Below are 115343 nucleotides of genomic sequence, written 5' to 3' on the forward strand. Positions count from 1 at the left end.
AGCCCGGTGGCCATGCTCATCCGGTCCTTGCGCTCCAGCAGCGCGCCCAGCCACCGGGTCAGCGCCAGGTAGGACACCTGGCGGAGGCGGGCGTCCACTGTGGACTCGCCGGGCAGCTCGGGGACCTCGGCCAGTGCCTGGCGGTGCCGGTCGCGCATGTACTCGTCGGGCCGGACCCGCTGCCGGATCTCCTCGCGCAACAGCGTGGCCGGGCTGGTCCGGCCACGCATCCACGGGAATCCCGGGAACTCGTGCGCGGCCGGGTCGGCGAAGTAGGGGTAGCCGCCGAAGACCTCGTCGGCCGACTCCCCGGACAGCGCCACCGTGGAGTGCCCGCGCACCTTCTCGAAGAGCAGGTGCAGTGAGACGTCCATCTCGCCCCACCCCGGCAGGTCCCTGGCCCGCAGCACGCGGTCCTCGTAGCCGAGCACGTCCTCGGGCTGCACCAGGATCGTGGTGTGCTGGGTCCCCAGGTGCGCGCTGACCTGGTGCACGTACGGCTCGTCCCGGCTGGGGTGCCAGGTGGTGCGCTGGAACGCCCGCTCACCGCCGGGGAAGTCAACGGAGTAGGTGGCGATCTTCTCCCCGCCGGCCCGCTCGCGCACCGCCAGCGCGGTGATCGCGCTGGAGTCGACGCCACCGGACAGCAGCGACCCCACCGGCACGTCGGCCACCAACTGCCTGGCCACGATGTCGCCGAGCAGGTCCCGCACCCGCTGCCGGGTGGTGGCCAGGTCGTCGGTGTGCTCGGCCACCGGCAGCGTCCAGTAGGCGGTGTCGGTCAGGCCGTGCCGGGTGAACCGGACCACGTGCCCTGGCTGCACCTGGCGGAGTCCGCTGTAGACGCCGTGGCCCGGCGTCGGCGCGGTCGGCACCGCGAACAGCTCGGCCACACCCTCGTCGTCGAGTTCCGCCTCGAACAGCGGGTTCGCCAGCAGCGCCTTGGGTTCCGAGCCGAACAGCAGGCCACCCGGATAGGGGTGGTAGTACAGCGGCTTGATGCCCAGCCGGTCGCGCACCAGCAGCAGTTCACCGGTTCGCCCGTCCCAGATGGCGAAGGCGTACATGCCGTTGAGCCGGCGGACGAACTCGACCCCCCACTGCCGGTAGGCGTTGAGCACCACCTCCGTGTCCGAGCTGGTGCGGAACACCTGGCCGAGTGCGCGGAGTTCGGCCCGCAGCTCGCGGAAGTTGTAGGTCTCCCCGCTGTAGCTGATCACCACGTCGTCGGCACCGGCCGCGGCCATCGGCTGGGTGCCGCCGGCCAGGTCGATGATGGACAGCCGGCGGTGGCCGAGGAACGCGTGCTCGCGCACCCACACACCCCCGGCGTCGGGTCCCCGGCGGATCATCGTCTCCGTCATGGCCAGCAGCGTCGGCCGCTCCTGGCCGAGGTCGCGCTGCCAGTCGACCCAGCCCGTTATTCCGCACACGTCGGCACCCCTTCCTGGTCACGAGTCCACCCGGCGGCGGGTGGGGCGGGCAGCGGTGGCCGGGCCCGCTCGACCGCGGCGCCGACCCGGAACAGCTCGGCCTCGCCGCCCGGTCGGCCGATCAGCTGCACCGCCACGGGCAGCCCGGCCGCTGACAGTCCACAGGGGACGGTCAGGGCGGGGTACCCGAGCAGGCTGGCCGGCCGGCACAGCCGGGGGTAGGCCGCCACGTAGTCCTCCTGGCTGCCGTCCGCGTGCCGTGCCGTCGTTGCGTCGAGACGGCCGGCCGGTACCGGCACGGCGGGTGCCAGCAGCACGTCGGCCCGGTCGAACGCCGCTGCCCAGCCCGCGATGACCGCGGCCGGCAGCCGGGCGGCGGGGTCGCGGTCCCGCCGCCCTGAGGTGTGCATCAGCGGTGCGCTCCAGCGCCGGTCGAACGCCTCGGCCGGCACCGCCACCCGACCCGGCCGCGCGTCCAGTGCGGCGGCCACCGCCTCGACCGCCGCCAAGAGTTCCGGATCGACCCGGTCCTGGAAGCCGCCGCCGGGCACGGCGATCCGGGGCCGGCCCCGTCCGGGATCGGGGGTGCGGCCGCCCCGCAGCACGGCGAAGGCGAGCGCGAGATCGCGGACCGTGCGCGCGAGCAGCCCCACCTCGTCCAGCTCCGCGGACAGCAGCGCCAGCCCGTCGCGGGGCAGCACCCCCTGGGTGGGGCGCAGCCCGGCCACCCCGCACAGCGCGGCCGGGATGCGCACCGAGCCGACCGTGTCCGAGCCCAGCGCCAGCGGCACCGCGCGGGACGCGACAACCGCCGCCGACCCGCTGCTGGACCAGCCCGGTGTGCGGGCGGGGTCCCACGGGTTCCTGGTCGGCGCGGTGAAGCCGCCCGGGTTCGGCGCCCAGGTGGCGCCCAGCACGATCGCGCCCGCGTCCTCCAGCCGGCGCAGCACCTCGGCCGGCCGCGCCGACCAGGGCATGGCGAACAGGCGTTTCGCGGCGACCGGCACGCCGTGCAGCGGACCGAGGTCCGCGCCCCGCAGCACCTGGCGCTCCGCGTCCCTGGCCGCGCTCCAGGCCCGGTCCAGGCGCAGGTCGGCGAACCCGCGCACGCCCGGCTCGGTGCGCTCGATCCGCTCGGCGAGCGCGGCCAGCAGGTCCACCGGGGACAGGGCACCGGCCCGGATGAGCCGGCTGGCCGCCACCGCGTCCAGTTCGGCCACGGCCGGGTCCACCCCGGTCGCGGCGCTCATCGGGGTGGCTCCGGCGCGCCGACCACGTCCGAGGCGAAGGAGAAGGCCCCCGCACCGTGTCCTTCCACAATGGACAGCCACTCGCGGACCAGCCGCTCGAACCGCGCCGGGTGTTCCAGGTGCGGGAAGTGCCCCGAATCCGGCCACACCAGGCTGCGCGAGAGCGGTCCGCGCAGGAAGGACACCTCCAGCGCGGCGCGGTCGGCCTGCCGGTTCAACGCCAGCACCGGGCAGGCGCGGTTGGCCAGGTACCGGCGGGTGGCCGGTTCCGTCGAGATCGAGTCGGGCCCGAGGTGGATGTCGGCCAGGGTCCGCCAGATCACCTCCGGCGCGGTCGCCCGCACCCGGCTCCGCAGCCAGGCCACCAGGTCGGGTGCCCGGTCCGGGTCGACGCTGTCGGCCACCAGTGCCACGGCCAGGTCCCCGTCCCCGGCGCGCAGCCGGGCCACCCACGGCGCGACCACCCCCTCGTGCCCGGCGGGCCGGCCGTAGGCCGGGTCGACGACCAGCAGCGCGGCCACGGTGGCGGGGTGCTCCACCGCGACGATCGACACCACCAGGGCCCCCAGTGAGTGCCCGACCAGCACCGCGGGTTCGGCCAGCCGGGCGCGCAGCAGTTCGGCGACATCGGCCGCGAGCACGAACGGCGAGTAGCTGGTGGGTGAGGCCGGGGACCGCCCGTGCCCGCGCAGGTCCAGGGTGAGCACGCGGTGCCGGTCGGACAGCGACTCGGCCAGCCGGTCCCAGTCCCGCCGGTCCGCGCCCCAGCCGTGCAGCAGCAGCAGCGGCGGGCCCGGCGTCGCCGAGCGGGCCGCGGTGTCGGTCACGTACAGCGCCGTGCCGTTCACCTCGACCAGCCCCTCATCCCGGTGTCCGCCGCGGTCGTGGGGGTGTCGTTGGCCGGTCAGCGCGCTCATGCCCGCTCACCGGCCCGTGCCGGCCACTCCGCCGCGCGCCGCACCTGCCACCGGCAGCCGTGGGTCTGGCCGTCCTCGACGAGTTCGTAGGTCGCCTCGTAGCCCTTGGCGCGCGCGTTGGCCGAGGTGGACTCGGTGCAGTACTCGCAGGGCGAGCTGAGCGTGAGCGGCACGCCGCGCCGGCGGGCCAGTTCGCGGTAGCTCCAGATCCCGCACCGGGTGACCCGCAGCCCGGCCCGGTCCGCGGTGGACTCGGTGACCTGCTGGGCCGACCCGTAGTTGTCGAGTTGCCGGCGCAGCCGGTCGACCACGTCGGCGGCGCCCCCGCCCCGGTCGGGTTCCACCGCGGCGTAGACCGCCGCGTTCGACCGCGCCCACCTGACGATCTCCGCGTGGCCGAAGTGGGTGACCAGGAACCGTTCCAGCAGCGCCTGGCCCCGGAAGAACGCGCGCTGCCACGCCAGGTGGTCGGTGCTGTCCAGGGCGGGCAGGTCGGCGAAGATCTCGGCCTGCACCTGGATCCAGTCGTAGAGCGCCTCGGTGGCGCGCCGGTCCACCAGATACCCCGTCATGCCCGCCTCGGCCTCGAACAGCCGCTGCTGCCACAGCCGGGCGCGCTGCGCCCCGGTCACCGCGTCCGCGCGGTCGATCGCGTCCAGCTCCGTCATCTCGCCTCACGCCTCCCGCGCCCGCAGCGGCTCGCACGGCCTGGCCAGGGTCCGGTCCACCGCGGCGAGCACCCGCCGCAGCGACGCCATCAGGTCGGTGAACTCCTCGGGGGAGAGCGCCTGGTCGCCGTCGCACAGCGCCGCGGCCGACTCCGGGTGCACGTCCACCAGCAGGCCGTCCGCGCCGACCGCGGCAGCCGCCAGCGCCAGCGGCTTGACCAGGTCGCGCCGGCCGCTGGAATGGCTGGGATCGATGATCACCGGCAGGTGGCTGAGCGCCTTGACGACCGGCACCGCGCTGACGTCCAGGGTGAACCGGGTGCTGGGGTCGTAGCTGCGGATTCCCCGCTCGCACAGCACCACCTGGGTGTTGCCGGTGCTCAGCACGTACTCCGCGGCGAACAGCCACTCCTCGATGGTCGCGGCGAAGCCGCGCTTGAGCAGCACCGGCTTGCCGGACCTGCCCACCTCGCTCAACAGCGCGAAGTTCTGCATGTTGCGGGTGCCCACCTGGAGCATGTCCGCGCGGTCGGCCAGCAGCTCGACGTCGCCGGGGTCGACGACCTCGGTCACCACCGGCAGGCCACTGCGTTTGCGCTCCTGGTCGAGCAGGTCCGCCCCGGCCGGGCCGAGCCCCTGGAAGCTGTACGGCGAGGTGCGCGGCTTGTAGGCGCCGCCGCGCAGCACCTCCGCGCCCGCCGCCCGCACCGAGTCGGCCGTGGCCGACAGCAGTTCGGCGCTCTCCACCGCGCACGGCCCGGCCGCCACCACGAACCCGGTACCGCCGATGGTCAGCCCGTTGTCCAGGGTCACCGTGCTCGACTCCGGCTGGAAGTCACGGGAGGACAGTCGGAACTTGCCCGGGACGTCGACCACCCGGCTCACCCCGGGCAGCTCGCGCACCCACTGCCGCACCCGCCCCGGCACCTGCTCGGCGGCGACCAGCATCCAGGGGTCGCCGTTGCCGCTGAGTTTCGCGGACAGGCCCGCGGCGCCGAGATCCTCGGTCAGCCGGTCGATGTCGGCCCGGGCGATGTCGCGGTCCAGCACTACGATCACCGGGATCACTCCCCTCTTCCCTGGGCCCGCAGCGGTTTGCCGATCAGCTCCTCGACCCGGCCGAGCACCTCCGACTGGTCGTGGCGGTGGAACAGGTTGATCCGGTTGCGGGTGATGTCCCCGCGGTGCACGACCTCGTAGAGGTCCTGGCGCTGCCCGAAACCGTCGTGGGTCAGGTCCCAGGCGAGCCGGAACAGCCGCGACTTCTGGTCCACCGGAAGGGTTTTGCCGTGCATGTACCGGTCGAGGAACGGCCGCAGCTCGGGCGCGGCGAGGTCGTTCTCGCTGGGCTGCATGAGGATTCCGGCCGAGCCGATCCGGCGCACGATCTCCACCGCGCGGCTGGCCACCTCCGCGGCCCACACCGCGGCGGCCGGGGTCGGGCCGGGTGCGATCAGCCCACCGTCGGTGCGGTGCGCGGTCGCCTCGCCGGCGTCGAGGAAGTGGTCGAGGATGTTCACGAAACTGGTCAGCTCGCCGAGGTCCTCCTGCACGTTGCGGAACCCGTCGACGCCGATCGACCGGGCGAGCAGCGTGGCCACGGCCAGCAGCGTGCGCAGCCGCTCCCGGTAGCGCACCTGGCCGACGTACTGGCTCCACGCGTTGATGCGCACCAGCCCCTCCCTGGCCAGCGCGCCGTCGTGCAGCAGGAAGACCCGGTCCCAGGGCACCAGCACGTCGTCGAAGAAGAGCATGGCGTCCTGCTCGTCGAACCGGCTGCCGAAGGGGTGCGCGTGCCCGTAGGGCGCCGCGCCGAGCGGTTCCCGGCACAGGATCTTCAGGCCGGCGGTGTTGACCGGGATGCCGAACCAGACCACGAACTCCTCGGCGCCGCGCTGGGCGAAGGACGCGGACAGGTAGACCAGGATCTCGTGGGCGAACGGCGCGAGCGTGGTCAGCTGCTTGGCGCCCCGGACGACGATGCCCGTGTCGTTCTCCTCGATGACCCGCAGCGCGTGGTCGGGGTGGTCCACCGGGCTGGCGCTGCGGTCGATCTGCGGGTCGCCCAGGGCGTGCGCCAACACCAGGTCGTGCTCGCTGAGGTAGCGGTGGTAGGCCACGGCGTTGTCGCCGAACTCGGGCCGGTTGGTCGCCAGCCGGTGCCGGAAGTCGTAGAGGCCCACCGCGATGGTGGCCATGAACGCGGGGGAGCGCCCGTGCTGGCCCCAGGTCTCGCGCATCCAGACGTCGGCGTTGCGCCGCTTCGCGGTCAGGTCCGCCAGGGTGCGGGGCAACTGGTAGGCGCGGCTGATCCGGTTGCCGGTCTCCGGGGACTCGACGGTCATCGTGTCCCGCAACTCCGGGCTGTGCTGCAGGTCGAACAGCCGGGACAGTTCCGCGATCGCCGGGGCGAACGCGGGATGCCCGGCCACGTCGGTGATCCGCTCCCCGTCGAGCCAGACCTCCCTGCCATCGTCGAGGCTCGCGCGGTAGCGTGCGCCGTCCAGTGCCCCCGCCGACGCGGCGGACCCGGTCACGGCTTCGGTCAAGGTCATCGGTGGTACTCCAGTCTGCGAGCGGAAGCGAGCAGAACGAGCAGAAGTGGGCAGCAGCGGGTGGACGACACCGACACGGCCGTGCCGGTGTCGCGCGGGTGCGGTCAGTGCGGCCCGTCCCCCGGCCCGATGCGCCGGTAGTCGCCGTCGTGGTAGACGAGCGGGTCGCCGGGGCCGCCGTGGGCGGCGAGGACCTGGCCGAGCAGCATCTGGTGGTCGCCACCGCGCAGGTCGGCGTCGAGCGCGCAGTCGAAGTACCCGATGCTGCCGTCCACCACCGGCGCGCCGGTGACCACAGTGGACGTTCCCACTGCGGCGAAGGAGCCCACCGCGCGCCCCCGCCCCGGGGTGGCGAAGTGCTGGGACACCTGGCGTTGGCCCCGGCCGAGCACGCTCACCGCGAACCGCCCGGACGAGCGGACCGCGTCCACCAGTGGGCTGGCCGCGCCCACGCAGACCAGCACCAGCGGCGGATCGAGCGAGACCGTCGTGAACGAGGACACCGTCTTGGCGAACAGTTCGTCGCCACGGCGGGTGCAGATCACCGCCACCCCGGTGGCGAAGGTGCGCGCGGCCAGTTTGAAGGCCGCGCTCCCCACCCCCGTTGTCCGCAGGCTCATCTCACCATCTCCGTTCCCACTGACCGCCGCGCTTGCGACGCTCCGGCGAACTGGAGCCTTGCGGCCGTGCCTTTCAGACCGCTTTCACCACCGCCCGACCCGCCAGCATGTGGGAAACCGCAGTTCACCGCAGATCGGTGACGGCACCGCGAACCTGGTCGAGCCAGCGCAGCGCGCAGTCGTGCTCCAACCGGTGCCCGGTCTCGCGGTACAGGGTCAACGCCTCGTTGATGGTGCGCAGGGACTGGTCGTGGCGATCGGCCATCAGGTGCACCACGGCGAGCACGCCCAGCGCCCGCCCCTGGAGCAGCCGCAGGCCGCTGCGGCGGGCGGCGGCCACGGCCTCCCGCCCGTGGCGCAGCGCGGCGGAGCGGTTCCCGGTGTAGCGGAAGACCAGGGCCAGCCCGATGCCCGCCTCGATCTCGATCGGCCGGTGCCGCAGGGCGCGGGCGAGCCGCAGCGCGCGCCGGTGGTGCTCCTCGGCCGGGCCCAGCTTCCGGTCCGCCCGGTGCGCGTCGCCCAGCACGACCAGCGCCTCGGCCTCGGTGACCTGGTCCCCCAGCTTCCTGGCCAGCTCCAGCGCGGCCTCGCCGTGACTGATCGCCTCGGTGAAGTCACCGAGGTGGCGGTGGATCACCGACAGGCCGCAGTGCGCGCGGGCCTGCTCGTGGCCCGCGCCGGCGCGCTGGGCCACGGCCAGCCCCCGCCGCCCGTAGCCCAGTGCGGTCGGCAACTGGCTCAGCTCCCGGCAGCTCGCGCTGAGCAGGACCAGGCTCTCCGCCTCGGCCCAGGCGGTGCCCAGCGCCCGGCCCACGTTCCACGCGTCCAGCGCGGCGTCCATGGCCTCGGTGAGCCGGCCGACCGCGTGCAGCACGGCGGCGAGGTCGCGCAGCGCCCTGGCCTCGACCGCACGCAGGCCGAGGCCGCGGGCCCGCTGCAACGCCTGCTCCAGCATGGCCAGTCCGGCCCGCGACCGCCCGGTCCGGTGCAGCAGCGCGCCCAGGGCGTGCTCCGCCGCGGCGCGCACCGCGCTCACCCCGTGGTCACGCGCCGCGGTCAGCGCGCGCTCGGCGTCCGCGTAGCTGGCCAGGTGCAGGTCGGCCAGGCCCAGGCTGAGCGACATGGCCGCGACGGCGGTCCGCTCCCCGACGGCCAGCGCCGCGCGGAGGCCGAGGTCGGCCACCTCGCGCCAGGTGCGGTAGTCGCGGCTGGTCCAGAAGAAACCGTGCGCCGCGTCGGCCAGCCGCCAGGCCGCGGCGGACTCGCCCCGGTCGACCGCCAGCCGCACGACGGCCCGGAGGTTGCCGCCCTCCGCCCGCAGCCAGTCGGGGGTGAGCGGCCCGACACCATCCGCACCGTCCACATCGGACACGAGCAGGGGCGGTGCTTCCGGGCAGTGCGCGCGCACCGCCGCCGCGGTCCTGGTCGAGTACCAGGCGAGCAGGCGCCGGACCGCCGCCGGCAGCTCGGCCCGGTCCTCGACTTGCCCGCGCTGTGCCGCGTAGAGCCGCAGCAGTTCGGGCAGCCGGTAGCGGCCGGGCACGTGCTCGTCGACCAGGCTCGTGCCGGCGAGTTCGGCCAGCGCCGCGCTGGTCTCGGCGACGCCTCGGTCCAGCAGCGCGGCAAGGGACTCCGCCGTGAAGTCCACGTCCTCGGCCACGCCCAGGAACCGGAAGGCCCTGGCGGCGCGCGGGGACAGCCGGGTGTAGGCCGAGGCGAAGGCCTGGCGCACCGACATCCGCCCGGCCGCGCCGAGCGCCAGCCCGGCCAGCCGGTCGCCGTCCCGCAGTTCCCCGGCCAACCGCTCGACGCTCTGCCCCGGCTGGCCCAGCAGGCGCGCGACCGCGATGCGCAGTGCCAGTGGCACCCCGGCGCACAACCGGACGAGTTCGGCCACGGCGGCGGGGGCGGTGGCGACGCGGTCGGCACCGAGTGCCCTGGCCAGCAGGTCCGCGGACGCCCCGGGGGCGAGGGCGCCCAGGGTGAGCTGGTGTGCGCCGCGCAACGCGATCAGCTCCGGCAGGGCGCACCGGCTGGTCACCAGCACGGCGGCGGCGGAGGTCCCGGGCAGCAGCGGGATGACCTGCTCGGCGCTGTCGGCGTCGTCGAGCAGCAGCAGCACGCGCCGATCGGCGAGGCGGGCCCGGAACATCGCCGCGCGGGCGTGGCCGTCCGCGGGCACGGCGGTGTGGGCGACGCCCGAGGCGACCAGCCAGTCCGCCAGGATGTCCTCGGTCGGCCGCGGCGCCCGCTCGCGGTGCGCCCCCAGCCACACGAACCACTGCCCGTCCGGGAACTCGCCCCGCAGCCGGTGCGCGGCGTGCACGGCGAGCGCGGTCTTGCCGATCCCCGGCGGCCCGACCAGGGTGACGACCGGGACGTTCGCCGCGCCCCTGGCCTCGGCGAGCCAGGCCACCACCTGGTCCACCTCGGCCGCGCGGCCGGTGAAGTCGGGCACTCCGCCCGGCAACTCGCACACCGACCGCCAGCCCTGGTCCGCGGGGCCAGCCAGCCCCGGCGGTCGCACCGGTTCGCCGAGCACCACCGCGTGCAGCCGGGTGAGTTCCCGGCCGGGACCGACGCCCAGTTCCTCGCGGAGCCGCCGGCTGGCCGTGCGGAACACCTCGACCGCCTCGGCCTGCCGGCCGCCGTGGTGCAGCGCGAGCATCAGCTGGGCCCACAGCCGCTCCCGCAACGGGTGCTCGGCCAGCTCAGCGCGCAGCGGCACCACGATCTCGCCGTGCCGGCCCAACTCCAGTTCCAGGTCGAAGTAGCGCTCGACGAGCCGCAGCCGTTCCTCGGCCAGCGCCGCGACCTCGTCGCGGTGCAGGGTGTCCGAGGCGATGTCCACCAGTGCGGGACCGCGCCACAACGCCAGTGCCGCGCGCAACTGCTCGGACTCGCCCAGCAGGTCACCGAGGTCGCGGCTGGCTCGGGCCCGCTCGGCCCTGGCCCGGAACCGGCCCAGGTCGACCTGGTCGGCGGCGATGTCCAGGCGGTACCCGGAGGAGCGGGTCTCGATCAGCGGTGGCAGGCCCAGGTCGGCCAACGCCCGGCGCAGCCGGGTCACGTGGATCTGCAGCGCGGCCCTGCCGTCGGCGGGAACCCGCTTCTCCCACAGCCAGCTGATCAGCTCACCGGCCGGCACGACCTGTCCGGCGCGGACGAGCAGCGCGGCCAGCAGCACCCGCTGCTTGCCGGCGGGCACCGCCAGCGCTTCCGCACCGCGCACCACCTCGAACGGGCCGAGCACCCGGAAGTACGGCTCCGCCCCCACCGCGGCCACCTCCATCGGATCGGCACCCCAGACCCCTGTGCGCCAGCGCGAATCAGCTGTTCACCCGCGCGCCGTCGCCGTCACACCACAGGTACGGGCGTTGCCCGCCCAGTTCAAGGACCGCCACGCGCGTCCCACTGGCTGGATGCGCGACCGGTGGGGTTGCCCGGCGGGGCCGGGTGGGAGCAGGCACCGCCACCCGAGCGGAGCGCGGCGGCGATCCGAGGGGACGAGCGCACGGCCGCGGACTCCGGCAGGCACACGTGTCGCGACCGCCCCACCGCCGGGCCGAGGGCAGCCTCGTTCGCGCTGTTCAGCCTGGTGGTTGGGCATTGCTCCCCGCCGAAACGCCAGCTATAGTCCGCCGTCATATATGACGTATGATCCACCACCGGAGAGTCCCGTGACCCTGCCTGCCGTCAGCCCTGGTGCGCTGCCGTCCCGAACGGCACATGTGCTTGAGACGATCAAGGCGGCGATCCTCAACGGACGGTTCAAGCCGGGCACTGCCCTGGTCGAGAACGAGCTGGCCGGCCAGTTCGGCGTGTCCAAGACGCCCGTGCGGGAGGCGCTGAAAGCACTGGAGGGCTCCGGCCTCGTGGTGATCCGCCCCTACACCGGCACCACCGTGCGCGAGGTGACCGAGCAGGACGCCCTGGCCATCTACGACATGCGGCTGCTCCTCGAACCGGAAGCGGTCCGCCGCAGCGTGAACGCGGGCAGCGACTTCGCCGAGGCCGAGCACGCGTTGGAGCGCGCGGCACTGGCCGAGGACGCGTCCACCCGCAGCACGGCCAACCGGGACTTCCACCGCGGCCTCTACGCCGGCTGCGGCAATCCCCTGCTGGTCCAGACCCTGGACGGACTGCGCGACCAGACCGCACTGGTCTCCGCCTCGTCCTGGGCACGCACCCCGTCCTGGGCGGAGGAGGCCCGCGAGCACGCGGCCATCCTCGACCAGGTGCGCGCGGGCAACGCCGAGGCCGCGGCCACGCTCGTGCGGCACCACATCGAAGGCTTCGTGGTCCGACACCTGAGGAGGGAGCACCCCACGCACTGACCGGAAGGTGCGGCCCGCTCTCCGCCAAGATCCCGGGCCGCACCCGCGGAGATCCGACGCTCCACGCGGAGCGTCACCGTTACCCACCAGGAGCAACGATGCCCCAGTCTAACGCGCTCGCGTCCGCGCCCGCCCCGGCCGAGACCGCGCGCAAGCGCAGCCGCATGCGCTGGACGATCGTCGGATTCTCGGCCCTCGGGCTGACGATCGCCTATCTCGACCGCGCCGCACTGAGCGTGGCCGTGCCGTTCATGTCCGAGGAGTTCCACATCAGCCCCGCGGTGCAGGGCGTGCTCCTCTCCGCCTTCTTCTGGACCTACGCCCTGTTCCAGATCCCGTCCGGCTGGTTGCTCGACCGCTTCGGGCCGAGGGTGATCTACCCGGTCGCGGTGGGCTGGTGGTCCATCTGGACCGCGCTGACCGCGTTCGCGCACGGGGTCGGCTCGGTCATCGTGTTCCGACTCGGCCTCGGCGTCGGCGAGGCACCGGTGCAGCCGGCCAACGTCAAGGTCGTCTCGCAGTGGTTCCCCCGCAAGGAGCGGGCGTTCGCGTCGAGCCTGTTCGACATGGGTCAGCAGATCGGCACCGCGCTCTCGGTCCCGGTCGTGACCGCGCTGGCCGTGTTCGGCGGCTGGCGGCTGGCGTTCGTCGTGATCGGCGTCCTCGGCCTGCTGTGGATCCTCGGTTGGCTGGTGGTCTACCGCGATCCCCAACAGCACCGGCGCGTCTCCACCACCGAACTGGCCCACATCCGATCCGACCAGGGCGAGGCGCTGGCCGCGCGGTCAGCCGGCGAGCAGGTGTCGTGGCGCCGGCTGCTGGGCGACAACCAGGTCTGGGCGCTGACCGTCGGCTACGTCTTCCGCTCCCTGTCCGGCGCGTTCTTCCTCACCTGGTACCCGAGCTACCTGCTCGACGACCGCGGCTTCACCGAGGCCGAGTTCGGCATGGTCGGCGCGATCCCGGCGCTCATCGCGATCGGGTCCACCGTGCTGGGCGGCATCGTGTCCGACCGGATGCTGGCGGCCGGGATCTCCACCAACCTGGCGCGCAAGATCCCCATCGTCGCCGGGCTCGGCCTGAGCGCCTGCATCGGTTTCGCCCCGTTCATCGAGAGCAACCTCGTCCTGATGATCGTGCTGACGGTCAGCAGCGCGGCCCACTCGTTCGCCGGAGCGGCGGTGCTGAGCCTGCCGGCGGAGGTCGCCGCCTCGCCGGCGAGCGTGGGCTCGGTCGCGGGCTTCCAGAACTTCGGCTCCCAGCTCGGCAACCTGACCAGCCCGATCGCCATCGGCCTGTTCCTCACCTTCAGCGGCGGTTCCTACGTCGGCCCGCTGCTCGGCGCCGCGGCCTGCTGCCTGATCAGCGCGGCCATCTACCTGTTCTGGGTGCGCATCAAGCCGGTCACGCCGGCCAACGCGGTCCCCACCCCCGCCGACCCGGAAAGGACCACTTCGTGAGTTCCCCCCTGAACACCAGCGATCTCGTCGCGCGGCTCAGCACGGTCGTGGGCATCCCGGTCGTGCCCTACCGCGAGGACGGCGAGATCGACCACGACCGCACCGCGGCGCTGGCCGCCCGCCTGGTCGCGAACGGCATCTCGGTGCTGACCCCGAACGGCAACACCGGCGAGTTCTACGCCCTGGACCCCGCCGAACGCCGTGCCGTGCTGACCAGCGTGGTGTCCGCGCGGGCGGCCAGCACGACGATCGTGGCCGGCGTCGGGCTCGACGTGCGGACCGCGATCGCCGACGCCCGGTTCGCCCGGGACGCCGGCGCGGACGCGATCATGATCCACCAGCCGGTGCTGCCGTACCTGGCGGCGGACGGGTGGGTCGAGTACAACGCGGCGATCGCGGCGGCCGTCCCCGACCTCGGGGTGCTGCCCTACCTGAGCAACCCGGCCGTCTCCGGCACGCACATCGCCCGGCTGGTCGAGCGGGCACCCAACGTGGTCGGGTTGAAGTACTCGGTGCCGGACCCGGTCGTGTTCGCCACCACCAGGGCGCAGGCCGGTGACGGCTTGCTGTGGATCGCCGGCCTGGCCGAGTCCTACGCGCCCGCCTACTGGCAGGCCGGCGCCCGCGCGTTCACCTCCGGTCTGGTCAACATCGCACCCGCGGTGTCCCTGCGGATGCTCGCGGCGCTGCGCGCCGGCGACTACGCCGAGGCCGGGACAGTCTGGCGGGAGATCCGGCACTTCGAGGAGCTGCGGGCCCGCGACCGGTCGGCCAACAACGTGTCCGTCGTCAAGGAGGCCATGCACCAGCTCGGCCTGTGCCGGCGCGAGGTGCGGCCGCCCAGCCATCCGGTGTCGCCCGCGGTGGCCGACGAGGTCACCGCGGCCATCCAGGCGTGGCAGGCGCTCGTGCCCGGGCTCGACGTGGAGCCGGTGGCATGAGGATCGAGTCGCTGCACACCTTCCGGCAACGGGTCGGCAACCGGCCCCGCGTCCTGGTGAAGATCACCACCGATGACGGTGTGGCCGGATGGTCTGAGGTCTACAACCACGGGCCCGACCTGGCCTACCCTCCCCTGCTCGACTACCTCTTCGAGCAGATCAGGGGCATGGACCCGCGGCGGCCCGCCGCCGTCAACCAGTTCCTGCTCCAGTCCAGCCGCTTCCCGCAGGGCGCCCTGGGGTTGGCCGCCATCGCCGCGATCGACCACGCGCTGTGGGACATCACCGGCAAAGCCCTGGGCGTGCCCGTCTACCAGCTGCTCGGTGGTGCGGTGCGGGACCGCGTGCCGGTCTACGCCGGGCTGTACTCGGCCCCGGACCTCCCCGAGCTGCGGGAGGCCACCGCCGCGCTGCACGAGCGGTTCGGGTTCACCGCGTTCAAGCTGAGTCCCTACCGGCGGGACCTGCACCGGAGCAGGTACGGCCTGGTCGTCCGCGAACTCGGCGACTACTTCGCGCGGGTCCGGCAGGAGCACCCCGACGAGTGGGAGTTCGCCTTCGACGCGCACGCCTGCCTGTGGCAGCCGCGTCAGGCCGTGGACCTCGGTGCGGCGCTCGCCCCGAACCAGCCGCTGTTCCTGGAGGAGCCGATCCGGCCCGAGCACGTGCCCTCGTGGGCCCGCATCCGCTCGGAACTGCGGGTGCCGCTGGCGACCGGCGAGTCGCTGTACTCCCCGCACGAGTTCCTCGCCCTGCTCACCGCGGGCGGCGCCGACATCGTGCAGCCCGACATCTGCGTGGTCGGTGGCCTCACCCAGATGGTGAAGATCGCGGCCATCGCCGAGGCGCACTACGTCCCGGTGACACCGCACAACCCGCTCGGCCCGCTCGCCACCGCGGCGAACGTGCACTTCGCCGCAGCGACCACCAACTTCGGCGTGCTGGAGTTCAAGCCCGACGACGTCTCCTGGTGCCCGGACCCGTACCTGCCGGTGGACGGTCACCTGGAACTGCGCCCGGACCGGCCGGGCTGGGGCGTCGAGATCGACGAGGCCGCGCTGGCCACCGACGACTGGGTCTCCTGGGTGCGTCGGGTACCGGTCCGCCCGGACGGCTCAACCGCCTGGATGTGACGGGTGCGTGGCCGGTCAGGAGGCGGCGGTGCCCTCCTGCTCCTCCTCGACGCGCTGGTTCCACTCGCGCTTGCTGGCCTGCCAGCCGTCCTCGTCGTGGCCAACCCGCCAGTAGCCGGAGATGGACAACCGCTCGCGCGGCACCTGGCGTTCGACCCGCAGCAGGTGCCGCAACTGCTTGACGCAGCCCGCCTCGCCGTGGACGAACGCGTGCGGGGTGCCCGGCGGGAAGGACAGCGCGGACACCGCGTGGACCAGGGCGTGCCCGACCGGGCCGGTGCGGTGCACCCAGGTGATCTCGGCGGCGTCCGGGGCCTCCAGCTTCTGCTCCTCGGCCGGGCCGGCGACCTCGATGAAGGCGTGGGTGCGGGCGTCGTCCGGGATGCGCTCCAGAGCGGCGGCGATGGCCGGCAGCGCGGCCTCGTCGCCGGCGAGCAGGTGCCAGTCGGCGGCCGGGTCGGGGGTGTAGGCGCCACCCGGGCCGAGGAAGGCGATCTCGTCGCCGGGCCGTGCCCTGGCCGCCCACGGACCGGCCAGGCCGGTGTCACCGTGGTGGACGAAGTCCACGGTCAGCTCGCCCTCGTCCGCGTCCCAGCGCCGGACGGTGTAGGTGCGGGTGCGGGGCCACTGGTCGCGGGGGAACTCGGCGCGGATCAGCTCCATGTCGAGCGGCCGCGGGTAGGCCACCCCCTCGACCGGGAAGAGCAGCTTGACGTAGTGGTCGGTGAAGGCACCAGCGGTGAACGCGGACAGGCCCTCGCCACCGAGCACCACGCGGATCATGTGCGGGGTGAGCCACTCGGTGCGCCGTACCCGGGCCTGGTGCAGCTGTGCCTTCCGACGGGCCGGACGATCGCTCATGAGGCTCCTCGTGGTCGGTGGTCGGATGATCGACTGAGACAAGTCAACCAGAAGTTAGTATGCCCTTACTAAGTTGGTGGTGACGCGGGAGGTGTTATCAGGGACACACCGGCCGGGGCCCGCTCGCCCCGGGCGCCAGCACTCCGCCCCACCCACCCGGCCCGCTGACGCCGTCGTTTCGGGTCCGGGCCGTCGGGTACCTGGCGAGGCGACGGAACGAACCCGGAACGCGGTAGGAGCCCGGTGCCATGAAGATCGGCTACAAGCTGTCGTCCGAGGCCTTCGGCCCCGACGAACTCGTCCGCCAGGCGGTGCGCGCCGAGGAGGTGGGATTCGACTTCGTCGAGATGAGCGACCACTTCCACCCCTGGCTGGATGAGCAGGGGCACTCGCCGTTCACCTGGACGGTGTTCGGCACGATCGCGGCGAGGACGGAACGCATCGGCCTGGCCACCGGGGTCACCTGTCCGACCGTGCGGTACCACCCGGCGGTCATCGCCCAGGCAGCCGCGACCCTGGCCCTGCTCTCCCACGGCCGGTTCACCCTCGGCGTCGGGTCCGGGGAACGGCTCAACGAGCACGTGGTCGGCCCTGGTTTTCCCCAGTCGGTGCGGGAGCGGCAGGAACGGCTCCGCGAGGCGCTGGAGATCATCCGGCTGCTCTGGCAGGGCGGCTACCAGTCCTACCCGGGCAAACACCTGCGGCTGGAGAGCGCCCGCGTCTTCGACCTGCCGGAGCAGCCGCCCCCGATCGCGGTGGCCGCCGGTGGCGCCGCGTCCGCCCGGTTGGCCGCCGAACTCGGCGACGGGCTGTTCGCCACCGAACCCAGGCCACGCCTGGTCCGCCACTACCGGCAAGCCGGTGGCTCCGGTCCCCGCTACGCCGAGGTACCCGTGGCCTGGGCTCCTGACGAGCACACCGCGGCGCAGGCCGTGCTCCGCACCAGCCGCTGGTTCGTGACCGGCTGGAAGGTGATGAGCGAGCTGCCCAACCCGGCCAGCTTCGACGCGGCGAGCAGCACCGTGCGCGAGGAGGACGTGCTGGGCGCGTTCGCGTGCGGCCCCGACCCGCAACGCCACGTCGCGGTCGCGCAGCCCTACGTGGACGCCGGTTTCGACCACCTGGTGCTGCAGAACGCCGGGCCGGACCCGGACGGCTTCTTCGACTTCTACCAGCGCGAGTTGGCCGAGCGGTTGCGGCAGCTGACTCCGCGTGACAGCGGCGAGCCGAGCCAGGCTGGCTGACCGGGCTCGGACGGCCGGGCGCGCACCACGACAAAACCTGTGCGTGGCCGGCCGTCGTTCCCATAATGCGGCCATGGGTAAAAGCTATGACCGCATCGACGGGCGGCTGCGGTCGTTCATCGAAGCCCAGCAGGTCTTCTTCGTGGCCTCCGCGCCCCTGGCCGAGAACGGACACGTCAACCTCTCCCCCAAGGGGCGGTCCAGTTCGCTGGCGGTGCTCGACGAGCGCACCGTGGCCTACCTGGACTTCGGGGGCAGCCACGCGGAGACCATCGCGCACCTGCGCGAGAACGGCCGGATCACGCTGATGTGGTGCGCCTTCGAGGGCCCGCCCACGATCGTGCGCGTGCACGGCCGGGGCGAGCCGGTGTTCCGCGACGACCCGCGCTGGCCCGAGCTGATCAGGCACCTGGCCGAGGCGGACGGTCCCGCGGTGCGCGCCATCATCGTGGTCACCGCCGAGCTGATCAGTGACACCTGCGGGTTCGCCGTGCCGTTCATGGACTTCCGGGAGGAGCGGACGCTGCACGCGGAGTACTTCGGGCGCAAGACCGACGCGGAGTTCATCGCCTACTGCCAGGCCAAGCCGCACAACGCCACGAGCATCGACGGGCTGCCCGCGCTGCCGCTGCCCCTGCCACCGCGTCAGGACCCGGTCGGCGACCAGCCCCGCGCGTAGCCGCCGCGCGCGCCGGGTGGGCCAGCACCGGGCGGGGCGGTCGGGGCCACGGCCGGCCCCCGGGTGGTCAACTACAGTGGTCGGTCCCGGTGATCATGTGCGGTGATCACCCCGCCCGCCCTGACCCAGCAGCACGATCGGAGTGACCCGGTGCCGGCCGCCGACCGCCTTCCCGACCAGGTGCGCACCGCCCTGGGCCGGGTCAGCCACCCCGTCCTGATCGACCTCGACCGGCTGGAGGCGGTGCGCCAGCGGTTCGACCTGGACCAGGCCACCTCGCTGGGCTCCTACCTGCAGGCCGCCCAGTCCCCCAACACGCTGCGCGCCTACCGCTCGGACTGGGTGGCCTGGGCGGCCTGGTGCCTGGCCGAAGGCCGGCAGGCCCTGCCGGCCGACCCGCTGGACGTGGCGGTGTACCTGGCCGCGGCCGCCGACACCGTGCGCGAGTCCGGCGGGTGGGCGTTCAGCCCGTCCACACTGGAGCGCAAGGCCGCCGCCATCGCCGCGGTGCACGCGGCCAACGGCCTGCCCTCCCCCACCCGCACCGACGTGGTCCGGCTGACGCTGCGCGGTATCCGCAGAACCCGCCAGACACCGCCGCGCCGCAAGCGCCCCGTGCTGCTGCCCACCCTGGAGGCGCTGCTGGCCGAGCGGCCAGCGCCGGGCTGGCCCGGCGAGATCGCGCGCCGCCGGGACGCCCTGCTGTTACTGGTGGGCTTCGCCGGGGCGCTGCGCCGCAGCGAACTGGCCGCGTTGCGCTTCGACGACGTGATCGTGCAGACCGATCCCCGCACGGACGAGCCGCTGCTGCTGGTCCAGCTCGCCGTGACCAAGACCGACCAGACGGGCGGCCGGCAGCAGAGCGTGGCGCTGCCGAGGGGCGGCCGGCCGCACACGTGCCCGGTGTGCGCGCTGGCGTCGTGGGCGGAGCTGCTGGAGGTCCACCGGGACGGCGGGCACGAGGGACTGCGGCAGTGGGCCGAGCAGCGCACCGAGCCGGCCAGGGCGGTGCACCGGTGCCACGGCTACCCCGGCACGGACCTGGCGGACGGCCAGCGGCGTCCGTTGTTCCCGTCGGTGAGCCGGCACGGCCGGATCGGGACCGCGCCCATGTCCGATCGGGCGGTCGCCGACCTGGTCAAGCGGTATGCCGAACGGGCAGGACTGGACCCGAGCCTGTTCGGCGGGCACTCGCTGCGCGCCGGCTTCGCCACCCAGGCGGCCCTGGGCGGCGCCAGCGACCGGGAGATCATGCGCCAGGGCCGGTGGACCAACCCCGGCATGGTGCACCGTTACATCCGCACGGCCAACCCGCTGGAGGACAACGCGGTGACCCGCCTGGGACTGTGAGCGGCGCCCCGGCCGGCGCCACCGGTCGGAGGGACGGCGGTCAGGCCGGCGTGGCCGCGTTTTGCGGTTTTCGCAAAAATCTTTGTCAGCTCGTCACGACCGGGGGCAGGTTGGTGCGGCGGAGGCGCTCACGCCGACCGCGGGTCGCGGGCGGGGGCAGCCCGGCCGCTGACCACGCCGGTGCCCGACAACCAAGGCGAGGACATGGACCAACAGTTCTGGGACGAGCTGTACGGCAGCCGCGAGCAGCTCTTCAGCGGCGCACCCAACGGGGTGCTCGTGACCGAGGTCGCCGACCTGCCGCCCGGGCAGGCGCTCGACGTGGGCTGCGGTGAGGGTGCCGACGCGCTGTGGCTGGCCCGGCGCGGCTGGCGGGTCACCGCGGTCGACATCTCGCTGACCGCGCTGCGCCGCGCCGCCGCCACCGGCGCGGACACCGCGGACCGGGTGGCGTGGACACGCGCGGACCTGACCAGCACACCACTCCCGGCCGAGGCGTTCGACCTGGTGTCCGCCCAGTACTTCCCACTGCCGAAGCAGCCGGACCACACCGTGCTGCGCGGTCTGCTGGCCGCCGTCGCCCCCGGCGGCACCCTGCTCGTCGCCAGCCACGACCTGGCCGACCTGACCACCCCTCACGAGCACGGCTTCGACCCGAACGACTACTACCAGCCCGCCGACATCGCCGGCCTGCTCGGTGCGGGGTGGACGGTCCTGACCAACGAGACCCGCCCGCGGACCGCGCCCGCACCGCCCGGCACGCAGCACACCCACGACACCGTCCTGCGCGCGCGACGCCTGCGGTGAACCGCACGCCGCGGCGCCGCACCGCCGGCACCGGCGGGCGGGCCGTCGAAAACCGGGCGATCACGCCCGGTCCGGTGCCGTAGGGTCTCGCCTTCGGACGCGCGACGGGCGCGTCCGTGCGATGAGCAGCGACCAGGGGCCGGAGCAGCGATGACCGACAGCAACACACCACCGATCGATCCGTCCAACCAGGAGCAGCTCCGCGCCTGGGACGGCGACCAGGGCGCGTACTGGGCAGCCCGGGCCGACCGCTTCAACGAGGGCGTGGCCAGCTACCACGACGAGTTCTTCGCGGCGGCGGCGATCGAGCCGACCGCGCGTGTGCTCGACATCGGTTGCGGCAGTGGGCAGACCACCCGGGACGCCGCACGACGTGCCAAGAAGGGCTGGGCGCTCGGGGTGGACCTGTCCACCCGCATGATCGAACTCGCCCGCCGGCTGGCCGCGCGGGAACAGCTGGCCAACGTGACCTTCGAGCAGGTCGACGCGCAGGTCCACGCCTTCCCCGAGGAGTGCTTCGACGTCGCCATCAGCCGGCACGGCGCGATGTTCTTCGGCGACGCCCCGGCCGCGTTCGCCAACATCGCCCGCGCCCTGCGCCGAGGCGGGCGGCTGGTCCTGCTCACCTGGCAGCCGTCGGACCGCAACGAGTGGACCACCGCGTTCCGCACCGCCTTCGCGGCCGGTCGTGAGCTGCCCGCCCGGCCAGCGACCCCGAACCCGGCCTCGCTCAGCGACCCCGACCAGGTGCGGGAGCTGCTGACCTCGGCCGGACTCACCGATGTGCGACTGGCTGACCTGCGTGCACCCATGTACTTCGGCCGCGACGTGGACGATGCCACCGAGTTCATCTCCGGCCAGTTCGGCTGGATGCTCAACGACCTGGACGCCGACACCCGGGCCCGCGCCCTGGACAACCTGCGTGCCAGCATGGCCGACCACCTGACCGAGCACGGCGTGCGGTACGGCTCGGCGGCCTGGCTGATCCAGGCACGGCGGGCCTGACACCGGACGGCCAGCGGCCAGCGGTCGGTGTGCTGGCCGGCCTCAGCCCCAGGCCGGCAGGTCGGGCAGCCCGGGCTCGCCTCGGCCGAGCAGCCAGGCCAGCACCGCGTGGTCGGCCAGCCCGGCCGGCACGCGCACGCCCGGCGCCCGCTGGTCCAGCCGCGCCACCTCCTCGGGCAGGAAGTGCCCGACGAACCGGCCGGACCAGTCGGCACTGGTCACGCCCAGGTCGAGGTCCACGGCGTGCACCTCGGCCTCACGCCAGCGGGAGACCACCAGCCGGGTCGCGGGGAACACGGCGCCGCCACGTCCGTGCACGCTGATCCGCCACGCGGCCGGCGTCATCGCCCGCATGGCGTGCAGGCAGCGCCGGTTGGCCTCGACCATGTCGGCGACCAGTGCCTCGGCCGGCCGGTGGGCGCCGGCCTCGATCTCGGCGAAGCGGCCGGCCTCGCCCTCCGGGTACTGCACCGCGCTCTCCCCGCGCAGGGCGGCGGTCAGCGCCCGGGTGAGGCTGTCGGCGTGCCGGGCCAGATGGGTGATCAGGTGGCCGCGGGTCCAGCCGGGCAGCGGCGTGGGAGCGTGGGCCTGCTCGTCGCTCAGCCCGGTCAGCATCGCGGCCAGCCGCTGGTGGGCCCGGTCCACCTCGTCGACCAGGGACGCCACCTCGCCCGGGGCGGGGTGGCGCTCGGTGCTGGTGCTCGTCACGGCCACAACAACTCCTTGTCCCAGGTGTGCTCACCGGTGCGCAGGTAGCGCAGCCTGGTGTGTCGTCGCTGCTTGTCGCCCTGCCAGAACTCGACCTCGTCCGGGACGACCCGGTAGCGGGTCCACTCCGGGGCCACCACCCCGGGGTCGTCGGCGATGCGCTGGTGGGCCTGGGCCAGCGCGCGGTCCAGGTCGGCGGGATCGGCCATGGGCTGGCTCTGCCTGGCCAGCAGTGCCCCGGCGCGGGAGGCCGGCGGGCGCTCGCGGAAGTCGCGCGCGCTCACCTCGGGCGCGGCACTGCGCACCGGGCCGCGCAACCGCACCTGCCTGGCCAGTTCGCTCCAGTAGAAGGTGAGCGCGGCCCAGGGGCGGGCGGCCAGCTCGGCGCCCTTGCGGCTGGCCGCGCTGAAGGCGAAGTGCCAGCCGGTGTCGTCGACGTCCTTGAGGATCAGCACCCGCGCCGACGGTCGCCCCTGCCCATCCACTGTGGACAGCGTGGTGGCGTGGGGTTCGCGCAGGCCGGAGCGGATCGCCAGGGTGAGCCACTCGGTGAACAGCGGCACCGGGTGATCGGGCGCGGTGCCCGGGTCGAAGGTGGGCAGTGGGCCGCCGAACACCTCAAGGCCGCGCAGCAGGGTGGCCAGGCCATCGACGACTTCCGTGCGGGGTCCGCTCACATCAGCTCCCATACTAATGAGAAGAACCGAGCTAACCATTAGGCAGACGTGAGCGTAAGCGGTGCCCACACGGAAGTCCACCCCGTTCACCATTACAGTGGGTGGGGAGGTGTTCGGTCATGGAGCGCTGTCTGGCGGTGGAGCTGACCAGAACCATCCGGCACGACGGGCAGGGCGGGGTTCGGGACACCCTGGCCAGCCCGGCGGACGTGGCGGAGTGGCTGGCGGCGCAGGCCGACCTGCTCCCGCCGGACTTTCCCGCGCACCAGGTTCCGCTCGACGACACCACCCACGCCCAGCTGGTCGAACTGCGCGGCGCCATCCGGTTCCTGTTCGCCGACGTGGTCCGCGCCCACACCGGCCCCGACGCCGAGGCCGGCCAACTCGTGGCCGACACCCGTCGGGTCCGCTCCCCCGACGCGGCCGTGCGCCAGCTCAACGCGGCCGCGGCGGCAGCGCCCCAGGTGCTGCGACTGACCTGGCCGGACAACGACGGTCGGCCCGCGACCCCGCGCGCCGACCGGCTACTGCTCACCGAGGACCAGCGGGCGGCCCTGGTGGCCCTGCTGGCCAACTCGGCCATCGCCCTGCTCACCGGTCCCGAGCGGGACAGGCTGCGGGCCTGCCCGGCGCCTCGCTGCGTGCACTACTTCATCCAGGCGCACCCGCGCCAGCAGTGGTGCAAACCGTCCTGCGGGAACCGGACCCGGGTCGCCCGCTACTACCAGCGCCACCTGCCCGGCTGAGCCGGTCCCGGCCCGGCGCACCGGCCCGCGCGGTCAGCTGGCCCCGGTGGAGCCGCCGATCACCGCGTCCGAGGACAGCGGCGTGGCAGGACCCGCCGCGGCGGAATCCGCCGGGGTGGCGCCGTCCTCGGTGGCCGGCGCGGGCGGCGGCGGCACGATGCCGCGCAGGTCGCCACCGTTGTCGTTGACCCGCAACACGAACGGCCGCACCTCGGTGTAGCGGATGACCGACACCGAGCACGGGTCGACCACGATCCGCTGGAAGGAGTCCAGGTGCTGGCCCAACGCGTCGGCCAGCACGGCCTTGATGACGTCACCGTGGGTGCAGGCCAGCCACACCGCGTGCGCACCGTGTTCCGCGGTCACCGCCGCGTCGTGGGCCCGGATGGCGGCCACGGCGCGCGCCTGCACGGCCGCCAGTCCCTCGCCGCTCGGGAACACCGCGGCGGAGGGGTGCTGCTGCACCACCTTCCACAGCGGCTCGTCCAGCAGGGCCTTCAGTTCCCGTCCGGTCCACTCGCCGTAGTCCACCTCGGACAGGTCGGGCTCGACGTGCGCCGTCAGCTCGCGGGCGGCCAGCAGCGGGGCCAGGGTCTGCTCGCAGCGCTCCAACGGCGAGCGCACCACCCGCGCCAACGGCACCGCCGCCAACCGGTCGGTCAGGGCCTTGGCCTGGCCCTGGCCGGTGTCGTCCAAGCCGACGCCGGCCTTGCGCCCGGCCAACACCCCCGACCCGTTCGCCGACGAGCGGGCATGCCTCAACAGGATCACGGTGGCCACGGCGGCCCAGCTTACGGGGACCGGCTCAGGTGGCCGGCAGCAGATCCATGGACAGCAGCCCGATCAGGGCCAGCCCCAGGATCAGCCGGTACCAGACGAACGCCGAGTAGCTGTGCTTGGAGACGTAGCGCAGCAGCCAGGCGATGGTGGCGTAGCCCACCACGAAGGCGACCGCGGTGGCCGCGATCATCTGCGGCACCGACGCCTGCATGCCCCCGCCGGTGCGGTCGAGCACGTCCGGGATGCTGAACACGCCCGCGCCGAACACCGCCGGAATGGCCAGCAGGAACGAGTAGCGGGCGGCGGCCTCGCGGCTGAGCCCCAGCAGCAGGCCGGCGGTGAGTGTGCCGCCGGACCGGGACACCCCGGGGATCAGCGCCAGCGACTGGGCCAGGCCCATGCCGACGCTGTCGCGCAGGGTCAGCTCGGCGCGGCGCTGCGTGCCCATCCGGTCGGCGACCGCCAGCAGCACGGCGAACACGATGAGCGTGGTGGCGGTGAACCACAGGTTGCGGGCCGAGGTGCGGATCACGTCCTGCAGCAGCACGCCCAGCACGCTGATCGGGATCGACCCGATGATCACGTACCAGGCCAGCCGGTAGTCCGAGGTCTGCCGGGCCCTGGCGCTGAACAGGCCGACGAACCAGGCCGCCAGTAACCGGCCGATGTCCTTGGCGAAGTAGATCAGCACCGCCAGCTCGGTGCCCAGCTGGATCACGGCGGTGAACGACGCGCCCGCGTCGCCACCGAAGAACAGCTGGGACACGATGCGCACGTGTGCTGAGGACGAGATGGGGAGAAACTCGGTCAGTCCCTGGACCAGCCCAAGAACCAGTGCCTGCACCCAGGTCAACTACCCACTCCTGCCGCGTCCAGAGCTTCCGCGACGACGCGCAGCGCCGCCATCGACCGCTCCGAATCTTGCAGCATGGGAAACACCGTCAGCGTGGTGACCCCGACCTCGGCCAGGGCCTGGATCCGGTCGATAATGCGTTCTTTGGGCCCCAGCAGCGCGGTGGCGTCCAGGAACTCCAGCGGCAGCGCGGCCATCGCGCCCTGGTAGTCCTTGTTCAGGTACCGCTCCTGCACCAGCGCGGCCTGCTCGGCGAACCCCATCCGACAGGCCAGTTCGTTGTAGAAGTTCTTCTCCCGGCTGCCCATCCCACCGACGTAGAGCGCGGCGTAGGCGCGCACGTTGTCCGCGCAGCGCCGCCAGTCCTCGCCCACCACCAGCGGCAGGGTCGGCACCACGTCGAAGGAGTCCATGGACAGGCCGGCGCGCTCCCGCCCGGCGCGCAGGTGCGCCAGCGAGTCCTCGGCGTGCTCGGGCGAGAAGAACACGGCCAGCCAGCCGTCGGCGACCTCGCCGGCCAGTTCGAGGTTCTTCGGCCCCACGGCGGCGAGGTAGATCGGGATGTGCTCGCGGTGCGGGTGCACGGTCAGCGTCAGCGCCTTGCCCGGGCCGTCCGGCAGCGGCAGCTCGTAGTGCCGGCCCTGGTAGCGCACCTTCTCCCGGCGCAGCGCCATGCGCACGATGTCGACGTACTCCCGGGTGCGGGCCAGCGGCCGGTCGAAGCGGACCCCGTGCCAGCCCTCGGACACCTGCGGCCCGGACACCCCCAGCCCCAGGCGGAACCGGCCCTGGGACAGGGTGTCCAGGGTGGCGGCGGTCATCGCGGTCATCGCCGGGGACCGGGCCGGGATCTGCATCACAGCGCTGCCCACGTCCACCCGTGTTGTCTGCGCGGCCACCCACGCCAGCACGGTGGGCGAGTCCGACCCGTAGGCCTCGGCCGCCCACACCACGGAGTAGCCCAGCCGGTCGGCTTCCCTGGCCAGTTCAAGGTTGGTGGCGTCGTTGCCGGCGCCCCAGTACCCGAGGTTCAGTCCCAGTCGCACACCCAGAACCCTACCCGTCGGTAACCGGTTGGGACAGCCGATGTTGTCCTGACCGGCCACACCCGCGCCGCTCCCGAGCTGACCCGGCTGGCTTCACCCCGACCCCTTAGGCTCGGTTCGTGGAACAGCGACACCTCGGCCGCAGTGGCCTGCGGGTCTCCCGGTTGGCCCTGGGCACCATGAGCTGGGGCAGGGACACCGACGCCGACGAGGCGGCGAACCAGCTGCTCGCCTTCACCGACGCTGGCGGCACCCTGGTCGACACCGCCGACGTCTACGGCGACGGCGAGAGCGAACGCATCCTCGGCAGCCTGCTCGACCAGGCCGTGCCCCGCGACCACATCGTGCTCGCCACCAAGGCCGTGGCCCGCCGCGACGAGGGCCCCTTCGGCGGCGGGGCCTCCCGCGCCGCGCTGCTGACCGCGTTGGAGGGATCGCTGCGCCGGCTCGGCACCGACCACATCGACCTGTGGCAGCTGCACGCCTGGGACGCCACCGTGCCGCTTGAGGAAACGCTCGCCGCCGTGGACGCGGCCGTGAGCAGCGGCAAGGTCCGCTACTTCGGCGTGTCCAACTACTCGGGCTGGCAGCTGGCCACCGCGGCGGCCCGGCAGCACGCCGTGCCGAGCGGCACCCCGCTGGTGTCCACCCAGGTCGAGTACTCCCTGGTGGAGCGCGGTGTGGAGCGGGAGGTCGTGCCGGCCGCCCAACACCACGGCATCGGTCTGCTGCCGTGGGCCCCGCTGGGCCGGGGCGTGCTCACCGGCAAGTACCGCAACGGCACGCCGGCCGACTCCCGCGGTGCCTCCCCGCACATGGCTCCCTACGTGGAGCAGCACCGCACCGAGCGGGCCGCCCGGATCGTGCAGGCCGTGGTCACCGCCGCCGACGGACTGGGCACCTCACCCCTGGCCGTGGCGCTGGCCTGGGTCCGCGACCGGCCCGGCGTGGTCGCCCCGGTGGTCGGCGCCCGCGACACCGCCCAGCTCGCCGGTTCCCTGGCGGCCGAGGCCGTGGAGCTGCCACCGGCGATCCAGGCCGCCCTCGACGACGTCAGCGCCGTCGAGCTGGGTTACCCCGAGCGCCCGCTGGGCTGACCGGACCCGGCGCCGTGCCGCAGTCTGAGACCCCTGCGTGACCAGCGGCTGCTGGTAGGGGATGCTGGGAAGAGGTCCGTTGGTGAACACCGGGTGACCACGTGGCGGTCGCCTGGTGAAGGAGGTTCTACGTTGCGTCGCCTGGCCGTGCTGCTCGCCGGTGCCCTGCTCGTCGCCGGGTGCTCGACCGGACGGGGCAACCCCGACGGCCCCCTGCAGGTCGCCGAGACGCTCCAGGCGGCCACCCCGGCCAAGGCTCCGGAGCAGACCGGCACGCCCGCCGGCACGGTGCTGGCGCTGGCCGGAGCGGCGAGTTCCACCGTGGTCGACCCGGCCAGCCGCACCCTGGCCGTGGCCGTGGACCAGCCGCCCGCGGTGTGGCTGTGGTCCCTGGACGACCTGGCCGCTCCACCCCGATCCGTGCCGCTGCCCGCGCCCACCGCGCAGCTGTCCCTGGACACCGCGGCGAACACCGTCCTGGCGCCGGTGCCCAGCGCCAACCAGTTGCTCCGCATCACCCCCACCACCGGCGCGGCGACCAGCCTGGCCGTGGACGGCGGGCCGGTCTCGGCCGCCACCGTGGCCGGCCACACCCTGGTCGCGCTCGGCCAGGCCAAGGCGGTCGCCGTGTTCGACGGGGATCAGCTGGCCCGCACCATCTCCGGTGTGACCAGCGCCGACCAGGTCGTGGCCAACGACAGGCACGCGGCCATGGTGGACCGGCTGCGCACCGCGGTGTTCACCCTCGATCCCACCAGCACCAGCCAGGGCCCCGGCCTGCGCGCCGGCGACGGCGCGGTCAACGCCGTGACCGACCGGTTCGACCGGGTCCTGGTCACCGACGCCCGCAGCGGCGAACTGCTGGTGTTCTCCCTCGACCCGCTGCTGATGCGGCAGCGCTTCCCCGTGCCCGGCACTCCCTACGGCATCGCCTACGACCCCGGACGTGACCTGGCCTGGGTCACCCTGACCGAACGCAACGAGGTGGTCGGCTACGACGTCGCCGGTGGCGAACCCGTCGAGCGGTACCGCTTCCCGACCGTGACCCAACCCAACTCTGTGACGGTGGACCCGTCCAGCGGGCGCGTGTTCGTGGCGTCCGCGACCGGCCAAGGAGTACAGGTGGTGCAACCATGACAGACGGGGTGATCGACGGCGACTGGGAGTACCAGCCGCTGCGGCTGCCACCCGGAGTGTCCCGCCGCGCCGCGGCGACCCAACTCGCCATCCACGCCGAGTACGCCGGCTGGGAGCTGTCCCGCGTCCTGCTGTACGCGGACGGCACCCGCAAGATCTGGCTGCGCCGGCGGCGCACCGCCGCCGCCATGCCCGGCGTGATCACCTGACCGCGGTCGTCCGCGCCGACCGCCCTCGTCTCGCCCGTGCCGCGGGCGGGACCGCACCAGCGCGTCAGCGGTGAGCGGGCCAGCCACCGCCGGCCCGCCCCAGCCGCCTCACCGCCGCGGCCACCTCACCGTCGCGGCCACCTCACCGTCACAGCCACCTCACCCCTGCGGGCCAACCCGGAACCAGTCGAACTCCGCCGCCCCGGTGGGCGCGGAGGTCGGCGGGGCCGTGGCGAACAGCCCCAGGGTCGCCCCGATCCACTTGCCGGCACTGGCCGTGAACGGCTGGCCGATCGGGGTGAACCCACGGCCGTCCAGCTCGGTGGAGAACTGGCAGACCGCGCCGGCCCGCACCGTCACCCGCAGCCGCACCGAGGCCTTGTCCCGTCCCAGGGGCACCGCGGTCGCGGTGTCGGTCTCGCTGCCACCCACCGCCGCGGTCCGGCACACCAGGACGAGCTGGTCGCCGTCGTGGCGCAGCCCCGCCCACGCGTAGCTCTCCCCCAGCACCACCAGACCGGCCCTGGCGCCGGTGGTGGCCGTGGCCAGGGTCAGTGCCGTTGTCGCGGTGAAGGTCTCGGCGGGCAGCCGCTGGCCCAGCACGTTGGGCAGCAGCCGCAGGTCCTCGGTGGCCGCGCTGGGCCGGCAGAACAGCGTCAGCCGGCCCGGCGACCGCCGCAGCGACCACCAGTCGGCGTTGGCGTTGGCCTGCCAGCTCCACTGCTCGCCCAGGCGCCGCGTGGTGAACTCGTCGGTGGTGGCCGGCGCGGTCACCGGCACCCGCCGGGCAACCCTCGGCTTGGCGTGCACCAGGACCGGGCTGCCCAGACCGGTGCCGTCGTCCACACCCATCACCGGCCAGCCGTCCGCGCGCCAGCGCATCGGCTGCAGGTGCACCACCCGGCCGTAGGCACCCCGGTCCTGGAAGTGCAGGAACCAGTCCTCGCCCCGGTCCGTGGCGACCCAGGCGCCCTGGTGCGGACCGTTGATCTCGGTGTCGCCCTGCGCCAACACCACGCGGTCCTCGTAGGGCCCCCAGATGGACCGGGACCGGAACGCCGACTGCCAGCCGTTGGTCACGCCCCCGGCCGGCGCGAAGATCCAGTACCACCCGTCGCGCTTGTACAGCTTGGGCCCTTCCAGCGTGGTGTAACCGGGCAGCTCGTCGCCGTTGACCACGATCCGGCCCTCGTCGAGCAGGCCGGTCCCGTCCGGGCTCATCCGGTGCAGGGTCAGCCGGTTGTTGATGCCGCTGCGGCTCTTGGCCCAGGCGTGCACCAGGTAGGCCTGGCCGTCGTCGTCCCACAGCGGGCACGGGTCGATCAGCCCCTTGCCCAGCTTCACCGGGTGCGGCCGGCTCCACGGCCCGCTCGGGTCCCTGGCGGTCACCACGAAGATGCCGTGGTCGGGGTCGGGGTAGAAGATCCAGAACCGGCCGTCGTGGTACCGCAGGGCGGGCGCCCACACCCCACCGCCGTGCTGCGGCTCGCTGAAGTGGTCCCTGGGCTCCAGTTCGGTCAGCGCGTGCCCGATGACGGTCCAGTTGACCAGGTCCACCGAGCGCAGGATCGGCAGCCCGGGGATCCGGTTGAACGTGGAGGCGGTGAGGTAGAAGTAGTCGCCCACGCGCACCGCGTCCGGGTCCGACCAGTCGGCGTTGAGCACCGGGTTGCGGTAACGGCCATCGCCCAGGTCCGCCACCCACGGCAGGTGGCGGCCGGCCGCGGCCAGCCCCTCGCCCCCGGTCACCGCCGCGCCCCCGGTCGCGTCGAGACCGGCCGGCTCCCCTGTCGGGGACGCTCCAGCCACGCCACCCTCCGTTCCGCCCACGATCAGCGATCCGGCCACCACACCCAGGCCGGCCCGCAACACGCGCCTGCGACTGTGCTCACTCACCTTCGGTTCTCCCACTCGACCGGTTCTCCCACTCGACGACAGGGGACGCGGCGGTGCCCAACCGGCACGGCCGCGGGACAGGGACCGATTCTCGCGCGGCGCTCAGGACGCGGTGTCCGGCAGCCGCTGGCCGTTCTCGAAGACCTCGCGCAGCACCAGGCCGGTGACGTGCTCCACGATGTCGGGCTGGCCGACCCGCTTGAAGTTCACCCTGGTCAGCCGCACGTCCTGGACCGGGTCGTCGGCGTAGCCGCGCAGCGACAGGGCGCGCTGGGCGGTGTCCACGGTCATGTCCCGCACGTCGATGCCGCGCACCAGCGGGTTGAAGCCGTGGCCCGGCCCCTCCTCGTAGTTGAAGTCGATCTCGATGGCGGAGCTGGCGACGGTGCCCACGGTGATGTCCCTGGCGTGGACGTTCTCGATGAACCCGCCCCGCACGGAGTTGGTCTTGAACCGCAGCGCGGTGTTCAGGTCCGGGCTGCTCAGGTGCAGGTCGCGGGCGAACACGTCGCGGACGCCGCCGGACATCTCGCTGCCGACGGTGACCCCGCCGTGGCCGGCGCGGAACTCGCAGTTCTCGATGAGGATGCGCTCGCTGGGCACGTTCACCCGCCGGCCGTCGGCGTTGCGCCCGGACTTGATGGCGATGCAGTCGTCGCCGGTGTCGAAGGTGCACCCGCGGATGACCACGTCCCGGCTGGACTCCGGGTCGCACCCGTCGTTGTTGGGGCCGTGGCTGCGCACCGTCACCCCGCGCACCAGCACGTTCTCCGAGAGCACCGGGTGGATCTCCCACATCGGCGAGTTGACCACGGTGATGCCCTCGATCAGCACGTTGCGGCACCGGTAGGGCTGGATGAAGTTGGGCCGCAGGTAGCCGCCCTCACCGAACACCCGCTGTTCGACCGGCACCCCCTGCTCGGCCATGGCCCGCAACCGGTCCCGGGCCTCGGTCTGCCTCGGCTGTCCCGGCTGCCAGCCGTACTTCGCGCTGCCGCACCACGGCCACCAGTGCGCGTTGTCCGACTGCGCGTCCACCGTGCCCCGGCCGGTGATGCCGATCTCGTGCTGGCCGTAGGCGTAGATCATCGGCGAGTAGTTGTGCAGTTCCGTGCCCTCGAACCGGGTCAGCACCACCGGGAGGTAGGCGCGCGGGTCGGTGACGAACGCGATCGTGGCGTCCTGGGTGATGTGCAGGTCGACCCCGCTGAGCAGGTGGATGGCGCCGGTGGCGAACCGCCCGGCCGGCACCACCACGTGGCCTCCGCCGCTGTGCGCGCACGCGCGGATGGCCGCTCGGAACGCCGCGGTGCAGTCGGTGGTCCCGTCGCCCACCGCACCGAAGTGGGTCACGTCGAAGTAGCGGTGGGCGAACCGGGGCGGCCGCACCCGCGCGGCGATGAGATCGGCCTGCTGCCAGGGATCGGTGGCCACCGGAGCGGCCCACGCGTCACCCGTGCTCACCAGCCCGCCGGCCGCCAGCACGCCACCGGTGAGCAACCCGGTGCGCCGCAGGAATTCCCGCCGTGAGGAGCCCGCTCCCATCGAACCTCCCGGTGGTGGATCGACTACCGCAGCTCACCTCGGCAACAACGTGGTAAGCGCTTTCCCGCGGAGTGTGTCAGCAGGTAACAACGTGGTCAAGAGCGGCGGTGTCCCGACCACCCGCCACCAGCCCCACCGGCCACCAAACCTCCCGGCAGTGGCCTCGCCCGCGCCGGCGAGATGGCCGACACCGGCCACGTCCACCCGCCCCGGCGAGACCACCGGCCAGCCGGCGCTCAGAGGGCGTAGGCGTGGTCCGGGACGTCGGTGACGAACATGTGTCCGGGCGCGTGGGTGATGGCGAACGGCAGCTTCGAGGCCATCAGGGCCGCCTGCGGGGTGACCCCGCACGCCCAGAACACCGGCACGTCACCCGGTTCGAAGCGCACGGCGTCCCCGAAATCCGGCGTGGCCACGTCGGCCACCCCCAGCGCGGCCGGGTCACCCACGTGGACCGGGGCACCGTGCACCGCCGGATACATCCCGGTCACCCGAACCGCCTTGGCCACCAGCCCGGCGGGAATCGGCCGCATTGACACCACCAGGTTGCCGGACAGCCGCCCCGCGGGCCGGCACGCCTGGTTGGTCAGGAACATCGGCACGTTCGAGCCCTGGTCCACGTGGCGCACGGGCACGCCGTGGTCGCGCAGCGCCGTCTCGAAGGTGAAGCTGCACCCGATCAGGAACGTCACCAGGTCCGCCCGCCAGTACGAGGTCACCTCGCCGACCTCGGCGACCCGCTCGCCGTTCTCCCACACCACGTAGCCGGGCAGATCGGTGCGCACGTCAGATCCCTCGGCCAGCTCCGAGGCGACCGCGCCGGCGTCGAGCACCTCCAGCACGGGGCATGGTTTGGGGTTGCGCTGGGCGAACAGCAGGAAGTCGTAGGCGTACTCCTGCGGCAGGCTCACCAGGTTCGCCTGCGCGTACCCCGGCGCGAGCCCGGCGGACGGCCTGCGCTCACCGTCCCGGAACCGTTCCCGCACCCGCCTCGGCCCGTCCTGTGCCATCGCCCTCTCCTCTGCCTGCCGCACTGCTCGCCGTCACGACCGGGCCAGCGCGGCAATGCACTCGGCCAGCTCGCCCGGGCGTTCCAGAGGCACCATATGGCCGGCGTTGGGCAGCACCAAGGCCTCTCCCGAACCCACCGCGCGGATCAACGCGTTCGCGTGCCAGGCAGGGCACAACCGGTCCTCATCGCCCACCACCGCCACCACGGGTCGCTCGCCCGCCACGGTCAGCGCCGCCTCCCGGTCGTAGCGGTCGAACGCCGGCCGGAACAGCGACACCGTCTCCGGCCAGTGCGACGACACCATCTCGGCCATCAGCGCCACGTCCTCCTGGCGGGGTTCGTCACCGAACAGCCACCACCGCAGTCCCGCCGTCTTGGCCGGCTCGATCCGCTCCCGCACCGCCCGGACCAGCGGGCCGAACGCCCGCTCCAACTCCCTGACCAGCTTGCCCACCGACTTCGGCCAGGCCAGTGCGGCCTCACCCGACCGCGCCGCGGCCGTGGCCACGAACACCGAGCCGGCCACCCGCTGCCGGAACAGCCGGGGCCGCCGCTCGGCGAAGGCCATCGCCGCCATGCCGCCCATGGCGTGGCCGACCACCACCACCGGCCCCGAGGGCACCGCGCGCTCGATGACCTGCCCCAGGTCGTCGCCCAACTGTTCGATGGTGGCCGTCTCCGGCGTGGCCGGCCCGGACTCGCCGTGGCCGCGGTGGTCGTAGGCCAGGACGCGCACGGGCGTGCCCACCGCGGCCGGCAGCGCGGTGCTCACCCGGTGCCAGCTGCGGTGGTCCAGCGCGTACCCGTGGGCGAGCACCACCGTGACGCTGGCACCGGGATCACCCGAGGCCACCAGGTTGAGTTCGGTGCCGTCGTCGAGTCGCAGCCGTTGCGCGCGCACGCCCCACTCCTCCCACCACCACTACCTACTCTTGAGTAGGTTTCTCGGGCGATGGGCGCCTGTCAAGCGTTGCGGCCGAGGACGACATCGGGCGGCAGCTGGCCGCCCGCCGGCCCGGGCACGCCGCGGAACCGGTAGGGCATGCCGTCGCTGCCCGGCTGCACGATCCACGCCTGCGCCGGCTCCCCCTCGGCCAACACCCGCTCCAGCGTCGCCGCCACCTCCTCGGGGGTGAGCAGCGGGAACTCCGCCTCGGTGAACTCCTCCCGCGCCGCGCCCAGCAGCAGCGTGTCCACAAAGCCCGGACACAGCGCGCACATCCGGATGCCCTCACCGGCCAGAGCAGCGCCCGCCGCCCGCACGTAGCCCACCACCGCGTGCTTGGTCATCGTGTACAGCGGATCGGAGGGCATCGCGGCCAGGCCGGCCAGTGACGCGGTCACCACCACGGTGCCCCCACCGGTCCGGCGCAACGCGGGAACCGCCGCACAGGTGCCGTAGACCACGTGGTCCACGTTGACCCCCACCAGCGTCCGGTAGCGGTCCACGTCCAACCGCTCGTCCACCCCGAGCTGACCGCCACCCACCCCGGCGTTGAGGTGCACCACGTCGAGCCGGCCCAGCTCGTCCTCGACCCGGGCCACCACGCCCGGCATCGTCGCGGGGTGCGCCACATCGCCGGTGAGCGCCAGGCCGTCCACCTCCCCCGCCACCCGCCGGGCCGCCTCCTCGACCAGATCCACCACGACGACCTTGGCCCCCAGATCCGCGAGCCGCCGCACCGACGCCTCACCGATCCCCGAGCCGCCACCGGTCACCAGGGCAACCTTGCCGGTCAGATCCACTGTGGACACACTTCCTCCTACCAGGAAAGGTCAGGAACTCCGCAGGAAACGGTCGAGCACACGGGTACCGAACCGCAACGCCTCCACCGGCACCCGCTCGTCAACCCCGTGGAACAGGGCCGTGAAGTCCAGATCCGCCGGCAACCTCAGCGGGGCGAACCCGAAGTTGCGAATCCCCAACTGCTGGAACGACTTGGCGTCCGTACCGCCGGACAGCATGTAGGGCAGCACCTTCGCACCCGGGTCCTCCGCCGTGATCGAGGCGGTCATCGCGTCAACCAGAGCGCCGTCGAAGGTGGTCTCCACCGGCGGCAGGCTCACCCACTCCCGCTCCACATCCGGTCCGAGGATCTCGGCCAGCTCCCGCTCGAACGCCTCCTGCCGCCCAGGCAGCACTCGGCAGTCCACTGTGGCCTCAGCCACGGACGGGATGACGTTGGTCTTGTAGCCCGCGGTGAGCATCGTCGGGTTGGCGGTGTCCCGCAGGGTCGCCCCCACCATCCGCGCCAGCCCGCCCAACTTGCCCACGGTGCCCTCGATGTCATCCTCGGGGAAGTCGACCCCGGTGATCTCCGTCACGCCGGCGAGGAACTCCCGGACCGAATCCGTCAGCACAATCGGAAAACGATGCTGACCGAGCCGGGTAACGGCGGCTGCGAGCTTGGTCACCGCGTTGTCGTGGTGCACCATCGATCCGTGCCCGGCGGTACCGCGCACCCGGAGCTTGAGCCAGGCGATGCCCTTCTCCGCGGTCTCCACCAGGTAGGCCCGCACATCGTCCTTGAGCGTGACCGAGAACCCCCCGACCTCGCTGATCGCCTCGGTCGCCCCCTCGAACAACTCGGGGCGGTTCTCCACCAGCCACTTGGCCCCCTGGAACCCGCCCGCCTCCTCGTCGGCCAGGAACGCGAAGATCAGGTCGCGGGGTGGCACGATCCCGTCCCGCTTCAGCCGGCGCGCCGCGGCCAGGCTCATGGCCACCATGTCCTTCATGTCGACCGCGCCCCGACCCCACACGTAGCCGTCCTGCACCGCCCCGGAAAAGGGGTGCACCGACCACTCAGCCGCGTCCGCCGGCACCACGTCCAGGTGGCCGTGCACGAGCAGCGCACCCCGACTGGGATCAGCACCGGCCAGCCGAGCCACCACATTGCCCCGACCGGGCGCGCCGGACTCCACGTAGGTGGTCTCATACCCCACCTCGGCGAGCTTCTCCGCCACGTACTCGGCCGCGGCCCGCTCCCCCTTCAAGGTGGCCGGGTCTCCGGTGTTGGTGGTGTCGATCCGGATCAACTCGCTCGCAAGGGTCACCACCTCGTCCTCGGCGACCCGCAGTCCTGCGGCGTGACGGTCGTTGCTCAGGTCCCTGTACTCACTCACGTGGCCTTCCTACCACTGCATACGCACCCAGGCCGGCCCGATTTGGTTCTTGGGAAGACGATCAGCTAAGGTATCCCCATCAGCGGCGAGGACATCGCCGCAGAGTCCGAGTGGCGGAATGGCAGACGCGCTAGCTTGAGGTGCTAGTCCCCGTTAAGGGGGTGGGGGTTCAAGTCCCCCCTCGGACACTTCTATGGGGGATACATCCCCCATATTTTCCCTCCATTCCTGTGGCGCTGGCCACGTTCTCCCAGAGGCTTCCCGTCGGGAAACCGTGCTGTTCGTGTCTCCGATTGGTCAAAAGATCGGAGGTTTACTGGGGTGAGCGTCTTCTCGGGCGACATCGTCGCACCGTTGCTCCTTCCCTCACGTGATCGGTCGCTGACGCCCACACCGCGACCGAAGACGGCCCGCGCGCTGCCGTTGACGGAACTGCCGGCACTGCCCCGCGGCCACTCGCTGCGCCACGCCGTCGCCGCCCTCGACACCCACGGCCGGTGCACCGACCAAACCCTCATCCAGTCCCTGGGCTGGGCCGCCGGCCAGGGCGTGGACATCAGCGCGGCGCACGGCGTGATCGTGGTCCGCGCCGACGACACCGGCCTTCACACCCTGGCCCGGCGCGGACACCTGCGGATCCCCGCCCCCATCCGGCACTGGTGCGACCTGGCAGCCGGGGACCGGCTCCTGCTGGCCGCGGTCCCCGACCAGCAACTGCTCGTCATCCACACGATGGCGGCGGTGGATGTGATGTTGGTGAACTACTACGCCTCCCTGACGGGAGGTGACACCAGCCGTGAGCACGCCACGTCCTGACCCCCGCCAGAACAGCGATCCGGGATCGGGGGACCCCGCCGGGCAGCCCGCCCAGCACCCCGCCCACGGCCAGGCGACCGGAGGCGAGGACCAAGGCAAACTCGAGGCGGCGCGGATGATGCTGGCCGGGCTCGGCCTGACCCCGACCGACCTGCTTCACCCCGCCACACCACGCCGCACGGCGCCCACGTTCGCCGAGTTCATCCCGATCGTCGAGCAGGCCGTCTCACCCGGCAGCCGACGCGTCTACGGCACCTACTGGAACAAGATCCTCCACGCGTGGGGTGAGCGGCGCCTGGACGAGATCAAACCCAGCGAGATCCAGGCCTTGTGCGGGCAGATCAAAGCCGGGGTCGTCGTGCGCGCCAACGCCCGCGGCGGCCGCGGCGCGGTCGAGCACACGATCGCGGCCTTGCGGTGCCTGTACCGGCACGCCGTGGCCGACGAACTCATCGACGCCGACAGGGATCCCTCGCGGAAGGTGGACAAGCCGCGCCGGTTGGCCTCCACCCGCCGTGCCCTGCCCGACGATCGGGTCGAGCAGATCCTGCGGACCGCCTCCACCACGGGCAACGACCCGGCGCTGGACGCGTTGATCCTGCGGCTGCACGTGGAGACGGCGTGCCGGCGGGGCGGGGCCCTGGCCCTGCGCCCGCAGGACCTGGACGCCGAGCAGTGTCTGGTGCGGTTGCGGGAGAAGGGCGAGACGACCCGGTGGCAGCCGGTCTCGCCCACGCTGATGGAGCACCTGCTCGCGCACGCCCAGCAGCGCGGTGACGGCGACCGGGCCGGGCAGTTGCTGCGGTACGCCTGGGGGGACCCGATCACCACGCGCCGCTACGACCACCTGTGGGCGCGGCTGGGCAGGGCGTTGCCGTGGGTGCGGACCCAGCAGATCAGCACGCACTGGCTGCGGCACACCACGTTGACCTGGGTGGAGCGCCAGTTCGGGTTCGCGGTGGCCAAGGCCTACGCCGGGCACACCGGCACCAGCGCCGGCGGCCCGACCGGCCTCTACGTCCGGGCCACCCTCGCCGAAGTCACCGCGGCACTGGCCGCACTCACCGGCGAACTACACCCACTCGCGCCCCGGTAGTGACCTACCGGCAGCGCCAGCGGGCGGCAGGCCGACCTCACTCATGCCGGCATGCCGCCCGCGGCTCTGCCGCCTGACCGTTTCCGTTCCGACTTTCTCCCTGTGGCGGTCCTGTCCGCCAGATCCGGAGTCCTTGTCGTGTTGTTTTTAGTTCTCACTGGCAGCATCGCGATCATCGTCTTGCTTGCCGTCCTCCTGGTCCCCCGGGCTCGCCGTGCTCGAATCAGCGGCACGCCCGCCCTCCCGGCGCCAGAAGCCATCACCGCCGGCCCTGCCGACGACAGCCCCACCACCGCGGCAGACTCGTGCCACGACGAGCCTGCCGAGGGGCCGGCAGCACCGGACGCATCCCAGCCTGCCGAGCAATCCATGCCGGCCGACACTGGCACCGCGCCCGCGGCCGATCAGGCTGTGCCGGCTCGATCCGCTCAGGACCTAGCCGGCAATGCCCTGCCGGTTTCTGCCGAACTCAGTGAGGGTGCCGGCACGCCGGCACCTCGTGGCACCGCACCTGTACCGGCACACGCGGGTGAGACGTTGCCGGCAGGTGTCCTGCCTGCCGGCGACACCACCGGCGACGCCGCAACCTTGCCGGGCCCGGTCACCGCGCCGGCAGGTGCCGGCCTGCCGCAGCCCGAGTGCCGGCATGATCACTCCGGCACGGCACAGAGTGCGGTGAGTGTGCCGTCGTTTCGAAAGATCCTCCGGGTTGCCGTGCTCGCGGTGCTGGTGGCGGCCGTGGTCGCGTCGTTGGTCAACTTCGAGCACGCCCGAGACGTGGCCGGCCGCAACGGCGAGGACTGGCGGCAATGGCTCTACCCCCTGGCCTCCGACGGGCTGATCCTGTCCGCCTCCCTGGTCATGCTGGTCCGCCGCCTTCTCAGCCTCTCCAGTGGAATACTGGCGTGGAACGCGTTCGGCGCCGGCATCGCCGCCTCCGCCGACACCAACGTCGCCCACGCCAACCACCAGGGCGGGGACGCCGTGGTGCTGGCCGAGCGGGTGGTGGTCTCCGCCTGGCCCACGCTGGCCTGCTGGTCGCCCACGAGATGCTCATGCAACTGGTCGCGCACTTCGCCGGCGAGAAGATCCGCCACGCCGCCGACACCACCACGACCGTTCCTGCCGTGCCGGCACCTCCCGCCCTTTCTGGCACGCCGGGACAGCACGCCCCCTACCCGAAACACCGCAACTGTGGTGTCTGTGGCCGTTGTGGTGTCAGGGCTCTCCTGGGCAGGGTGACCAGGCTCGGTTCTGATGGCTTCGAGTTGGATGCGACCCCACCGCTCGGACGCCACAGCCGACCGTCCGCCGACTCGTGCACGTCCGGGGCGTCACCGCGGCAATGGCCTCGGCGGCGGCCTTGGGCGCGGCCCGCGGCGAGGTGTTCAACATCGGCGGTGCTCGGCCGGTGCCCCTGCGGACGATGGCCTGAGGAAAGGCACGGCGCACTACCATGCCCGATGCGGGCGCGACACGCGCCCCGGAGTTGGTCAAGCGCGCGTCCAGCGCCCCGGAACCGAACCCGTCGACAGCCTGATCCACCACTCCGACCGAGGAGCGCGACATATCGATTCGCTATGCCGGGCGACTGCAGGAGGCAGGTGCGGAAAACACGGTCGGCACAACCGGCGACTCCTATGACAATTCCTTTACCGAATCCGTTATAGGACTACACAAAAGCGGAGTTGTTCGAAAGAAAGGGATTCAGAAGACAAACATTGAGTTGGAACTCGCTACACCGGATTGGACCGACTGGCGCAACCGCCGTCGACTGCGTAGTGCCATCGGAAACATCCCGCCCCTGAATATGAGACCTGCCACCACACCTAGAACGAGTCGGTTACGGTAGACGAGGCGCTATCAACGTAGCCTCTATGCGTCTCGGCGCGGCCAAAACCTCCCCACCACACCGGCATCAACAAAGTTCTGCCCCTGCAACAGCTAACACCCAAACCGATTGCTCATTTCCACAATAATTACTCTCGATATTGCGCGTAGGCATCCAGGAGCGCACGCGCCTTCTTCTTTTCTCTCATCAGAGCCTGATTATTCATCAGTTCCGGGTACTTACCAACAAGAACATCGATTACTTCTACAAGAATCCGCGATGAGTCCGACACAAAGTCACCAAACGGAATCCTTAGCGAGCACCCAAAGCCCTCAAAGTCGATCAGGACAGAATTTCCCTTCCTAACAAAATCCACCTCGACAACCCCCTCTGAAGCCGAATAGTGATATTTCTTCTCTTTCAGCAAGGTGCGAGCCGCCACACACAAGGAGTCAGCATAGTCAAGAACAGGACCCCTCCAGGAGATCTGCTGTACCCCGTACCCGAAATAAATTCGCGCCCAGAAGAGGTCGAAGGTGAGATCAAAAAGGTCAGCCTTCGCCATCTTTCCCACCCAACGACGATGCCCATCCCGCGCATCAGGACCCTCGATGTCAAGCACAAAATCGATCCACATGCCAGTCTTTCGCTTCACCGCTTCCTCCCTCGAACCGAAAAGGCCGTGCGAGCTCGACCATCTTTCACCACCGCCCGGACTGCTGTTACCCTTCGCCCTCTCGCATCCCTTCCCACAGGCTTGCCGAAATCATACTCGTAAATCCTTCCTGGACGCCTCAGTGTTCGGACGCCCCTTCCCCTTGGTAACCGTAGTGCGGATCAGGCCAGCCACTTCTCGCACATTCGCAGAACGGAACCGAGCCTTCCCGGGTGTTCGAGCGTTGGCTCCGTGCCCTGCTAACACGTGCTTCAAGTCGATTGGGCAACTGCTAGCGTTGTGGACGACAAACGGGGTGTCGTTAGTGACGACGATGTAGGTGTGGATCTGACTGACCGTGAGGTTGTAGACCAACTGACCGGCGATCTGCCCAAGATCACGGACCAGCCGGATCGAGGCAGTTCTCCCGCCGGGCAGGAGGACACGGTCGCCGATGCCGATGTTCTCGGCATCGGTCCAGCCTCTGCCGTCGATCCAAACAGGATGGTTAGCCCTAGCGGTGATCGGCTCGTCAGCACTTTCAACCCAGAGCTTGACCAGATGCTTGGTACCGAGGCCGCCGCCTAACTCCTCATCACCCAACTTGGCCTCACGCCCGACGACCTGCTGTGGGCGCCAGTCGACAGCCGACTACCTGCCCCACGTCATATCGACGCAGCCTGGCCCTGGCGTGTCTGGCGCACCTACGGCACCTACTGGACCCGCACCCTCACCGATCGCCGTATCCATGAGTTTTTCAAGGTCGAATGAATCGACACCTTAGCTAAATCAGGGAAAACAAGGATCAAACCTGAATATTTTCCATCAATCAGGATCTTCAGCGAAAGCCCACTCATCTGTTGGCGACTCTCGATACGCGTACCAGCCTTCCGGAATTGACAGAGCGCCTTTAAGCGTTGGGTCAAGCTCCAGCAAATGATTAATACCAACCAGCCGACCATCTTCAACCCTGGTTGAAACATCCGCCATAAATTGCCAATCCCCATCTCTATCGTGATAAACTCGCACAACGGGTGCACCCTCTAGAACATGATACGTTGTAAATGCGCCAACTTCTTCCCGTTCACTCACTTGTTACTCTTTCTCCCATTGCATCGCCCACACAGTGCCTGACCATTACATTCCAGCTAACCATAGCCGCCTTTAGACTTTGGCGTTTTGTCATCAATTGCAATCTCTCGGCAATTATGTTTTGACCCCTTAGTTGGACGCTTTGGTGTCACTAGCGTGACTTTACATTCCTCACATCTAGCACGACCGCCGTACTTCTCCTTATTTTTCGCGATAACCTCCTTCTTTCCCGCCTGTGTAAACTTAGACCCCGGTTTACGACCATGCAGACAATTCGCATTATGGACGACGATAGGGGTACCGCCAGTGACCACAGTGTAGGTGTGGAACCGGCTGACGGTGAGGTTGTAGACCAACTGACCGGCGATCTGCCCAAGATCACGGACCGGCCGGATCGAGGCAGTTCTCCCGCCGGGCAGGAGGACACGGTCGCCGATGCCGATGTTCTCGGCATCGGTCCAGCCTCTGCCGTCGATCCAGACGGGATGGTTAGCCGTAGCGGTGATCGGCTCGTCAGCACTTTCAACCCAGAGCTTGACCAGATGCTTGGTACCGAGGCCACGACGTTTCCCAGGCTCTTCAACCATCTCCAGCGGCCGTCGAGGTCACTGCAGTTGACCGGGTCGCCTGCGCAGTAGTCATACAGCGTGGCTCCGCCACCTGGCTCTGGATCGGGTTGCCAGAAGCGGCCAGTGCCAGGGTGGTACAGGCGCGCTCCCATGAGCAGCACGCCACCCAGTGCCTCTGCTGACCGTTGTTTGCCACCCAGCCAGCCGTATCGGGCGGTGGCCGCGGCGGGGGTGTCGGTGGAGGGGAGGCCGAACTCATCCGAGTCGAGCACGGTGACGGTGTCGATCTGCCCGCCGGTCACACCAACAGTGGCCACCACATCGCCGTGCAGGTTGGTCAACTGCAGGGTGATGTTTCCGGCCAACCCGGTGGTGACGGCGAGGTCACCTTCGGGCGAGGACACATTGCGGGTGATGTTGTTGTTCTGGGTGATGTCCTCGGCGATCCACCGGGGTTCGTCGGAGTCGTCGCCGTAGTGGTTGACCTTGGTGACCGCGTTGGCCCGCTGGTCGTTCACCAGCTTCTCGCTGACAAACGAGCGCTGCCGCAACGCCGGGTCCAGCGTCCACGTCATCCGTGCGTCCGCGGTCTGCTGGGACCGCACCAGGTCGTTGACGTAGAAGGCGTTGGTCACTCCACCCGGGGTGGTGGTGATCCGGCCGTACGCGTCGTAGGTACAGCCCTCGTCGATCAACCGGTCAGCCGAGTCGTAGCTGTGCGTTTCCGCTAAGGCAGGCTCCGCATCCGCCGGGCACTCTCCGGCTGTCCGGCCAGAGCGGCTGGCCTTCTCGGTTCGGTTGGTGCGCTGGTCGTCGAAGGCATGGGTGCGCACGGTGCACAGCCCGGAGGCCGCGGACACGTCCTGGGTGCGGGTCAACCGTCCAATCTGGTCGTAGGAGAACCTCTTGGTCGATCCCGGACTGGAGTGTTGGACCCCATTGGCCGTGCACGTTCTCCACCACGGCACTGGCGGCGATCAGGGTGTTGTCCGATGCCTTGGTGTACGAGCGCAGCACCGGCACACCGGCCGGGTCGAGCTGCTGGGACATCCGCACCCCGCCGGGCAGGTCCAAGGCCACGACCTGTCCGTCAGGGCCGTAGCTGGCCGAGATGGTGCCGGCCACGCTGTCGGTGACGGAGGTGAGGAACCCGCGCGGTTCGATGGTGCGGTCGTAGGTGAACCGTTGGGTGGTACCGAGGGAGTCGCTGATCTTGGCTGGCTTGCCGAACTGGTCGAACTCGGTGGCCACCCAGGCGCCGTCGGCGTCGGTGTACTTGGCCAGCCGGCCGAGACGGTATGGCGACCGGACTGTCCGCCTGCAACGAGTTCCTGTTCGCGGTGGCGTTCGTGCGGAGCGGTCGCCGGGTGCCGGTGCCGGTGTCCACCGCGATGTTCTCCTTCCAGCAGGGGTTCAGCCAGGACTACCCGTTGGTCAGCGCGGCCGGCCTGATCATGCTGCTGCCGATGGTGTTCCTGTTCCTGCAGCGGCGGTTCATCGACGGCGTCGCCGTGTCCGGTCTCGACGGCACGACTCGGCAGCCCCCTGTCGATCCACAGCGGACTTCTGTTCTCCGGTCGGGGAAAGCGGTTTTTTCCTTATCCTCCAAGGGTTTCTTGGTTATCGTGGGGGCGTGACCGAGATCGCGCCGCAGGTGCCCCTCTTCTTCCATCGAGACGGCCTGCTACCTGCGGCCGCGCTGGCCGCCGCTCGGGACGAGCCGGGGCTGCGGCGCACGGTGTCGCCGTTCGGGCAGCCCATCTGGGTCGTCGCGCGGTACGAGGACGCCAGGACTGTGCTGGGCGACCCGGAGTTGTTCTCCAACGACTCCGCGCCGCCGATGCCCTCGGCCGACGACGACCCGGCCGCGGTGGACGAGCGGCGGGTCGGTTCTCTGCTGCTGAGCGATCCACCGGAGCACACGCGGTTGCGGCGGATGCTCGCGGCGGAGTTCACCGCCCGGCGGATCGCCCGCCTGGAGCCGCGCATCGCCGAGATCACCGCGCGGTGCCTCGACGCGCTGGAGGCCCGCGGACCCGGTGCCGACCTGGTCGCCGAGCTGGCGGATCCCCTGGCCACCCTGGTGATCTGCGAGCTGCTCGGCGTGCCGCACGGGGACCTCGACGAGTTCCAGAGCGTCGTGCGGGCCAGCGTGGACACCACGAAGTGGCGCGCCGACCGGGACGTGGCCGAGGGGAAGCTGCGGGAGTACTTCGGTGGACTGGCCGCGCGCAAGCGGACCGCGCCCGGCGACGACCTGCTCAGCACGCTCATCCGCGAGCACGGCGACGAACTGTCCGACGGCGAGTTGACGGGCGTGTGCTCCCTGCTGCTCGCGGCGGGGTACGAAACCTCGTCGAGTTCGCTCGCCATGGGCGCCCTCGTCCTGCTCACGCACCCCGCCCAGTTCGCGTCGCTGCGGGATGACCCGGAGCTGATCGACAACGCGGTCGAGGAACTCCTGCGGTACCTGTCCGTCGTGCACAGCGGGGTGGCACGCAAGGCAACGCGCGACACCGTGGTCGGCGGTCAGCCCGTCGCCGCGGGGGATCTGCTCGCGGTGTCGATCCCCGCGGCCAACCACGACCCGGCCGCCTTCGCCGACCCGCGCGCCCTGGACCTGACGCGCAGGGTGCGGGCACACCTGGCGTTCGGGCACGGGGTGCACCACTGCATCGGCGCACCGCTCGCGCGGCGCGAGATGACGACCGTGTTCCCCGCTCTGCTGCGGCGCTTCCCGAGCCTGGCGCTGGCCGTGGACCCGGCCGAGCTGCGCTACCGCGTCGCCACGGTGGCGCACGGCGTGCATGAGCTGCCGGTGACCTGGTCATAGGGTCGCCAGCCAGGATTCGACGGCCGCCGCGGTGGTCGGCGCGTCCGCCTCGATGACGGAGAAGTGGTCGCCCGGTACGTCGCGCACGGCCATCCCGTCGAAGTGCGCGCGCCAGTCGTCCCCGTCGTGGTCGGGGGTCAGCGGCCTGCTGGCGCGCACCAGCAGGGCCGGTGCCCGCACCCCCACCGGTTTCCAGCCCGAGAACAGCTCGCACAGCCACGTCCCACCGGAGAGCCGGTCGCTGTCGTAGCGCACGGAAACGGGCCCCCGGTCGTACATCAGCGCCTTGAACTCGCCGGTGGAGCCGGTCATGTACGGGTGCCCGTCCGGGTAGGTGTCCAGCAGGACGACGGCGTGCACCCCGAACCCCCGCCGCTCCAGCGCTCTGGCCGTCTCGTAGGCGAGCATCCCACCCGAGGACATGCCCGCGAGGATCACCGGGCCGGGATCCCGCGCGATCGTGTCCGCGTGCGCGGCGACGAGGTCGTCGAGGCCGGCGGGCAGCGGCCCGGCGAATCCTGGCGGCATCACCACGGCGACGTCGCGCCGCCCGGCGAACCCGGCGGCGAAGCGCGCGTAGACCTGGGGGGTGGACAACGGGACCAGCGTGCCCGAGCAGATGACGCGTAGCCCGGGGCCGGTGGCGAGTGGCACCGGCCGGGGCAGCACGGGATCGTCCTGCGGGTAGCGGAACTTCGGGCGCAGCCGGGCGACGCTGCGCAGCAGCGCCTGTCCCCCGTCGTGGTCCCCCCGCTCCACCGCCGCGCGGTACAGCTCGCTCACCACGTCGGCCGCCCGTTCCGGTTCGGCCGGGCCGGCGAGCCGGTCGGCGAGGTGGGCCGCCAGCGCGCGGCAGTTCGCGTGGTCGAACACCACGGTGGCGGGTACGGCAAGACCGGTCCCGGCCCGGATGCGGTTGCCGAGTTCGACCGCGGTCAGCGAGTCGAACCCCAGCTGGGGGAACGGGACCTCCGGGTCGACCTCGGCCGCACCGGCGTAGCCCAGCACCGCGGCCACCTGCGTGCGCAACCAGCCGGTCAGGTCCGCGCCGGGTGCCGGGCCGGGTGCCGGGCCGGCCAGTGCCGTGGATTCGCGGCGTGCGGCCGGGCGGGTGAGGACCACCGACGGGTCGGGTCCGTGGGCGGCGAGGTCGAACAGCGCGAGCCCCTCCTCGGCGGCGAAGGGCAGCGCGCCGGTCCGGCGCAGGCGCCGCAGCGCGCGCTCGTCCAGCGTGCCGGTCATGCCGTTGGCCGGTTCCCACGGCCCCCAAGCGAGGGTGCGCACCGGGAGGCCGAGGCGGCGGCGGTGCCCGGCGAGCGCGTCGAGGAAGGCGTTGCCCGCGGCGTAGTTGCTCTGCCCGGCCGCGCCGATGACTCCGGCGGTCGAGGAGAAGAGCACCAGCTCGGCCTCGGGCAGAAGTTCGTGCAGGTGCCAGGCCCCGTCCACCTTCGGCCGCAGCACCGCCGACAGCCGCTGTGCGGTCATGGCGGTGAGGACGCCGTCGTCGAGCACCCCGGCCGCGTGCACCGCGGCCGTGATCTCGTGCCCGGCGATCGCGCGGGCCAGGGCGGCCCGGTCGGCGACGTCGCAGGCCTGGACCGTGACGCGCGGGTCTCCGCGCAGGCCGGGCGCGGCGCTGCCGCTGCGGCTGAGCAGGAGCAGGTGCTCGACGCCCTGGCCGAGCAGGTGGCGGGCGAGCAGTGCACCGAGCCCGCCCGTGCCGCCGGTGATCAGGACCGTGCCGGTCCACGCGCGCGGCACGGTGAGCACGACCTTGCCGACGTGCCTGGCCTGGCTGAGGAACCGGAACGCCTCGGGCGCCCGGCGCACGTCCCAGGTGGTGACCGGCAGCGGGCGCAGCGCACCGGAGTCGAACAGCTCCAGCAGTTCGGCGAGCATCTGGGCGATACGGCCGGGTGGCACGTCGGCGAGGTCGAGCGCGCGGTAGCCCGGCACGCCGTGCCGGATGTCGGTCTTCCCCAGTTCCGCGAACCGGCCGCCGGGTTTGAGCAGCCGCAGCGAGGCGTCGACGAACTCCCCGGTCAGCGAGTTCAGGACGACGTCCACCGGTGGGAACGCGGCCTCGAAGCCGAGGTCGCGCGAGGAGGCGACCCGGTTCGCGGCCACGTGTGCCCACTTGGCTTCGGAGGCGGTGGCGAACACCTCGGCACCGAGGTGTCGGGCGAGCTGGATCGCTGCCATGCCCACGCCGCCAGCGCCGGAGTGCACGAGGATCTTCTCCCCGGCTCGCAGGGCGACCACGTCGTGCAGCGCGTAGTGGGCGGTGAGGAACACCAGCGGGACGGAGGCGGCCTGGACGAAGCTCCACGCTGCCGGCATCCGGGCCACCAGGCGCGCGTCGGTCACGGCGAACGGCCCAAGCCCGGCGCGGACCAGCCCGAACACGCGGTCACCAACGGCGGGCGAGGTCACGTCGCCCGCCGTCTCGACCACCACTCCGGCGGCCTCCACGCCGAGCAGCGTCGGGTCACCGGGCACCACCCCGAGCGCGATCAGCACGTCCTTGAAGTTCAGGCCCGCCGCGCGCACGGCGATCCGGACCGTGCCCGGGGCGAGTGGCCCGCTCTGGGCCGGGGTGAGGGCGAGGTCGTCCAGACTTCCGGAGGCGTTGCCGGTGAGCTGCCACGCCGCGCTGTCCGGTGGGACGAGAGCGTCGTCCACCGTGGCCAGACGCTGCGCCAGGACGCGTCCCCGGCGCACGGCGGAGCGCGGCTCACCGGTGATGACCGGGTCGTCGTCTCCGGCGTCGACCAGCAGGAACCGGCCGGGGTGCTCCAGCTGCGCGCAGCGGAGCAGGCCCCACGCGGTCGCCGCCGCCGGATCGACGTCCTCGCCGGGTGCGGTCGCGACCGCGTGCCGCGTCACCACGGCCAGCGTCCTGTCCTCGGCGACGGCCCGCTGCGCCCGGGCCAGCACCTGCCGAGCCACCCGGTGGGCCGCCTCGGGCACCTCCAGCGCCCGGTCGGGTCGCACGTGCAGCACCTCGACCTCGCCGTCCACGGGGCGCGCGTCGACGGCGGCCCAGTCGACCCGGTGCAGCACATCCCGGTGCGGGGTGGTCAGCGCGCGCAGGACCAGGGCCGCCACCGTCAGCACCGGCCGCCCGGCCGGATCCGCCAGGTCCAGGGCCAGCTCACCCGGCGCGCGTGGCCGCAGGCGGACCCGGACCCGGGTGGCGCCGGTGGTGTGCAGGGTGACCCCGCGCCAGGAGAACGGCACCCCGCCGCCGACACCGCCGAACGACGCGGTGTGCAGGGCCGCGTCGAGCAGCGCGGGGTGGATGCCGAACCCCGCCGTGTCGTCGTGGTCCGGCAGCGTCACCTCGGCGAAGACCTCGTCCCCGTGCCTCCACGCGGCGGTGAGGCCGCGGAACAGGGGGCCGTAGTCGAACCCGGCGTCGGCGAGCCGCTCGTAGAGCCCGGCCACGGGCAGCGGATCGCCGACGTGCCAGGCGAAGTCCTCGGCCGGCCCGGCCGGCCCGGCCGAGGCGAGCGCACCGACCGCGTGCTCGACCCACTGCTCGCCGGTGGTGGCGTGCACGGTGATCCGGCCGTCCGGGTCGACCGCGAGCTGGACGCGCACGTCGCCCTGCTCCGGGACGACCAGCGGGGTGGTCAGGGTGAGTTCCTCGACCTGGTCGCGGCCGGTCTGCCGGCCCGCGCGCAGCGCCCACTCCAGGATCGCGGCACCCGGGAGGAGGACCCGGCCGCCGACGCGGTGGTCGGCCAGCCACGGGTGGGTGCGCAGCGACAGCGTCCCGGTCAGCAGGAACCCGCCGGAGCCAGGCAGGGCGCTCATCGCGCCGAGCAGCGGATGCCCGCTGGCGGTCAGCCCCGCGGCCGCCTCGCCGCGGCCGAAGTCCGGGCCGCGCCAGAACCGCTCGCGCTGGAAGGCGTACGTCGGCAGGTCGACGCGCCGCGCGCCGGGCAGCACCGCCGCCCAGTCCACCTCGACGCCGTGGGTGTGCAGCCCGGCGAGCCCGGTGACGAGCGCGCGAGCCTCGTCCTGGCCCTGCCGCTGCAGCGCCACGGCGCCGCGGTCCACCAGCGCGGTCAGGGTGGAGTCCGGACCGATCTCGGCGAACGCCGAGACCCCGGCGGCGCGCATGGCCGCCACGGCGTCGGCGAAGCGCACGGTCCGGCGCACCTGCTCGACCCAGTACCCGGCGGTCAGCTCCGGGAGCAGCGTCCCGGTCACCGTCGACACGATCGGGATGCGCGGGGCCGCGTGGGGGAGCCCGGCGACCGCGGCGCGGAAGGCGTCGAGCACGGGGTCCATGTGGGCGGAGTGGAAGGCGTGCGACACGGTGAGCCTGCGGTGGTGCGCGAAGTGCCCGGCCACGGCGGTCACGGCCGCCTCCTCGCCCGCCAGCACCACGGCGGAGGGCCCGTTGACCGCGGCGATGTCGACGCCCTCGGTCAGCAGCGGCCGCAGTTCGGCTTCGCTCGCGCGGACCGCGACCATCACTCCCCCGGCGGGCAACTCGGCCATCAGCCGTGCGCGGGCCGCGACCAGCGTGCAGGCGTCCCGCAGCGACAGCACCCCGGCCACGTGCGCGGCGGCGACCTCGCCGATCGAGTGCCCGGCGAGCAGGTCCGGCCGCACGCCCCAGGACTCCAGCAGGCGGAACAGCGCCACCTCGAACGCGAACAGCGCGGGCTGGGCGTTGCGCGTGTCGTCGATCGCGGCGACGTCCACCGGCAGCAACGCGCGGATCTCCTCGTGGGCCCGCGCGAAGGCGGGAAAGGCCGCCGCCAGCCCCCGGCCCATGTCCGGGCGCTGGGAACCCTGCCCCGCGAACAGGAACCCGGTGCGGCCGGGCGAGTGGACCACCCCGGTGACCGGTTCCGCGGTGGCGAGGGCCGCCAGCAGCTCACCGGTGTCGGCCCCGAGGAACACCGCGCGGTGCGGCAACGCCGACCTGGTGGTGGCGAGCGAGTAGGCGACGTCGACGGCGTCGGCCGCCGGGCTGACGTGGGCGCGCAGCCGCGCGACCTGGGCGCGCACCGCGCCCGGGGTGGTGCCCGACACCACCCACGGCACCAGCGGCGGACGCGTTCCTCCCGGCGTGCGCACGGGGTCCCCGGCGGGCGGGGCCTCTTCCAGGATCGCGTGCGCGTTGATGCCGGTCATGCTGAACGAGGACACCCCGGCCCGGCGCGTGCGGTCGCCGGGCCACGGGCGCGGCGAGGTGAGCAACTCCACCCCGCGGCCCGCCCACTCGACGCGGCTGGTCGGCCGGTCGACGTGCAGGGTGGCGGGCAGGTGCCCGTGCCGCATCGCCAGGACCACCTTGATCACGCTGCCCACGCCGGCGGCGGCCTGGGTGTGCCCGAGGTGCGATTTGAGCGAGCCGAGCAGCAGCGGCCGGTCGGCGGGCCGGCCGCTGCCGTAGACCGCCTGCAGGGCCTCGATCTCGATGGGGTCGCCGAGTGGGGTGCCGGTGCCGTGCCCGTCGACGACGTCGACATCGGCCGGGTCGATCCGCGCCGCCCGCAGCGCGTCGCGGATCACCCGCTGCTGGGCCGGGCCGTTCGGCGCCGTCATGCCGTTGCTGGCGCCGTCGGAGTTCACCGCGGTGCCGGTGACCAGACCCCACACCTCCTGCCCCTCGGCCAACGCGTCCGAAAGGCGCCGCAGGACCAGGACGCCAACGCCCTCCGACCAGCCGGTGCCGTTGGCGGCGTCGGCGTAGGAGCGGCAGCGGCCGTCCGGGGACAGCACTCCCGCGGCGCTGAGGATGACCAGGCTGTCCGATGAGGACATCACGGTCACGCCGCCGGCCAGCGCGAGTTCGGACTCGCCGCTGCGCAGCGACTGGCAGGCCAGGTGCAGCGCCACCAGCGAGGACGAGCACGCCGTGTCGATCGCCATCGCCGGGCCCTCCAGCCCGAGCTGGTAGGCGATCCGACCCGGCGCCTCGCTGCCGGAGCCCTGCGCGTACGGGTAGTCGTGGTGAACGCCGCCGGTGAACACGCCGGTGCGGCTGCGCTTGAGCGACAGCGGCGGGATGCCCGCGCGTTCCAGCGCCTCCCAGGCGGTTTCCAGCAGCACCCGCTGCTGCGGGTCCAGCCGCCGGGCTTCCTGCGGGCTGATCCCGAACAGCGCGGCGTCGAACTCGGGGGCCTCGCGCAGGAAGCCGCCCCGGTCGACGTAGGTGGTGCCGGTGCGCGTCCGGGTCGGGTCGTGCAGCCGGGCGAGGTCCCAGCCCCGGTCGTCCGGCAGCGGGCCCACCGCGTCGGTGCCCGAGCACACCGCAGCCCAGAGGTCTTCGGGTGAGCGCACGCCACCGGGGAACCGGCAGCCGATCCCGACGATCGCGATCGGCTCCCGCGCCGCGCTCAGCTCCGCGCGCGCGGCGATGAGGTCGTGGGTGACCCGGGTCAGGTACTCGCGCAGCTTCTGCTCGTCGGCCATGTCGCCTTCACCTGTCGAGGTCGTCGATGAGGGCGAACAGCTCGTCGTCGCCCACGGGCCGCGGCGTGTCGGGCAGCAGCGCCCGCAACCGGGCGACGAGCTGTTCGCGCGTCCGCTCGCCGGCGGCCGCGAAGGACCGCTCCAGCTCGGCCAGGTCGCGCAGGGCCTTGTCCGCGGGGACCGCCGCCTCGCCGGCGGGGCCGTCCACCGTGGTCTCGGTGACCCACCGCTGGTAGAGGTGGGCCGCCAGTTCTGTCACCGTCGGGTGGTCGAAGGCGGCGACCGTGGACAGCGTCACGCCGCTGAGCGCGCGCAGCCCGTTGCGCAGCTCGACGGCGGTGAGCGAGTCCAGGCCCAGCCCGGAGAACGGCCGGTCGAGGGGAACGTCCGCGGCGTCGCCGTGCCGCAGCACCGCGGCCACCTGCTCCCGGACCAGAGCGGTCACCAGCGGCAGCCGTTCCGCCTCGGGGACGCCGTCCAACCGCTGGGCCAGCGTGACCGGCCGGCCGGTGCGCGGGGGCAGCAGCGCGCCGAGGAGCGCCGGGGCCCGCGCGCCGAGCCTGCGCAGTGCCGCGAGGTCGAGGCGGACGGCGACCGGCACGGCGTCGCCGGTGGCCAGTGCCGCGTCAAAGGCGGCCAGTCCCCGCTCCGCCGACAGCGGCAGCACGCCCGACTCCGCCATCCGCCGCAGCTGGGTGTCGCTGAGCTGGCCGGTCATGCCGGCGCTGGTGTCCCACGCGCCCCAGGCCACCGACGTCGCGGGCAGGCCCTCGGCGCGGCGCAGCACCGCCAGCGCGTCGAGGTAGGTGTTGGCGGCGGCGTAGCTGGCCTGGCCGGCCGCGCCGACCAGCCCGGCGAAGGAGGAGAACAGCACGAACGCGGACAGCGGCAAATCCCGGGTCAGCTCGTGCAGGTGCCAGGCCGCGTCGACCTTGGGCCGCAGGACCGCCGACAGCCGCTCGGGGGTGAGCGTGTCCAGCACACCGTCGTCGACCACGCCCGCGGCGTGGACGACCGCCGAGGGCGGGTGGCCCGCCAGGAGCGTGGCGAGCGCGTCCCGGTCGGCGGCATCGCAGCGCACCACGGTCAGCTCCGCTGCCGGCAGGTCCTGGCGCAGGCGCTGGACGGCGTCCGGGTCGCCGCCGCCTCGGCTGGCCAGCACGACGTGGCGGACGCCGTGGGCCAGCACGAGGTGCCGGGCCACCAGCAGCCCGAGACCGCCGGTGCCGCCGGTGATGAGCACCCGTTCACCGAGCTGGGGTGCGGACCCGGACGTGGTCGTGCTCGTGCGCCGCAGCCGGGGCGCCAGCAGCGTCTGGCCGCGGACGGCCAGCTGCGGCTCCGCGCCGCAGACCCGGATCGCCGCCAGGTCGGGCGTGTCCAGGTCGACGAGCGTGACGCGGCCCGGGTGCTCGGACTGCGCGGAGCGCACCAGCCCCCACACCGCGGCGCCGGCGAGGTCGCGCACGGCGGCGTCCGGCGCGGCCCGGTGGGTGACGACCACCAGGCGGGTGTCCGGTTCGGCGAGCCGCTGCCGCAGCTGCGCGAGGACCCGCCGGGTCAGCTCGTGCACGGCGCGCGGCGAGTTGTCCTCGGCCATCGCCGGCAGCACGACCTGGTCGCCGGGTGGTTGTGCGGCGACCGGGACCCAGTCCAGGGAGAACAGCGGGTTCTCGCCCACCGGCTCGCCCAGCGCCACGGAGTCCGCGACCAGCACCGGCACGCCGTCGGCGTCGGTGGCCTCGACCCGGACCTCGCCGGTGTCGAGCGGGGTGACCGTGACCCGCAGTGCGCTCGCCCCGGTCCGGAAGATCTCGACGCCCGTCCAGGCGACCGGGACCCGGCCGGTGGCCGCCAGGAGCACGGGCTCAAGCAGCGCCGGGTGCGGGCCGTAGCCGGTCGGCGGGTCCTGCTCGGTGAGGGCGGCCTCCGCGAACAGCACGTCCCCCCGCCGCCACGCGGCGACCAGGCGGCGCAGCTGCGGGCCGTGCTGGGCTTCCCAGCCGTCGAGGACCTCCTCGGCCACCGGCTCGGCGCCCGGTGGGGGCCAGGCGGGCGCGAGGTCGGGTTTCCCGCGGGCCGGTTCGAGGGCGCCGGTCGCGTGCAGCACCCAGCCGCCGTCCGCGTCGCGGGCGTGCACGGTCACGGCGCCCTGCGCCTGGACCGACACCCGCAGGCCGGTGTCGGCGACCGGCAGGGGCGCGGTGACCGTCAGGGCGGCGACTCTCGGCTGGTCCGCGACCCGCCCGGCGAAGGCGGCCAGGTCGAGCAGGGCGCTGCCCGGCAGGTGCTCGTGCTCGGCGAGCCACGGCTGGCCCTGGGCCGGGAGCAGCCCGGTCGCGACGGTGGACTCCGGCAGCTCCACCACGGCGCCGAGCAGCGGGTGGTCGGCGCCGGTCATGCCCAGTGCCGCCGGGTCGGCCACGGAGTTGGTCGGGCCGAGCCAGAACCGCTGGCGCTGGAAGGCGTAGGTCGGCAGCGGCGCGGGCCGGGCGCCGGCGAACAGCGGTGCCCAGTCCACGTCGAAGCCCTGGACGTGCAGTCGCCCGATCGCCTTGAGCAGGGTCTCGGTCTCGGGCCGGTCCCCGCGCAGCGCGGGCAGCGCACGCGCGTCGGGGAGCACCTCCTCGGTGAGCGCGGTCAGCACGCCGTCCGGGCCGAGTTCGAGCAGCGTCCGCCCGCCCAGGGCGGCGAGGCGGCCGAGCGCGTCGGCGTAGCGCACCGGGGCGCGCACCTGATCCACCCAGTACCGGGGGTCGGTGACGTCGCCCCCGGTCAGGATCGGGATCTCCGGTTCGCGGAAGCTCAGCCCGGCGATCGCCGCGTGGAAGTCCGCCAGCATCGGGTCCATGAGCGGGGAGTGGAAGGCGTGGCTGACCGTCAGCCGCTTCGCCACGCCCGGGAAGTGGGCCGCGACGCCGGCGACGGCGTCGGCGTCCCCGGAGATGACGACCGAGCGCGGCCCGTTCACCGCGGCGATCGACACCCGCTCGGTGAGCAGCGGCAGCACGTCGGCTTCGGCGGCCCGCAGCGAGACCATCGCCCCGCCAGGGGGCAGCGCCTGCATGAGGCGGGCGCGGGCGGCCACCAGGGTGGCCGCGTCGGCGAGGTCCAGCACCCCGGCGACGTGGGCCGCGGCGACCTCGCCGATGGAGTGCCCGATCAGGTGGGCTGGCCGCAGCCCCCACGACTCGACCAGCCGGTACAGCGCGACGTGCAGCGCGAACAGCGCGGGCTGGGCGCACCCGGTCCGGTCCAGCCCGCCGGACTCGCCGAAGACCACGTCCCGCAGTCCTGGCTCGCCGAGGCGGGCGAGGACCTCGTCGAAGGTGTCGGCGAACACCGGGAACCGCTCGTAGAGTTCACGGCCCATGCCGGGCCGCTGGGCGCCCTGGCCGGTGAACTGCACGGTCAGCGGCTCGGGTGGGCCCGAGGGCTCGGTGTCGCCGATCGCGGCGAGCCCGGCGCGGAACTCGTCGAGGTCGCGGCCCAGCAGCACCGCGCGGTGCTCGAACCGGGCCCGGGTGGTGGCGAGCGCCGCACCGATCGCGGCGACGTCCTGGTCGTCGAGGGCAGCCGCGAGTTTGCCGGCCTGGGCCCGCAGCGCCGCCGGCGTCCGCGCGGACAGCACCCACGGCACGAGCCCGCCGCCGCCACCGCCCGCGGTGGGCGCTGGTGGCCCGGCCTCCAGCACGACGTGCGCGTTGGTGCCGCTGATCCCGAACGAGGAGACGGCCGACCGGCGGGGCGCCCCGGTCTGGGGCCACGGCGTGGGCTCGCTCACCACGTGGACGCGCCCGGTGCTCCAGTCCACCTGGGACGTCGGCCCGGTGAACTCCGGCATGCCCGGCATTCGCCCGTGCCGCATCGCCAGCACCATCTTGATCACGCCGGCCACCCCCGACACCGCCTGGGTGTGGCCGATGTTCGCCTTGAGCGCGCCGAGCAGCAGCGGACGCTCGCGGTCCTGACCGTAGGTGTTGAGCAGCGCCTGCGCCTCGATCGGGTCGCCGAGCGCGGTGCCGGTGCCGTGGGACTCGACGGCGTCGACCTCGGCGGGGGCCAGTCCGGCCGAGGCCAGCGCCTGCCGGATGACCCGTTCCTGGGCCGGGCCGTTCGGGGCGGAGATGCCGTTGGACGCGCCGTCGGAGTTGAGCGCGCTGCCCCGGACCAGCGCCAGCACCGGGTGCCCGTGGCGCCGGGCGTCGGAGAGCCGTTCCAGCACGAGCATGGCCGCGCCCTCGGACAGCACGGTTCCCTCGGCCCCCTCGGCGAAGGGCCGGCACCGGCCGTCGGGGGCGGACGCGCCCTGCGTGGCGAACTCGACGTACACGTGGGGCTGGGACATCACGGTCACCGCGCCGGCCAGCGCCAGCGAGCAGTCACCGGACCGCAGGGCCTGGATCGCGGAGTGCATCGCGACCAGCCCCGAGGAGCACGCGGTGTCGACGGTGATCGCGGGTCCTTCCAGCCCGAGCTGGTAGGCGACGCGGCCGGACATCACGCTCATCGTGTTGCCGGTCATCAGGTGTCCGCGCACCGGGTCGATCGCCGGGCTCAGCGCGTCCACGACGTAACCCTCCGGGGTCGCGCCGACGAAGACCCCGGTCGCGCTGCCGCGCAGGGTCGTCGCGTCGATGCCGGCCAGTTCCAGCGCCTCCCAGGAGGTCTCCAGCACCAGCCGCTGCTGCGGGTCGGTGGCCAGCGCTTCCCGGGGCGAGATCCCGAAGAACCCGGGGTCGAAGTCGGCGGCGTCATCGAGGAACCCGCCGGCCAGCGAGTAGGTGGTGCCCGGCCGGGTGCGGGTGGGGTCGTGCAGCGCGTCGAGGTCCCAGCCGCGGTCGGTGGGAAACTCGCCGATGGCGCAGGCACCGCTGTCCAGCAGGCTCCAGAACTCGTCCGGGGTGCGCACCCCGCCGGGGAACCGGCAGGCCATGCCCACGATGACGACCGGGTCGTCCACCGAGGGCCTGGGGGCGGGTGCCGGTGCGACGGCCCGGGCACCGGTGAGGCGGTGCACGAGGTGCTCGGCGAGCGCGTCGGCCGTCGGGTAGTCGAAGACGACCGTGGCCGGCAGGTCGAGCCCGGTGCGCGCGGCGAGCCGGTTGCGCAGGTCGACGGCGGTCAGCGAGTCGAAGCCGAGTTCGCGGAACGCGCGGTCGGCGCGGATCTGCTCCCCGGGGGCGTGGCCGAGCACCGCGGCGGCCGTCCGGCGGACGAGGCCGGGCACGTCGGCCGGGTCGGGTCCCCGGGTCCGCGCTGGCGCCGGCGGCACCAGCCCGCGCAGCAGTGCGGGGACCGGGCCGGCCGCTCGGATGGCGCCGCGGTCCAGCCGCACCGGCACGACGACCGGTTCGTCCGTGGTGAGTGCGGCGTCGAACAGCGCGAGCCCCTCGGCGACGCCCAGCGCGCCGACCCCGCCCGCCGCCATCCGGTTGATCGCCGTGGCCCCGAGCCTGGCGGCCATGCCGATGTCGGTCGACCACAGGCCCCAGGCCAGCGACGTGGCCGGCAGCCCGAGCCGCCGGCGGTGCCGGGCCAGGCCGTCGAGGAAGGCGTTCGCGGCGGCGTAGTTGGCCTGGCCGCCCGAGCCGAGCAGCCCGGAGAAGGACGAGAACAGCACGAACGCCGACAGCGGCAGGTCCCGGGTCAGCTCGTGCAGGTGCCAGGCGCCGTCCGCCTTCGGCCGCAGCACCTCGTCCAGGCGCCGCGGGGTCAGCGCCGACAGCACTCCGTCGGCGGTGTGCCCGGCGGCGTGGATCACCGCGGTCAGGTCGTCGATCCCGGCCAGCAGCCGCCGCACGTCCTCGCGCACGCCCACGTCGGCCGCCCGGACGGACACGTCCACGCCGAGTTCCTCGGCGAACTCCGCGATCCCCTCGGCCTCGGGGCCGCTGCGGCTGGCCAGGACCAGTTTGCGGGCGCCACGGGCGACCAGGTGGCGGGCCAGTTCCCGGCCGAGCCCGCCGGTCCCGCCGGTGATCAGCACCGTGCCGTCCGGGCGCCAGCCCGGCCCGGTGGTGTCGAGTTCGGCCAGTCTGGGCGCCTGGACCTGGCCGCCGCGCACCCGCAGCTCGGGTTCCCCGCAGTGCACGACCGTGGCGAGGGTCGCGGCGTCGAGGTCGGCCCGGTCGAGATCGACCTGCACGAACCGGTCGGGGTGTTCGGTGCGCGCCGAGCGCACCAGACCGCGGACCGCCGCCGAGACCAGGTCGTCGCCGGTGACCACGACGAGCAGCCCCTCGCCGTCGAGCCAGTCGCGCAGCACGGCGAGCACGGCGGCCACGGCGGGACGCACCTCGTCCGGGCCCGCGTCGGTGCGGGCGTCGAACACCTCGGCGCGGACCGGTCCGCCCGCGGCGGGAACGTCCACCCAGTCCACGCGGTGCAGCGGCGCCCGGGTCTCGCGGAGGCCGCCGACGTCCAGGGCAGCGACCGCCGCACCGTCCTGCCCGGTGGTGTGCAGGCGGTCGCCGGTCGCCGGGAGATCGGTCTCCGGGAGATCGGTCTCCGGGAGATCGGTCACCGCGCTCAGCACCGGGTGTGCCGTCCTGGCGGAACCGGCCTCGGGCCAGAAGCGCCGCCGCTGGAACGGGTAGGTCGGCAGCGGCACCCGGCGGGTGCCCTCGAACAGCGGCGCCCACACGACCGGCAGGCCGTGCGCGTGGGCCTGCCCCAGGGACAGCCAGAAGCGCCGCGGCCCGCCGTCGTCGCGGCGCAGCGTGTCGACCACGCGGACGCGGGGATCGGTGTCGACCAGCGCACCGGTGAGCACGGGGTGCGGGCTGACCTCGACGAAGGTGGTCAGGCCCGCGTCGACCAACCGCCGGGTGACCGTCTCGAACCGCACCGTCTCCCGCAGGTTGCGCACCCAGTAGGCGGCGTCCAGACCCGTCGTGTCGAGCGGCTCGCCGGTCACCGAGGAGTGGAACGGGATCTCGCCGCGCCTCGGGGTGAGCCCGGCCAGCGCGGCCAGCAGCTCCTCGCGGAGGAGATCGACCTGTCCGGAGTGCGACGCGTAGTCCACCTCCACCCGCCGGGTGCGGACACCGCCGGCCGCGCAGACCGCGGTGAACTCCGCCAGCGCCGTGGTGCCGCCGGACACGACGGTCGCGGCCGGGCCGTTCACCGCGGCCAGCGCGACGCGGCCCGAGCACCGGGAGATCAGCGCCCTGGTGCGGTCCTCGGCTGCGGCGACCGCGACCATGCCGCCTCGGCCGGCGAGGGTCCTGGCGATCGCGCGGCTGCGCGCGGTCACGATCAGCGCGCCGTCGGCGAGGGTCAGCGCGCCCGCGACGCAGGCCGCGGCGATCTCCCCCTGCGAGTGCCCGACCACCGCGGCCGGCCGCACGCCCCACTCCCGCCACAGCTCGGCCAGCGAGACCAGCACGGCCCACAGCGCGGGCTGCACCACGGCCACGTCGGACAGTGCCGCCTCGTCGCCGAGGACCTCGGTCGGCGACCAGTCGACGTGGGCGGACAGCGCCGCGGCGCACTCGGCCATGCGTGCGGCGAACACCGGTGAGGCGTCCAGCAGTTCCCGGGCCATTCCCGTCCACTGCGCGCCCTGGCCGGGGAACACGAACACGGCGCCGGGCCCGTCGGCGGCGGTGCCCACGACGACGTCGCGCGTGGTCTCCCCGGCAGCGAGCGCGTCGAGTGCGGCGCGCGCGCCCGCGGGGTCCTCCGGCACGACGACCGCCCGGTGTTCGAAGGCCGTCCTCGACAGCGCGAGCGTGCCCGCCACATCGGCGAGGTCACCGTCCAGCGCCGCCGCCAGCCGGGCTGCCTGCTCCCGCAGCGCCGCCCCGGTCCTGGCGGACAGCAGCAGCGGCAGGGCCCGCGCGGACGCGGGGGGCGGCGCGGGCGGGTTCGGGTCCTGTTCCAGCACCAGGTGGGCGTTGGTGCCGCTGATCCCGAACGAGGACACCGCGGCCCGGCGCGGCTGTGGCCACGGCTGGGCCTCGGTGAGCAGCGAGACGGCGCCGGCGGACCAGTCGACGTGCGGGGACGGGGCGTCCACGTGCAGGGTCCTCGGCAGCACGCCGTGCCGCATGGCCAGCACCATCTTGATCACGCCGGCCACTCCGGCGGCGGCCTGGGTGTGGCCGAGGTTGGACTTGACCGACCCGAGCCACACCGGCCGGTCCCGGTCTTGGCCGTAGGTGGCCAGCACCGCCCCGGCCTCGATCGGGTCACCGAGGACGGTCCCGGTGCCGTGCGCCTCCACGACGTCCACATCGGACGGGCTCAGGCCGGCGGCCGCGAGCGCGGAGCGGATGACCCGTTGCTGGGCGAGGCCGTTGGGCGCGGTCAGGCCGTTGGACGCACCGTCGGAGTTGACCGCCGAGCCGCGCAGCACGGCCAGGACCTCGTGGCCGAGGCGGCGGGCGGCGGAGAGCCGTTCCAGCACGACGACCCCGGCGCCCTCGGCCCAGCCCGCACCGTTGGCGCCCGCCGCGAACGAGCGGCTGCGGCCGTCCGGGGAGAGCACGCCCTGCCGGGAGAACTCGACGAAGCTGACCGGTGTGCACAGCACGGTCGCGCCGCCGGCGACGGCCAGGTCGCACTCGCCGGTGCGCAGCGACTGCGCCGCGAGGTGCATCGCGACCAGCGACGACGAGCAGGCCGTGTCGACGGTGACCGCGGGTCCTTCCAGGCCGAGCAGGTAGGCCAGCCGCCCGGAGGCGACGCTGCCGGCGACGCCGGTGCCGAAGTTGCCCGGAACGGACTCGGGGAACTCCAGCGCCGCGTAGTCGTTGAGGATCAGTCCGGCGAACACCCCGGTCGCGCTGCCGCGCAGCGACGCCGGGTCGATGCCCGCGCTTTCCAGCGCGGCCCACGAGGTCTCCAGCAGCAGCCGGTGCTGCGGGTCGGTCGCCAGCGCCTCCCGAGGCGAGATGCCGAAGAACTCCGCGTCGAACTCCGCGGCGTCGTCGAGGAAGCCACCCCGGTCGGTGTAGGTCGTGCCGGGCCGGCTCCGGCTCGCGTCGTGCACCGCGGCGAGGTCCCAGCCGCGGTCGGTGGGGAAGCCGGTCACCGCGTCGCGGCCCTCGATGAGCAGCCGCCACAGGTCCTCCGGGTCGCGCACGCCGCCCGGGTAGCGGCAGGCCATGCCGACGATGACCACCGGGTCGTCCGCGGTGGACGACGGGCCCGGTGCGACCGGTTCGGGCCGCACCGGCTCCGCGCCGAGGTGCGCCGCGAGCGCGGCCGGGGTCGGGTGGTCGAAGATGACCGTCGCCGGCAGCGCGACCCCGGTCAGCCGCTCCAGGCGGTTGCGCAGCTCGACGGCGGACAGGGAGTCGAAGCCGAGTTCCTGGAACGGCCGGTCGGGCCCGATCGCGGCGACCGAGGCGTGCCCCAGCACGAGTGCGGCCTGCGCCCGCACCAACTCCAGCGTGGCCGCACCGGAGGCACCGGACCGGGCGGCGGGGGCGGGTTTCGGCGCGGCGTGCTCGACCAGTCCCCGCAGCAGGTGCGGGATCTCGCCGCCGGCCCGGATCGCGGCGCGGTCCAGCAGGACCGGGTAGGCCACCGCGGCGGGCCCGCCGACCAGGCGGTCGAACAGCGCCAGCCCCGCCGGCACGGACAGCGGTGGGAAGCCGGAGCGGGCGAGCCGGCGCCGGTCGGCCTCGGCGAGCCCGCTGGTCATGCCCGCGTCGGCGGCGAAGGGCCCCCAGGCCAGCGCGGTCCCGGTCAGGCCGGCGAGCCGGCGCCGGGTGACCAGCGCGTCGAGGGCGGCGTTGGCCGCCGCGTACCCGCCCTGCCCCGGGCCGCCGACGGTGCCCGAGGCCGAGGAGAACACGACGAACGCGTCGACGTCGCCGGCCAGCTCGTGCAGGTGTGCGGCGCCGTCGACCTTGGGCCGCAGCACGGCCGAAAGCCGCTGCGGCGTCTGCGCGGCGAGCACGCCGTCGTCGAGCACGCCGGCCGCGTGCACCACCATCGTGAGCGGGTGCTCGGCCGGGATGGCCGCGAGCACCCGCCGCAGCGCGTCGCGGTCGGCGACGTCGGCGTTGACCACGGTCACCGCGTCGCCGAGTTCGCCGGCGGTCCCGGTGCGGCTGAGCAGCACCACCCGCAGCCCCCGCGCCAGCAGGTGGCGGGCCAGGGCGCGGCCGAGCGCGCCGGTGCCGCCGGTGATCAGGACCGTGCCGCCGGGCGCCGGCTCGCGCGGCAGGGTCAGCACGAGCTTGCCGGTGTGGCGGGCGTGGCTCATGAACCGGAACGCCTCGCGGGCTTCGCGCACGTCCCAGGCCGTGATCGGCAGCGGCGTCAGCGCACCGGCCCGGAACAGGGCCATCAGCTCGGCGAGCATCGCGCCGATCCGGTCCGGTCCGGCGTCGAGCAGGTCGAACGCGCGGTAGCGGATGCCCGGCAGGTCATGCTCGTCGCGGATGTCGGTCTTGCCCATCTCGACGAACCGGCCGCCGGGGCCGAGCAGCCGCAGCGACGCGTCGGCGAACTCGGCGGCCAGCGCGTTGAGGACCACGTCGACGCCGCGGCCGCCGGTGGCGCGCCGCACGTGCTCCTCGAAGTCGAGGCTGCGGGAGGAGGCGATCCGCTCGGCGGGCACACCCAGCTCGCGCAGGACCCGGTGCTTGGCGGGGCTCGCCGTCGCGTGGATCTCGGCGCCGAGGTGCCGCGCGAGCTGGATGGCGGCCATGCCGACCCCGCCGGTGCCCGCGTGGATCAGCACGGACTCGCCCGCGCGCAGCTGGGCGAGGTCCACGAAGCTGTAGTAGGCGGTGAGGAACACCAGTGGCACGGCGGCCGCCCGCGCGAAGGACCACTCGTCCGGGAACACCGTGACCAGCCGCTGGTCGGTGATCGCCGACGGGCCGACCCCGTCGAGGAACAGGCCGGTCACGCGGTCGCCGGGACGCAGCCCGGTGACGCCGGGGCCGGTGTCGAGCACGACGCCGGACGCCTCGCCGCACACCGGCCCCGGCTGCGCGCCGGGGTACATGCCGAGCACGGTGACGACGTCGCGGAAGTTGAGGCCGACGGCGCGGACGGCCACCCGGACCTGGCCCTGGGTCAGCGGGGCGCCGGCGCCGGGGTGCTCGGCCAGGTGCAGGTCGTCGATGGTGCCGCCGCCGGAGTGGGCCAGCCGCCAGTGCGGGGCGGGCGGGACCAGCGTGCCCTCGGTGTCGGGCCGCGCCAGCCGGGCGGCGTGCACCCGGCCCTCGCGGATCACCAGCTGCGGTTCGTCCGTGCCGAGCCGCTCGGCGACGCCGCCGGGGTCGTCGGTGTCGACCAGGACGAACCGGCCCGGGTGCTCGGTCTGGGCCGACCGCACCAGCCCCCACACCGCGGCCGCGGCGGGATCGGCGGCCGGGCCACCGGGTCGCGCGCACACCGCGCCGCGCGTGAGGAGGACCAGCCGGCCGGGCCGCTGCTCGGCGAGCCAGCCCCGCAGGCGCTCCAGCGCCCAGGCGACCCGGTCCCGCGCCGTGCCGCCGGGGACCGTGACGAGCACGTCCTGCCCCGTTGGCGCACCCACGGGGACCTCCGGCCAGTCGAGCACGTAGGTGTCCCGGGGGACGGGCGTCTCGGGGGGCCGCAGGGTGAGCGAGCCGATGGAGGCGACCGGGGTTCCGGCGATGTCGGCCAGCTCGATCGACACCGCCTCCGCCGACACCCGCCGCAGCCGGGCCCGGACGGCGACGGCGCCGCGGGCGTGCACGGTGACCTCGCTCCACAGGAACGGCAGCACCGGCGCGCCGTCGCCGACACCGGTGTGCGGCACGGCGTGCAGCACCGCGTCGAGCAGCGCGGGCGGCAGACCGAAGCGGTCGGCGTCGACGCGTTCCCGCTGGGGCAGCTCGACCTCGGCGAAGACCTCGTCGTGGCCGGTCCACAGTGCCGTCAGGCCCTGGAAGGCCGGGCCGAAGACCAGCCCGGACTCGGCGAACCGGTCGTGGACGCCGGTGATGTCGACCTGCTCGGCGCCCCCGGGCGGCCAGGTCGGAGTCCACCCGGCGGCGGCCCCGTCGTCCAGCGCGCCGGTCGCGTGCAGGGTCCAGGCGCCGTCGTGGTCGGCGTGCAGCGACAGCGCGCGGGTCCCGGTGCCGTCCGCGCCCCGCACCCGCAGCTGCACGGTGACCGGGACGTCCGGCGTGAGTTCCAGCGGCGCCCGCAGCAGCAGTTCTCGCACGCGGGCGCACCCGAGCCGGTCCGCGGCGTGCACGGCCATCTCCAGCAGCGCGGCGCCCGGAACGAGCACCCGGCCGCCGACGACGTGGTCGGCGAGCCAGGGCTGGCGGCGTGTGGACAGGACCCCGGTGAACACCACGTCCTCGGACTCCGCCAGCGGCACGGGCGCACCGAGCAGGTCCGCGGTCCTCGGCCAGAAGTGCTGGGGCCGGAACGGGTAGGTGGGCAGGTCCGGGCCGGGGCCGGTCCCGCCGAAGTAGGCCGCCCAGTCGACCTCGGTCCCGGTGACGTGCAGCCGCGCCAGCGCGGTGACCACGGCGGTCTCCTCGTCCCGCCCGCGCCGCAGGGCGGGAACGGCGGTGGTGCCGCGAGCGCAGTCCTCGACCATCGGCGTCAGGCCGCCGGGACCGACCTCCAGCACCGAGGTGACCCCGGCGTGCACCAGGGTGCGCACGGCCTCGGCGAACCGGACGGTGTCCCGCACCTGGCCCACCCAGTAGTCGGCGGTGGACACCGCGCCGCCGCCGGCGGCGGTCGGCACCACCGGCACCCGGGGTTCGCGCAGCGTCAGCCCGTCGACGACGGCGCGGAACTCCGCCAGCATCGGCTCCATCCGCGCCGAGTGGAACGCGTGGGAGACCGGGAGCCGCTTGGTCCGCTCGAAGTGCCCGGCCAGTTCCAGCACGGCGTCGGTGTCGCCGGAGACGACGACGGCGGCGGGGCCGTTGACCGCCGCGATCGACACCCCGCCGGGCAGCAGGGCTCGCACGGCCGACTCGGCCGCGGGGATCGCCACCATCGCGCCGCCGGCGGGCAGGGCCTGCATCAGCCGGGCGCGGGCGGTCACCAGGGTGCACGCGTCGTCGAGGGAGAGCACCCCGGCGACGTGCGCGGCGGCGACCTCGCCGATCGAGTGCCCGCACACCAGGTCCGGCCGCACGCCCCACGACTCGAACAGCCGGTACAGCGCGACCTCGACCGCGAACAGCGCGGGCTGGGCGTTGCCGGTCTGGTTGAGCAGGTCCTCGTCGGACAGCGCGGCCCGCACGCCGCAGCGGTCGACGATCTCCTCGAAGGCGGCGGCGAACACCGGGTAGCGCGCGGCGAGTCCCAGCCCCATTCCGGCACGCTGGGCGCCCTGCCCGGAGAAGACGAACGCGAGCTTGCCCGGGCGGGCGCGCCCGCGCAGCAGGCCGGGCGCCGGCGTGCCCTCGGCCAGCGCCCGCAGGGTCGGCTCGTCGGGCGTGAGCAGCGCGGCCCGGTGGTCGAAGGTGTCCCGGGTGGTCGCCAGCGCTCTGGCCACGTCCGGCGTGTTCACGTGCCCGTGCAGCTGCCTGGCCCGGTCCCGCAACGCGGCCGGGTCCTTCGCCGAGACCAGCCAGGGCGAGACAACGGTGCTCGGCGCGGGCTGCGGTTCCTGGTCCGGCTCCTCAAGGATCACGTGGGAGTTGGTGCCGCTGACGCCGAACGCCGACACCCCGGCCCGGCGGGGCCTGTCCGCGCGCGGCCACGGGCGGGCCCTGGCGAGCAGCCGCACCGCGCCCGCGTCCCAGTCCACTTTGGACGTCGGCTGCTCCGCGTGCAGGCTGCGCGGCATGATCCCGTGCCGCATCGCCATGAGCACCTTGATCACGCCGCCGACCCCGGCGGCGGCCTGGCTGTGCCCGATGTTCGACTTCAGCGAGCCCAGCCACAGCGGCGCCCCGGCGGTGCGCTGCCCGTAGGTGGCCAGCAGCGCCCGCACCTCGATCGGATCGCCGAGCACCGTCCCGGTGCCGTGCCCGTCCACCAGGTCGACGTCGGCGGCGCTCAGCCGCGCACTGGCCAGCGCCTCGCGGATGACCCGCTGCTGCGCGGAGCCGTTGGGCGCGGCGAAGCCGTTGGACGCGCCGTCGGAGTTGACCGAGGAACCGCGCACCACGCCCAGCACGCGGTGCCCGTTGCGGCGGGCGTCGGAGAGCCGTTCCAGGACCAGCACACCGATCCCCTCGGCCCAGCCGGTGCCGTCGGCGCCCTCGGCGAACGACCGGCACCGGCCGTCTGCGGACAGCGCGCCCTGGCGGGTGAACTCGACGAACACTCCGGGCGTGGACATGACGGTGACCCCACCGGCGAGTGCGAGCGAGGTCTCGCCGGACCGCAGCGACTGGGCGGCCAGGTGGATCGCGACCAGCGCCGAGGAGCACGCGGTGTCCACCGTCAGCGTCGGGCCCTCCCAGCCGAAGGTGTAGGACAGCCGGCCGGACAGGATGGCGGCCGAGGCGTTCGCGCTGCCGGACAGCTCGGGGTTGTCCCGGACCAGGTCCCAGTAGCTCTGGCCGTTCGAGCCGACGAACACGCCGACGGGGGTGCCGCGCAGCGTTCGGGCGGGCAGCCCGGCTCGTTCCAGCGCCTCCCAGGACACCTCGTGCAGCAGCCGCTGCTGCGGGTCGGTCGCGAGCGCCTCGTGGGGGGAGATCCCGAAGAAGGCGGCGTCGAACTCGGCGGCGTGGTCCAGGAAACCGCCCTTGACGCGCAGGTCCCAGCCGCGCTCCGGCGGCGCGTCGCCGACGACGTCGCGGCCCTCGGCGACGAGCCGCCACAGCTGTTCGGGGGAGGTGACACCGCCGGGGTAGCGGCAGGCCATCCCGATCACGGCGATCGGTTCGAGCACACCGGACTCGACCACCCGCAGCCGCCGGCGCAGCTGCTTGACCTCGGCGGTGGCGCGCTTGAGGTACTCCAGCAGGCGCTGCTCGTCAGCCATCAGCCGACCTCCTTGTCCAGGTACTCGAAGAGGTCCTCGGCGGTGGCCTCGGCGAGGTCCTCACCGGGGTCGCCGTCCAGCGCCTGGTGCACCTTGGCGACCAGCGCCTGCAACCGCGCGCCCAGTTGGAACCGCCGCAGCCGCTGGCCGTCGAGCGCGGCGACGGCCGCTTCGAGCCGGTCGAGGTCGGCGAGCACGGTCCGCTCGGCCGGGGCCTGCCCCTCGCCGCGCAGCTCCGCCAGGTGCGCGAGGAGTTCGGCGAGGTTCGGGTGGTCGAACACCAGGGTCGGGGGCAGCCGCAGCCCGGTGGCCTCGGCGAGCCGGTTGCGCAGGTCCACCGCGGTGAGCGAGTCGAATCCGAGGTCGCCGAGGTCCGCGCGGGGGTCGAGCGCGGCCGGGTCGCGGTGTCCCAGCACCGCGCTGATCTGCTCGCGCACCAGCGCTTCCAGTGAATCTCCGGCGGCGGGGCGCGCGGTCGGGCGGGGCGGCTGCCAGAGTGCGGCGAGCAGCGGGCTGCGGCGGACCGCGGTGAAGGCGGCGGCGAAGCTCTCCCAGTGGACGTCGGCGACGGTGATGTCGATGTCATCGGCGTCCAGGGTCTGCTGCAACGCGGCGATGGCCAGCTCTGGTGGCATGGCGCGCACCCCCGGCCACGACGTGGCCGCGGTCGTTCTCGCGGCCATGCCCCCACCCGCCCAGGGCCCCCACGCGATCGAGGTCGCCGGCAGCCCGTGGGCGCGGCGCAGCCGCGCGAGCGCGTCCAGGCCGGCGTTGGCCGCCGCGTAGGCCGCCTGCCCCGCGCCACCGAGGGTTCCGGCCACCGACGAGAACAGCACGAACGCCGTCAGCGGGTGCGCGGCGGACAGCTCGTGCAGGTGCCAGGCGGCGACGGACTTGGCCCGCAGCACCGGTTCCAGCCGCGGCGGGGTGAGCGTGTCGAGCACGCCGTCGTCGAGCACGCCCGCCGCGTGGAAGATCGCGGTGAGCGGGCGCCGCGGGTCGAGCAGCCGGGCGACGGCCTCGCGCTCGCCCACATCGCAGGCTTCGAGCGTGACGTCCTGGTCCAGGTCGGCGGTGGCGACGCCGCGGCGGCTCGCGAGCACGACGTGGTCTGCGCCGGTGCGCAGCAGCCAGCGCGCGACCTCGGTGCCCAGTGCCCCGGTGCCGCCCGTGACCAGGACCGTCCCGTGGGGGCGCCACTGGCGGGCCGGGGTGGCGGGCGCGGGCGTCAGCCGGGCGGCCAGCACGCCGGTCGGGGCGATCCGCACCTGGTCCTCGCCGGCGGCGAGCGTGCCGAGCACCCGCCGGACCGCCTGCTCGTCGGGGACCTCGGGCAGGTCGATCAACCCGCCCCACCGGTGCGGCTGCTCCAGGGCGGCGACCCGGCCAAGGCCCCAGACCGCGGCGGCCTCCGGGGAGGTGGCCGCGTTGCGGGTGAGCGACCAGATCCGCTCCCCCGCACCGGAGGTGACCAGGTCGAGGGTGCCCTGAAGATCCAGGAAGGACAGCACGCCCGCCGTCTCGACGGGGCTGCCGGCGACTCGGACGCTGGCACCGAGCGCCCTGCCGAGCGCGGCGGGCCACGGATCATCCGGTGCGCCCGGCGGGACCAGGACGGTCCACGTTCCCGGCGGTGTCGTGTCCACCACCTCGGCCGGGCGCCAGTCCACGCGGTAGCGCCACCGGCCGATGTCGGGTGTGGCCGGGCCGGCCCAGTACCGCTCGCGTTGGAAGGCGTAGGTCGGCAGCGGCACCCGCCGGGCGCCGCTGCCCGCGAACAGCTCCGCCCAGTCCACCGCCGCGCCGCGCACGTGCAGGGCGGCCACGGCGGCGAGCAGGCTGCGCACCTCATCGCGGTCGCGGCGCAGCGCGGACACCACGGTCTGGCCGGTCACCATCGCGGCGAGCGCGCCGTCGGGTCCGAGTTCGAGGTAGCGGGTCACTCCGTGGCCGCGCAGGGTGTCCAGCCCGTCGCCGAAGCGCACGGTCTCGCGGACGTGCCGCACCCAGTACTCGGGCGAGCGCAGTTCCGCGCCGGTGGCGATGCGACCGGTGAGGCCCGAGACCACGGGGATGCGCGGCTCCGCGTAGGTGAGCGACTCGGTGACCTCCCGGAACTCCGCCAGCATCGGGTCCATCGCGGCGGAGTGGAACGCGTGCGAGACGCGCAGCGCGGTGACCTGGTGGCCGCGCGCCGACAACCGCTCGCCCACCGCGCGGATCGTCGCGTCCTCGCCGGAGAGCACGACCGACGACGGGCCGTTGACCGCCGCCAGGTCCACCCCGGGCGCCACGTCGGCAGCGGCGGCCCGCACCGCGATCATCGAGCCGCCCGGCAGGGCCGCCATCAGCTGGCCGCGCCGCTGGACCAGCAGGCAGGCGTCCGCCAGCGAGAGGATGCCGGCCACGTGCGCCGCCGCCAGTTCGCCGATGGAGTGCCCGATGAGCACGTCCGGCCGCAGGCCCCACGACTCCAGGAGCCGGAAGAGGGCGACCTCCAGGGCGAACAGCGCGGGCTGCGTGTGCTCGGTCGCGTCGAGCCGGGTGCTGTCTGCGGCGAAGGTGATCTCCCGCACCGGTGCCGCGAAGTGGGCGCACACCGCGTCGAAGGCCCGCGCGAACACCGGGTACGCCGCGTACAGGCCGCGGCCCATGCCGGCGCGCTGCGAGCCCTGGCCGCTGAACAGGAACGCCGTCCTGCCGCCGTCGAGCGTGTCCCCCTCGATCACGTCGAACTCGCGCAGCCGCGCGAGCAGCTCATCCCGGTCGGCGCCGAGCACGACGGCCCGGTGGGGCAGCCTCGCCCGGGTCGTCGCCAGCGAGAAGCCGACGTCGGCCGGACTGTCCACAGTGGACACCAGCCGCGCCGCCTGTGCCCGCAGCGCCGCCGCGCTGTGCGCGGAGAAGACCCACGGCACGACCGACGGCGCCACGCCCGCGGCGGGTCGCGCGGCGGCGGGGGCCTGCTCGATGATCGCGTGCGCGTTGATGCCGCTCATGCCGAACGAGGAGACAGCGGCCCGGCGCCGGCGTCCGGCGGGCCACGGCCGGGCGTGCGCGAGCAGCCGGACCCCGCCCGCCGCCCAGTCGACGTGCGCCGAGGGCGTGTCCGCGTGCACGCTCGGCGGCAGGGTGCCGTGCCGCAGCGCGAGGACCATCTTGATCACCCCGGCCACCCCGGCCGCCGCCTGGGTGTGGCCGAGGTTGGACTTGACCGACCCGAGCCACACCGGCCGCTCCTGCCCGTACACCGCCTGCAGCGCCTGGACCTCGATCGGGTCACCCAGCTCGGTTCCGGTGCCGTGGCCCTCCACCGCGTCCACCTCGGACGCGTCGAGCCCGGCCGCGGCGAGCGCCTGTCGGATGACCCGCTGCTGGGCCGGGCCGTTGGGCGCGGTCATGCCGTTGGACGCGCCGTCGGAGTTGACCGCGCTGCCCCGGACCACGGCCAGCACCGGGTGCCCGTTGCGCTGGGCGTCGGAGAGCCGTTCCAGCACGAGCAGGCCAGCGCCCTCCGCCCAGCCCGCCCCGGCCGCGCCCGCGGCGTAGGACCGGCAGCGGCCGTCCGGCGAGAGCACGCCCAGCTCGCCGAACCGCACCAGGCTGTCCGGAGTGGACAGCACGGTGACGCCGCCGGCCAGTGCCAGCCGGGACTCGCCGAGCCGCAGCGACTGGCTGGCCAGGTGCAGGGCCACCAGCGAGGACGAGCAGGCGGTGTCCACGGTCATCGTCGGCCCCTGCAGGCCGAGCTGGTAGGCGATCCGGCCGGGGACGGCGCTGCCCGCGGTCGTGGCCCCCGGGTAGTCGTGGTACATGACGCCGGTGAACACGCCGGTCCGGCTGCCCTTCAGCGAGTGCGGGTCGATCCCGGCGCGTTCCAGCGCCTCCCAGGCCACCTCCAGCAGCAGCCGCTGCTGGGGATCGGTGCGGACCGCCTCCGCCGGGCTGATGCCGAAGAACCCGGCGTCGAAGTCGGCGGCCCCGGTCAGGAAGCCCCCGCCCTCGACGGTGACCCCGCGCAGGTCCCAGCCCCGGTCGGTGGGCAAGCCGGTGATCGCCTCCCGCCCGTGCACCACGAGTTCCCAGAGTTCCTCCGGGGAGCGCACGCCGCCGGGCAGGTGGCAGGCCATGCCGATGATCGCGATCGGTTCGCCCGGCTCGGCCGCGGGCTGCTCCTCGGCGGGAGCGGGTCCCGCCGCCGGGGCCAGCCGCGTCCGCAGGTACTCGGCCACGGCCGCGGCCGTCGGGTGGTCGAAGACCAGCGTCGCGGGCAGGCTCAGCCCGGTCTCGCCGCCCAGGAGGTTGCGCAGTTCGACCGCGGCCAGCGAGTCGAAGCCGAGGTCGCGCAGTGGCCGGCCGGGGTCGATCGCCGCCGCGCTGGCGTGCCCGAGCACGGCGGCGACGTGCGACCGGACCAGGCCGAGCAGATCGCATTCGGCCACTGCGGCCGGCTCGGCCGCCCTGGGCTCGCGGCCGGCGCCGACCAGCGGGCGCAGCACCGGCGGCACGTCGTCGGCCCGGGCGCGCAGCGCGGCGAGATCCAGTCGCAGCGGCACCGCGTTGCCCAGGCCGACGGCCGCGTCCAGCAGCGCGAGCGCGTCGGCCGTGGGCAACGGGGGCATGCCGAGGCGGTGCAGGCGCTGCCGGTGCGCGGCCGGCGCCGGGGTGTCCGCCCACAGCCCCCACGCCAGTGCCGACGCGGGCAGCCCGGCCGCGCGGCGCAGGCTGGCCAGCCCGTCGAGGTAGGCGTTGGCCGCCGCGTACGCGCCCTGGCCAGCGCCGAGGGTCAGCCCGGCGGCGGAGGAGAACAGCACGAACGCGGTCAGGTCGCGGTCGAGGGTCAGTTCGTGCAGGTGCCGAGCGCCGTCGGCCTTGGCCCCGAACACCCGCGCCAGCTGCGCCGGGGTGAGCGCGGCGGTCACCGCGTTGTCGGCGACACCGGCCGCGTGCACGACCGCGGACAGGTCCGGCTCGGCCGCGAGCACCGCGGCCAGGGCCGCCCGGTCGGTGACGTCGCAGGCCACGATCCGCACGCCGAGTTCGTCCCGCAGGTCCCGCGCCCCGGGCGCGTCCTCGCCTCGGCGGCTGAGCAGCAGCACGTCCGCCGCTCCCCCGGCGACGAGGTGCCTGGCCACCAGCGCGCCGAGCCCCGTGGTGCCGCCGGTGATCAGCACGGTGCCCCCGCCCGCCCACCAGGTGTTCTCCGCCGCGTGCGCGGTGGACAGCCGGGGGCGGCGGAACACGCCGTGGCGCGCCGAGAGTTCGGGTTCTCCGGTGATCACCGGGTCACCGTCCACGAGGAAGAAGCGCCCCGGGTGTTCGGCCTGCGCCGCCCGGACCAGACCCCAGACGGCGGCGTGCGCCGGGTTGGCGACCGCGCCGTGGAGGTCGCCGTCGGTGCGCACGAGCAGCCGCCGGTCCGCGGCGAGCGCGTCCTGGACGGCGGTGAGCGCGGCCGCCACGACCTCGCCGGCGTCCGGCCCGTCCGGGGCGGTCCAGACCTCGACGTCGGGCGCGGGCAGCGGCCGCACGTCGACCTCGTCCCACACCACCCGCCACAGCCAGTCACGGCGGGTGGGTCCGGCGAGCTGGTCCTCGCTGACCGGACGCCCGGCCAGGGACTCCACCGTCGCCACGGGCTCACCGTCCGCGTCGGCCAGGTCCAGCCGCATGGTCTGGCCGTCCGAGGTGATCCGCAGCCGCACCGAGCGGGCCCCGGCGCGGTGCAGCCGCACCCCGGACCAGGCGAAGGGCAGCAGCGTGCGGTCGTCGCCGTCGGTGAGCAGGCGGGCGTGCAGGCAGGCGTCGAGCAGGGCCGGGTGCAGGCCGAACCCGGCGACGTCGAGCCCTTCGGGCACCGCGACCTCGGCGAACACCTCGTCCCCTCGTGTCCACATCGCGCGCAGTCCCCGAAACGCCGGGCCGTAGTCGTAGCCGCGGAGGGCGAGCCGGTCGTAGGCGCCGGTCAGGTCGCGCCGCTCGGCGCCCTCGGGCGGCCACGCGCGCAGCGCGACGGGCTCACCGCCGCCGGCACCGACGTGGCCTCGGCCGTGCCGGACCCAGTCGCCGTCGGCGCGGGAGTGCACGGACACGGCTCGGCCGCCGTCCTCGTCCGGCGGCCCCAGCTCGACGCGGAGTTCGACCTCGGTGTCCGGCCCGAGGACCAGCGGCGCTTCGAGGACGAGTTCCCCCAGCCCCGCACAGCCGATCTGCTCGGCGGCGCGGCGGGCCAGCTCGACGAACCCGGTCCCGGGCAGCAGCACGGTGCCGCGCACGGCGTGGTCGGCCAGCCACGGCTGCGCCCGGTGCGAGAGCCGCCCGGTGAACACGACCGCGCCGCTGGCGGGTAGGGCCACCGGCGGGCCGAGCAGGTCGGCCGGTGGCGCCGTCAGCCAGAACCGCTCGTGGTGGAACGGGTACGTGGGCAGCGGCACCCGCCGGGCACCGGGGTAGTACGGCGTCCAGTCGACCGGCACGCCCCGGACGTAGGCCCGCGCGAGCGCGGTCAGGAACTGGGCCGGCTCCTCCCCCTCCCGGCGCAGGGCCGGGATGAAGGCCGGCCCCGTCACGCACTGGCGGCCCAGCGCGGACAGCGTGGCGTCAGGGCCGACCTCCAGGAAGGTCGCCACGCCCCGCGCCGCGAGTTCGGTGACCGCGGCGGCGAACCGGACGGTCTCGCGCACCTGCCGCACCCAGTACTCCGGGGTGCACAGCTCGGCCGAGACCAGTCCGCCGGTGACCGTCGAGACGAACGGGATCTCCGGCTCCGCGTAGGTGACCTCGCTGGCGACGGCGCGGAACTCGTCCAGCACCGGGTCCACCAGTGCCGAGTGGAACGCGTGGGAGACCCGCAGCCGGGTCCCGCCGCCGTGGCGCGCCGCCACCCGTGCGACGGCGTCGGCGGCGCCGGAGACCACCACCGAACGCGGTCCGTTCACCGCGGCGATCGACACGCCGGGGTCGAGTTCGACCTCGTCCTCGGCGACGTCGAGGGCGACCATCGCGCCACCCGCGAGGCGCTGCATCAGCGCGCCCCGCGCCGCGATCAGCCTCCGGGCATCCGCCAGCGAGAACACGCCCGCGATGTGGGCGGCGGCGAACTCGCCGACGGAGTGCCCGGCGACGAAGTCCGGCCGCACGCCGTGCTCGGCCAGCCGCCGGGCCAGCGCCACCTGGAACTCGAACAGCGCGGGCTGCGCGAACTCCGTCCGATCGAGGTCGGCGTCCGCCAGGTCCAGCCCCAGCAGCTCGGCCCCCATGCCCGCCCGCTGCGTGCCCTGGCCGCTGAACAGCAGCGCCGTGGCGCCGTCGACGACCCGGCCTTCGGCGAGCACCGTGCCGTCCGGCAGCCGCACCGCGCGGTGGGCGAACTCCGACCGCGTCGTCACCAGGGAGTGGCCGACGTCCACCGGGGACTCGTCGGCCGGCAGCCGCTCGGCCAGTGCCGCGAGCGCGGTGGGGTTGCTGGCCGAGAGCACCCAGGGCACCGGCGGCCCCGGCTCGGGCCGGGCCGCCCGCTCGGGCTCCGGGACGCCTTCGAGGACCACGTGGGCGTTCGTCCCGCTGATCCCGAACGAGGACACCCCGGCCCTGCGGGGACGGCCGGCGTCGGGCCACGGCCGCGCCCGGGTGGCCAGCTCCACGGCGCCCGCCGACCAGTCCACGTGCGGGGACGGCTCGTCGGCGTGCAGCGTCGCCGGAACGTGGCCGTGCCGCATCGCCAGCACCGCCTTGATCACCCCGGCCACTCCGGCGGCGGCCTGCGTGTGCCCGAGGTTGGACTTGACCGAGCCGAGCAGCAGCGGCCGCTGCCGGTCCTGGCCGTAGGTGGCGAGCAGCGCCTGCGCCTCGATCGGGTCACCCAGGGCCGTTCCGGTGCCGTGTGCCTCGACCACGTCCACCTCCGAGGTGGACAGTCCGGCGCTGGCGAGCGCCTGGCGGATGACCCGCTGCTGGGCGGGGCCGTGCGGCGCGGTGAGGCCGTTGGACGCGCCGTCGGAGTTGACGGCGCTGCCCCGCACGAGCGCCAGCACGTCGTGGCCGTTGCGCCGCGCGTCGGAGAGCCGCTCCAGCACGAGCACCCCGGCGCCTTCGGCCCAGCCGACGCCGTCGGCGCCGGCCCCGAACGACCGGCACCGGCCATCGCGCGAGAGCCCGTCCTGGCGGGCGAACTCCTCGAACGGCGCCGGGGTCGCCAGCACGGTCACGCCGCCGGCCAGCGCGAGTGTGCACTCCCCCGCGCGCAGCGCCGCCGCGGCGGAGTGCAGCGCGACCAGCGAGGAGGAGCACGCCGTGTCGATCGTCAGCGCCGGGCCCTGCAGGCCGAGGACGTAGGCGATCCGCCCGGACACGATGCTGCCGGGACTCGTCGTGCCCGCGCCGACGCCGTAGTCGTGGTACATCACGCCGGCGAACACACCGGTCCGGCTGCCCCGCAGGGACAGCGGCGGGATGCCGGCGCGCTCCACCGCCTCCCAGCCGACCTCCAGCAGGATCCGCTGCTGCGGGTCCATGCTCGTCGCCTCGCGGGGCGAGATCCCGAAGAACTCCGCGTCGAACCCGGCCGCGTCGTCCAGGAACCCGCCCGCGGCCGCGTACCCGGCGGGGCTGGTGTCCCAGCCGCGATCGTCCGGGAACGCCCCGATCGCGTCCCCTTCCGCGCAGAGCAGCCGCCACAGGTCCTCGGGGGTGTGGACGCCGCCGGGATAGCGGCAGGCCATGCCGATGATGACGACCGGGTCGTCGGCCACAGGCACTGCCACGTCCACAGTGGACTTCTCGGGTGCGGGAGCCAGGGACGCCAGCAGGAACCGGGCCAGCGCCCGGGGCGTGGGGTGGTCGAACACGGCGGTCGCCGGCAGGCTCAGCCCGGTGGCGGCGCCGAGCCGGTTGCGCAGTTCGATCCCGGCCAGTGAGTCGAACCCGAGGTCGCGGAAGGGCCGGTCGGCGTCGAGCACCGCCCCGTCGTCGTGGCCCAGCACGAGTGTCACGTGCGCGCACACGAGTTCGACGAGTTCCCGCTCGGTGGCGCCGGGCAGCCGGCCCCGGCCCGGCTTGGGGGCGGGCTCCGCCCTCGGCGCCAGGCCCCGCAGCACGCCGGGCAGGTCCGGCCGCTGCCGCAGTGCGGCGACGTCGAAGGGCACGGCCGCCAGGACCGGCTCGGCGGCGGCCAGTGCCCGGTCGAAGGCCGCCAGCGCGTCCGCGACCGGCAGCGGGAGCACCCCGGAGCGGGCCAGCCGGCGGTGGTCGGCCTCGGTCAGGTGCCGCGTCATCCCGGTCTCGCCCGCCCACAGTCCCCATTGGACGGACAGCGCGGACTTGCCCTCGGCCCTGCGGTGTTCGGCGAGCGCGTCGAGGAAGGCGTTGGCCGCCGCGTAGTTGCCCTGCCCGGCCGCGCCGAGCACGGACGCGGCCGAGGAGAACACCACGAACGCGTCGACGTCGCCGAGCAGCTCGTGCAGGTGCCACGCGCCGTCGACCTTGGGGCGCAGCACGGCGGCCAGCCGGTCCGGGGTCAGCGCGGCGACCACGCCGTCGTCGAGCACGCCAGCCGCGTGGACGACCGCGCTCACCGGCCGGTCGAGCGTGGCCAGCACGGCGGCGAGCGCGTCCCGGTCGGCCACGTCGCAGGCGCGCACGTCCAGACCGGGCACGGCGGCGCCGCCGCGGGTGAGCAGCAGCAGGTGCCGGACGCCGTGGTGCTCGACGAGGTGCCGTGCGACCAGCGCGCCGAGTCCGCCGCCGGCGACCAGAACGATCCCGTCGGGGTCGAAGGCCACCGGGGCGGGCACCGCGGCGAAGCGGCTCAGCCTCGGCACGTGCGCCACGCCGCCGCGGACGCGGACCTCGTCCTCGCCGTCGACCAGCAGCGGGTCGCCGTCGGTGTCGACCAGCACGAACCGGCCGGGGTGCTCGGCCTGCGCGGCGCGCACGAGCCCAGCGGCGGCCGCCGTCGCCAGCTCTCCGCCGGTGACCAGCACCAGTCGCCCGGCCGCCCGCTGGAGGCACCGCAGTGCGACGGCCGCCGCGTGGTGCGCGGCCTCGACCGGGTGTCCGTCCGCGGGCAGCCGGACGACCTCGTCGTCAGGGCCGGGTGGGTGTCCGGTGGCGGGCACCCACTCCTTGCGCCACAGCGGCGCGGCCGCCCGGACCGACCGCAGGGGCCGGAGGGTGAGTTCGTCGACGCCGAGCACCGGCAGCCCGGTGGGGTCGGTGGCGGTCAGCGCCACGCTGTCCGGGCCGGTGCGCCGGATGCGGACCCGCAGTTCTCTCGCTCCCGTGGCGTGCACCGTCAGCCCGGTGACGGCGAACGGCATCGCCGCGGCGTCCACCCCGGTCCACGGCAGGGCGTGCAGCGCGGCGTCCAGCAGCGCGGGGTGCACGCCGAACGCGCCCGTTGCCACCTCCTCGGGCAGCCGGACGCGCGCGAACACCGCGCCGTCCTGGCGCAGCACCTCGCGCAGCCCTCGGAAGGCCGGGCCGTAGGAGAACCCCTCCAGCGCCTCGTAGAACCCTTCGAGGTCAACGGCTGGCGCGTCCGCCGGCCAGGCGAAGGTGTCGGGGTTGGCCGGGCTGGCGTCCACGGTGCCCGTCGCGTGGCGGGTCCACGAACCGTCCCGTCTGGAGTGGACGGTGACGGCGCCGACGGCGTCGATGACGAGGGTGAGTTCCGTCTCGGCGGTGAGGACGAGGGGTTCCTCAAGCACGAGTTCGGCGATCCGGGTGTGCCCGAGGTCGGCGGCCGCGGCCGTCACCAGCTCGGTGAAGGCCGTGCCTGGCAACACCGGCACCCCGTCGACCACGTGGTCGGCCAGCCACGGCTGGCGGGTGAGCGAGAGCGTGCCCGTGCGGACCACCCCGCCCTCCGGCCGGTCGACCCGGTGCGCCAGCAGCGGCGCCCCGGCCACGGTGCCTGGCCAGAACCGCCGCCGCCGGAACACGGTCGTCGGCAGGTCGACCCGGGCGGCGCCGGGGAAGAGCGGCGCCCAGTCGACGCGGACCCCGTGGATGTGCAGGCGGGCCAGCGCGGTCAGCGCCGTCACCTGCTCGTCGCGGTCGGCCCGCAGCAGCGGGACCGCGTCCACGTGCGCGGCGGCCAGCCCGGACAGCACTGCCGAGGGACCGAGTTCGGCCAGCACCGTCGTCCCGGCGTCCACCGCGGTCCGCAGCGCGTCGGCGAAGCGGACGGTCCGGCGCACGTGGTCGACCCAGTACCGCGGCGAGCGGATCTCGTCACCGGCGAGCCGCCCGGTGACGGTGGACACGATCGGGATCTCGGCGGCGCCGAAGGACAGCCCCGACACGACCTCCTCGAACTCGGCCAGCATCGGGTCCATCAGCGGCGAGTGGAAGGCGTGGCTCACCGCCAGCCGGCGCGTGCGGCGGCCCAGGCCGGCGAAGTGCTCGGCGACGGCCGTGACCTCGGCCTCGGTCCCCGAGACGACCACCGAGGACGGCCCGTTGACCGCGGCGACGCCCAACCCCGGCGCGAGCGGGATCTCGTGCTCGGCGGCCTCGACGGCGGCCATCGCGCCCGCCTCGGGCAGCGCCCGCATCAGCCGGGCGCGCTCGGTCACCAGCGTGCGCGCGTCGGCCAGGGACAGCACGCCGGAGACGTGCGCCGCGGCGATCTCGCCGATGGAGTGGCCGATCAGGTGGTCCGGCCGCACGCCCCAGGACTCCAGCAGCCGGAACAGCGCCACTTCCAACGCGAACAGCGCGGGCTGCGCGAACTCCGCGCGGGTGGCGTCCGCGCCGGGCGCGAGCGCGCCGCCGGCGGCGTGGAAGGCGTCCGCGAACACCGGGTAGTGGGCGGCCAGCCCGGCTCCCATGTCCACGCGCTGTTCGCCCTGCCCGGAGAAGGCGTACGCCAGCACGGGGTCGGTTCTGCCCCGGCCGGTCAGCGCGGCGGCGCCGCCCGCGATCGCGCGCAGGCCCTGGCGCAGCTGCTCCGGGTCGTGCGCGAGCACCACCGCCCGCTGCGCGAACGCCGTCCGGTGCACGGCCAGCGCACGCCCGAGGTCGCCGGCGGGCAGGTCGGGCGCCACCTTCGCCAGTGCCGCGGCCTGGGCCCGCAGTGACTCGGTGTCCCGGCCGGACACCAGGATCGGGACCGGCCAGGACGTGGGCGCCGGCTGCCGCGGTGGCGCCGCCGGGGCCTGTTCGAGGATGACGTGGGCGTTCGTGCCGCTGACGCCGAACGCCGACACCGCCGCGCGGCGCGGGGTGTCCTCCGCCGGCCAGGCGCGCGCGGTGTGCAGCAGCGCCACCGCGCCCGCTGCCCAGTCCACCCGGGACGACGGCGGGTCCGCGTGCAGGGTGCGGGGCAGTTCGCCCCGGCGCAGGGCCTCGGTCATCTTGAGCACGCCGGCGATGCCCGCGGCCGCCTGGGTGTGCCCGAGGTTCGACTTGAGCGAGCCGAGGAACGCGGGCCGGTCGCGGTCCTGCCCGTAGGTGGCGAGCAGCGCGGCCGCTTCGATCGGGTCGCCGAGCCGGGTCCCGGTGCCGTGGGCCTCGATCGCGCCGACCTCCGGCGCCGACAGACCGGCGTCGGCGAGCGCGGCCCGGATGACCCGGCGCTGCGCGCGGCCGTTGGGGGCGGTGAGGCCGTTGGAGGCGCCGTCGGAGTTCACCGCGCTGCCCCGCAGCACCGCCAGCACGGGGTGACCGTGGCGGCGGGCGTCGGAGAGCCGCTCCAGCACGACGACGCCGGCGCCCTCGGACCAGCTCGTGCCGTCGGCGCCGTCACCGAACGCCTTGGCCCGGCCGTCGGCAGCGAGCCCGCCCTGCCTGCTGAACTCGGCGAACACGCCCGGGGTGGTCATCACGGTGACGCCGCCGGCCAGCGCCAGCGAGCACTCCCCCGCGCGCAGCGCCCGCGCCGCGAGGTGCAGCGCGACCAGCGAGGCGGAGCACGCGGTGTCGACGGTGACCGACGGGCCCTGCAGGCCGAAGGTGTACGAGACCCGCCCGGACAGGCTCGCGGCGGCGGTGTTGGCGCCGATCCCGAGCGCCGGTTCGTGCACGAGCAGGTCGCGGTAGTCCTGGCCGTTCGTGCCCACGAACACCCCGACCGGTTCGCCGTGCACCGAGGCCGGCACGATCCCGGCGCGTTCGAACGCCTCCCAGGTGATCTCCAGCAGGACGCGCTGCTGGGGGTCCATCGACAGCGCGTCCTTGGGCGAGATGCCGAAGAAGTCCGGGTCGAACTCGTCCGCCCCGGTCAGGAAGCCGCCGTGGGCGGGGACGCCGGGCGCCAGGTGCCAGCCGCGGTCGGCGGGGACGGCGGTGATGGCGTCCGTGCCCTCGGCCACCAGTCGCCACAGCTCCTCGGGTGAACTCACCCCGCCGGGGAACCGGCAGCCGGCGGCGACGAGCGCGATCGGCTCGCGCCCGCCGGTCTCCAGCTCGTTGATCCGCCGCCGCGCCCGGCGCAGGTCCGCGGTGGTCCGCCGGAGGTAGTCCAGCAGCTTCTGCTCGCTGCTCATCCCAGCTCCCGGTCGATGAGTTCGAAGAGGTCCTCCGCGCTCGCCCCGGCGAGGTCGTCGCCGGGGTCGTCAGCGGAGTCGTCAGCGAGGCCGTCAGCGAGGCCGCCGTCCTCGGGCTCGTCCGGGTCGGCCAGGTGTTCGGCCAGCGCCCGGGCGGTCGGGAACTCGAACACCAGGGCGGCCGGGAGGGCGACACCGAGTTCGGCGGCCAGCCGGTTGCGCAGTTCGACCGACGTCAGCGAGGTGAAGCCGGCGTCGGAGAACGGTCGGTCCGGATCGAGCCGGGCGGGCGCGCTGTGCCCGAGCGCCGCCGCCGCGTGCCGCACGACCAGGTCGAGCAACGCCCGGCGGCGCGCGGTCCCGGTCAGCCCGTCGAGGTCGGCGCGTCTGGTGGCCGGGGCGTGCAGTTCGGCGAGCAGCGGGCTCGGGCGGCCGGCGGTGAACTGCTCGGCGAACACCGGCCAGTCGACGTCGGCGACGACGACCGACGGCTCGTCGCGGCCCAGGGCCTGTTCGAGCGCGGTCAGCGCGTCCTGCGGCGCCAGTGGCCGCACGCCCTCGGCGTGCACGCCCCCCGCCGCCATGCCCTCGCCCGCCCAGGCGCCCCACGCCACCGACAGCGCGGGCAGGCCGAGCGAGCGGCGGTGTTCGGCCAGCCCGTCGAGGTAGGCGTTGGCCGCCGCGTAGCTGCCCTGCCCACCGCCGCCGACCACCCCGGCCAGGGAACTGAACAGCACGAACGCCGAGAGGTCGTGGCCGAGGGTCAGCTCGTGCAGCCGCCGGGCCGCGTGGGCCTTGGGTCGCCACACCGCGTCGAAGCGTTCGGGCGTCAGCGAGTCGACGATGCCGTCGTCGAGCACTCCCGCGGCGTGCACGACGGCGGTGAGGTCGGGGTGCGCGGCGACGAGCCCGGCCAGCGCGGCGTCGTCGGTGATGTCCACGGCGTGCGCGGTGACCCGGGTGCCCGCCGCCGCCAGTTCGGCGACGAGCGCGGGGGCGCCGGGCGCGGCGAGCCCCCGGCGGCTGGCCAGGACGAGGTGGTCCGCGTGCCCGGCGAAGCAGCGGGCCACCTGCGCGCCCAGCGCCCCGGTCCCGCCGGTGACCAGGATCGTGCCGTGCGGCCGCCAGGCGCGGGACGGGGTTCGCGGTGCCCGGACCAGCCGGCGGCCGAACACCCCGTCGGGGGCGATGCGGACCTGGTCCTCACCGGTGTGCCCGGCCAGTACCCGGACCAGCTTGCCGAGCAGGTCCTCGTCCAGCGCACCGGGCAGCTCGACCGAACCGAGCCAGCGGCGCGGCTTCTCCAGCGCGAGCACCCGGCCGAGGCCGCGCACGGCGGCGTGCTCGGGCCGGCCGGCCGTCAGCGCCCAGACGCCGACCTCGTCGTCCAGTTCGCGGTCCAGCGTCAGCAGCTCACGGCAGTCCGAGGTGGACAGCACGACAGCGTCGGGCCGCGGGGCCTGCCGGAGTCGCTGGGCGAAACCCGCGCCCGAGGCGAGGAGCACCACCTCGGCGCCGTGGCGGGCCAGGCCCTCGCCCAGCCCGGGTGGCGGGTCGACGAGCAGCCAGGTGCCCGACAGCGCCGCCGGCGCGGTCTCGACCGGCCGCCACTCGATGCGGTAGGCCCGGCCGCCGTGGTCGTGGCCGGGCCAGAAGTGCTCGCGCTGGAAGGCGTAGGTCGGCAGGTCCGCCCGGTGCGGCGACACCCCCGGGAACGCGGGCGCGAAGTCGACGGCCACCCCGTCGGTGAACAGGTCCGCGACCGCGTGCAGCACCGAGTCCGGTTCGTCCCGCAACGCCGGCGCGCACACCGCGTCCTCGCCCAGGATGCCGCGCGCGAGCACGGTCAGGCTCGCGCCGGGGCCGACCTCGACCAGGCGTCTCGCCCCGGCTCTCCCGGCGGCCAGCACCGCCTCGGAGAACCGCACGGTCTCGCGCAGCTGCCGAACCCAGTACGCGGGTGTGCGCAGGTCCTCCTCGCTGGCGAGGGCTCCGGTGAGGGTGGAGACCACGGGCGTGCGCGGGCTCCGGTAGCTGATCCCGGCGGCGACCTCGCGGAACCGCGCGAGCACCGGCTCCACCAGTGCGGAGTGGAACGCGTGGGACACCCGCAGGCGCCGGCCGCCGCCGAAGCGCGACGCGACGCGGGTGACGGCGTCCTCGGGCCCGGAGATGACCACCGAACCCGGCCCGTTCACCGCGGCGACGGACACCCCGGGCTCGCCCGCCACCTCGTCCTCGGCCGCGTCGAGGGCGATCATCACCCCACCGGGCAGCGTTCGCATCAGCCGCCCCCGGGCCGTGACCAGGGTCGCGGCGTCGGCGAGGGAGAGTACCCCGGCGACGTGCGCGGCGGCGATCTCGCCGACGGAGTGGCCGAGCAGCAGGTCCGCGCGGACCCCGAACGACTCCAGCAGGCGGCAGGTCGCGACCTCGACGGCGAACAACGCCGGCTGGGCGAACTCGGTCTGGTCGAGGTCGCCGTCGAGCAGTCCGGGCGGGAACGCCGCGCGCACCTCGTCGTGGGCCTCGGCGAACGCCGGATACGCCGCGCGCAGCGCCTGTCCCATCCCGGCGCGCTGCGACCCCTGGCCGGAGAACAGGAACGCGGTGCGCCCGTCCGGTCGGGCGGCGCGCACGCGCAGCGCACCGGTCAGCGCCGCGCGCAGCTCGTCCCGCGTGTGTCCGAACAGGACGGTGCGGTGGGTGAGCGCGGCCCTGCCCCGAGACAGCGCCGCGCCGACCTCGGCCGCCGATCCCGGCCCCGGCCAGCGCGCCAGCCGGTCGGCCTGCGCCCGCAGCGCCGCCTCGGTGTGTCCGGAGAGGACCCACGGGACGAGCCCGCCGGTCCCGGGGGCCCGCTCGGGCGGGTCACCGACCTCTTCCGGGGTGGCCTCCTCCAGGATGAGGTGCGCGTTCGTGCCGCTGATGCCGAACGAGGACACCGCCGCACGCCGGACCCGCCCGGTCTGTGGCCACGGCCGGTTCTCCCGCACCAGCTCGACCCGCCCCGCCGACCAGTCGATCTTCGACGACGGGGCGTCGACGTGCAGGGTCGCCGGGATCTCGCCGTGGCGCAGCGCCAGCACCGCCTTGATCACGCCCCCGACCCCGGCGGCGGCCTGGGTGTGGCCGATGTTGGACTTCAGCGAGCCGAGCAGCAGCGGCCGCTGCCGGTCCTGCCCGTAGGTCGCGAGCAGGGCGTGCGCCTCGATGGGGTCACCCAGGGCGGTGCCGGTGCCGTGCGCCTCCACGAGGTCGACATCGGCGGGGGTGAGCCCGGCGTCGGCCAGCGCGGCCCGGATCACCCGCTGCTGGGCGGGCCCGCTGGGCGCGGTCAGGCCGTTGGACGCGCCGTCGGAGTTGACCGCCGACCCGCGGATGACGGCCAGCGGCCGGTGCCCGTGGCGGCGGGCGTCGGACAGGCGCTCCAGCACCAGCACGCCGACGCCCTCGGACAGCCCGGTGCCGTCGGCGGCCTCGGCGAACGCCTTGCACCGCCCGTCGCGCGACACGCCGCCCTGTCGGCTGAACTCGGCGACCGGGTCCGGGGTCGCCATCGCGGTGACGCCGCCGGCGAGCATGAGCGAGGTTTCGCCGGACCGCAGTGACCGCACCGCCCAGTGCAGCGCGACCAGCGAGGACGAGCACGCGGTGTCCAGGGTGACCGCGGGTCCTTGCAGGCCGAGCACGTAGGCGATGCGCCCGGAGGCGACCGCGCCGGAGACGCCGGTGAGCACGTGTCCGCGCAGCTGCTCGGCTTCCCGCACCACGCAGTGGTAGTCGTGGTAGCCGACCCCGGTGAAGACGCCGGTGTCGGTGCCGGCCAGCGCGCGCGGGTCGATGCCAGCGCGTTCGAGTGCCTCCCAGGTGGTCTCCAGCAGCAGGCGCTGCTGCGGGTCCATGCTGAGGGCCTCGATCGGGGAGAGGCCGAAGAAGTCCGCGTCGAACTCGGCCACGTCGGGCAGGAAGCCGCCGAACCCGGCCGGTTCGCCGTCGAGCGCCCAGCCGCGCCCGTCCGGGACCCCGGTGACCGCGTCGACGTTGTCCGCCACCAGCCGCCACAGGTCCTCCGGCGAGGCGACCCCGCCGGGGAAGCGGCAGGCCATGCCGATCACGGCGATGGGCTCCTCGGTCGACACCGGCGCCGGTGCGCGCACCCGCCGGGCGGCGCGGCCCTCGACCAGCCCGGTGAGGTGTTCGGTGAGCGCACCGGGCGTGGGGTGGTCGAAGACCAGCGTCGTCGGCAGGCGCAGCCCGGTCAGTCCGGCCAACCGGTTGCGGAGTTCGACCGCGGTCAGCGAGTCCACGCCGAGGTCCCGGAACGCGGCGTCGCGGGACACCGTCCACTCCGGACCGTGGCCGAGCACCGCCGCCAGCGTTGCGCGGATCAGGTCGCCGACGGCCTCGGGGCTCCTGTCGCGGGCCTCGGCCCGGCCCCGGGTGCGGAAGACCTCGCCGAGCACCGGCGGGACCGCGGCGGGCGCGTCGGCCGTCCAGAGCACCGGCGCCACGACGGGGGCGTCCGTGCGCACCGCGGCGTCGAACAGGCGCAGCGCGGCCTCGACGTCCAGACAGGACAGTCCGGCCGGGGCCAGCCTGCGCCGGTCGGCCTCGCCGAGCTTGCCCATCATGCCGATCTCGGCCGTCCACGGCCCCCACGCCAGGGACACCGCGGGCAGCCCCCGGTGCCGGCGGTGCGCGGCCAGCGCGTCGAGGTAGGCGTTGGCGGCCGCGTAGTTGGCCTGGCCCATGCCGCCGAGGACACCGGCGATCGAGGAGAACAGCACCAGGTCCGCGGTCCCGGCGAGTTCGTGCAGGTTCGCGGCCCCGTCGATCTTGGGGCGCAGGACCCGGGTCAGCTGCTCGGAGGTCAGCGCCTCGACGAGGGCGTTGTCGACGACCCCGGCGAGGTGGACCACGGCGCTGAGGGTGCGGCCGGCCACGGCGGCGGCCAGCGCGGCGCGGTCGGCGACGTCCGCCGCCACCACCGTGACCTCGGCGTCCAGATCGTCGAACTCGGCCGCGTCACCCCCGGACCGGCTCAGCAGCAGCAGTTCGCGCACGCCGTGCTCGCGGACGAGGTGGCGGGCCAGTGCCCGGCCGAGACCACCGGTGCCGCCGGTGATCAGCACGGTGCCCTCGGGTTTCCAGCGGCGTGGCGCGGGTTCTGCCGGCACCAGCCTGGGCACCAGCGTCCCTCCGTCACGCACCCGCAGTTCCGGCTCGCCAGGCGGGAGCAGGGCTGGCGGCCCGGCGTCGCTGTGGACCAGGATGAACCGGCCCGGGTGCTCGGACTGCGCCGAGCGCACCAGGCCGCCGGCGGTGGCCCCGGCGAGGTCCTCGCCGACGACCACGGTCAGCGGCGCCACCGGCCCGGCCAGCCGCTCCTGGATCACCCGCAACACCGACCGCGCGGCCGCGTGCGGATCCGGCTCGTCGAGCACGAGCACGTCCCCGACGGGGTCGGTCGCGTCGACCGGGTCCCACCGCAGCTGGTACAGCCCGCCGGAGGGCACCGGTGGCCGGAGGACCACGCCGTCGACGGAGAGGATCACCGCACCGGCGGCGTCGGCGACCGTGACGGCGATCGTTCCCGGCGCGGTCCGGGTGAGCAGGGCCCGCGCGGGCGTCGCACCGGGCAGGTGGAGCCGGGCCCCCGTCCACGAGAACGGCATCCAGTCGGCGGGAACACCGACCAGCGCGGCGGCCTGGAGGGCGACGTTCACCGCGGCCGGGTGCGCGCCGTAGCGGGCGGCGTCGGCCGGGGGCGGCTCGATCTCGACGTGGGCGGACGAGCCGCACGACCAGGCCCGGCGCAGGCCCCGGCACTCCGGCCCGTACCAGGCCCCGTGCGCTGCCAGCTCCGCGTAGAAGTCGCTGACGTCCAGTTCCGCCGCGGTTGCGGGCGGCCCGTCGAGCACCGCGCCGGCGGGGCCGTCGGTGCCGAGGACCGCGGTGGCGTGCAACACCCACGGCAGGCCGGCCGCCCGCCGGGCGTGCACGGTGGCGCGGGTGCCGGTCACGACCACGCGCGCCTCGGCGGGCAGCACCAGCGGCGCGTGCAGGACCAGTTCCTCGATGCCGTCCACCCCGGCCTGCGCGGCGGCTTGGAACACGAGTTCGGCGATGCCCGTGCTGGGGAACACGATCTCCTCGCGCACCCGGTGCTCGCCCAGCCACGGCTCCGCGTCGGGCGCGAGCCGAGCGGTCAGCACCACGCCGTCCATCCCCGGCAGCTCCACGACGTCGCGGATCAGCGGGTGCCCGGAAGCGGGCCGGCCCGCGCCGGCGTCGAGCCAGAACCTGCGGTGCTGGAAGGCGTAGGTGGGCAGGGCGACCCGCCGGGCACCGGCGAACACCGCCGTCCAGTCGACCGGGCAGCCGTGCGTGGCGAGCACCCCGAGGGCGAGGTGCACCTGCGTGAGGTCCCCGCTGCCGCGCCTGGTCGTGCCGGTCACGGCGGCCGCCGCACCCGCGTCCGCCGCGGTCTGCTCGATGGCTCCGGTCAGCACCGGGTGCGGGCCGACCTCCAGGAAGAGGTCGTGACCGGCGGCGAGCAACGCGCGGACCGCCCGCTCGAAGCGGACGGGCTGGCGCAGGTTCCGGTACCAGTAGCCGGCGTCCAGCGAGTCGAACTCGCCGAGCGAGGAGAAGAACGGGATCGCGGGGGGCCTCGGCTCGATCGACGCCAGCTCCCGAGGCAACCGCTCCGCCAGGCGCTGCACCGCGGCCGAGTGCGAGGGGTAGTCCACGGCGATCCGCCGGACGCGGGGATCATCGAGGATCGACTCGACCTGCCCGGAGACGACCACCGAACACGGGCCGTTGACCGCGGCGATGTCCAGCCGGTCCCCGATCAGTGCCCGCACCTCGTCCAGCGGCGCCGCCACCGACGCCATGCCGCCGGTGCCCGCCAGTTCCTCGGCGATCAACCGGCTGCGGACAGCCACCACCCGCGCGCCGTCGGCCAGTGACAGCGCGCCCGCGACGCAGGCCGCGGCGATCTCGCCCTGCGAGTGCCCGACCACCGCCGCGGGTTCGACACCCCACGAGCGCCACAGGGCCGCCAGGGACACCAGCACGGCCCACAGCACGGGTTGCACCACCTCGACCCGCGACAGCGCCTGCTCGTCATCGAGCGCTTCGAGCGGTGCGAAGTCCACGTGCGGTTCCAGTGCCCGCGCGCACTCGGTGAGCGTCTCGGCGAACACCGGTGCGGTCTCCAGCAGCTCCCGCGCCATGCCGGTCCACTGCGCACCCTGGCCGGGGAAGACGAAAACCGGTCGGCGCTCGCGGTCCGCGACACCGGTGACCAGCCGGTCGTCCGGCTCGCCCCGGGCCAGCGCGGCCAGTGCCGCGCGCAACTGGTCGCGGTCGCGGCCCACGACCACGGCCCGGTGGAGCAGGTGGGCCCGGGTGGTCGCGAGGGAGAACCCGACGTCCGCCGGACTGCCGTGCTCCACTGTGGACAGCCGCAGCGCCTGGGCGCGCAGCGCTTCCGGTGTCGCGGCGGACAGCGGCCAGCACCCGGGACCGTCGGCGGGTCGCGGCTCCAGCGCCGGGTCCGCCGCTTCCAGGACCACGTGCGCGTTGGTCCCGGTGATCCCGAACGAGGACACCGCCGCGCGCCGCGGTCCGTCCCACCGCCGTGCCCGGGTCAGCAGCCGCAGCGGGGAGTTCGCCCAGTCCACCTGGGCCGAGGGCGCTTCGGCGTGCAGGGTCGGCGGCAGCACGGCGTGCCGCATCGCCTGAACCACCTTGATGACACCCGCGACCCCGGCCGCGGCCTGGGTGTGCCCGATGTTGGACTTCAGCGAGCCCAGCCACAGCGGGGTGGCCCGGCCCGGCCCGTAGGCCGCGATCAGCGCGTTCGCCTCGATCGGGTCGCCGAGCACGGTGCCGGTGCCGTGCGCCTCGACGACATCGACCGCCTCGGCCGAGAGGGCGGCGTCGGCCAGTGCGGCCCGGATGACCCGCTGCTGGGCGAGCCCGCTGGGCGCGGTCAGGCCGTTGGACGCGCCGTCGGAGTTGATCGCGCTGCCCCGCACCACGGCCAGCACGTCGTGCCCGTTGCGCCGGGCGTCGGACAGCCGCTCGACGACGAGCACGGCCGCGCCCTCGGCCCAGCCGGTGCCGTCGGCCGCCGCGGCGAAGGACCGGCACCGGCCGTCCGGGGAGAGCCCGCCCTGGCGGGAGAACTCAAGGAACACCCCGGCGCTGGCCATCACGGTCACCCCACCGGCCAGCGCGAGCGAGCACTCCCCCGCCCGCAGGGCGCGCACCGCGGAGTGCAGTGCCACCAGTGCGGACGAGCACGCGGTGTCGAGGGTCAGCGCCGGGCCTTCGAGCCCGAGGGCGTAGGCCACCCGCCCGGCGACCATCCCGGTGAGCGTGCCGGTCAGGGCGAGCCCGCCCGCGGTCCCGGTCACCTCGTGCAGGCGCGGGCCGTAGTCCTGCGCCATCGCGCCGAGGTAGACCCCGGTGTCGCTGCCGGCGAGCCGCGTCGGGTCGATCCCGGCCCGTTCGACGGCCTCCCAGGCGACCTCCAGCGCGAGCCGCTGCTGCGGGTCCATCGCCATCGCCTCGCGCGGCGAGATCCGGAACAGGGCCGGGTCGAAGCCGGCCGCGTCGTGCAGGAAACCCCCGCCCCCGGCGGTGATCCCGGCGGTGTCCCAGCCGCGATCGGCGGGCAGCGGCCCGATGGCGTCGCCGCCACGGGCGACGAGTTCCCACAGGTCCTCCGGGGAGGCGACGCCGCCGGGAAGCCGGCACGCCATTCCGACGATCACCACGGGATCGGTGTCGCCCGCCGGCCGCGGTTCGGGTGGTCGCGGCGGGGTTTCCGGCGCGCACGCGCGCAGGTGCTCGACGAGGGCGGCGGGGGTCGGGTGGTCGAACAGCGCGGTCGAGGGCAGTTCGACCCCGGTGGCGCGCGAGACGCGGCGGCGCAGCTCCACCGTGGCCAGCGAGTCGACACCGAGCGCGCTGAACGGGATCCCGCTGCTGGCGTCGATGTCCCGCCGGCCGAGCACCAGGCCGAGTTCCGCGGTCACCACCGCGGCGACATCGACGGCCGTAGTGGGCGCGACCGGGTCCGGCACGCTGTCCAGCCAGTACCGCTGCCGCTGGAAGGGGTAGGTCGGCAGGCTCGTCCGCCGGCCGCCCGGGTAGAGCACCGACCAGTCGACCGGCACACCGCGGACGTAGGCGGCGGCCAGCGCGGACAACAACTGCGCGACGCCGTCTCCCCTGCGGCGCAGGGCGGGGATGAACTCGTGATCACCCTCCAGGCAGGCCGCCGCCGGCACCGAGAGAGCGGCCGAGGGGCCCAGTTCCAGGAAGGTGGTGGCGCCGAGCGCACCCAGCGACCGGACGGCGTCGGCGAACCGGACAGTGGCCCGCACGTTGCCGATCCAGTGCTCCACCGAGGTCACCTCAGCGGGCGTGACCTGGCCTCCGGTCACCGTCGAGACCATCGGCAGCCGCGGTGCCCGCAGGGTCAGGCCGCGCACCACCTCCGCGTACTCGTCGAGCATCGGGTCGGTGAGCGGCCCGTGCCCGGCGACCTGGACGTTGACCCACTTCGGTGCCCAGCCCGCGGCCTCGGCGAGCCGCGCGCACTCCGCCAGCGCGCTCGTGGCCCCGGACAGCACCACCTCGCTCACGCTGTTGACCGCGGCGACGCCCACCAGGTCCTCGCGCCCCGCGAGCAGCGTCGCGGCCTCGGCCTCGGGCGCGCGGACGACGAGCATTCCGCCGCCCGGTGGCAGCGACTGCATCAGCCGCCCCCGTGCGGTGACCAGCGTGCACGCGTCCGCCAGCGACAGCACTCCGGCGACGTGGGCGGCCGCGATCTCGCCGAACGAGTGCCCGCACACCAGTGCGGGCCGCACGCCGAACGACTCGACCAGCCGGTAGGCGGCCACGTGGAAGGCGAACAGCGCGGGCTGGATGAACTCGGTGCGGTCCAGCGTCTCGCCGTCGTCCCCGAAGACCAGGTCCCGCAGCCCGGACGGGCAGTGCGCGCAGACCTCGTCGAAGGCCGCCGCGAACACGGGGAACGTCCGGTGCAGGTCGGCGCCCATCCCGGGCCACTGGGTGCCCTGCCCGGCGAACAACGCGGCGACCTCGCCGCCGGTGACCCGCCCGGTGACCACACCGGGCGCGGACACGCCCTCGGCCAGCGCGGCCAGTCCTCGCGCCACCTCGGTGCCGACGACGACCGCGCGCCGCTCGAAGTGCGTGCGGGTCGTCGCGAGGGAGAAACCGGTGTCCGCGGGCGATCCCAGGGGTTCGATCCGGGCGGCCTGCTCGCGCAGGGCGTGCTCGGTTCGCGCCGACAGCGGCCACGCCAGCACGTCCGGAACCGGTGGCTCCGGTGGGCGGACGGCGGGCGGCGCCGACTCGAGCACCAGGTGGCAGTTGGTGCCGCCGAGTCCGAACGACGAGACCCCGGCGAGCCTGGGCGCACCGGTCCACTCGGTCAGCCCGGTGACCACTCGCAAGCGCCACTCCTCGAGGGCGATCAGCGGGTGGGGACTGGCGTAGTTGAGGCTGGCCGGCAGCTGCCCGTGGTGCAGGCCGAGCGAGGTCTTGATGAGCCCGGCGACGCCGGCGGCCCCGTCCAGGTGCCCGATGTTGGTCTTCACCGAGCCGACCAGGAGCGGCCGGGCCCGGCCTTCGCCCAGTGCCGCCCCGAGCGCCGCGGCCTCCACCGGGTCGCCCGTCGGGGTGCCGGTTCCGTGCAGCTCCACGTAGTCCACGGCGCCCGGGGCCACGCCGGCGTGCCGGTAGGCCGCGCGCAGCAGCGCCTCCTGGCCGGCCGCGTCCGGCGTGACCAGGCCCCCGCGCGCGGGGTTGCTGTTCACCGCACCGCCCCGCAGGACGCAGTAGACGCGGTCGCCGTCGCGCAGTGCGTCGGACAGCGGCTTCAGCACGACGATCCCGCCGCCCTCACCGCGGACGATGCCGTCGGCGCGGGCATCGAAGGTGAAGCAGCGGCCGCGCGGCGACAGCACCCCCATCCGCTCCAGCGCGAGTTCCCGCTCGGCGAGCAGGTTCAGGGTGACCCCGCCGGCGAGCGCGAGTTCGGATTCGCCACCGCGCACGCTCTCGGCGGCCAGGTGCACCGCGACCAGTGAGGACGACTGCCCGGAGTCCACCGTGACCCCGGGACCGGTCAGGCCGAGGACGTAGGAGAGGCGGTTGGCCAGCATCGACCGGCTGAGTCCGGGCGTGGTGTGCGGCCCGACCGCGTCGGCGCCCCGCCGGTCGGCCAGCACGGTGTAGTCGTCGGCGGTGGCCCCGAGGAAGACCCCGACGCGGCGGTCGCGCAGGCCGCCGGGGACGATCCCGGCGTCCTCAAGGGCTTCCCAGCCCAGTTCGAGCGCCAGCCGGTGCTGCGGATCGATCTGTGCGGCCTCCCGAGCGGGGATGCCGAAGAACTCCGCGTCGAAGCGGTCGACGTCGTCGAGGTAGCCGCCGTCGAGGTGGCCTCGGCCTGCCGGTGCCGGGCCGAGGGCGTGCCTGCCCTCGGTCAGCAGCCGCCAGAACGCCCGGGAGTCCGGCGCGCCGGGCAGTCGGCAGCCCAGCCCGACCACCGCCACGGAACGGCTTGCGGCACTGCGCGGTTCCACTCACCACCTCCACGGGAAATCCGCGAACCCCCCTCGGGGAATCCGCTTTCCCAGCACGGTGCTCGGACGGGATGAACAGGGCGCGGCACGGACCGACGGCAAGCGGTACCGCTCGCGGAGAAAGGGGGAGAACACCCGGCTTGTGGATCGCCCGGGCACAAGGTCGATTACCGGTAGTTAACGATCGTGTCCTTCGTGTCACAGTAACCCGGGGTCCATCTCCGATCAAGGATTGTCCTGTCCCCCAAGGAGAAGTGTCCGTTCGTCCACGGTTCGCACCGGTTCGCACCCGCCTTGTCGGACAGGGCTTGCCCCGGGGCGGGCAATGGTGTAGACCACGAAGTTGTCAGGGGGCCGTTCGACCCGCCCCGTTTCTCCCACCGGTGCCCAGAAGCAGTCGTTCGCCAGGACCCTCGGAGGGAGCGGGCATGGCCGGTCGTGTCATCTACATCGGCGCCGAATCACAGATCCCGGTCGGCGGCATCCGGCTGGCCACCGATCACGTCGCGACGCTGGTCGAAGCCGGAGTCGAGGCCTACCGCTGGACGCCGACCCCCGGCTTCCGGTACACGTGGTTCGAGGACACGGTGCCGACTCTCTCGGGCTGGCACCTGGATCTGACCGAGGACGACGTGCTCGTGCTCCCCGAGTTGGCCGTGCTCCCCGGCCGTGATCCCGCACCGGGCGCCCGCAAGGTCGTGCTCAACCAGGCGCACTTCCTCACCTTCGTCACCTGCCCCGACATCGAGGACTACCCGGGCTGGTCGCCGACGCCGTCACTGTGGACGATCTCCCGGGAGAGCGCCGCGGTGCTGGCGCGGGCGGTGCCCCACCTGCCCCCTGCCGACCTGATCCCGAACCCCGTCGACACCGAGGTCTTCCGACCAGGCGCGCACCGCCGCCCCAGCGTGGCGTGGATGCCGCGCAAGCGGCCGGCCGACGGCCTGCTGCTGCGGCGGATCCTGCGCAACGACCCGAGGTGCGCGGGCGTCGAACTCCGCGAGATCAAGGGCCTGTCCCATGACGGGGTCGCCGAGGTGCTCGCGACGACATCGGTGTTCGTCGCGTTCAACTCCTACGCCGGCGAGGGTTTCGGCCTGCCCGCCGCGGAAGCGCTCGCCGCCGGCTGCCTCGTGACCGGCTACCCGGCCGGCGGTGGCGAGGAACTGTTCGAGGCGCCCGCCGCCTGGGCGGTCGCGGAACACCGGCCGACCCTGCTGGCGGACAAGGTGTTCGAGCTGCTGGAGATGCCGGGCCAGGAGGAGCTGCGCGCCGCGGGCCGGCAGTGGATCCAGGAGCGCTACACCAGGAAGGTGACGTCGGCGTCCCTGCTGACGGCGGTGGCGCACGCGCGTTCCCGCCCCGGCGGCGCGTGCCGGGCCCAGCACCCGGCGATCTGGGAGCCCGAAGTGCTCAAGATCATCGAGCCGTACACGGCGTCGATCCAGGCCGCGAGCTGACCGGGACTGCCCGTGGTGGAGCCTGGGAACCGGATGCGGGACACGTTCACCCGCATCTACGCGAGCGGCGAGTGGGGCCGGGAGGAGTCGAGGTCGGGCTTCGGCTCCAACCTGGTGCAGACCGAGGTGATCCGCGGCGAACTGCCGCGCCTGGTGCGTGCACTGGGCGTGCGAACTTTCCTGGACGTGCCGTGCGGAGACTGGTTCTGGATGTCCCGGGTCGACCTCGGCGTGGAGCGCTACGTGGGCGCGGACGTGGTGCCGTGGGTGGTCGAGCGCAACCGGGAGCGGTTCGGCGCGCCCGGGCGGGAGTTCCGCGTGCTGGACCTGCTGGCGGACCCGTTGCCGCAGGCCGATCTCGTGTTCTGCCGGGACTGTCTGGTGCACTTCAGCGACGCCGACGTCTTCCGGGCACTGGACGCCATCCGCGCGAGCGGGGCGACCTGGCTGGTCACCACGACCTTCCCCCGGTGGGACAACTGGGACATCGACACGGGTGGCTGGCGTCCGATCAACCTCACCGCCCCGCCGTTCTCCCTCGCGCCCCCGGTGCGGCTGGTCAACGAGCACTGCACCGAGTACCACCCGCACTTCACCGACAAGTCGCTCGGCGTCTGGCGCGTGGCCGACCTGTGACCAGACCTGGCGGACAGAGGCTGGAACGCGATGCCCGTGGTGCACCCACCGTCCAAACAGGACACGAAGCGGCCTGGGCGCACCGAGCGCGGCCAAGTCCCGTTCCGTCCTCGCCGGCGGAAGCGGTTCATCGGAAGGCGGAAGAGGAAGGTCTCTGTCGGCACCTGTGCACGCGGATCTGGCACTGCCTGTCTTCACGACCACGCGGTCACACTCGGCATGCCCCCCTCCACCCCACTCACCGGTCGAACAACATCCACGTCCCGACCGAGTTGACGGCTCACAATGTCGTGTCATGCCGAATGGTGGCATTGTGGACGTTCAGCGGACCTGCGCCTCGCGCCTGCCACCCGCACGCAGCGCTGGTGGCGGCTACTTGGTCCGCACTTGGCCGAGCGACGGATTGCTGTGGATCGCTTCGCTGGCCTGCTGCCACGCGGGGTCACCGTCGTGGAGGGCCGATCGCAGGTAGGCCCATGTCGCGCGCTGGGTGACCGCCAGCCGTTCGGGGTCCTCGTCGTCGGTCTCGGCGAGGCTGTAGCCCATGATGCCGCCGAGGTAGTGCTTGGCGCCGGGGAGGGTCAGCAGGGCGTCGGCACCCGGGCTGCGGTGGTAGGGCTCGGCGTGCCAGTCGGCGCCGCGGGTGGTGGCGGCAGGGTTGTCGTCTTCGTCGCCGTAGACGACCAGCGTCGGTGTGGTCAGGTGTGCGAAGTCGGCTGCCAGCTCGGAGTACCGCTCGCGCATGGTGTCGGTCATGCCCTCGGCGCTGCCGGTGGAGGCGAGCAGCACACCCGCGCTGATGCGGGGGTCACGCAGGTCGAGCACGGTTCCGCTGGCCGGATCGGTGGCCCGCGCGCCGAGCAGCACGCTGGCCGTGTTGCCGCCCGCGGAGTGACCGACGACGGCGATGCGCGTCGGGTCGAGTCGCCCGGCGACGACCGGCGCCTGGGCCTCGATGGCGTTGAGATTGTCGAGGATGAGCGTGAAGTCGTCGATCCGCGATCGCCAGAACAGCGGGTGGCCGGGGGCGCCGGTGTCGAGGCCGAGCCCGCCGCCCGGGGAACTGAGATGGGTCGGCTGGATGACGGCGAATCCGTGACTGGCGTAGAAGTCGACCAGGGGCGAATAGCCGTCCTTCGACACCAGATAGTGCGAACTGCCGCCCCCGTGAGACAGCAGCACGATCGCGACGGCGTCGCCGTGCAGGGGTGCGGTGACCCGCAGCTGCAGCGGGAGGCCACGGTCCGGCGCCGGCAGGGTGACCGGGTTGACCGCGACGGTCGGAACCGCGTCAGGGACGGGGATGCGCCGGGCGAGCTGAACACAGTTGTTCGTCACGAACCCACTGTGCGGCCGATCGTCCTGGTCAACCAGGACTGATCTATCCAGGACCAATCTCGTCCTGGGTGGGCCGCGTCCGCGCGAGCATACTGAACAGGTGATCGACCGGCCCGGACTCGCCGACTTCCTGCGTCGGCGGCGCGAGAAGCTCTCGCCGTCGGAGGTTGGCCTGCCGGAAACGTCGCGTCGCCGGACACCCGGCCTGCGGCGCGAGGAGGTCGCCGTGCTGGCGGGCATATCGAGCGACTTCTACGCGCGACTGGAGCAGGCTCGCGGTTCCGACCCGTCGGAGTCGGTCGTGACCGCCCTCGCTCGCGCGCTGCGGTGCACCCCCGACGAGAAGGACCACCTGTTCCGCCTCGCCGGCGTGCCCGTCGCGCCGCGCCAGATCGGTCACCGTGTCGACCCGGGATTGCTCCAACTCGCCGCACACCTCGATGGCCTGCCGACATGCATCCACAACGACCTGGGAGACGTGCTCTACACCAACGCGCTCGACGACGCCCTAGCCTGCCGTGACGGGCTTCGCTCCGACCGCGACAGCAATGTCTATCGGAGCTGGTTCACCCGCCAGGACTCGCGTGATCTCGCTCCGGAAGCAGACCGGGCCCGCCTGTCGGCGGCGCACGTCAGCGACCTTCGCGCCACGTACTCCCGCCGCGGCGCGGACCACCAGATCGCCAAGCTGGTAGCTGATCTCGCCGCCCACAGTGCGGAGTTCCGGACGCTGTGGGACCGGCACGACGTCGCCGTCCGACATTCCGATCTGAAGGACGTCCAGCACCCCGCGGTCGGGCTGATCCAACTGCGTTGCCGGTTGCTCGTGACACCTGAGACCGGTATCCGGATGCGGATCCTCCTGCCGCTGCAGGGCACCGACGCCGCCGAAAAGCTTGAACTGCTGCGCGTGATTGGCACCCAGCAGTTCGTCCACGCATGGCTTGCACCGCCGGTGAGTTCACCGTAGGTCGGGAGTGGCTGGGATCACCCTGATCCGCTCCCCTGCGAACGTCCGCTGCTGCCGCGACAGCGCATTCTCCCGCGCCTCGCCGGCCCCTCGTCGACCTCGGCACATGCGGTAGTTCAGCGAAGCCCGCATCCGGCGCCGCCATGCCGCGCGTGGACCCCCGGCAGCGGGTTCGGCTGCTGGACATCACCCGCGATGTCACCGACCGGATCGCCGAAGCCCGCGCCAGCGGATGGCGCGGCGAGGTCCAGGGACTCCAGGTCAACCTGGAGGCGGCGCGCCAGGCAAGGGAGGCTCTCGCAGTACCTGCACCGCCAGGATCTCCCAGCCGTCCAGGACGCCTGCCAACCTGGTTGCGGTGGCGTCCAGTCACCCCCAGGAGAAGTAACGGATCCACGGCAGGCGCGCACGGCGGCACCCGAGAATCCGTCCTGGGAGCCCTGAACGACAGCGCCGACAACACTTCATGGACACGCGCGGCGGCTCTACCCCCATCAGTTTGTTTCAGCCGCACCGGAGGCGCGCCGTGTCAACACCTGCTTCCGCGACAGAACGGACGAAGACCAGTGGCGGACAACCAGTTCACCACCCACGCAGACCTTTTCGACCTGAGTGGGAAGTACGCACTCGTCACCGGCGGCACCAGGGGCATCGGGATGATGATCGCGCGCGGCCTTCTGCAGGCGGGCGCCCACGTCATTGTCAGCTCACGCACGGCAGACGCGTGCGCGGAAGCACAGCGTCTACTGTCCGAATTCGGCGACGTTCAAGCAATCCCCGCCGACCTGTCCAGGTACGACGAGTGTCAGCGCCTCGCTGATCTGGTCACGGCCGACTCGGAACGACTGGACATCCTCGTCAACAACGCGGGAGCGATGTGGCGCGAGCCGCTGGAGACGTTCCCGGCCGAGGCCTGGGACGCAGTGATCGACCTCAACCTCAAGTCGCCGTTCTGGCTGGTGCAGGCGCTGCTGCCGGCACTGCGCAGGGCGGGCACCGCCGATGATCCCGCGCGGATCATCAACATCGGCAGTATCGCCGCCATCCACGTCGCCGAGGCGCCCAACTACTCGTACGCCAGCAGCAAAGCGGCACTCCACCAACTCACCAGGGTGCTCGCCAGGGAACTGGGCCCCCAGCACGTCACGGTGAACGCGGTAGCCCCAGGAGTGTTCCCGTCGCAGATGATGGCGGCCACGATCGATGCCGTCGGCGACACGATCGCGGCGAAGGCCCCGCTGCGCCGGCTCGGCCGCGACGACGACATGGCAGGTGTCGCCGTGTTCCTCGCCAGCCGGGCCGGGGCTTACCTGACGGGCACCATCATCCCGGTCGACGGCGGCACCGCCACGACCGCATCGGGTACCTAGGCGTCGGCGCGAGGCTTTGCCGGCGGCCGACGGGCCCTCGTGAATACCGCCGAGTCGGGTCCTGACGGGGGTACCAGCAGTACCTCCCTTCGCCTGCGGACAGGGCCTACCGTGACGGGGTGGCCACGATCGATCTGCGCACCGAGATCAAGGAGTTCCTGAGTTCGCGTCGCGCGCGGATCACGCCCGAGCAGGCCGGACTGCCCGGCTACGGCGGCAACCGCCGGGTCAACGGTCTGCGTCGCGAAGAGGCAGCTCTGCTAGCAGGGGTATCGGTCGACTACTACGTGCGGATGGAGCGCGGCAGCCTCGCCGGTGCCTCCGACGGGGTGCTCGACGCGTTGGCCTCTGCCTTGCAACTTGACGAGGCCGAGCGCGATCACCTGTTCCACCTTGCGCGGCAGTCCAGGGCGCCCGGCGGTCCACGCCGCCGGCGCCCCGCCGTGACGGTGCGTCCGGCGCTTCAGCAGGTGCTCGACGCCATCACCGATGCGCCGGCGTGGATCTGCAACGGCCGTTACGACGTGCTGGCCATGAACCAACTTGCCCGCGCGCTGTATTCACCGGTGCTGGCCGACACGCGACGGCCGGCGAACACCGCGCGGTTCGTGTACCTAGATCCCGAGGCGGCAGAAGCGTTCTTCGTCGACTATGACCGAATCGTCTGCGATGTGGCCGCGAAGCTACGCATGGAAGCCGGCCGCAATCCGCACGACGAGAAGCTGATCGCCCTGGTCGGTGAGTTGTCAACGCGCAGTGAACTGTTTCGCCAGCGGTGGGCGTCGCAGGACGTTCGGCTCCACCGGTCCGGACGCAAGCGTGTGCACCACCCGGTAGTGGGCCAGCTCGACCTGGACGTCGAGTCGATGGAGCTGCCTGCCGACCCCGGCCTGCTCCTGACCGTCTACACCGCGCCCGCTGGCACGGCGACCGCGGACGGTCTGGCCCTGTTGGCGTCGTGGGCGGCTAGCCAGGAGAAGCCAGCGACCGAGATTCAAGCACTCAGCTGATGTTCCAACCCGTTCAGTCCGTCCGAGTCAGCGCTGAACGACCGGCGAGAGCGTCGGGCCCGCGTTGGGAAGGCCTTTCGCGTGATCGTGAGTTGGTCTGGGCACCCGCGGTTGGGGCGCAGGCAAACCCAACTCCCGGCATTCCGGTCCGGTGCCCGCGCCGCATGAGCGCGAACCCGAGCCGGGTCGGCCCGGACTTGGTACCCACCAGCTGCCAGTCACCCTCGACCAGCGTCCACGAGGTGATCGGGTCATCTCCGGTCCAGTCCTGCCGCACGCCGCGCGTTCGTCACCGGCACCGAGATCCGCATCGACGGTGGCACCCATCGGTGATCGACCCTGTCCCGCGCCCGCCGGCTAGGCTGGTCGGGCGTGGGGAGGAGGACGGGGTGGGTGAGACGTCGGACCGAATCGTGCCGATCGATGTCGGCGAGGTCCGGTTGGAGTCGGCGACGCTGGATCTGGTCAACCTGATCGCCTTCGCCGCGCACGGCCGCGCCTTCGCCCGCCGTTTCCGCGACGCCACCGGCGTGGACCTGCCCGCCGCCGAGCTGCGCACCCTGCTGGTCCTGGCGCAGGGGGACGCGCGCAGTGGCGGTGACCTGGCGGCGGCGCTGGCGATCGACCTGGGGCAGGCCAGCAGGCAGGTGTCGGCGCTGGAGCGGGCGGGGTTGGTCGGGCGCTCCGCCGACCCGGCCGACCGCCGGCGCAGCCTGGTGGCGTTGTCCGAGCGCGGCGCGGAGGTGGACCGGCGGTGGCGGGCGGCGTGGTTGCGGGACTACCTGCGCCCGGTGGCGCGGTGGCCGGAAGCCGACGTCGCGGACCTGACCCGGTGGCTGCGGCTGGTGGACGCGGCGTTGCGCCGGGGGTTGGGGGCGGGCGCACCGGGTGGCCGGCGGGCCGCCGGGGTGGATGCCGAGCCGCCGCACCTGCGCTCCTACGCCGAGGTCGTCGTGGGCTTGGTGGAGCTGGTGGGCACCTCCCACGGGTTCGACGATCTGCTGCGGGAACTGCGGGCGCCGATCCGGCAGTCCGCCTACTTCGCATTGCGCCTGATCGACGCCCACGGCCCGCTGCCCATCACCGAGGTGGGGCAGCGGGCCGGGGTGGACCAGTCGCAGGCCAGCAAGCAGGTGCGCGTGCTGGAGGAGCACGAGCTGGTGGAGCGCGCCACGGACGGTTTCGACCGGCGCAGCACGCTGGTCAGGGCGTCACGGCGCGGCCGGACCCTGGTGCGACGGGTCCGCGACTTCCAACTGGCCGGACTGCGCGACCTGCTGAGCGGCGCTCCCCACGGCGACCGGGACCGATGGGCGGAGCTGGTCGCCGACCTGGTGGCCGAGCTGAGCCGGTGACGACTCGTCCAGTGCCCGCCCTTCGGCGTCGAGGTGCGGCAGGAGACGGTCCAGCCACTGGGGCAGCCACCACGCGCCGCGGCCGAGCAGGGTCAGCAGCGCGGGCACGACGATCATGCGCACGACGAACGCGTCGGCGACGACGCCGGCGGTCAGCGCCAGGCCGATGGAGCCGATCAGCGACGACGGGCTGAGCGCGAACCCGGCGAACACCGCGGTCATGATGGTCGCGGCGGACACGACCACCACGGCGGTGCGCCCGAAGCCGTCCAGCACGGCCTCGACCGGGTCCAGACCGCGCACGTGCGCCTCGTGCATGCGCGAGACCAGGAACACCTGGTAGTCCATGGCCAGGCCGAACAGGATGCCGACGATGAGCACGGGCAGCAGGCTCAACATCGGGTTGCCCTGCGGGGCGGAGAAGACCGGGTCGAGCCAGCCCCACTGGAACACCGCGACGGTGACGCCCACGCCCGCGCCGAGCGAGAGCAGGAAGCCGACCGTGGCGATCAGCGGCACGAGCAGGGAGCGGAAGACGATGATCAGCAGCAGCAGGGACAGGCCGACGATGACGATCAGGTAGGTGATCAGGGCGGTGGACAGCCGTTCGTCGGTGTCGATGCCGATCGCGGTCTGGCCGGTGACCAGCAGGTTCACCCCGGGCACGGCGTCGGCGCGGTCACGGATGTCGTGCACGAGCCGCTCGGTGCGCTCGTCGACCGGGCCGGTGGTGGGCACGACCTGGAGCAGCGCTGTGTCGCCGGTGGCGTTGACGCCGGCGGGGACGACGGAGGCGACCCTGCCGAGGGTGGCGAGTCCGGAGGTCACCTCGTCCAGGCGGGCCTGCACGCCGTCGCCTTGCGCGAGCACGATCAGCGGTCCTTGATAGCCGGCGCCGAACGCGTCGGCGATCTGGTCGTAGGCGGCGCGCTGGGTGCTGTCGGGGTCCTCGCCTCCGGGGGTGGTCAGCGAGGTGGTCAGCGAGAGCACCGGTACGGCCAGCATGAGCAGGCCCGCCACGGCGCCCACGAGCACCGTGACCGGCCGGCGGACGACCAGCTTGATCCAGCGGTCCAGGAAACCGATCCGATCGGCGCGGACCGGCGTGCCACCGCCGTGCTCACGACGTGGCAGGGCGTTGCGTCCCATCAGCTTGAGCGCGGCGGGCAGCAGCGTGAGCGACATCAGCACGGCGACCGCTACCCCGACCGCGGCGGCCACGCCCATCTCGGTGATGAAGCCGATGCCGACCACTGCCAGCCCGGCCAGGGCGATGATCACCGTGCCGCCGGCGAACACGACCGCGGATCCGGCGGTGCCGGTGGCACGTCCGATCGCGTCCGCCACCGAGCGCCCCTCGCGCAGCTCGGCCCGGAAGCGGGCCAGGACGAACAGGCAGTAGTCGATGCCCACGGCCAAGCCGAGCATCACCGCCAGGGTCGGGGTCATGCTGCCGATGGGCGAGAAGGCGGAGAACGCCAACACGCCGAGCGCGCCCACCGCGACGCCGACCAGGGCACCCAGCATGTTGGCCCCGGCGGCGGCCAGTGAGCCGTAAGTCAGCAGCAGCACGGCGAAGGCCAGTACCGCGCCGACGATCTCGGTGGGCCCGAACACCTCGGCACGGGGTCGCTGAGCGAGCCGCCCACCTCCGCGCCCAGGCCGCGGTCGCGTGCCTGCTCGGCCAGTGCGGTCACGGCGTCGTGCACCGCGTCGCGGTTGTCCTCGGTGACCTCGCGCAGCGACAGGGTGGCGATCGCGGTGGTGCCGTCCGGGGAAATCGTCGGGCGGGTCGGGTCGAACGGGTCGGAGACCGCGGCGACGTGCCCGGTGGTCGCGGCGCGGGCGAGGACGTCGGCGACGACGGTCCGCTGCGCCTCGCCCAGGGGTGTGCCGTCCTCGGTGAACAGCACCAGTTGCAGGGTGCCGGTTCCCTTCTCCGGCGGCGGGGACGGGAATTCGCGCTCGACGACCTCCAGTGCGGTGCTCGACTCGGTGTCGTCGATCTCGAACCCGCCGTCGGTGAAGCGCATGCCGCCGATCGCGGCGGCGGCCAGGCCCGCGGCGAGCAGCAGCCACGCGGTGATGACGAGCAGGGGGCGGCGGGCGCTGCCCACGCCCAGCCGGTAGAGCAGTCGTGCCATGCGGTGATCTCTCCTGCGGTGTCCCGGTGAGGGGCGCGGCGCGGTGCGCGACCGCCGACCGTCCTCACCGGACACCAGCCTTCCGCCGATGTGCCGCGGCGTCGTCGTCCGTGCACGGCATCCCGGCTGCGGCGCTCGCGGTAGGCCCGCGGCGCGTACTGCACCCGCGGTACGTCTCAGCGAGCGTCGAGCAGTCCCGAGGAGTGCACGGTGACGACCAGGGCGGCCCGGTCCCGCACGCCGAGCTTGGTCATGGCGCGGTTGACGTGGGTCTTGGCCGTGAGCGGCGAGATGACCAGGCGGGCGGCGATCTGGTCGTTGCTCAGGCCACGTGCCACGAGCAGTACCACCTCGCGTTCGCGGTCGGTCAGCGGGTCCAGCGACGATCGCGGTGGCGGCGGGGGCGCGACCGCGCGGGTGGCGTGGGCGGCCAGGGCGGTCATGGCGCGCGCGGACAGCAGCGTCTCGCCGCGCGCGACCACGCGCACGGCGTCGATCAGCGCTTCGGGGGGCGAGTCCTTGCCGAGGTAGCCGCGCGCCCCGGCGGCGACGGCGGACAGCACGTGCTCGTCGGTCTCGAAGGTGGTCAGCACCAGCACGGCGACACCGCGCGACGCACCGGGGTCGGCGGTCAACCTGCGGGTGGCCTCCACCCCGTCCACGCGCGGCATGCGCAGGTCCATGAGGACCACGTCGACCCCGCCCTCGCGGACCCGCCGCACCGCGCCGTCACCGTCACCGGCTTCGCCGACGACGGTGATGCCGGGCTCGGACTCCAGCACGCCGCGCAGGCCGGCCCGGATGAGGGCCTGGTCGTCCACCACGAGCACCCGCACGTCGCCGATCACCGCACGTCCTCCCGGCCGGGGTGGAGGGGGCCGGGTTCGAGCGGCAGGGTCGCGCGGACCCGGAACACCGCGCCGTCCCGCCCCGCCTCCAGGCACCCGCCGACGGCGTCCACGCGTTCCCGCATCCCCACCAGGCCGTGGCCGCCGGTCCGCGACGGCGCGGCGTCGGCCACCGGGTTGACGACCTCGACCACCACGGTGTCGGGTGCGCGGCGCACAGCCAGTTCGACGCGGCCGGTGCCGTGGCGGGTGGCGTTGGTCAGCGCCTCCTGCACCACGCGGTAGCCGGTCACCGACACCAGGTCGGGCACCTGCCCGCCGTCCAGCCGCGCGTCGACCTCGACGCCGCCCCGGCGGACGGCGTCCACCAGGTCCCCGACCCGCTCCAGACCGGGGGCGGGGGTGTCGGCGTCCACGTCGTCGGCGCGCAGCAGGCGCAGGATGCCGGCCATCTCCCGCAGCACCGCGCGGGCCGCGCTCTCGGTCTCCACCAGCGCGTCCTCCGAGCGGGCGGGGTCGGTGCGCAGGGTGCGGCGGGCCAGTCCGGCGTGGACGGTGATGACCGCGACGTGATGCCCCACCACGTCGTGCAGCTCGCGGGCGATGCGCAGCCGCTCCTCCACGACGCGCCGCCGCGCCACCGCCTCCCGCATCTGCTCCGCCCGCCGCGCCCGGTCCTCCACGGCCAGCACGTAGTCGCGGCGCGAGCGCACGGCGTGGCCGACGCCCACCGCCCCCGTGGTCCAGGCGATCATCGCCGCCGCGTCGGCCTCCACCGCGACGCCGGCACCGTCGAGCAGCGGCGGGAGGCAGAACACCAGTGCGGTGACGACCGCCGCGACCGCCCATCCCCGCCGCCTGGCGGTCGACACCAGGTGCAGCAGGGCGAGCTGGCTCAACGCGCCCAGCGACACCCACGCCGGGTCGGCCTGACCGACCAGCACGACGCCGGCCGTCGTGGCCGCCCACGCCGTCGGCGGGTGCCGGTGCCGCAGCAGCACCGCGGCGCAGCTCGCGACGACGCAGGCGGCCGAGGACCACGGGCCGCCGGAGGCGGTGATCCGCACCAGGGCGAGCCCCGTGACCAGGACGGCGACCAGGGTGACCAGGGTGTCGACCCGACCGAAACGGCTCACGCCAGCAACTTCTTCAGCGGCACACCGGCGTCGGCCGCCTCGGCACGGGAAACCGCCCTGCCCTGTGCGAGCGCCTTGCGCACGACCATGAAGTCGGCGGGGGCGTTGACGCACTCGGCGGCGGTGAGGCGGTCGCCCCGGTAGCGCAGCGCGGTGAACCGGCCGGGCCGCTCGCCGGGGCGGAGGACCACCTCGTCGTCGGGGTGCGCCAGACCGGCGATCTGAATTTTCAGGCTCCCCTGGTCCGACCAGAACCACGGCACGCCGGTGTAGGGGCGCGGGTCGCCCACCAGGGTGGTGGCGGCGGCCTTGGCCTGTTCCACGGCGTTGTCCACGCTCTCCAGCCGCAGCCGCCGGTCCGAGCCGGGCGTGGGGTCGGGCAGGTCGGCGCAGTCGCCCACGGCGAGGGTGTGGCCGTCGGAGGCGCGGGAGAAGGCGTCGACGACCACACCACCGTCGCAGCGCAGCCCGGCGGCGCGCGCCAGGTCGTCGCGCGGCCGGGCGCCGACGCCGACCAGCACGAGACCGGCGGGCAGGCGCGTGCCGTCCGCCAACTCGACGGCGGCCACCGAGCCCCGGTCGCCGCAAAAGCGCAGCGGACGCGCCCCGGTCAGCACCCGCACCCCGGCGTCCTGGTGCGCGGCCCGCACCAGCTCGGCCGTCACCGGGCTGACCACGCGGCCCATCAGCGACGGACCGGCCTCGACCACGGTCACCCGCACGCCCGCGGCCGCCGCGGTGGCGGCGACCTCCAGCCCGATGAACCCGCCGCCGACCACCACGAGATCCGCGACGTCGAGGCGGCGGGCCAGAGCCTCGGCGTCGGCGAGATCACGCAGCACCACGACCCCGTCCAGGTCGGCACCCGCCAGGTCCAGGCGGCGCGGTTCGGCGCCGGTGGCCAGGGCCAGGCGGTCGAACTCCCAGGACCGCCCGGAGGCGGCCACGGCCGTGCCCGAGCCCGTCCCGGACAGCTCCAGCCGCGTGACGCGCTCGTCCAGGACCAGGTCCACGTGCTGATCGCGGTAGAAGGCGGGACTGCGCAGCGCCAGCGACTCGACGGTCGCCTGGCCGCGCAGCACCGCCTTGGACAGCGGCGGCCGGCTGTAGGGGGCGTGGGGTTCCTGCCCGACCAGGGTGACCGGGCCGGCCCAGCCGAGGTCGCGGGCGCTGCTCACCAACTGCGCGCCGGCCTGGCCCGCGCCCACGACGAGCAGGTGGCCGGTGCTCACAGCTGGGTCTCCGGGATGGTGACGTGGACCTCCTGCCCGGCGGCCAGGACGAGCTGGCAGGACAGGCGGGAGTTGTCCGCGCGGTCGGTGGCCGCGACGTCGAGCATGTCGTCCTCGTCCTCGCCGACCGGTGGGAAGTCGTCGGCGTGGCGCTCGTCGAGGAAGACGTGGCAGGTCGCGCAGGACAACGACCCGCCGCACTGGCCGAGGATGCCGGGGACGCCGTTGCGGACCGCGGCCTGCATCACCGAGTCGCCGACCTCGGCCTCCACGACCCGTTCGGTGCCGTCGGGTTGGGTGTAGCACACCTTGGGCACAGTCGTGTTCTCCTTCGTCACCAGGTGACCGGCAGGCTGGTCATGGGCTGGGTGAGCACGTCGCGGCTGAACACCGGTTCGCCCGCCAGCCGCAGGCCGGGGATGCGCTTGACCAGCTCGGCCAGGCCGACCTGCAGCTCCATGCGGGCCAGGGGCGCGCCGAGGCAGTGGTGCAGGCCGTGGCTGAGCGTCAGGTGGGGGTTGTCGGGGCGGGCGATGTCGAAGCGCGCGGGTTCGGTCACCGCGGTGGGGTCGTGGCCGGCGGCGGTCAGGTCGATGCTGACGGCGTCGCCCTTGGCGATGAGCTGCCCGTCGACGACGACGTCCTCGGTGGCGACGAACGGCACCAGGCCGCCGCCACCGCCGGCGGGACGGCCGGTGGCGAACCCGCCGTGCCGCAGCACCTCCTCGGCGGTGGTCGCCGCGAGGCCGTCCGGGTCGGCCGCGAACTGGGCGCGCTGCTCGTCGTTGCTCAGCAGGGCCAGCACGCCGGTGGACAGGAAGGTGGCGGTGTTGTCGAAGCCGCCGACGATGAGGATGAACGCGATCGGCAGGATTTCGGCGTCGGTGAGCGTCTCGTCCCGGTCGCGGGCGTGGGCCAGGGCGCTGAGCAGGTCGTCGCGCGGCTCCTCGCGGCGCTCGGCGATGAGGTCGGTCATGTAGGCGGCCAGCTCGGCCATGTCGGCCGCGACCTCGGCGTCGGACTTGCCCGCCACCGCCAGGGTGGACGAACTCCACCTCTCGAACTTCTCCCGGTCCGACGACGGGACGCCGAGCAGGTTGCTGAGCATCTCGATCGGCAGCGACAGCGAGTACTCGGGCACCAGGTCGCGGACACCGCCGCGGTCGATCATGCCGTCGATCAGCTCGTTGGCGAAGGCGACGGCGGAGTCGCGCATCTCGCGCACCCGCTTGGGCGAGATGGCCTTCTGCACCAGCTTGCGCAGCTTGGTGTGCTGGGGCGGGTCCTCGAACTGGAGCGTGCCGCGCAGGAAGTCGGGAAAGGGCACGAAGAACGGCACGACGCGCTCGCCGGTGCGGAACGGCTCGCGCACGAACCGGCGGTCGCTCAGGATCTCCCGGGCGGCGGCGTTGCGGTGCACCAGCCACACGTCACCGCCGTACGGCATGGTCATCTTCGTCATCGGCCGGTCGGCGATGATGCGGCCGAGGTGCTCGACGGCCTCGGCCGGGGGCATCGGTGCGAAGGGGTACTCGGTGCCGGGGGTGGTGGTCATCGGCGTGTCTCCGGGATCGGCTCAGGCGGTGGGCAACTGGGGGACGGCGACCAGCTCGGGTCGCGCCTCGGGGGTGAGGGCCATGACCTCGTCGAACCGCTCGGCGACGGTCTCGACGGTCAGGGCGGGGTCGTGGATGCCGGTGGTGGTGACCACGACGGCGCGGTTGACCGTGCCACCGGCGGCGTTGAACAACTCGCCGGTCACCGTGCACGAGGGGTGCACGAGGTAGGCGGCCAGCGGGGCGACGTGCTCGGGCAGCAACCGCGTGCGCAGGTACTCCATGACCTCGGGTGTCAGCGACGCCGCCGAGGTCTCGGCCATGCGGGTGCCCGCGCCGGGCGCGACGGCGTTGACCAGGATGCCGTGCTCGGCGCCTTCGAGGGCGAGGTTGCGGGTCAGGCCGAACACCGCGCCCTTGGCGCTGCCGTAGTGGGTCATCAGCGGGTTGCCCAGCATGGCGGCGGAGACGGTGTTGACGACGCGACCGCTGCCGGAGGCGATCAGGTGCGGCCAGGCCGCCTTGCAGATGTTGAGCGAGCCGAAGAAGTGCACGTCGAGGTGGCGCTGGTACTCCCGCGTGTCGACCTCGTCGAAGCGGGCGGTGCGCACGATGCCGGCGTTGTTGATCACCGCGTCGAGGCGGCCGAACTCGCCGACCGCGGTGTCGACGACCTCGGTCGCGCCGCTCTCGGTGGCGATGTCGGCGCGACAGGCCGCGGCCCGGCCGCCGGCGGCGCGGATCTCGGCCACGACGACGCACGCCGGGTCGTCGCCGTCCACGCCATCGCCGTCGACCTTCGCGCCGAGGTCGGCGACGACGACGCACGCACCGCGGGAGGCCAGCAGCAGGGCGTGGGCACGACCGATGCCGCGCCCGGCCCCGGTCACGACCACGGCGCGGTCGGTGAAGGAAAGGGTGTCCACGGGTGTCCCTCTCTGCTCGGCGCGCTCGCTGCCGCACCTGGGCACGACACCAACGCTACCAAATACATGAGTTTGGTCAAGTAATACGGAAGGTCGATCAGGGACGGTTGGCGCCGCCGCCGACCGCGACGTCAACGGCCCAGACCGAGCCGAGGCGCCGGCGGCGGGACTCCTCCCAGTCCAGGACGTCCAGACCCGCGCAGATGTAGAGGGTGCGGCGGCCCTCGCCGCCGAGCACGCAGGCGGGGGGCAGCGCCACCCTCGGGTCGAAGCGCACGACGTCGGTGACGGCCCCGCCGTCGACGATGCGGGCCACGGCGGGCACCGAGGGCATGCCCGTCCACACGCCGCCCTCCTCGTCCAGGCAGATGCCGTCCGGCAACGAGGAGGTGGCGGCGAACACCCGCCGACCGCTCAACCCGCCGTCGGCGTCGCGGTCGAGCACGGTGATGCGGCTGGCGAACGCCTCGGCGATCACCACGCGGGCCCCGTCGGAGCTGACGGCGATGCCGTTGGCGCCGCCGAAGCCGCCCAGCTCGGTCAGGGCGCGGGCGGTGCCGTCCGGTTCGACGACGAGCAGCGCCGCGTCGCGCGGTTCCTCCCCCGCGAACAGCTCGAAGCCCAACTGGGTGACGTAGGCGCGGCCGTCGGCGTCCACGACCATGTCGTTGACCGGCCCGGTGGCCAGTTCGCGCAGGTCGGCGTGCACGGTGACCCGCGCGCCGTCGACGGCGAGGACCAGGCGCTCGTGCATCGAGGTGACGATCAGCCGACCGTCGGGCAGCCAGCCGAACCCACCGGGGATCACCTCGGCACCGTTGACCGAGGTGCGGTCGGACAGGTCCAGCACGGTCTCGGCCTCGCCCTCGGCGTCCAGACGGACGAGGCGGTGGGCGTACATGTCGCTGAACCACAGCGCTCCGTCGTGCCAGCGCGGGCACTCCGCCCAGGTGTAGCCGCGGGACAGCGCACGCGGGACGGTCTCCCGCGCATCGGCAAGGGGATCGATGTCGACGTCCGGCACGGTTTCTCCAAAGATGAGTTTGGTCAAGTTTTACGGTCAGAACGGGAGCGGGTGGGCGAACTTGGCCCGCAGCAGCGCGCCGGTCTCGGCGAGGGCGAGCCGGCCGCGCGCGAGGTGGTCGGCCTGGAGCACGAAGCCGTGCGGGACGCCGGGGTAGCGGGTGAGCGTGGTCTGCACGCGCGCCTCGCGCAGGCGCTGCGCGTAGCGCTCGCCCCAGTCGCGGATCGGGTCGCACTCCCCCGTCACCACGATCGCCGGGGGCAGGCCGGACAGGTCGGCCGCGTAGGCCGGGATGCGGTAGGGGCTGTCCGACACGCCCTGTCCCGCGTCGGCCAGCCCGTTGAGGTAGAGCACGTCGTCGCGGCTCAGGATCGGGGCGTCGGCGTAGCGGGTGATCGACGCGGCACCCAGGTCGCGGTCCACGCCAGGATAGATCAGCACCTGGCAGGCGATGGCGGGTCCACCGCGGTCGCGGGCCGCCAGTGCGACGGCCGCGGCCAGGGTGCCGCCCGCGCTGTCGCCGACCACCGCCAGTCGCGCCGGGTCCACGCCCAGGTCGTCGGCGTGCTCGGCGACCCACCCGGTGGCGGCCCAGGCGTCGTCGAACTGCGCGGGCGGTGGGGCCTCCGGCGCCAGGCGGTACTCGACCGCCACGACCACCGCGCCGCTGTGGTGGGCCAGGTTGCGGGCCACCGGCTCGAAGGAGTGGTTGGAGCCCATGCACATGCCACCGCCGTGGAAGTACACGATCACCGGCGCGCCGCCGTCGGTTGTGGGCCGGTGCACGCGCAACGCGATGCCGCCGTGCGGAGCGGGGACCAGGCGATCCTCGGTGACGGCCATGACGGGCAGGTTCGGCGGGTGCGGCGCGGTCTCCAGGGACGCGCGGACGGCACCGATGCCCCGCTCGCGCATGGACGGGGCATCGGCCACGGCCGCGGCGATGGCCGCGGCGTCGGGATCCAGCGGGAGCACGGTCACGATCTCACCTCTCACTCGGCGGGGACGGTGAACTCGCCCTGCCCCAGGGCCGGGGCACGGCGGTGGACCAGGGTGTCGGCGCGGGCGGCCATGGCGTCGACCACGAAGGGCTGCGAGGTCAGGTAGAACTCGCCGGCCGCCGCCTGGTCGAAGAACACGCGGGCGGCGTCGAGCGGGTCCATCGCCTGCGCCTTGACCTTGAGCATGGCCGCGCGGTGCTCCTCGGCCGCCGCGGTGTCGCCGTCCTCGACCGCGCCAGCGGACTCGAAGATGTTCGACGCGACCGCACCGGGCAGCACCGCCTGGACGTGGACGTGACGGGCGTGCCCGGCCAGCTCGACCTCCTGGTGCAGGCACTCGGTGAGCGCGAGCACGGCGTGCTTGCTCATGATGTAGGAAGCTTGCAGGGGGGCGGCGCTGACCCCGCCGATCGAGGACAGGTTCCACACCCACGACCGCCCCGGCTCGGCGAGCATGCGCGGCAGGAACGCGCGGATGCCGTGGAAGACACCGTTGATGTTGATCGAGGCCAGGCGCGCCCAGTTGGCGACCGGGGTGTCCCACAGGTAACCGAACTGCTCGACGCCGGCGTTGTTGACCAGCAGCCGGACCGGGCCGACCTCGGTCACGGCGCGTTCGGCGAGCCGTTCGAGCGCCCGGGGATCGCGCACGTCGCAGGCGACGTCGACCGCACGGGCACCGGCCGCCTCCAGCTCGGCGCGCAGGGCCGCGATGGCGGCGGTGTCGACGTCGGCGAGCACGACGGTCATGCCCAGCTCCAGCGCGGCGTGGCGGGCCAGTCCCGCGCCGATGCCGGCGCCCGCGCCGGTGATCACGGCGACACCGCCGCCGAACAGGGTTTTCGCGTCGCTCATCAGGGGCTCTCCTCGCGTTCGGCGACGATCTCGCGGATCGCCCGGACGGCGGGGCGAAGGCCGCGCTCGGCCTGCAGGTGCCCGGCGAGCCCGGCGACGGCGTCGACGATCAGCTCGCCGCGGTGGTAGGCGGCGACGGCGATGCCGATCTCCCCCAGCTCCAGTGCGCGGTCGAGCGCCGCGCGGACGCGAGGGTCGTGCGGGACGGTCATGGGTCTCCTCGTGCGGCGGCGAACGACGGAGTCGGGCCCGGGGTCGCACGAGACTAGGGAGCCGGCCTCCGCGCCGGGCCTCGGTGTTCCGGTGAGTGGACGTCGGCCATGCGGCCGAACCGGTTGAGGACGGTGACGACGCGCGTCACGCCGTCGGCGGTGCTCGTGCCGTCGGTGCCGCCGCGGGCGATGCCCGGCAGGTACCGGAGCCGTTGCTCCTCGGTGCCGTTGCGCAGGATGGCGGGGGCCATCTGGCGGTCGGCGATCCAGTGCGCGGCGACCGGTGCGCCCGCCGCCAGCAGTTCCTCGACCACGGCGAAGCGCTCCAGCGGGGAGCGGTCGTGGCCGCCGTAGCGGGCGGGCAGGGTCATGCCCAGCCAGCCGCGCGCGCCGAGCCGCCTGCTGAAGGCGGGGTCGGCGGCGGACATCCAGGCGTCGCTGCGCGGGCGGAACGCCCCGGCTGCGCGCTGGTCGGCGAGGAATTGCCGCACCTCGTCCCGGAGTCGAAGCTCCGCGTCGCCGGGTCGGTGGGCGGCGAGGTCGATCGTGGCTGTCACCCGGACTCCTCTCTCGGGGTCCGGGCCAGGCTAGGAAATTGGATCCAATCTTGTATCCGCCGTTCCGCTGAGTGGACGCCTCACCCGGCCGACGGTCGGGGAACCGCACCCGCCCCGAACATCAACGAGAGCTGCGCCGCCGAGCCCGCGCGGTGCGCGTCCATCAGCTCGACCAGGCGTTCCAGGTCGCCCGAGCCCAACGCGGCCAGCATGTCCCGGTGTTCGGCGAGGATGCGGGCCCGCGCGGCCTCGTCGTAGAGGTACACCGCGTGGTAGGGCAGCGCCCGCGTCCAGATGCGGTTGATCTCGGCGACCACCAGGTTCAGCCCGCTCAGCCCGAAGATCGCCTGGTGGAAGGCGCTGTTGGCCTCCCTCATCCGGTGCAGGTCCAGATCGGCTGCGGCCCGTTCGACGTCCTCGGCGAGCGACCCGATCCGGTCCAGCTGCCCGGCGTCCGGCCGAGGCAGGCTGCGGATCACCTCGGTCTCCAGCAGCCGCCGCATCAGGTACACCTGGTCGAACTCCGGGCGGCTCAACCGCGCCACGGCGAAGCCCACGTTGTGCTCGTGCGCCACCAGCCCGTCGGCGACCAACTGTCGCAGGCCCTCGCGCACCGGCAGCCGGCTCACCCCGAGCACGGCGGCCATCTGCTCCTGCCGGATCTGCTGACCGGGCAGCAGGTCACCCGAGACGATCATCCGCTTGATGCCGTCGACCACGCGCGACACGGCCTGGTCGGCGCCGTCGGCGCTCCTCTTGGCGGGCATGGGCACTCCTCACGATCCGCACCACCGTACGGTGCGCGGCCGGGTGGGCGGGTAACGGCGCACCGGCCCCGCCCACCCGCCGGTCAGGACGTGACGCTGCCGCCGTTGAGGTCCAGGATCTGCCCCGTCAGCCAGGACGCCTCCGCCGAGGCCAGGTAGACGACGGCCGCGCCGACGTCCTCAGGCGTACCCAGTCGGCGGGTGGGGATCTTCCGCGCGAACACCTCGGTGGCCGCCCCGGCGGCGTTGGCCTGCAACCCCAGGGCCAGCGTGTTGACCGTGACACCGGAGGGCGCCAGCTCCTGCGACAGGTGCCGCATGAGGCCCTCCACCCCGCTCTTGCCCGCTCCGTAGAGCGACAGGCCCTGGTCGGAGCCCGTGCGGGCGGCACCGGAGGAGATCTGCACGATGCGCCCCCACCCGGCCTCGCACATGTCGTCCACGACCGCCGAGACGCAGTTCATCGCGCCGAACAGGTTGATCTCGATCGGCGCGCGCCACCGGCTCGGGTCGAGCGTGCGGAAGTGCCCCTGCCCGAAGTCGGCGGCGATGCCGGCGTTGTGCACCATGATGTCGACGGATCGCCCCAACCCCGCACGAGCGCGCGTCACGGCCTCCTTGACCGCTTCGCGGTCGGTGACGTCGAACGGCACCGCCACCGCCGCGCCACCGGCCGCCACGATCCCCTCGGCGACCGCCTCGGCCCGCTCCGCCACCAGGTCGTTGACCGCCACCGCCGCGCCCTGTGCCGCCAGGGCGCGGGCGATACCCGCGCCCGCGTTCTGACCGGCTCCGGTGACCAGGGCCGCGTGGCCCGACAGATCGAACATCGTCGTCCTCTTCCCGTGCGTCGTGGTCGTCGCGACAGCCCTCACGAGCCCTGCACCAGCTCCAGCGCGTGCCCCTCCGGATCGGTCACCACGGCCACCCGCATCCCGGTGCCGGGCAGCGCCCTGGGCTCGACGCGCACGGAGCCACCGGCCGCCACGGCGGCGCGCACGACCTCGTCGACGTCGGCGACGCCGAAGCCGAGCACGACCTCGCCGGCCGGCGGAACGGCCCGGTCGGGGTAGCGCACCAGCAGCACGGTCGGCCCCGCACCCGACCCGGCGAGCACGAGCTGCTCGTAGCGGCCCTCGCCCGCACCGCCGGACAACCGGTGCACGGCCGTCAGCGCGAGGACGCAGCGGTAGAACTCGGCCTGCGCGTCGAGGTCGTCCACGACGACCTTGACGAACGTCAACTGCCCACCGTCGGCCATGGGCCCTCCGGAAGTGGCGTGTCACGACAGCGCGCAGTACAGCCGGTCCACCTCCGGCGAGTCGGCCGGTGTTCCGCTGAGCGGGAGCACGCGGTCCGGACCCGACGCGCCGTAGAGCACGACCCCGCCCCGGTGCCGGGCCGGGTCGGCCGCCGCATCACGACGCGCCGACCGCGCCCGCGGCGGTCCTGGTCCCGTCGGCGGGTTCGAGCTGGGCGAGGAAGGCGTTGCGCTCGGCCTGTCGGGGGTAGCCGGCGACGTCCTTGACGCACTCGGGGCACCAGTGCCCCGCGGTGAGGACCAGGCGGGGGCTGCCGGTGAACTCGTGGCCGAACGCGCACCGCCACGACAGCGGGGTGGCGACATCGCCCTTCACCGCGTCGGTCGAGAGCAGCGTTCCCCCGCGGAACGCGGCGGCGTCGCGGTAGTCCGCCGCCGTCCACCGAGCGGGGGCCTTGTCCTCGTCGTAGCCGTGGTCGAGGTAGGTGGGCACGCGGTCCGGCTCGACGGGCCGGAAGGTGTCCCAGCCGCCGATGGCCTCGAACTCGGCGCGGGAGCCGTAGTAGGCCGCGATCGCCTCCTCGTCCCGGTCGCGAACGTAGGCCATCGTGCCCCGTTGCCTGCGGGTGAGCGGCTTCATGACGAGGTTCTTCACCACCCACGCCGGTACCCGACCCGCCATCTTCAACGAGGGGTTGGCACGCAGCGCCCGGTCCAGGGCGGCGTCGAAGCTGTCAGCGCGGAACGGGACCAGCTCCGCCAACCGGTCGGAGTCGGTGTACCACTGGCCGTGGAAGTTGCGGGTGGCGAACCAGTTCCGGTCGTACCAGCGCCTCGGGTCGCCGACACCGAGCGCCGCGCTGATGCGCTCCTGGAGCTGCCAGTTGGTCAGCCGCCAGGCCTCGCCGCCGCCGATGTTGTAGATCCCGCCCCAGAACTCCTCGGGCACGTCGGGCTCGCAGACGTTGGCCAGCAGCCGGGCGGCGTCCTCGGCCGAGACCCATTCCATGACGCCGCCGAGCGTGGAGTGCGTCATGATCGGGTCGCGGATCTGGAGCATGCCGGGGTGGAAGATGCCGGTCTGGCGCAGCCACGCCCACCGGGGCAGGCCGGAGTCGACGAGTTCCTTCTCCGCGATGACCTTGGTCTGCCCGTACTCGTCGTAGCGGGAGACGCGCAGCGGGTCGCCGACGCGACCCCAGTGGTGGGGCGGGTTGCGGTCACCGGTCTGCGCGACCGAGCCGATGCCGACGACGGCGGTGCGGGCGGGGTCGGGTTGAGCGCGCACGGCGCGGACGATGTTGCGGATGCTGCCCACGTTGACCCGGTGCGCCAGTTCGGGACGGTCGTCGGCGAACGGTGAGACCACCGCGCCGACGTGCAGCACGAAGTCCGCGCCGCGCACGCAGCGCTCGACCGCGTCGTAGTCGGTCAGGTCGCCGTGGACGACCTGGAGGTTCTCCATGTCCTCGTAGCGGCGGATCACCTCGGTGTCGCGCCGGCCGGGCAGGACCAGGGCCACGACCTCGACGCGGTCGGCGCGGTCGCGGAACTCGTCGAGGACCGCGCGGCCCCAGTTGCCCGTGGCACCGGTGAGGAAGACGCGGGTTCGCCTGTGTCGCACGTGAGGCCTCACTTCGCGGGGATGGGGGCGGTGCTGAGCCGCATGAGCTGCTCCAGCGTGTTCGGCGCGACGGCGCCGTTGGTGAAGGCGAGGAACTGCCGCATCGGCATGGACTCGACCATCCTGAGGCCATCGGGGTTCTCGGCGGCCTGCCGCGCCTGCTCCTCGGTCATGCCCGTCCTCATGCGCTCGGTGAGCACGGGTCCGACGACGGGGTGGGAGAACCAGTCGCCGACGGTCGAGTCCAGGGTGAGTGCCCGGACGACGGGGTCACCGGTCAGGGTGATCGTGGCTTGCGCCGACACCTCGTGGGCGTTGTGGCCGATCTGCACGGCGTACCGGCCCGCCGGTACCACCCAGTCACCGAGTTCGACGTCCCAGTAGGCGAAGGCGCGTCGGTCGAGGGCGAGTTCGACGGTGCGGGTCTCACCGGGTTCGAGCGCGACCTTGGCGAACGCGCGCAACTCGCGCACCGGGCGGCGGACCGGGCCGGTGTCGGTGGAGACGTAGAGCTGCACGACGTGCTTGCCGGCGCGATCACCGGTGTTGGTCACGGTCACCCGCGCCACGGCCGTGTCGTCGCCGGTCGCCTCGACCTCCAGCCC

General features: G+C 73.8%; 70 protein-coding genes, 1 tRNA gene and 2 pseudogenes (2 of these 73 running past the window's edge). 25 read left to right on the forward strand and 48 right to left on the reverse strand.

Annotation, left to right across the window (positions count from 1 at the left end):
* The 8 genes from asnB to LX83_RS23665 all read right to left on the reverse strand — a co-directional run.
* Positions 1–1433 carry the 5' portion of an asparagine synthase (glutamine-hydrolyzing) gene (gene asnB, locus LX83_RS23630; RefSeq protein ID WP_253775018.1) on the reverse strand. The gene continues 394 nt to the left of window position 1, outside the view, so the window shows 1433 of its 1827 coding nt (coding positions 1–1433); its start codon is at positions 1431–1433; the stop codon falls past the left edge of the window.
* Positions 1421–2683 (reverse strand): amidase, encoded by a 1263-nt coding sequence (locus LX83_RS23635; RefSeq protein WP_253775020.1) that lies wholly within the window; start codon positions 2681–2683, stop codon positions 1421–1423. The genes asnB and LX83_RS23635 overlap by 13 nt, the downstream gene beginning before the upstream one ends.
* Positions 2680–3600 carry an alpha/beta fold hydrolase gene (locus LX83_RS23640; RefSeq protein WP_253775022.1) on the reverse strand — a complete coding sequence of 307 codons (921 nt, stop codon included), beginning with the start codon at positions 3598–3600 and terminating at the stop codon, positions 2680–2682. The genes LX83_RS23635 and LX83_RS23640 overlap by 4 nt, the downstream gene beginning before the upstream one ends.
* The gene (locus LX83_RS23645; RefSeq protein WP_253775024.1) at positions 3597–4268 is read right to left on the reverse strand and encodes a hypothetical protein; all 672 of its coding nucleotides are present in this window, start codon (positions 4266–4268) and stop codon (positions 3597–3599) included. Before LX83_RS23645 ends, LX83_RS23640 begins: the two co-directional genes overlap by 4 nt.
* A gap of 6 nt (positions 4269–4274) precedes the next feature.
* Positions 4275–5327, reverse strand: coding sequence for a 3-deoxy-7-phosphoheptulonate synthase (gene aroF / locus LX83_RS23650; RefSeq protein WP_253775026.1), 1053 nt, complete (start codon positions 5325–5327; stop codon positions 4275–4277).
* Positions 5328–5332: 5 nt separating this feature from the next.
* Complete coding sequence (locus LX83_RS23655) at positions 5333–6823, reverse strand: 4-hydroxyphenylacetate 3-hydroxylase family protein (RefSeq protein ID WP_253775028.1); 1491 nt, start codon at positions 6821–6823, stop codon at positions 5333–5335.
* 104 nt (positions 6824–6927) lie between these two features.
* Positions 6928–7443 (reverse strand): flavin reductase family protein, encoded by a 516-nt coding sequence (locus LX83_RS23660; RefSeq protein ID WP_253775031.1) that lies wholly within the window; start codon positions 7441–7443, stop codon positions 6928–6930.
* A 124-nt stretch (positions 7444–7567) separates the two neighbouring features.
* The gene (locus LX83_RS23665; RefSeq protein ID WP_253775034.1) at positions 7568–10735 is read right to left on the reverse strand and encodes an AfsR/SARP family transcriptional regulator; all 3168 of its coding nucleotides are present in this window, start codon (positions 10733–10735) and stop codon (positions 7568–7570) included.
* A gap of 388 nt (positions 10736–11123) precedes the next feature.
* Between LX83_RS23665 and LX83_RS23670 the strand changes: the two genes are divergently transcribed.
* The 4 genes from LX83_RS23670 (at position 11124) to LX83_RS23685 (ending at position 15314) form a co-directional block, all read left to right on the forward strand.
* A complete protein-coding gene (locus LX83_RS23670) occupies positions 11124–11780 on the forward strand; it encodes a GntR family transcriptional regulator (protein WP_253775036.1) in 657 nt (218 codons plus the stop codon).
* Between the two features lie 98 nt (positions 11781–11878).
* Entirely contained in the window at positions 11879–13240 is a 1362-nt protein-coding gene (locus LX83_RS23675) for an MFS transporter (protein ID WP_253775038.1), read from the forward strand.
* Positions 13237–14181 (forward strand): dihydrodipicolinate synthase family protein, encoded by a 945-nt coding sequence (locus LX83_RS23680; RefSeq protein ID WP_253775040.1) that lies wholly within the window; start codon positions 13237–13239, stop codon positions 14179–14181. Before LX83_RS23675 ends, LX83_RS23680 begins: the two co-directional genes overlap by 4 nt.
* Complete coding sequence (locus tag LX83_RS23685; RefSeq protein ID WP_253775042.1) at positions 14178–15314, forward strand: mandelate racemase/muconate lactonizing enzyme family protein; 1137 nt, start codon at positions 14178–14180, stop codon at positions 15312–15314. The genes LX83_RS23680 and LX83_RS23685 overlap by 4 nt, the downstream gene beginning before the upstream one ends.
* Positions 15315–15329: 15 nt before the next feature.
* Here LX83_RS23685 and LX83_RS23690 read toward each other — a convergent pair whose 3' ends face one another.
* A complete protein-coding gene (locus LX83_RS23690) occupies positions 15330–16175 on the reverse strand; it encodes a siderophore-interacting protein (RefSeq protein ID WP_253775044.1) in 846 nt (281 codons plus the stop codon).
* Positions 16176–16423: 248 nt separating this feature from the next.
* On the opposite strand from LX83_RS23690, the gene LX83_RS23695 reads away from it, so the two are divergent.
* The 5 genes from LX83_RS23695 to LX83_RS23715 all read left to right on the forward strand — a co-directional run bounded on the left by LX83_RS23695 (position 16424) and on the right by LX83_RS23715 (position 21260).
* A complete protein-coding gene (locus LX83_RS23695) occupies positions 16424–17419 on the forward strand; it encodes a TIGR03557 family F420-dependent LLM class oxidoreductase (protein ID WP_253775046.1) in 996 nt (331 codons plus the stop codon).
* A 73-nt stretch (positions 17420–17492) separates the two neighbouring features.
* A complete protein-coding gene (locus tag LX83_RS23700) occupies positions 17493–18098 on the forward strand; it encodes a pyridoxamine 5'-phosphate oxidase family protein (protein WP_253775048.1) in 606 nt (201 codons plus the stop codon).
* A gap of 102 nt (positions 18099–18200) precedes the next feature.
* Positions 18201–19448: a site-specific integrase gene (locus LX83_RS23705; RefSeq protein WP_253775050.1), complete on the forward strand. Its 1248-nt coding sequence runs from the start codon at positions 18201–18203 to the stop codon at positions 19446–19448.
* Between the two features lie 204 nt (positions 19449–19652).
* Positions 19653–20255 (forward strand): class I SAM-dependent methyltransferase, encoded by a 603-nt coding sequence (locus LX83_RS23710; RefSeq protein WP_253775052.1) that lies wholly within the window; start codon positions 19653–19655, stop codon positions 20253–20255.
* 150 nt (positions 20256–20405) lie between these two features.
* Entirely contained in the window at positions 20406–21260 is an 855-nt protein-coding gene (locus LX83_RS23715) for a class I SAM-dependent methyltransferase (protein ID WP_253775054.1), read from the forward strand.
* Positions 21261–21302: 42 nt separating this feature from the next.
* Here LX83_RS23715 and LX83_RS23720 read toward each other — a convergent pair whose 3' ends face one another.
* Both LX83_RS23720 and LX83_RS23725 read right to left on the reverse strand, forming a co-directional pair.
* Complete coding sequence (locus LX83_RS23720; protein ID WP_253775056.1) at positions 21303–21968, reverse strand: maleylpyruvate isomerase N-terminal domain-containing protein; 666 nt, start codon at positions 21966–21968, stop codon at positions 21303–21305.
* Positions 21965–22645, reverse strand: a complete 681-nt coding sequence (locus tag LX83_RS23725; protein WP_253775058.1) for a pyridoxine/pyridoxamine 5'-phosphate oxidase — start codon at positions 22643–22645, stop codon at positions 21965–21967. The genes LX83_RS23720 and LX83_RS23725 overlap by 4 nt, the downstream gene beginning before the upstream one ends.
* Positions 22646–22764: 119 nt before the next feature.
* On the opposite strand from LX83_RS23725, the gene LX83_RS23730 reads away from it, so the two are divergent.
* Positions 22765–23391: a CGNR zinc finger domain-containing protein gene (locus LX83_RS23730; RefSeq protein ID WP_253775060.1), complete on the forward strand. Its 627-nt coding sequence runs from the start codon at positions 22765–22767 to the stop codon at positions 23389–23391.
* Positions 23392–23424: 33 nt separating this feature from the next.
* Here LX83_RS23730 and LX83_RS23735 read toward each other — a convergent pair whose 3' ends face one another.
* From LX83_RS23735 to LX83_RS23745, 3 genes are read right to left on the reverse strand one after another with little or no spacing between them, the layout of a single operon-like run.
* The gene (locus LX83_RS23735) at positions 23425–24171 is read right to left on the reverse strand and encodes a histidine phosphatase family protein (RefSeq protein WP_253775062.1); all 747 of its coding nucleotides are present in this window, start codon (positions 24169–24171) and stop codon (positions 23425–23427) included.
* Positions 24172–24196: 25 nt separating this feature from the next.
* Entirely contained in the window at positions 24197–25024 is an 828-nt protein-coding gene (locus tag LX83_RS23740; protein ID WP_253775064.1) for an undecaprenyl-diphosphate phosphatase, read from the reverse strand.
* Positions 25021–26070, reverse strand: coding sequence for an LLM class F420-dependent oxidoreductase (locus LX83_RS23745; RefSeq protein WP_253775066.1), 1050 nt, complete (start codon positions 26068–26070; stop codon positions 25021–25023). Before LX83_RS23745 ends, LX83_RS23740 begins: the two co-directional genes overlap by 4 nt.
* A 119-nt stretch (positions 26071–26189) precedes the next feature.
* Here LX83_RS23745 and LX83_RS23750 point away from each other — a divergent pair, with 119 nt between their 5' ends.
* The 3 genes from LX83_RS23750 (at position 26190) to LX83_RS23760 (ending at position 28513) form a co-directional block, all read left to right on the forward strand.
* Positions 26190–27167, forward strand: coding sequence for an aldo/keto reductase (locus LX83_RS23750; protein WP_253775068.1), 978 nt, complete (start codon positions 26190–26192; stop codon positions 27165–27167).
* A 132-nt stretch (positions 27168–27299) separates the two neighbouring features.
* The gene (locus LX83_RS23755; protein WP_253775070.1) at positions 27300–28304 is read left to right on the forward strand and encodes a YncE family protein; all 1005 of its coding nucleotides are present in this window, start codon (positions 27300–27302) and stop codon (positions 28302–28304) included.
* Entirely contained in the window at positions 28301–28513 is a 213-nt protein-coding gene (locus LX83_RS23760; RefSeq protein ID WP_253775072.1) for a DUF5703 family protein, read from the forward strand. Before LX83_RS23755 ends, LX83_RS23760 begins: the two co-directional genes overlap by 4 nt.
* A gap of 159 nt (positions 28514–28672) precedes the next feature.
* On the opposite strand, the gene LX83_RS23765 is transcribed toward LX83_RS23760, so the two are convergent.
* The 6 genes from LX83_RS23765 to LX83_RS23790 all read right to left on the reverse strand — a co-directional run bounded on the left by LX83_RS23765 (position 28673) and on the right by LX83_RS23790 (position 36092).
* Positions 28673–30409: a glycoside hydrolase family 43 protein gene (locus LX83_RS23765; protein ID WP_253775074.1), complete on the reverse strand. Its 1737-nt coding sequence runs from the start codon at positions 30407–30409 to the stop codon at positions 28673–28675.
* A gap of 102 nt (positions 30410–30511) precedes the next feature.
* On the reverse strand, positions 30512–31954 hold the full coding sequence (locus LX83_RS23770; protein WP_253775076.1) for a glycoside hydrolase family 28 protein: 1443 nt from the start codon (positions 31952–31954) through the stop codon (positions 30512–30514).
* Between the two features lie 236 nt (positions 31955–32190).
* The gene (locus tag LX83_RS23775; RefSeq protein WP_253775078.1) at positions 32191–32964 is read right to left on the reverse strand and encodes a putative hydro-lyase; all 774 of its coding nucleotides are present in this window, start codon (positions 32962–32964) and stop codon (positions 32191–32193) included.
* A gap of 33 nt (positions 32965–32997) precedes the next feature.
* Positions 32998–33867, reverse strand: coding sequence for an alpha/beta fold hydrolase (locus LX83_RS23780; protein ID WP_253775080.1), 870 nt, complete (start codon positions 33865–33867; stop codon positions 32998–33000).
* A gap of 62 nt (positions 33868–33929) precedes the next feature.
* Positions 33930–34721 carry an SDR family oxidoreductase gene (locus LX83_RS23785; protein WP_253775082.1) on the reverse strand — a complete coding sequence of 264 codons (792 nt, stop codon included), beginning with the start codon at positions 34719–34721 and terminating at the stop codon, positions 33930–33932.
* A gap of 21 nt (positions 34722–34742) precedes the next feature.
* Positions 34743–36092: a M20/M25/M40 family metallo-hydrolase gene (locus LX83_RS23790; protein WP_253775084.1), complete on the reverse strand. Its 1350-nt coding sequence runs from the start codon at positions 36090–36092 to the stop codon at positions 34743–34745.
* Positions 36093–36196: 104 nt separating this feature from the next.
* Here LX83_RS23790 and LX83_RS23795 point away from each other — a divergent pair.
* The 4 genes from LX83_RS23795 to LX83_RS23810 all read left to right on the forward strand — a co-directional run bounded on the left by LX83_RS23795 (position 36197) and on the right by LX83_RS23810 (position 39246).
* A tRNA-Leu gene (locus LX83_RS23795) sits at positions 36197–36280 on the forward strand.
* 133 nt (positions 36281–36413) lie between these two features.
* Positions 36414–36908: a hypothetical protein gene (locus LX83_RS23800; protein ID WP_253775086.1), complete on the forward strand. Its 495-nt coding sequence runs from the start codon at positions 36414–36416 to the stop codon at positions 36906–36908.
* Positions 36889–38004 carry a tyrosine-type recombinase/integrase gene (locus tag LX83_RS23805; RefSeq protein WP_407649646.1) on the forward strand — a complete coding sequence of 372 codons (1116 nt, stop codon included), beginning with the start codon at positions 36889–36891 and terminating at the stop codon, positions 38002–38004. Before LX83_RS23800 ends, LX83_RS23805 begins: the two co-directional genes overlap by 20 nt.
* 138 nt (positions 38005–38142) lie before the next feature.
* A complete protein-coding gene (locus tag LX83_RS23810) occupies positions 38143–39246 on the forward strand; it encodes a DUF2637 domain-containing protein (protein ID WP_253775088.1) in 1104 nt (367 codons plus the stop codon).
* Between the two features lie 737 nt (positions 39247–39983).
* Here LX83_RS23810 and LX83_RS23815 read toward each other — a convergent pair.
* The 5 genes and pseudogenes from LX83_RS23815 to LX83_RS38780 all read right to left on the reverse strand — a co-directional run.
* Positions 39984–40490, reverse strand: a complete 507-nt coding sequence (locus LX83_RS23815) for a hypothetical protein (protein WP_253775090.1) — start codon at positions 40488–40490, stop codon at positions 39984–39986.
* A gap of 111 nt (positions 40491–40601) precedes the next feature.
* Entirely contained in the window at positions 40602–41093 is a 492-nt protein-coding gene (locus tag LX83_RS23820; RefSeq protein ID WP_253775092.1) for a Hint domain-containing protein, read from the reverse strand.
* A gap of 222 nt (positions 41094–41315) precedes the next feature.
* Complete coding sequence (locus LX83_RS23825; RefSeq protein ID WP_253775094.1) at positions 41316–41582, reverse strand: hypothetical protein; 267 nt, start codon at positions 41580–41582, stop codon at positions 41316–41318.
* A gap of 56 nt (positions 41583–41638) precedes the next feature.
* Positions 41639–42169: a polymorphic toxin-type HINT domain-containing protein gene (locus tag LX83_RS38775; RefSeq protein WP_407649649.1), complete on the reverse strand. Its 531-nt coding sequence runs from the start codon at positions 42167–42169 to the stop codon at positions 41639–41641.
* A 20-nt stretch (positions 42170–42189) separates the two neighbouring features.
* Positions 42190–42726: pseudogene (locus tag LX83_RS38780) on the reverse strand (RHS repeat-associated core domain-containing protein); the annotation flags it as partial.
* A gap of 723 nt (positions 42727–43449) precedes the next feature.
* Between LX83_RS38780 and LX83_RS23835 the strand changes: the two are divergent.
* The gene (locus tag LX83_RS23835) at positions 43450–43788 is read left to right on the forward strand and encodes an ABC transporter permease family protein (RefSeq protein WP_253775098.1); all 339 of its coding nucleotides are present in this window, start codon (positions 43450–43452) and stop codon (positions 43786–43788) included.
* Positions 43785–44984: a cytochrome P450 gene (locus tag LX83_RS23840; RefSeq protein WP_253775100.1), complete on the forward strand. Its 1200-nt coding sequence runs from the start codon at positions 43785–43787 to the stop codon at positions 44982–44984. Before LX83_RS23835 ends, LX83_RS23840 begins: the two co-directional genes overlap by 4 nt.
* On the opposite strand, the gene LX83_RS23845 is transcribed toward LX83_RS23840, so the two are convergent.
* From LX83_RS23845 to LX83_RS23870, 4 genes are read right to left on the reverse strand one after another with little or no spacing between them, the layout of a single operon-like run.
* Positions 44979–51422: a type I polyketide synthase gene (locus LX83_RS23845; protein WP_253775102.1), complete on the reverse strand. Its 6444-nt coding sequence runs from the start codon at positions 51420–51422 to the stop codon at positions 44979–44981. The two genes, LX83_RS23840 and LX83_RS23845, sit on opposite strands and share 6 nt — an antisense overlap.
* Before the next feature lie 7 nt (positions 51423–51429).
* On the reverse strand, positions 51430–66330 hold the full coding sequence (locus LX83_RS23850; RefSeq protein ID WP_253775105.1) for a type I polyketide synthase: 14901 nt from the start codon (positions 66328–66330) through the stop codon (positions 51430–51432).
* Positions 66330–79817: a type I polyketide synthase gene (locus LX83_RS38010; protein WP_301328757.1), complete on the reverse strand. Its 13488-nt coding sequence runs from the start codon at positions 79815–79817 to the stop codon at positions 66330–66332. The genes LX83_RS23850 and LX83_RS38010 overlap by 1 nt, the downstream gene beginning before the upstream one ends.
* Positions 79814–91456 (reverse strand): SDR family NAD(P)-dependent oxidoreductase, encoded by an 11643-nt coding sequence (locus LX83_RS23870; protein ID WP_253775107.1) that lies wholly within the window; start codon positions 91454–91456, stop codon positions 79814–79816. The genes LX83_RS38010 and LX83_RS23870 overlap by 4 nt, the downstream gene beginning before the upstream one ends.
* 428 nt (positions 91457–91884) lie before the next feature.
* On the opposite strand from LX83_RS23870, the gene LX83_RS23875 reads away from it, so the two are divergent.
* Positions 91885–92916 carry a glycosyltransferase gene (locus tag LX83_RS23875; protein ID WP_253775109.1) on the forward strand — a complete coding sequence of 344 codons (1032 nt, stop codon included), beginning with the start codon at positions 91885–91887 and terminating at the stop codon, positions 92914–92916.
* 33 nt (positions 92917–92949) lie between these two features.
* Positions 92950–93552, forward strand: coding sequence for a class I SAM-dependent methyltransferase (locus LX83_RS23880; protein ID WP_253775111.1), 603 nt, complete (start codon positions 92950–92952; stop codon positions 93550–93552).
* Between the two features lie 372 nt (positions 93553–93924).
* On the opposite strand, the gene LX83_RS23885 is transcribed toward LX83_RS23880, so the two are convergent.
* Complete coding sequence (locus LX83_RS23885; protein ID WP_253775113.1) at positions 93925–94890, reverse strand: alpha/beta hydrolase family protein; 966 nt, start codon at positions 94888–94890, stop codon at positions 93925–93927.
* Positions 94891–94990: 100 nt separating this feature from the next.
* Between LX83_RS23885 and LX83_RS23890 the strand changes: the two genes are divergently transcribed.
* From LX83_RS23890 to LX83_RS23905, 4 genes and pseudogenes are all read left to right on the forward strand, one after another.
* Complete coding sequence (locus LX83_RS23890) at positions 94991–95860, forward strand: helix-turn-helix transcriptional regulator (RefSeq protein WP_253775115.1); 870 nt, start codon at positions 94991–94993, stop codon at positions 95858–95860.
* Between the two features lie 566 nt (positions 95861–96426).
* Positions 96427–97230: an SDR family oxidoreductase gene (locus LX83_RS23895; protein WP_253775117.1), complete on the forward strand. Its 804-nt coding sequence runs from the start codon at positions 96427–96429 to the stop codon at positions 97228–97230.
* Between the two features lie 119 nt (positions 97231–97349).
* Positions 97350–98240, forward strand: coding sequence for a helix-turn-helix transcriptional regulator (locus LX83_RS23900; protein WP_253775119.1), 891 nt, complete (start codon positions 97350–97352; stop codon positions 98238–98240).
* A 164-nt stretch (positions 98241–98404) separates the two neighbouring features.
* Positions 98405–99424 (forward strand): annotated as a pseudogene (locus tag LX83_RS23905) (MarR family transcriptional regulator); the annotation flags it as partial.
* Positions 99425–99451: 27 nt separating this feature from the next.
* Here the strand turns inward: LX83_RS23905 and LX83_RS23910 are convergent.
* The 18 genes from LX83_RS23910 to LX83_RS23995 all read right to left on the reverse strand — a co-directional run.
* A complete protein-coding gene (locus tag LX83_RS23910; protein ID WP_253775122.1) occupies positions 99452–101212 on the reverse strand; it encodes an MMPL family transporter in 1761 nt (586 codons plus the stop codon).
* A complete protein-coding gene (locus LX83_RS23915) occupies positions 101155–101739 on the reverse strand; it encodes an MMPL family transporter (protein ID WP_253775124.1) in 585 nt (194 codons plus the stop codon). The genes LX83_RS23910 and LX83_RS23915 overlap by 58 nt, the downstream gene beginning before the upstream one ends.
* A 176-nt stretch (positions 101740–101915) precedes the next feature.
* On the reverse strand, positions 101916–102587 hold the full coding sequence (locus tag LX83_RS23920) for a response regulator transcription factor (protein ID WP_253775126.1): 672 nt from the start codon (positions 102585–102587) through the stop codon (positions 101916–101918).
* Entirely contained in the window at positions 102584–103723 is a 1140-nt protein-coding gene (locus tag LX83_RS38510) for a sensor histidine kinase (RefSeq protein ID WP_253775128.1), read from the reverse strand. Before LX83_RS38510 ends, LX83_RS23920 begins: the two co-directional genes overlap by 4 nt.
* Positions 103720–104955, reverse strand: a complete 1236-nt coding sequence (locus tag LX83_RS23930) for an NAD(P)/FAD-dependent oxidoreductase (protein WP_253775130.1) — start codon at positions 104953–104955, stop codon at positions 103720–103722. The genes LX83_RS38510 and LX83_RS23930 overlap by 4 nt, the downstream gene beginning before the upstream one ends.
* Positions 104952–105272, reverse strand: a complete 321-nt coding sequence (locus LX83_RS23935; RefSeq protein WP_253775132.1) for a 2Fe-2S iron-sulfur cluster-binding protein — start codon at positions 105270–105272, stop codon at positions 104952–104954. The genes LX83_RS23930 and LX83_RS23935 overlap by 4 nt, the downstream gene beginning before the upstream one ends.
* Before the next feature lie 17 nt (positions 105273–105289).
* Positions 105290–106510, reverse strand: a complete 1221-nt coding sequence (locus tag LX83_RS23940) for a cytochrome P450 (protein WP_253775134.1) — start codon at positions 106508–106510, stop codon at positions 105290–105292.
* Between the two features lie 21 nt (positions 106511–106531).
* A complete protein-coding gene (locus LX83_RS23945; RefSeq protein WP_253775136.1) occupies positions 106532–107437 on the reverse strand; it encodes an SDR family NAD(P)-dependent oxidoreductase in 906 nt (301 codons plus the stop codon).
* A gap of 97 nt (positions 107438–107534) precedes the next feature.
* Positions 107535–108461: an SMP-30/gluconolactonase/LRE family protein gene (locus LX83_RS23950; RefSeq protein ID WP_253775138.1), complete on the reverse strand. Its 927-nt coding sequence runs from the start codon at positions 108459–108461 to the stop codon at positions 107535–107537.
* Positions 108462–108497: 36 nt separating this feature from the next.
* Positions 108498–109442, reverse strand: a complete 945-nt coding sequence (locus LX83_RS23955) for an alpha/beta hydrolase (protein WP_253775140.1) — start codon at positions 109440–109442, stop codon at positions 108498–108500.
* A gap of 11 nt (positions 109443–109453) precedes the next feature.
* Entirely contained in the window at positions 109454–110317 is an 864-nt protein-coding gene (locus LX83_RS23960) for an SDR family NAD(P)-dependent oxidoreductase (RefSeq protein WP_253775142.1), read from the reverse strand.
* The gene (locus LX83_RS23965) at positions 110317–110529 is read right to left on the reverse strand and encodes a hypothetical protein (RefSeq protein ID WP_253775144.1); all 213 of its coding nucleotides are present in this window, start codon (positions 110527–110529) and stop codon (positions 110317–110319) included. The genes LX83_RS23960 and LX83_RS23965 overlap by 1 nt, the downstream gene beginning before the upstream one ends.
* A gap of 53 nt (positions 110530–110582) precedes the next feature.
* Complete coding sequence (locus tag LX83_RS23970; protein WP_253775146.1) at positions 110583–111086, reverse strand: acyl-CoA dehydrogenase family protein; 504 nt, start codon at positions 111084–111086, stop codon at positions 110583–110585.
* An 80-nt stretch (positions 111087–111166) separates the two neighbouring features.
* Entirely contained in the window at positions 111167–111853 is a 687-nt protein-coding gene (locus LX83_RS23975) for a GntR family transcriptional regulator (protein WP_253775148.1), read from the reverse strand.
* An 83-nt stretch (positions 111854–111936) separates the two neighbouring features.
* Complete coding sequence (locus tag LX83_RS23980; protein ID WP_253775150.1) at positions 111937–112683, reverse strand: SDR family NAD(P)-dependent oxidoreductase; 747 nt, start codon at positions 112681–112683, stop codon at positions 111937–111939.
* 41 nt (positions 112684–112724) lie between these two features.
* The gene (locus LX83_RS23985) at positions 112725–113114 is read right to left on the reverse strand and encodes a VOC family protein (protein WP_253775152.1); all 390 of its coding nucleotides are present in this window, start codon (positions 113112–113114) and stop codon (positions 112725–112727) included.
* 157 nt (positions 113115–113271) lie between these two features.
* Positions 113272–114738, reverse strand: coding sequence for an NAD-dependent epimerase/dehydratase family protein (locus tag LX83_RS23990; RefSeq protein ID WP_253775154.1), 1467 nt, complete (start codon positions 114736–114738; stop codon positions 113272–113274).
* A gap of 8 nt (positions 114739–114746) precedes the next feature.
* Positions 114747–115343, reverse strand: the final stretch of a protein-coding gene (locus LX83_RS23995; RefSeq protein WP_253775156.1) for a glycoside hydrolase family 3 C-terminal domain-containing protein. The gene runs 1653 nt beyond the window's last position; the window shows 597 of its 2250 coding nt (coding positions 1654–2250); the start codon falls outside the window, past its right edge — the gene reads right to left on this strand; its stop codon occupies positions 114747–114749.

This window comes from Goodfellowiella coeruleoviolacea (assembly GCF_024171785.1).
Lineage (GTDB): Bacteria > Actinomycetota > Actinomycetes > Mycobacteriales > Pseudonocardiaceae > Goodfellowiella > Goodfellowiella coeruleoviolacea.

Coding starts and splice junctions, on each gene's coding strand:
- LX83_RS23730 (WP_253775060.1), top strand. CDS start 22,765: ATGGAGCGCTGTCTGGCGGTGGAGCTGACCAGAACCATCCGGCACGAC.
- LX83_RS23665 (WP_253775034.1), bottom strand. CDS start 10,735: ATGGAGGTGGCCGCGGTGGGGGCGGAGCCGTACTTCCGGGTGCTCGGC.
- LX83_RS23985 (WP_253775152.1), bottom strand. CDS start 113,114: ATGGCCGACGGTGGGCAGTTGACGTTCGTCAAGGTCGTCGTGGACGAC.
- LX83_RS23850 (WP_253775105.1), bottom strand. CDS start 66,330: ATGGCTGACGAGCAGCGCCTGCTGGAGTACCTCAAGCGCGCCACCGCC.
- LX83_RS23915 (WP_253775124.1), bottom strand. CDS start 101,739: ATGGCACGACTGCTCTACCGGCTGGGCGTGGGCAGCGCCCGCCGCCCC.
- LX83_RS23940 (WP_253775134.1), bottom strand. CDS start 106,510: ATGACCACCACCCCCGGCACCGAGTACCCCTTCGCACCGATGCCCCCG.
- LX83_RS23655 (WP_253775028.1), bottom strand. CDS start 6,823: ATGACCTTGACCGAAGCCGTGACCGGGTCCGCCGCGTCGGCGGGGGCA.
- LX83_RS38010 (WP_301328757.1), bottom strand. CDS start 79,817: ATGAGCAGCGAGCAGAAGCTGCTGGACTACCTCCGGCGGACCACCGCG.
- LX83_RS23975 (WP_253775148.1), bottom strand. CDS start 111,853: ATGCCCGCCAAGAGGAGCGCCGACGGCGCCGACCAGGCCGTGTCGCGC.
- LX83_RS23710 (WP_253775052.1), top strand. CDS start 19,653: ATGGACCAACAGTTCTGGGACGAGCTGTACGGCAGCCGCGAGCAGCTC.
- LX83_RS23695 (WP_253775046.1), top strand. CDS start 16,424: ATGAAGATCGGCTACAAGCTGTCGTCCGAGGCCTTCGGCCCCGACGAA.
- LX83_RS23980 (WP_253775150.1), bottom strand. CDS start 112,683: ATGTTCGATCTGTCGGGCCACGCGGCCCTGGTCACCGGAGCCGGTCAG.
- LX83_RS23690 (WP_253775044.1), bottom strand. CDS start 16,175: ATGAGCGATCGTCCGGCCCGTCGGAAGGCACAGCTGCACCAGGCCCGG.
- LX83_RS23775 (WP_253775078.1), bottom strand. CDS start 32,964: ATGGCACAGGACGGGCCGAGGCGGGTGCGGGAACGGTTCCGGGACGGT.
- LX83_RS23875 (WP_253775109.1), top strand. CDS start 91,885: ATGGCCGGTCGTGTCATCTACATCGGCGCCGAATCACAGATCCCGGTC.
- LX83_RS23645 (WP_253775024.1), bottom strand. CDS start 4,268: ATGACGGAGCTGGACGCGATCGACCGCGCGGACGCGGTGACCGGGGCG.
- LX83_RS23685 (WP_253775042.1), top strand. CDS start 14,178: ATGAGGATCGAGTCGCTGCACACCTTCCGGCAACGGGTCGGCAACCGG.
- LX83_RS23700 (WP_253775048.1), top strand. CDS start 17,493: ATGGGTAAAAGCTATGACCGCATCGACGGGCGGCTGCGGTCGTTCATC.
- LX83_RS23835 (WP_253775098.1), top strand. CDS start 43,450: ATGGCGACCGGACTGTCCGCCTGCAACGAGTTCCTGTTCGCGGTGGCG.
- LX83_RS23845 (WP_253775102.1), bottom strand. CDS start 51,422: ATGGCCGACGAGCAGAAGCTGCGCGAGTACCTGACCCGGGTCACCCAC.
- LX83_RS23965 (WP_253775144.1), bottom strand. CDS start 110,529: ATGACCGTCCCGCACGACCCTCGCGTCCGCGCGGCGCTCGACCGCGCA.
- LX83_RS23675 (WP_253775038.1), top strand. CDS start 11,879: ATGCCCCAGTCTAACGCGCTCGCGTCCGCGCCCGCCCCGGCCGAGACC.
- LX83_RS23660 (WP_253775031.1), bottom strand. CDS start 7,443: ATGAGCCTGCGGACAACGGGGGTGGGGAGCGCGGCCTTCAAACTGGCC.
- LX83_RS23760 (WP_253775072.1), top strand. CDS start 28,301: ATGACAGACGGGGTGATCGACGGCGACTGGGAGTACCAGCCGCTGCGG.
- LX83_RS23635 (WP_253775020.1), bottom strand. CDS start 2,683: ATGAGCGCCGCGACCGGGGTGGACCCGGCCGTGGCCGAACTGGACGCG.
- LX83_RS38775 (WP_407649649.1), bottom strand. CDS start 42,169: ATGGTTGAAGAGCCTGGGAAACGTCGTGGCCTCGGTACCAAGCATCTG.
- LX83_RS23880 (WP_253775111.1), top strand. CDS start 92,950: ATGCGGGACACGTTCACCCGCATCTACGCGAGCGGCGAGTGGGGCCGG.
- LX83_RS23770 (WP_253775076.1), bottom strand. CDS start 31,954: ATGGGAGCGGGCTCCTCACGGCGGGAATTCCTGCGGCGCACCGGGTTG.
- LX83_RS23715 (WP_253775054.1), top strand. CDS start 20,406: ATGACCGACAGCAACACACCACCGATCGATCCGTCCAACCAGGAGCAG.
- LX83_RS23960 (WP_253775142.1), bottom strand. CDS start 110,317: ATGAGCGACGCGAAAACCCTGTTCGGCGGCGGTGTCGCCGTGATCACC.
- LX83_RS23640 (WP_253775022.1), bottom strand. CDS start 3,600: ATGAGCGCGCTGACCGGCCAACGACACCCCCACGACCGCGGCGGACAC.